The organism is Streptomyces phaeoluteigriseus (assembly GCF_001896135.2).
Taxonomy (GTDB): domain Bacteria; phylum Actinomycetota; class Actinomycetes; order Streptomycetales; family Streptomycetaceae; genus Streptomyces; species Streptomyces phaeoluteigriseus.
The window spans coordinates 5,344-87,193 of the sequence record NZ_MPOH02000018.1 but is presented as its reverse complement, the minus strand read 5'-3'; the positions used below and the strand labels follow the sequence as shown (position 1 = coordinate 87,193).

General features: G+C 72.8%; 71 protein-coding genes and 16 pseudogenes. 42 read left to right on the top strand and 45 right to left on the bottom strand.

Features of this window, described 5'->3' with window-relative positions; translation table 11 throughout:
* Positions 1–440: DUF4232 domain-containing protein (locus BM536_RS29590; RefSeq protein ID WP_143650991.1), on the top strand; the 440-nt coding region annotated here is incomplete at its 5' end.
* Positions 441–485: 45 nt separating this feature from the next.
* Here BM536_RS29590 and BM536_RS29585 read toward each other — a convergent pair.
* The 3 genes and pseudogenes from BM536_RS29585 to BM536_RS29575 all read right to left on the bottom strand — a co-directional run bounded on the left by BM536_RS29585 (position 486) and on the right by BM536_RS29575 (position 4,440).
* Positions 486–2,446: pseudogene (locus BM536_RS29585) on the bottom strand (ricin-type beta-trefoil lectin domain protein).
* Positions 2,447–2,858: 412 nt separating this feature from the next.
* Positions 2,859–3,827, bottom strand: coding sequence for an aldo/keto reductase (locus BM536_RS29580; protein WP_073491444.1), 969 nt, complete (start codon positions 3,825–3,827; stop codon positions 2,859–2,861).
* Between the two features lie 97 nt (positions 3,828–3,924).
* Positions 3,925–4,440, bottom strand: coding sequence for a flavoprotein (locus BM536_RS29575; protein ID WP_094103722.1), 516 nt, complete (start codon positions 4,438–4,440; stop codon positions 3,925–3,927).
* Between the two features lie 284 nt (positions 4,441–4,724).
* Here BM536_RS29575 and BM536_RS29570 point away from each other — a divergent pair, with 284 nt between their 5' ends.
* From BM536_RS29570 to BM536_RS29560, 3 genes are all read left to right on the top strand, one after another.
* Complete coding sequence (locus tag BM536_RS29570) at positions 4,725–5,762, top strand: serine hydrolase domain-containing protein (protein WP_342748847.1); 1,038 nt, start codon at positions 4,725–4,727, stop codon at positions 5,760–5,762.
* A gap of 187 nt (positions 5,763–5,949) precedes the next feature.
* Positions 5,950–6,573, top strand: coding sequence for a LysE family transporter (locus tag BM536_RS29565; protein ID WP_211362972.1), 624 nt, complete (start codon positions 5,950–5,952; stop codon positions 6,571–6,573).
* Positions 6,574–6,660: 87 nt separating this feature from the next.
* Complete coding sequence (locus tag BM536_RS29560; protein ID WP_073491442.1) at positions 6,661–7,113, top strand: nitroreductase family deazaflavin-dependent oxidoreductase; 453 nt, start codon at positions 6,661–6,663, stop codon at positions 7,111–7,113.
* 85 nt (positions 7,114–7,198) lie between these two features.
* Here the strand turns inward: BM536_RS29560 and BM536_RS29555 are convergent, their stop codons facing one another.
* Positions 7,199–8,119 carry a cation diffusion facilitator family transporter gene (locus BM536_RS29555; RefSeq protein ID WP_073491441.1) on the bottom strand — a complete coding sequence of 307 codons (921 nt, stop codon included), beginning with the start codon at positions 8,117–8,119 and terminating at the stop codon, positions 7,199–7,201.
* A gap of 299 nt (positions 8,120–8,418) precedes the next feature.
* On the opposite strand from BM536_RS29555, the pseudogene BM536_RS29550 reads away from it, so the two are divergent.
* A pseudogene (locus BM536_RS29550) lies at positions 8,419–9,437 on the top strand (glutathione S-transferase family protein).
* Between the two features lie 31 nt (positions 9,438–9,468).
* Positions 9,469–9,765, top strand: a complete 297-nt coding sequence (locus BM536_RS29545; RefSeq protein ID WP_073491439.1) for a DUF4235 domain-containing protein — start codon at positions 9,469–9,471, stop codon at positions 9,763–9,765.
* A 42-nt stretch (positions 9,766–9,807) separates the two neighbouring features.
* On the opposite strand, the gene BM536_RS29540 is transcribed toward BM536_RS29545, so the two are convergent.
* Entirely contained in the window at positions 9,808–10,200 is a 393-nt protein-coding gene (locus tag BM536_RS29540; protein WP_073491438.1) for a VOC family protein, read from the bottom strand.
* Positions 10,201–10,270: 70 nt separating this feature from the next.
* Positions 10,271–10,735: a pyridoxamine 5'-phosphate oxidase family protein gene (locus BM536_RS29535; protein WP_073491437.1), complete on the bottom strand. Its 465-nt coding sequence runs from the start codon at positions 10,733–10,735 to the stop codon at positions 10,271–10,273.
* A 252-nt stretch (positions 10,736–10,987) separates the two neighbouring features.
* Here BM536_RS29535 and BM536_RS29530 point away from each other — a divergent pair, with 252 nt between their 5' ends.
* Complete coding sequence (locus tag BM536_RS29530) at positions 10,988–11,350, top strand: DUF1304 domain-containing protein (protein ID WP_094103720.1); 363 nt, start codon at positions 10,988–10,990, stop codon at positions 11,348–11,350.
* Positions 11,347–11,910 carry a TetR/AcrR family transcriptional regulator gene (locus BM536_RS29525; RefSeq protein WP_094103719.1) on the top strand — a complete coding sequence of 188 codons (564 nt, stop codon included), beginning with the start codon at positions 11,347–11,349 and terminating at the stop codon, positions 11,908–11,910. Before BM536_RS29530 ends, BM536_RS29525 begins: the two co-directional genes overlap by 4 nt.
* A 4-nt stretch (positions 11,911–11,914) precedes the next feature.
* Here the strand turns inward: BM536_RS29525 and BM536_RS29520 are convergent, their stop codons facing one another.
* Positions 11,915–12,766, bottom strand: coding sequence for a hypothetical protein (locus BM536_RS29520; RefSeq protein WP_073491435.1), 852 nt, complete (start codon positions 12,764–12,766; stop codon positions 11,915–11,917).
* 63 nt (positions 12,767–12,829) lie between these two features.
* Positions 12,830–13,788 (bottom strand): annotated as a pseudogene (locus BM536_RS29515) (GlxA family transcriptional regulator).
* 71 nt (positions 13,789–13,859) lie between these two features.
* Here BM536_RS29515 and BM536_RS29510 point away from each other — a divergent pair.
* Positions 13,860–14,810, top strand: a complete 951-nt coding sequence (locus BM536_RS29510; RefSeq protein WP_073491434.1) for an NADP-dependent oxidoreductase — start codon at positions 13,860–13,862, stop codon at positions 14,808–14,810.
* Positions 14,811–14,817: 7 nt separating this feature from the next.
* Here BM536_RS29510 and BM536_RS29505 read toward each other — a convergent pair whose 3' ends face one another.
* Both BM536_RS29505 and BM536_RS29500 read right to left on the bottom strand, forming a co-directional pair.
* A complete protein-coding gene (locus BM536_RS29505) occupies positions 14,818–15,930 on the bottom strand; it encodes an NAD(P)-dependent alcohol dehydrogenase (protein WP_094103718.1) in 1,113 nt (370 codons plus the stop codon).
* 26 nt (positions 15,931–15,956) lie between these two features.
* The gene (locus BM536_RS29500; protein ID WP_073491433.1) at positions 15,957–17,420 is read right to left on the bottom strand and encodes an aldehyde dehydrogenase family protein; all 1,464 of its coding nucleotides are present in this window, start codon (positions 17,418–17,420) and stop codon (positions 15,957–15,959) included.
* Between the two features lie 105 nt (positions 17,421–17,525).
* Here BM536_RS29500 and BM536_RS29495 point away from each other — a divergent pair, with 105 nt between their 5' ends.
* Complete coding sequence (locus BM536_RS29495) at positions 17,526–17,963, top strand: MarR family winged helix-turn-helix transcriptional regulator (protein WP_073491432.1); 438 nt, start codon at positions 17,526–17,528, stop codon at positions 17,961–17,963.
* A gap of 214 nt (positions 17,964–18,177) precedes the next feature.
* The gene (locus tag BM536_RS29490) at positions 18,178–18,558 is read left to right on the top strand and encodes an anti-sigma factor antagonist (RefSeq protein ID WP_245873866.1); all 381 of its coding nucleotides are present in this window, start codon (positions 18,178–18,180) and stop codon (positions 18,556–18,558) included.
* Between the two features lie 94 nt (positions 18,559–18,652).
* On the opposite strand, the gene BM536_RS29485 is transcribed toward BM536_RS29490, so the two are convergent.
* A complete protein-coding gene (locus tag BM536_RS29485; RefSeq protein ID WP_073491430.1) occupies positions 18,653–19,603 on the bottom strand; it encodes a ribose-phosphate diphosphokinase in 951 nt (316 codons plus the stop codon).
* A 200-nt stretch (positions 19,604–19,803) separates the two neighbouring features.
* Here BM536_RS29485 and BM536_RS29480 point away from each other — a divergent pair, with 200 nt between their 5' ends.
* Together BM536_RS29480 and BM536_RS29475 are read left to right on the top strand one after the other, a co-directional pair.
* Positions 19,804–20,466 (top strand): DUF4230 domain-containing protein, encoded by a 663-nt coding sequence (locus tag BM536_RS29480; protein WP_073491429.1) that lies wholly within the window; start codon positions 19,804–19,806, stop codon positions 20,464–20,466.
* 268 nt (positions 20,467–20,734) lie between these two features.
* On the top strand, positions 20,735–21,364 hold the full coding sequence (locus tag BM536_RS29475; RefSeq protein ID WP_073491428.1) for a VanZ family protein: 630 nt from the start codon (positions 20,735–20,737) through the stop codon (positions 21,362–21,364).
* Between the two features lie 19 nt (positions 21,365–21,383).
* On the opposite strand, the gene BM536_RS29470 is transcribed toward BM536_RS29475, so the two are convergent.
* The 3 genes and pseudogenes from BM536_RS29470 to BM536_RS29460 all read right to left on the bottom strand — a co-directional run bounded on the left by BM536_RS29470 (position 21,384) and on the right by BM536_RS29460 (position 22,844).
* Complete coding sequence (locus tag BM536_RS29470) at positions 21,384–21,626, bottom strand: hypothetical protein (protein WP_073491427.1); 243 nt, start codon at positions 21,624–21,626, stop codon at positions 21,384–21,386.
* A 35-nt stretch (positions 21,627–21,661) separates the two neighbouring features.
* Positions 21,662–21,931: pseudogene (locus BM536_RS29465) on the bottom strand (DNA topoisomerase IB); the annotation flags it as partial.
* Positions 21,932–22,034: 103 nt separating this feature from the next.
* Positions 22,035–22,844, bottom strand: coding sequence for an SDR family oxidoreductase (locus BM536_RS29460; protein WP_094103717.1), 810 nt, complete (start codon positions 22,842–22,844; stop codon positions 22,035–22,037).
* A 125-nt stretch (positions 22,845–22,969) separates the two neighbouring features.
* On the opposite strand from BM536_RS29460, the gene BM536_RS29455 reads away from it, so the two are divergent.
* From BM536_RS29455 to BM536_RS29440, 4 genes and pseudogenes are all read left to right on the top strand, one after another.
* Complete coding sequence (locus tag BM536_RS29455) at positions 22,970–24,007, top strand: PHP domain-containing protein (RefSeq protein WP_094103716.1); 1,038 nt, start codon at positions 22,970–22,972, stop codon at positions 24,005–24,007.
* A gap of 61 nt (positions 24,008–24,068) precedes the next feature.
* Positions 24,069–24,725, top strand: coding sequence for an HAD family hydrolase (locus tag BM536_RS29450; protein WP_094103715.1), 657 nt, complete (start codon positions 24,069–24,071; stop codon positions 24,723–24,725).
* Entirely contained in the window at positions 24,722–25,891 is a 1,170-nt protein-coding gene (locus BM536_RS29445) for an FUSC family protein (protein WP_425444696.1), read from the top strand. Before BM536_RS29450 ends, BM536_RS29445 begins: the two co-directional genes overlap by 4 nt.
* 390 nt (positions 25,892–26,281) lie before the next feature.
* Positions 26,282–27,312, top strand: a pseudogene (locus BM536_RS29440) (SDR family oxidoreductase).
* A gap of 431 nt (positions 27,313–27,743) precedes the next feature.
* Here the strand turns inward: BM536_RS29440 and BM536_RS29435 are convergent.
* From BM536_RS29435 to BM536_RS29425, 3 genes are all read right to left on the bottom strand, one after another.
* On the bottom strand, positions 27,744–28,043 hold the full coding sequence (locus tag BM536_RS29435) for a hypothetical protein (RefSeq protein WP_073491425.1): 300 nt from the start codon (positions 28,041–28,043) through the stop codon (positions 27,744–27,746).
* Positions 28,044–28,112: 69 nt separating this feature from the next.
* Positions 28,113–29,402 (bottom strand): ROK family transcriptional regulator, encoded by a 1,290-nt coding sequence (locus BM536_RS29430; protein WP_094103714.1) that lies wholly within the window; start codon positions 29,400–29,402, stop codon positions 28,113–28,115.
* 92 nt (positions 29,403–29,494) lie between these two features.
* On the bottom strand, positions 29,495–30,460 hold the full coding sequence (locus BM536_RS29425; protein ID WP_073491423.1) for a phosphotransferase family protein: 966 nt from the start codon (positions 30,458–30,460) through the stop codon (positions 29,495–29,497).
* Positions 30,461–30,534: 74 nt separating this feature from the next.
* Here BM536_RS29425 and BM536_RS29420 point away from each other — a divergent pair.
* From BM536_RS29420 to BM536_RS29405, 4 genes and pseudogenes are all read left to right on the top strand, one after another.
* Positions 30,535–31,172: pseudogene (locus BM536_RS29420) on the top strand (HD domain-containing protein).
* 124 nt (positions 31,173–31,296) lie between these two features.
* Positions 31,297–31,791: an FBP domain-containing protein gene (locus tag BM536_RS29415; RefSeq protein ID WP_073491421.1), complete on the top strand. Its 495-nt coding sequence runs from the start codon at positions 31,297–31,299 to the stop codon at positions 31,789–31,791.
* Positions 31,792–31,899: 108 nt separating this feature from the next.
* Positions 31,900–33,171 carry an FUSC family protein gene (locus BM536_RS29410; protein ID WP_073491420.1) on the top strand — a complete coding sequence of 424 codons (1,272 nt, stop codon included), beginning with the start codon at positions 31,900–31,902 and terminating at the stop codon, positions 33,169–33,171.
* Between the two features lie 126 nt (positions 33,172–33,297).
* Positions 33,298–34,545, top strand: coding sequence for a lactonase family protein (locus BM536_RS29405; protein ID WP_107439635.1), 1,248 nt, complete (start codon positions 33,298–33,300; stop codon positions 34,543–34,545).
* Here BM536_RS29405 and BM536_RS29400 read toward each other — a convergent pair.
* Complete coding sequence (locus BM536_RS29400) at positions 34,513–35,238, bottom strand: DUF2470 domain-containing protein (RefSeq protein ID WP_094103713.1); 726 nt, start codon at positions 35,236–35,238, stop codon at positions 34,513–34,515. The two genes, BM536_RS29405 and BM536_RS29400, sit on opposite strands and share 33 nt — an antisense overlap.
* An 87-nt stretch (positions 35,239–35,325) precedes the next feature.
* On the bottom strand, positions 35,326–35,940 hold the full coding sequence (locus tag BM536_RS29395) for a TetR/AcrR family transcriptional regulator (RefSeq protein WP_094103712.1): 615 nt from the start codon (positions 35,938–35,940) through the stop codon (positions 35,326–35,328).
* A gap of 107 nt (positions 35,941–36,047) precedes the next feature.
* On the opposite strand from BM536_RS29395, the gene BM536_RS29390 reads away from it, so the two are divergent.
* Positions 36,048–37,592, top strand: coding sequence for a cytochrome P450 (locus BM536_RS29390; RefSeq protein ID WP_094103711.1), 1,545 nt, complete (start codon positions 36,048–36,050; stop codon positions 37,590–37,592).
* Here BM536_RS29390 and BM536_RS29385 read toward each other — a convergent pair.
* Positions 37,554–38,383: pseudogene (locus BM536_RS29385) on the bottom strand (pentapeptide repeat-containing protein). The gene BM536_RS29390 and the pseudogene BM536_RS29385 sit on opposite strands and share 39 nt — an antisense overlap.
* 156 nt (positions 38,384–38,539) lie before the next feature.
* Between BM536_RS29385 and BM536_RS45010 the strand changes: the two are divergent.
* Positions 38,540–38,644 (top strand): annotated as a pseudogene (locus BM536_RS45010) (DUF5999 family protein); the annotation flags it as partial.
* A 9-nt stretch (positions 38,645–38,653) separates the two neighbouring features.
* Here the strand turns inward: BM536_RS45010 and sigJ are convergent.
* The 10 genes and pseudogenes from sigJ to BM536_RS29335 all read right to left on the bottom strand — a co-directional run bounded on the left by sigJ (position 38,654) and on the right by BM536_RS29335 (position 49,497).
* A complete protein-coding gene (gene sigJ / locus BM536_RS29380) occupies positions 38,654–39,559 on the bottom strand; it encodes an RNA polymerase sigma factor SigJ (RefSeq protein WP_073491418.1) in 906 nt (301 codons plus the stop codon).
* Between the two features lie 74 nt (positions 39,560–39,633).
* A complete protein-coding gene (locus BM536_RS29375) occupies positions 39,634–40,377 on the bottom strand; it encodes a PIG-L deacetylase family protein (protein ID WP_073491417.1) in 744 nt (247 codons plus the stop codon).
* 27 nt (positions 40,378–40,404) lie between these two features.
* Positions 40,405–41,705, bottom strand: a pseudogene (locus BM536_RS29370) (alpha/beta fold hydrolase).
* A gap of 148 nt (positions 41,706–41,853) precedes the next feature.
* Positions 41,854–42,883 (bottom strand): annotated as a pseudogene (locus BM536_RS29365) (LacI family DNA-binding transcriptional regulator).
* 83 nt (positions 42,884–42,966) lie between these two features.
* Positions 42,967–44,391, bottom strand: coding sequence for a BNR repeat-containing protein (locus BM536_RS29360; RefSeq protein WP_073491416.1), 1,425 nt, complete (start codon positions 44,389–44,391; stop codon positions 42,967–42,969).
* Positions 44,392–44,438: 47 nt separating this feature from the next.
* On the bottom strand, positions 44,439–44,759 hold the full coding sequence (locus BM536_RS29355) for an L-rhamnose mutarotase (RefSeq protein ID WP_073491415.1): 321 nt from the start codon (positions 44,757–44,759) through the stop codon (positions 44,439–44,441).
* Between the two features lie 17 nt (positions 44,760–44,776).
* On the bottom strand, positions 44,777–45,859 hold the full coding sequence (gene rhaS, locus BM536_RS29350) for a rhamnose ABC transporter substrate-binding protein (RefSeq protein WP_073491414.1): 1,083 nt from the start codon (positions 45,857–45,859) through the stop codon (positions 44,777–44,779).
* A 71-nt stretch (positions 45,860–45,930) separates the two neighbouring features.
* The gene (locus tag BM536_RS29345; protein ID WP_073491413.1) at positions 45,931–46,953 is read right to left on the bottom strand and encodes an ABC transporter permease; all 1,023 of its coding nucleotides are present in this window, start codon (positions 46,951–46,953) and stop codon (positions 45,931–45,933) included.
* The gene (locus tag BM536_RS29340; RefSeq protein WP_073491412.1) at positions 46,946–47,983 is read right to left on the bottom strand and encodes an ABC transporter permease; all 1,038 of its coding nucleotides are present in this window, start codon (positions 47,981–47,983) and stop codon (positions 46,946–46,948) included. Before BM536_RS29340 ends, BM536_RS29345 begins: the two co-directional genes overlap by 8 nt.
* Positions 47,980–49,497, bottom strand: a complete 1,518-nt coding sequence (locus BM536_RS29335; protein ID WP_073491411.1) for a sugar ABC transporter ATP-binding protein — start codon at positions 49,495–49,497, stop codon at positions 47,980–47,982. Before BM536_RS29335 ends, BM536_RS29340 begins: the two co-directional genes overlap by 4 nt.
* A gap of 297 nt (positions 49,498–49,794) precedes the next feature.
* Here BM536_RS29335 and rhaI point away from each other — a divergent pair, with 297 nt between their 5' ends.
* The 6 genes and pseudogenes from rhaI to BM536_RS45005 all read left to right on the top strand — a co-directional run bounded on the left by rhaI (position 49,795) and on the right by BM536_RS45005 (position 57,494).
* Positions 49,795–50,955, top strand: coding sequence for an L-rhamnose isomerase (gene rhaI, locus BM536_RS29330; protein ID WP_073491410.1), 1,161 nt, complete (start codon positions 49,795–49,797; stop codon positions 50,953–50,955).
* Positions 50,956–51,070: 115 nt separating this feature from the next.
* Positions 51,071–53,110: a bifunctional rhamnulose-1-phosphate aldolase/short-chain dehydrogenase gene (locus BM536_RS29325; RefSeq protein WP_073491409.1), complete on the top strand. Its 2,040-nt coding sequence runs from the start codon at positions 51,071–51,073 to the stop codon at positions 53,108–53,110.
* Positions 53,111–53,163: 53 nt separating this feature from the next.
* A pseudogene (locus BM536_RS29320) lies at positions 53,164–54,551 on the top strand (rhamnulokinase).
* 77 nt (positions 54,552–54,628) lie between these two features.
* Positions 54,629–55,384, top strand: a complete 756-nt coding sequence (locus tag BM536_RS29315; protein ID WP_094103710.1) for a (Fe-S)-binding protein — start codon at positions 54,629–54,631, stop codon at positions 55,382–55,384.
* Positions 55,381–56,856 (top strand): annotated as a pseudogene (locus BM536_RS29310) (LutB/LldF family L-lactate oxidation iron-sulfur protein). Before BM536_RS29315 ends, BM536_RS29310 begins: the two are co-directional and overlap by 4 nt.
* A gap of 218 nt (positions 56,857–57,074) precedes the next feature.
* Positions 57,075–57,494 (top strand): LutC/YkgG family protein, encoded by a 420-nt coding sequence (locus tag BM536_RS45005; RefSeq protein ID WP_245873867.1) that lies wholly within the window; start codon positions 57,075–57,077, stop codon positions 57,492–57,494.
* 7 nt (positions 57,495–57,501) lie between these two features.
* Here BM536_RS45005 and BM536_RS29300 read toward each other — a convergent pair whose 3' ends face one another.
* Positions 57,502–59,040, bottom strand: coding sequence for an FAD-dependent oxidoreductase (locus BM536_RS29300; RefSeq protein ID WP_073491405.1), 1,539 nt, complete (start codon positions 59,038–59,040; stop codon positions 57,502–57,504).
* A gap of 97 nt (positions 59,041–59,137) precedes the next feature.
* Complete coding sequence (locus BM536_RS29295; protein ID WP_073491404.1) at positions 59,138–59,722, bottom strand: hypothetical protein; 585 nt, start codon at positions 59,720–59,722, stop codon at positions 59,138–59,140.
* Positions 59,723–59,960: 238 nt separating this feature from the next.
* On the opposite strand from BM536_RS29295, the gene BM536_RS29290 reads away from it, so the two are divergent.
* Complete coding sequence (locus BM536_RS29290) at positions 59,961–60,818, top strand: AAA family ATPase (RefSeq protein WP_094103709.1); 858 nt, start codon at positions 59,961–59,963, stop codon at positions 60,816–60,818.
* Positions 60,815–62,188: a VWA domain-containing protein gene (locus BM536_RS29285; RefSeq protein ID WP_094103708.1), complete on the top strand. Its 1,374-nt coding sequence runs from the start codon at positions 60,815–60,817 to the stop codon at positions 62,186–62,188. The genes BM536_RS29290 and BM536_RS29285 overlap by 4 nt, the downstream gene beginning before the upstream one ends.
* A 32-nt stretch (positions 62,189–62,220) precedes the next feature.
* Here BM536_RS29285 and BM536_RS29280 read toward each other — a convergent pair whose 3' ends face one another.
* The 3 genes from BM536_RS29280 to BM536_RS29270 form a co-directional block, all read right to left on the bottom strand.
* Complete coding sequence (locus tag BM536_RS29280) at positions 62,221–62,580, bottom strand: cupin domain-containing protein (RefSeq protein WP_073491402.1); 360 nt, start codon at positions 62,578–62,580, stop codon at positions 62,221–62,223.
* 190 nt (positions 62,581–62,770) lie between these two features.
* Positions 62,771–63,751, bottom strand: coding sequence for a pyridoxal-phosphate dependent enzyme (locus BM536_RS29275; RefSeq protein WP_073491401.1), 981 nt, complete (start codon positions 63,749–63,751; stop codon positions 62,771–62,773).
* Positions 63,748–64,461, bottom strand: coding sequence for a helix-turn-helix transcriptional regulator (locus tag BM536_RS29270; protein ID WP_094103707.1), 714 nt, complete (start codon positions 64,459–64,461; stop codon positions 63,748–63,750). Before BM536_RS29270 ends, BM536_RS29275 begins: the two co-directional genes overlap by 4 nt.
* A 192-nt stretch (positions 64,462–64,653) precedes the next feature.
* Here BM536_RS29270 and BM536_RS29265 point away from each other — a divergent pair, with 192 nt between their 5' ends.
* A complete protein-coding gene (locus BM536_RS29265; protein ID WP_073491400.1) occupies positions 64,654–65,472 on the top strand; it encodes an SAM-dependent methyltransferase in 819 nt (272 codons plus the stop codon).
* 12 nt (positions 65,473–65,484) lie between these two features.
* Here BM536_RS29265 and BM536_RS29260 read toward each other — a convergent pair whose 3' ends face one another.
* The gene (locus BM536_RS29260; protein ID WP_094103706.1) at positions 65,485–66,408 is read right to left on the bottom strand and encodes a helix-turn-helix domain-containing protein; all 924 of its coding nucleotides are present in this window, start codon (positions 66,406–66,408) and stop codon (positions 65,485–65,487) included.
* Positions 66,409–66,541: 133 nt separating this feature from the next.
* The gene (locus BM536_RS29255) at positions 66,542–66,772 is read right to left on the bottom strand and encodes a DUF397 domain-containing protein (RefSeq protein ID WP_094103705.1); all 231 of its coding nucleotides are present in this window, start codon (positions 66,770–66,772) and stop codon (positions 66,542–66,544) included.
* 188 nt (positions 66,773–66,960) lie between these two features.
* Between BM536_RS29255 and BM536_RS29250 the strand changes: the two genes are divergently transcribed.
* The 3 genes and pseudogenes from BM536_RS29250 to BM536_RS29240 form a co-directional block, all read left to right on the top strand.
* Entirely contained in the window at positions 66,961–67,362 is a 402-nt protein-coding gene (locus tag BM536_RS29250) for an ATP-binding protein (RefSeq protein WP_245873863.1), read from the top strand.
* The gene (locus BM536_RS29245) at positions 67,359–67,850 is read left to right on the top strand and encodes a hypothetical protein (protein WP_073491397.1); all 492 of its coding nucleotides are present in this window, start codon (positions 67,359–67,361) and stop codon (positions 67,848–67,850) included. Before BM536_RS29250 ends, BM536_RS29245 begins: the two co-directional genes overlap by 4 nt.
* Before the next feature lie 42 nt (positions 67,851–67,892).
* Positions 67,893–68,094, top strand: a pseudogene (locus BM536_RS29240) (pirin family protein); the annotation flags it as partial.
* Positions 68,095–68,102: 8 nt separating this feature from the next.
* Here BM536_RS29240 and BM536_RS29235 read toward each other — a convergent pair.
* Positions 68,103–69,377 (bottom strand): cellulase family glycosylhydrolase, encoded by a 1,275-nt coding sequence (locus tag BM536_RS29235; protein ID WP_425444697.1) that lies wholly within the window; start codon positions 69,375–69,377, stop codon positions 68,103–68,105.
* Between the two features lie 3 nt (positions 69,378–69,380).
* A pseudogene (locus tag BM536_RS45000) lies at positions 69,381–69,632 on the bottom strand (carbohydrate-binding protein); the annotation flags it as partial.
* Positions 69,633–69,780: 148 nt separating this feature from the next.
* On the opposite strand from BM536_RS45000, the gene BM536_RS29230 reads away from it, so the two are divergent.
* From BM536_RS29230 to BM536_RS29220, 3 genes are read left to right on the top strand one after another with little or no spacing between them, the layout of a single operon-like run.
* The gene (locus BM536_RS29230) at positions 69,781–70,290 is read left to right on the top strand and encodes a MarR family winged helix-turn-helix transcriptional regulator (RefSeq protein WP_073491395.1); all 510 of its coding nucleotides are present in this window, start codon (positions 69,781–69,783) and stop codon (positions 70,288–70,290) included.
* Entirely contained in the window at positions 70,287–70,742 is a 456-nt protein-coding gene (locus BM536_RS29225) for a MarR family winged helix-turn-helix transcriptional regulator (protein WP_073491394.1), read from the top strand. Before BM536_RS29230 ends, BM536_RS29225 begins: the two co-directional genes overlap by 4 nt.
* A 42-nt stretch (positions 70,743–70,784) precedes the next feature.
* Positions 70,785–71,144, top strand: a complete 360-nt coding sequence (locus BM536_RS29220; RefSeq protein ID WP_073491393.1) for a tetratricopeptide repeat protein — start codon at positions 70,785–70,787, stop codon at positions 71,142–71,144.
* Positions 71,145–71,245: 101 nt separating this feature from the next.
* Here BM536_RS29220 and BM536_RS29215 read toward each other — a convergent pair whose 3' ends face one another.
* Positions 71,246–72,640 carry a PepSY-associated TM helix domain-containing protein gene (locus tag BM536_RS29215; protein WP_094103704.1) on the bottom strand — a complete coding sequence of 465 codons (1,395 nt, stop codon included), beginning with the start codon at positions 72,638–72,640 and terminating at the stop codon, positions 71,246–71,248.
* A 133-nt stretch (positions 72,641–72,773) separates the two neighbouring features.
* On the opposite strand from BM536_RS29215, the gene BM536_RS29210 reads away from it, so the two are divergent.
* Complete coding sequence (locus BM536_RS29210) at positions 72,774–73,418, top strand: peptide deformylase (RefSeq protein ID WP_094103703.1); 645 nt, start codon at positions 72,774–72,776, stop codon at positions 73,416–73,418.
* Between the two features lie 7 nt (positions 73,419–73,425).
* Here BM536_RS29210 and BM536_RS29205 read toward each other — a convergent pair whose 3' ends face one another.
* Entirely contained in the window at positions 73,426–74,844 is a 1,419-nt protein-coding gene (locus tag BM536_RS29205; protein ID WP_094103724.1) for a dihydrolipoyl dehydrogenase family protein, read from the bottom strand.
* 144 nt (positions 74,845–74,988) lie between these two features.
* Here BM536_RS29205 and trxA point away from each other — a divergent pair, with 144 nt between their 5' ends.
* On the top strand, positions 74,989–75,393 hold the full coding sequence (gene trxA, locus BM536_RS29200; protein ID WP_073491392.1) for a thioredoxin: 405 nt from the start codon (positions 74,989–74,991) through the stop codon (positions 75,391–75,393).
* 3 nt (positions 75,394–75,396) lie between these two features.
* On the opposite strand, the pseudogene BM536_RS29195 reads toward trxA, so the two are convergent.
* The 3 genes and pseudogenes from BM536_RS29195 to BM536_RS29185 all read right to left on the bottom strand — a co-directional run bounded on the left by BM536_RS29195 (position 75,397) and on the right by BM536_RS29185 (position 79,036).
* Positions 75,397–76,832, bottom strand: a pseudogene (locus tag BM536_RS29195) (benzaldehyde dehydrogenase).
* Between the two features lie 404 nt (positions 76,833–77,236).
* A pseudogene (locus tag BM536_RS29190) lies at positions 77,237–78,273 on the bottom strand (LacI family DNA-binding transcriptional regulator).
* A gap of 112 nt (positions 78,274–78,385) precedes the next feature.
* Positions 78,386–79,036, bottom strand: a complete 651-nt coding sequence (locus BM536_RS29185) for a TetR/AcrR family transcriptional regulator (protein ID WP_094103702.1) — start codon at positions 79,034–79,036, stop codon at positions 78,386–78,388.
* Positions 79,037–79,156: 120 nt separating this feature from the next.
* On the opposite strand from BM536_RS29185, the gene BM536_RS29180 reads away from it, so the two are divergent.
* A complete protein-coding gene (locus BM536_RS29180) occupies positions 79,157–79,720 on the top strand; it encodes an NAD(P)H-dependent oxidoreductase (protein ID WP_073491391.1) in 564 nt (187 codons plus the stop codon).
* Between the two features lie 91 nt (positions 79,721–79,811).
* Here the strand turns inward: BM536_RS29180 and BM536_RS29175 are convergent, their stop codons facing one another.
* Complete coding sequence (locus tag BM536_RS29175; RefSeq protein WP_073491390.1) at positions 79,812–80,693, bottom strand: LLM class F420-dependent oxidoreductase; 882 nt, start codon at positions 80,691–80,693, stop codon at positions 79,812–79,814.
* 174 nt (positions 80,694–80,867) lie between these two features.
* Here BM536_RS29175 and BM536_RS29170 point away from each other — a divergent pair.
* Positions 80,868–81,850 (top strand): FkbM family methyltransferase (locus tag BM536_RS29170; RefSeq protein ID WP_094103701.1); only part of this gene is annotated, 983 nt, incomplete at its 3' end.

The window sequence follows — 81,850 nt, the reverse complement described above, 5'->3', positions numbered from 1 at the left end:
CCGCCCAGCCCGCCGCCGTCGACCGCTGCCACACCTCGGAGCTGCGTGCCTCCGTCGGGCGCAACGACCCGGGCGCCGGGCAGCGGAACTTCCCGGTCGTCCTCACCAACGCGTCCGACCGTACGTGCACCGTGCGCGGCTTTCCGGGCGCCGCCTTCCTGGACGCCTCCGGCCGGCAGGTGGGCCCCGATCCCCGGCGTGCACCGAACTCCGATCCCGTCACCGTGACGCTCGCGCCGGGCCGCAGCGCCTGGGCCGGTCTGACGTTCTCCCACCCGGAGGTCAGCGGCGCCGAGGCGGCCACGCCTACGACGCTGCTGGTGACCCCGCCGGACGAGCGGGACCCGCTGCGCGTGCCGTGGACCGGCGGACCGGTCCCTGTGTCGGGCAACGCGTCCTCGGTGCGTCTCACCGTGCTCGCGCCCGGTACCGGCCCCTGATCCGCGTCCGGGCCGCCCCGGAGGCGCCCCGGAGGGCCGTACTCGTCAGCGGCGGCCACCCGGCCCGGGGCCGCCGTAGCCATAGCCGCCATAGCCATAGCCATAACCGCCGTTTCCGTACCCGTAGTCCGGGGTGTCGCCTCCGGAGCAGGAGTACGCGTACGGGTAGCCGCAGGGAGTGGGTGCGGGGGTGGGTGTGGGGCTCGGGGCGACCGTTGTGGGAGTCGGGGCCGACTCCGGGGCCGACGAGGGGGCCGGGGACTTCGGCGCCTCGGGTGCGGAGGGCGGCGTCGAGGTCCGGGTCTCGGCGAGGTTGCTGTCGGCGCCCCAGTTGACGACCTGCATCTGCGGGTCGGGCTGGGAGGTGTCGATCACCCAGCGCTGGGCGCTGCTGTCCGTGCGGTTCTTCAGGACGAGGGCTCCCGAGCCGTCGGTGGCGGCGGGCGCGAGGGCCAGGTTCTGGTCGGAGCGGGGGACGAGCGTGCCCTGGAGGGTGAAGTCGTAGCGGACGTTCCTGGCGCCGGGCTGCGAGGCGCCCGCGCAGGCGGCCAGACGTATCGAGTGGCCGAGGCGGGAGTCGAGGCAGAGATCCGGGTCCTCGGTGTTGCGCAGCAGCCCGTCGGCCTCGTACGACCACTGCTGGCCGGCGTCCGAGGAACAGGCGGCCAGCTCGGTCTCGGCGTCCTTGACGGCCTTCGTGCCGACGACGCCGATGCACAGCCCGGAGGCCACGTTGTGCAGACGGCCGCGCAGGGTGCCCTGGGTCTCCTCACCGGCCCCGACCCACGACGGGTCGGTGGTGGAGGCGTCCCTGTCCGGGGCCGGGGCCGCGGTGTCGTCGCCCGAGGAGGCGGAGTCGCCGCCGGAGACGGCGGACCACAGCACGAGCGGGAGGACGACCAGCCCGCTGACGGTGAGCACGGCGACGGCGAGGTTGCGGCGGCGGACACGGCGGGCCGCCTTGTTCGCCGAACGGCGGGTGCCGGGACGGGGGGCCTGGCCGGAGTCGCCTGGGGAAGGGGAGCCGTCGTGCGGTTCTGTGCCCGGGGCCGGGACCGCGGCGGGTTCGCCCGTTCCGGTCGCGCCGAGGGATGGGGCGACGGCCGTCTCGTCGGTGAAGGCCTCGCCGACGGAGGCCAGCCGCCGGACGGGCGGTGCCGCGACGGGCGCGTCGGCGGAGGGCTCCGTCCTGGCTCGGAGGTAGGCGGCGGCACCCCAGCCGAGGACGCCCTCGGCGAGGGCGATGCCTAGGCCCGCGCCGAACTGGTTCAGCTGGTCGGCGGTGTGCGCGCAGTGCCGGCAGTGGCCGAGGTGGGTGCGCAGGTCGGGGTCGACGTCGATGCCGCCACGGCGGCAGGTGACGTCGAGGAGCCGGTGGTAGAGGTGGCAGTCCTCGTCCACGGCGAGTTCGCGGTGGACCTGGAGGCATTCCTCGCGGAGCCGGTCGCGGGCCCGGCGCAGTTCGACGTGGGCGCCCTCCTCGTCCAGACCGAGCAGTCCGGCCGGGACGGCGAGGGGTTCGGCCTCGATCTCGGTGTGCCACAGCAGGCAGCGCGCGGACGGTGACAGCCGCTGGAACGCCCGGGACAGCAGGCGGCGGTGCACGGGCGGGAGCAGCCGGGCGGCCGGCCGTTCGCCGTCGCTCGCGGCGGCTCGCAGGTCGGGGTGGAGCAGGTCCCGACGGCGTCGGAGTCCCACTCCGCGGCTATGCGGCGCACGGTGAGCAGAAGGTGGGGCCGCCAGGCGGAGGTCGGCCCGTTCTGCCGCAGGGTCTCGCCGAACAGCCGGGTGAAGGCAGCCGTGGTGAGCATGCCGGCCGCCCGCTCTCCGTCGGAGCACAGCCGGGCGTAGGCGAAGGCCGCCTCCCAGTGCCGGTCCAGCAGTTCACCGACGGGGTGCAGCGCGGGCGAGGTGCCCGTCCAGTTCTTCAGCTCGGCGCTCAGCTGTTCGTCCGTCACCTCGAAGCGGCGCGCCGAAGGGGAATTCGACAGGCCTGCGTCTTTCACGGGTGCATTCCTCCGGGGACATGCGGGATAAAGTCTGTACCAAATGGGCGGGTGAACCCGCCCTCGCAACGACGGGGATCCTTGCGCACAATGTTCGACATCCCGGACGCCCGCAGAGTGCGGCTCTTTTGAAACGTGGGGAGTACGGACGGGGACGCCTCGCGCGCACAGTCGGGGAAAATACTCTCCGTGCGCCGACAAGGCCCCACCTTTGCACAGGCGGACCAGGCATAACAAGGGATCTCGCGGTTTCGTGCATTGCGTACCGCGGCAGTGTTTTTGACAATCCGTCAATGACGGTTCGCCATTCGCGGCGGTCGCTGTAATGGTGTCCCTTTTCGGGAGGTAATTACGCGGCGCATTCCGCCCCGCCCGCCCCGGTCGGCGCCGCGTCCGCGCCACGTCCGCGCCGTCAGTGACCCGAGACCGCGTGCGGGGTGTACGCCTGCCCCAGCTCCTCCGCCTCCTTGTCGGTGAGGGTCAGTTCCACCGCCGCGACCGCGTCCTCGATGTGGCGTGGCTTCGAGGCGCCGATGATCGGGGCCGTCACCGTGTCCTGCCGGAGCAGCCAGGACAGGGCCACCTGGGCACGCGGGACGCCGCGCGCCTCGGCGACGCGGGTGACGGCCTCCACGACGGCCCGGTCGCTGTCAGGGTAGAGGCCGCTGCCGAACTCGTCCCGCGCGCTGCGGTCGGTGGCGGTGCCCCAGTCGCGGGTGAGCCGGCCGCGGGCCAGCGGACTCCACGGCAGCACGCCGACGCCCTGGTCGGCGCAGAGCGGCAGCATCTCGCGCTCCTCCTCGCGGTAGAGCAGGTTGTAGTGGTTCTGCATGGAGACGAACTTCGTCCAGCCGTGCCGCTCCGCGGTGTACTGCATCTTGGAGAACTGCCAGGCGTACATCGAACTCGCCCCGAGATAACGCACCTTGCCCGCCTTCACGAGGTCGTGCAGGGCCTCCATCGTCTCCTCCACCGGGGTGTACGGGTCGAATCGGTGGATCTGGTAGAGGTCGACGTGGTCGGTGCCGAGGCGGCTCAGGCTGTGGTCGATCTCGGTCAGGATCGCCTTGCGGGAGAGGCCGCCGCCGTTGGGCCCCTGCCGCATCCGGCCGTGCACCTTCGTCGCGAGGACGATCTCGTCCCGGCGGGCGAAGTCGCGCAGCGCCGCGCCGACGATCTCCTCGCTGGTGCCGTCGGAGTAGACGTTGGCGGTGTCGAAGAAGGTGATGCCGGCCTCGAGAGCCTGCCGGATGAGCGGACGGGACGCGTCCTCGTCGAGGGTCCACGCGTGCGTACCCCGGTCGGGCACTCCGTAGGTCATGCAGCCCAGACAGATCCGCGACACGTCCAGACCCGTCGAACCGAGCTTCACGTACTGCATCCTGGCCGCTCCTGACGTCGGTGGGGATACGGACGAGTGCGCAGAATATCGGCCGCCCCGCACCGGCGGGGGCCGGTCGCGGTCGTCGCCGTCCGGCTCACTCGACGAGGTCGAGCACCCGCTCCCAGCCGAACTCCCCGCCCTCGCCGCCGTCGTGGGGGTGCCCGAACCGGACGCCCATCCCGCGCAGCCGTATCAGGCTCTCCTGGTAGGCGGGGTGGCCCGCCAGCGCGTCGGAGACGCAGGGCAGGACGCCGATGGGAACGCCGAGGCCGGCCGCCTCGGACAGGGTGGCCAGGGCGAGGGTGTCGGCGATGCCGGCCGCCCATTTGTTGACCGTGTTGAAGGTGGCCGGGGCGACGACGACCGCGTCGGGATCGGGGAACGGCCGCGGTTCGCCGGGCCGCCGCCAGGCCGAGCGGATCGGCCGGCCGGTCCGCGCCTCCACGGCGGCCGTGTCGAAGAAGCCGTTCATCGCGACGGGCGTGGCGATGACACCCACGTGCCACTCGCGCTCCTGTGCGGCGGTGATCAGCTTGCCGACGTCCGCGGCGATGCCCGCGGCACAGACGACGACGTAGAGGAAGGGCGGGTTCTCGTCCTGTGCGGTCACGTCCGCACCCTACTGAAGGGGCGCGGGCGGACCCTCGGGGACCGGTGCGCTGGGCCGGGTGCAGCAACGCGGCGGGCGCGAGCCGGACGGCGCCGGAAGGCTTGGGCACCGGTACTGTCCGCCGCCTCCGGGAGCCCTGATGTCCCTGCCCTGCGTACCACCCCGCCGCCGTCGGCTGCGGGCCGTGTCCGTGCTCGCCCTGTGCCTGGGGGCGCTGGCCCCCGTCGTCGCGTCCGCCGGCACCGGGCGCGGGCGTCGCCGGGCGCCCGGACGCCGACCGCTCGCTGCAGCGCCGGATCGAGGATTTCGTCCGTGGTCCGGGCGGGCCGCCCGGCGTCATCGCCGTACTGCGGCGGGACTCCGGGACCCGTGTCCTGCGGGCGGGCGTGGCCGACCTGGAGACGGGCCGCCCGCCCCGGCCCGACGACCACATGCGGATCGCGAGCACGGCGAAGGCCTTCAGCGGCGCGGTGGCGCTGAGCCTCGTCGACCGCCGCGCCCTGGATCTGGACGATCGCCTGCGCGAGCGACTGCCCCGGCTGCCCGCCGCCTGGGGCGCGGTGACGCTGCGGCAGTTGCTGAACCACACCAGCGGCCTGCCCGACTACACGCGGGACGCCGGGTTCCTCCGCGTGCTGACGGCCGACCCGCGGCATCGTTTCGACCCCCGCCGCCTGCTCGACCACGTCGCCGACGAGCCCCTGCTCTTCCGGCCCGGCAGCCGGTATCTGTACTCCAACTCGGACAACATCGCCGTCGCGCTGATGGCGGAGGCCGCCACCGGCACGCCGTACGAGCGACTGTTGCGTGACCTCGTGTACCGGCCGCTGGAACTGCGCGACACGAGCCTGCCGCTGGGCCACCGGATGCCCGAGCCCCATCTGCACGGGTACGACGTGACCCCGCCGCCCCCGGAGGACGTCAGCGAGATCCTCAGCGCCTCGGGCGTGTGGGCGTCCGGTGGGATCATCTCCACGCCGGCCGACATGACCCGCTTCATCCGGGGCTACGCGCCCGGGGCGCTGTACGACCGGGCCCTCGTGCGGGAGCAGCGCCGGTGGGTCGCCGGCGCGTCGGAGCCAGCGGGGCCGGGACGGAACATGGCGGGGCTGGCGATCTTCCGCTACGCGACCCGGTGCGGTGTCGTACTGGGCCACACCGGCAACTTCCCCGGCTACACGCAGCTGATCGCCGCGACCCCGGACGGCCGCCGCTCGCTGACGTTCACCGTCACCGCCCAGATCAACGAGGACCAGGCTCCCGCCCGGTTGGCACGGCTGCGTGCGATCCAGGAGGACTTCGTCTGCGCGCTCATGCGCTAGGACCCGGGCGGCGCTCCGGCCGCCGCCCCACGGTCCGGAAAAACCCGTTGCCATGACGCCGCGTCCGCACGCACGATCTGCCCATGCCCATGCTCATCGCCCACCTGCCGCCGCTGTCCGCCGCCGTCCTCGCGGCGCGCCTCCAGCAGCGGCCCGGCGTCCCCCGGAGGCCCGAGCCCGCGCGCCCGTGACGGCCGCGCTCGTCGCCGGCCTGATCGCCGGATACGGCATCGCCGTACCCGTCGGCGCGGTCGGGACCTACCTCGTCTCCCTCACCGCCCGGACCTCCCTGCGCACCGGCGTGTGCGCCGCGCTCGGCGTGGCCACCGCCGACGGGATCTACGCCCTCCTCGCCACCGTCGGCGGCTCGGCCGTGGCCGCCGCGCTGCGCCCCGTGCTCGGTCCGCTGCGCTGGGCGTCGGCCCTGGTGCTGCTGGCCCTCGCGGTCCGGGGCGCGACGACGGCCGTTCGCCGCTACCGCGCCCACCGGCTCACCACCCGGGTCGCTCCTCCCCCGCCGAGCCCGGCGCGGGCCTTCCTCAGCCTGCTGGGGCTGACCCTGCTCAACCCGACCACCGTGATCTACTTCGCGGCGCTCGTCCTCGGAACCGGCACCGCGGACGCCGTACGCCCCCTTGAGCAGGGCGTGTTCGTCCTGGCGGCCTTCGCCGCGTCCGCGAGCTGGCAGGTGCTGCTCGCCGGGGGCGGCGCCCTGCTGGGGCGGGCGCTGACCGGTCACCGGGGGCGGCTGGTGACGGCGCTCGTGTCGAGCGGGGTGATGACGGTGCTGGCCGTGCGCATGGCCGGTTGACAGTGCTTCGGGCGGCGGATGAAACGCGCCGGTGCCAGTGTTGAAGGCAGAGCCGGTCGACGACGATGTGACGAAGGGAACGGTGTCATGCCTCTCGAGGGCGAGTACGAGCCGAGTCCGACCCAGTGGGTGCGTGAGCAGGTGGAGTTGTACGAGAGCTCCGGGGGCACCGAGGGGACCACGCTCCAGAACACCAAGAGGCCCGTGATTGTCCTGACGACGGTGGGGGCGAGGAGCGGGAAGATCCGCAAGTCACCCCTGATGCGGGTGGAGCACGAGGGGCGCTACGCCGCGGTCGCCTCGCTGGGCGGGGCACCCAGGCATCCGGTCTGGTACTTCAACGTGAAGGCCGATCCCCGCGTGGAACTCCAGGACGGGCCGGTGAAGCAGGACATGAGGGCCCGTGAGGTGACCGGCGAGGATAAGGCGCGGTGGTGGGAGCGCGCGGTCGCCGCGTACCCGCCGTACGCCGACTACCAGAAGAGGACGGAGCGAGAGATTCCGGTCTTCGTCCTGGAGCCGGTCGACCAGCCGCACTGACCCGCCCGGCCGGCGTTCGCCGGAAATCCCGTAGAAAAATCTGTCCGCGACAGGCATGGACGTCTCCGTGCCGGGCAGTCGAATGTCAGGCCCCGCCGCGTTCCCCCGTCGCGGCGGGGCTTTCGTCGTGCTCCCGTGCGGGTCGGTCGGTCACGTCGAGGAAGATCTGGTCCGCCTCGGGGACGACACCGGCGACGGACCGCTTGATGCGCATCGCGACCTCCTCGACGCGCTCGCTGTCCAGGCCGGGCACCAGGTCGACGCGGGCCGCCACCAGGACCGAGTCCACACCCGTCCGCATCGTGAACAGCCCCACCACGCTGTCGATCTCCGGCTGCGCGGCCAGCAGGGCACGGATCCGGTCGGCGGTCTCGGGGTCGGCGGCCTCGCCGATCAGCTGGTCGCGGGCCTCGCGGCCGAGGCCGAAGGCGACGCAGACGAGGAGCGCGCCGATCGCCAGCGAGGCGGACGCCTCCCACACCACCTGGCCGGTGACCATGTGCAGGACCATGCCGGCCGCGGCGAGGGTGACGCCGAGCACCGCGGTGCCGTCCTCGGCGAGGACCGTGCGCAGGGCCGGGTCGCGCAGGCCCGCGACGCCGTCGCCCTGCCGGCGCGCCTGGTGCAGGGCCCGCGACAGTGAGGCACCCTCCGCGAGAAGGGCCACACCGAGCACGATCAGGCCGGCCACATAGCCGCCGAACTTCTCCTCGGCGTCGGTCCGCAGGGCCTCGACGCCCTGGAAGAAGGAGAAGCAGCCGCCCATGACGAAGATGCCCACGGCCGCGAGGAGCGACCAGAAGAAGCGTTCCTTGCCGTAGCCGAAGGGGTGCCGGCGGTCGGCGGGGCGGCGGCTGCGGCGGAGCGCGGCGAGCAGGAAGACCTCGTTGAGGCTGTCGGCGACGGAGTGCGCCGCCTCGGACAACAGCGCGGGGGAGCCCGCGAGCAGACCGCCGACCAGCTTGGCGACCGCGATGACCAGGTTGGCCGCGAGGGCCACCAGCACGGTGACGCGTGTCCTGCGGTCCTCGCGGCCCGGCGGTGCTCCGCGCGGCCGGGCCCGCCGAGGGCGGACTTTCCGAGGGCGGAGCTTCGGAGGTCGAGGCTTCCGAGGGCGGACTTTCCGAGGGCGGGACTCGCGACATCCCGTCCTTCCTTGTCGTGCCTTTCGCCGTCGCGCCTTGCGAGGTCGTCCCAGTCACTTCGGCCGACTGCCCCAGCCGTTCGGAGTCATACCGTGCGGTCGGCGGAAATCGGGGAACGCGGTGTGAGCGAGCCCCGTACACACCACGACCGGGAGGAACCATGGCGGGCCGGGACGACGGCAACAGCGCCTACGGGCACAAGGCGTTCAAGCGGTCCAAGAGCCACTTCGCCGACCGGATCACCGCGGACGGCCGCGACGGGTGGCCCGTGGCGGCGGCCGCTACCGCCTGGTCGTCAGCCGCGCCTGTCCGTGGGCGAGCCGGGCGGTGATCTCGCGGCGGCTGCTCGGGCTGGAGGACGCGCTGTCGATGGCGATCACCGACCCGGTCCAGGACGACCGCAGCTGGCGGTTCACCCTCGACCCCGACGGCCGGGACCCGGTGCTCGGCATCCGCTTCCTCGCCGAGGCCTATGAGCGGCGCGAGAAGGACCACCCCGGCGGGGTGAGCGTGCCGGCGATCGTGGACGTCACCGACGGGAAACTGGTCACGAACGACTACCAGAGGATCACCCTCGATCTCGCCACCGAGTGGAGGGCCCTGCACCGGGACGGGGCGCCCGACCTCTATCCGGAGCCGCTGCGCGACGAGATCGACGCGGTCATGGCCGAGGTGTACGAGGACGTCAACAACGGTGTGTACCGGGCGGGGTTCGCCGCCGAACAGGACGAGTACGAGGGGGCCTGCGCGGCGGTCTTCCGGCGGCTGGAGTCGCTGGCGTCCCGGCTGGCCGGTCAGCGGTATCTCGTCGGCGACACGATCACCGAGGCGGACATCCGGCTGTTCACCACACTGGTGCGGTTCGACGCCGTGTACCACGGCCACTTCAAGTGCAACCGGTGGAAACTGGCGGAGAACGAGGTCCTGTGGGCGTACGCCCGCGACCTCTTCCAGACGCCCGGGTTCGGTGACACCGTCGACTTCGATCACATCAAGCGCCACTACCACCAGGTCCACACCGGCATCAACCCGACCCGGATCGTCCCCCTCGGACCCGACCTGTCCGGCTGGCTGAGCCCGCACCACCGGGAGCGGCTCGGCGGACGGCCGTTCGGCGACGGGACGCCGCCCGGTCCGGTACGGCCGGACGAAGAGGTCCCGCCTCTCGGCAGGCCCTGACTCACTCCCCTTACACACACAGGAGGTACTTGTGGGCAAGAAGCAGAAGCTCCCGCTCGTCTACCAGCCCGTCGGATTCGTCTTCGGCTGGGCCAGTGGCGCGCTGGCGGGGATGGCCTTCCGCAAGGTCTGGAAGGTTGTCCGCAAGGAGGACAACGCGCCGGACGCGCTGGACCGGGACCGCGGTTGGGGTGAGGTCATCCTGGCGGCGGCGATCCAGGGGGCGATCTTCGCCGCGGTGCGCAGCGCGGCGGACCGTACCGGCGCGAAGGCCATCGAGAGGTCGACCGGTGTGTGGCCCGCCAAGGAGAAGGGCGGCCGGGACTGACGGACGCGGGCGTGCCGCCCCGGTGCGGGGCGGCACCCCCGCTCAGTCCTGCTTGGGTGCGGTGGACGGCCGAAGGCGCAGGGTGAACGAGTGCCCGGCCGGGTCCGCGTACTGGCGTTCCTCGAGCGGGCCGTGGGCACCCCTGGTCTCCAGGGAGCGTCCGCCGAGGCCCACGATCCGGCGTTCCGCCTCGTCGAGATCCTCCACCAGGAACTCGAGGTGGGCCTGGAGGGAGTTCTCCGGGCGGGGCCAGCTCGGCGGGGTCGCGTTCACGTCGCGCCGGAAGGCCAGCCGGATACCGGCGGTGCCCGTGATCTCCACGAGGTTGGCGTTCGCCTCGGTCTCCTCGGTGTCCAGCAGGCCCTTGTAGAACTCGGCGAGCTTCTCGGGCTCGGCGCAGTCGAGCACCACGATGCCCGCTTTCACCAGTGCCATGTCTCTCCTCCGCGAGGGTCGGTGGCGGGGCGGACCCGTGCCGCCCCCGAATCCTGCGGATACCCCGGATTCAGTCGGCCACCAGCCACTCCCCGTCCCGCATCAGCTCCCGTCCCTGCGGTGCGTCGGTGTCGCGCCAGGCCTGGACGCGGCGCGGCCGGACGTAGAAGTACAGGTAGGGCTCGTGCAGTTCGCGCGGGTCGAAGCCGGTCTTGGCCTCGAAGATCTCGGCGTCCTCCTCCGGCAGGTCGGCGGGTTCCACGGCCAGGGCGGAGCCCTCGACGAGAACGACGTCACGGGTCGGGCCGATCCCGAGGCGGGCGACCCGGGTGGCACTCAGGTTCCGCGCGGTGCGGCTGGCGGCCGGGGTGGCGATGAGCAGGGTCGCGCCGTCCCAGACGTAGGAGAGCGGGATCAGGTGGGGCGCTCCGCCGTCCTCGGCGGCCGTGGCGACCCAGGCGTCGACGTCGTGTTCCAGTCGGTGCAGGGTGTCGCGCTTGCGCTGCTGCGGGGAGCGGCCGGGTGCTGAGGTCATGATCCCAGTGTGGGCGCCGGGGGGCGCTCTCGCAGCGTCTGGCCGGGCCGGTGGCGGCGCCTCGGCCCCAGGTAGCGGCGCAGGGCGAGGGTGTGGGCGCCGAAGCCGTGCCGTTCGTGGCCGTTCGGGGAAGCGGACGGCGCCGGTGTCGTCGATGTACGCGGCCACCTCGGCCCGCGCGCACTTCCTGGACACCTGTCCAGCTATAGTGGGCCCCCGTCATGGACACCTGTCCAAGAAATGAGGAAGTCGATGGAAGCCGTCGCCGGTGTTCTCGTGGGGCTCGTCGCCGCACTTCATCTCTACATCCTGGTGCTGGAGATGTTCCTGTGGCAGAGGAAACAGGGGCGCTCGCTCCACGGGTTCGACGCGGAGCTGGCACGGGCGACCGCCCCGCTGGCCGCCAACCAGGGGCTCTACAACGGTTTTCTCGCCGCGGGCCTGGTCTGGGGGCTGATCGCCGGTGACCCGACCGGCTTCCGGGCGCAGGTGTTCTTCCTGTCCTGCGTGATCGTCGCGGGCGTCTACGGCGCGGCCACGGCGAACCGCCGGATCCTGGTCGCGCAGGCGCTGCCCGGCGCCCTCGCCCTGGCCGCCGTCCTGATCGCGCGGTGACCCGCGACGAGCCCGAGGACCCGCGGGCGGCCCGGACCCGGGGAAGGCTGCGCACCGCGCTCCTCGCCGAGTGCGCCGAACGGCCGCTGGCGGAGGTCGGCGTCGCCGCGCTGGTCCGCCGGGCCGGCGTCGGCCGGGCCACCTTCTACGTCCACTACGACGACCTGGAGGCCCTCGCGGTCGACGCCTGCGCGGACGTCGTACGCGAGGCGGTGGAGGCGCTGCACTCCTGGCGGGGGCGGCCCGATCCGGTGCGCGCCCCGGCGGCGCTGGGGGAGTTCTTCGCGTCGCTGACCCCGCACGCGGCCCTCTACCGGGCCCTGTTGACGCCGGGCGGCGGCGGGCCGCTGGGCCTGGTGCTGCACCGGGATCTGCGGGCGTACAGCCTGCGGGAGCGTGAGCGGGCGGGCGCGGCGGACGCGCCGTTGGTCGCCTCGGCCGTCGCCGCCACGTTCGCCGGGGTGCTCGCGGACTGGCTGCACGGCCTCCTGGACGCCGGTCCGGCCGAGATCGCCGACCAGGTGTGGCAGTTGCTGATCGCCCTGCACGCGAGCCGCTGAGCCCTCACATGCAGGCCACCCCGTCCGTCACCGAGGGCCAGGCCTCGACGCCGTCGGGGGTGCGGACGTACGCCGTCCGGCGGTCGTCCGTCAGCCACAACCGCCACTCCCCGTGGCGGTATCCCGTGTCGCGCGCGTCGGCGGGCAGCGGGACGTCGGGGTCGTACGGGGCGGTCTGCACAGCGGTTCCGAGGGCGCCGTCGGGGTCACGGACGTAGGTCGTGGCCCGTTCGCCCCGGCCCAGTGTCAGGAAGCGGACGGTCTGCCAGTCGCAGTGCTCGGGGCCCACGGAGCTGTGGATCCGCGCGACCGGCTGCCGCTCGCCCTGCGCGTCCGTCCAGAACTCGTACCGCCCCGAGCCGGTGAACTCCGCCGGGAGTTCGGCCGGGTCGCAGGAGGCGTCGGTCTCCGGGCCCCAGCCGGGCCGGTCCTGCTGGTCGTGGGCGACCACGACGGCCACCTTGGTCCGGCCGCCGACGTCGAAGGAGTACAGGACCCGGTCCGTCCCACGGCGTTCCACGCGGTAGCCGGAGCGGGGCACTTCGGGTGTGAAGAGGTCGAAGTAGAGCCGCAGCCCGTCCTCCGGGGTGTCACCCCCGTCGCCGCTCCCCCAGCCGTCGGGTCCGTTGCCCCCGAAGATCTCCCCGTCGCACTCCAGGGCCCGGCCCGCGGCACCGGTCGTGGCGAGCAGCGCCCCTCGGGTGCTCTCGTCCACGTCCTCGACCGGGATGTCGAGCGGGCCGCTGTACGGGGTGGCGGGCGGAGTCCCCTCGACCACCACGTCCCTGCCCTCGGCGCCGCATCCCCCGGCCACCACCGCCGTCAGCACGGTCACCGCCACGAACCCTCTGCGCATTCTTCCGCCCCTGTTCCACCGGCCGCCCCTGTGCTTCTGTGACGCGGCGGGGGCCGAGAACGTTCAGCGAACCGCCTGGAACGTCCTGCGGTACGCCTGGGGCGAGACGCCGATCGCCGCGTGCAGGTGCTGACGCAGTGAGGCGCCGGTGGCGAAGCCGACCCGGCCGGCGACCTGGTCCACGGTGAGGTCGCTGGACTCCAGCAGGTGCCGGGCGTGTGCCACGCGCTGCTGGATCAGCCAGCGACCGGGGCTGAGTCCCACCTCGTCGTGGAAGCGGCGGGCGAAGGTGCGCAGGCTCATCCGGGCGTGCGCCGCGAGGTCGGCGAGGGTGAGGGGTTCGCCGAGGCGCCCCAGGGCCCAGGCGCGGGTGGCCGCCGTGCTGGTGGCGCCCGCCTCGGGCACCGGACGCTCGATGTACTGGGCCTGGCCGCCGTCCCGGAACGGCGGGACGACACAGCGGCGGGCCACCGTGTTGGCGAGGCCGCTGCCGTGGTCCTTGCGGATGAGATGGAGGCAGATGTCGACGCCGGAGGCGCGCCCGCGGAGGTCAGCACCGGGTCGTCGTCGACGAACAGGACGTCCGGGTCGAGGTCGACGTGCGGGAACAGCCGGCGGAACTCGTCGGCGAGCTGCCAGTGGGTGGTCGCCCGGCGGCCGTCGAGCAGACCGGCGGCGGCGAGCACGAAGGCACCGGTGCAGATGGACACGATGCGGGTGCCGGGGCGGATGCGGGCGAGGGCGGCGGCGACCTCGGCGGGGAGGTCGGCGGTGACGCGCGCGGCCGACACGGGGGCGATGACCACGGTGCCGGCGGTCTCGAGCACCTCGGGGCCGTGCTCGACGCCGATCGTGAAGTCCGCGTCGGTGCGCACCGGAAGTCCGTCGACCGTGCAGGTCAGCACTTCGTAACGGCCGTCCGCCGCGCCGAGGATGCGGCTCGGCATGCCGAGTTCGAAGGGGTAGACGCCGTCGAGGGCGAGGACGACCACGCGTTCGGGATGCCGCTGCTTGCCACGCATGGCACGATCCTAGCGAAGAGTGGCAATCTTGCCATTGGCCGGGTGCGTGGTTCCTGGCAGGCTGTGGCCTCATGAGTACTGAGCGCACGATGCGCGTCATCGGACAGGATGCCCTCGGGGGACCCGAGGTGCTGAAGGTGGAGACGGTGGAGCGGCCCGAACCGCGCCCCAACGAGGTACTGGTGCGGGTGCGCGCCGCCGGCGTGAACCCCACGGACTGGAAGCACCGCGCCTCGGGCGGCTTCCTCGGAAAGCCGCCGTTCACCCTGGGCTGGGACGTCTCCGGCACGGTCGAGAAGGTGGGCATCGGCGTCGCCGCCTTCGCCCCCGGTGACGACGTCTTCGGCATGCTGCCCTATCCGCACGGCCACGGCTCGCACGCCGAGTACGTCGTCGCCCCGGTCCGCGCCCTCTGGCACAAGCCGGCCTCGATCGACCATGTGCAGGCGGCCGCACTGCCGCTGGTGTCGCTGACCGCCCTCCAGGCGCTCGACGAGGTCGCCGGTCTCCAGCCGGGTCAGCGGGTGCTGGTCCACGCGGCGGCCGGCGGCGTGGGGCACGTGGCCGTGCAGATCGCCAAGGAGCGCGGCGCGCAGGTGATCGGCACGGCGAGCGCGGCCAAGCACGACTTCCTGCGGGCACTGGGCGCCGACGAGGTGATCGACTACCGGGAGACGGACTTCACGGAGGCCGTCAAGGACGTCGACGTGGTGCTGGACACCATCGGCGGCAGCACCTCGACGGGTTCGCTGCGGGTGCTGCGCCCGGGCGGCGTGGTGGTGTCGATCCTGCCGGTGGGTTCCCGGAAGTTCTTCGACGAGGCCGAGGCGCTGGGCGTGCGCGCGGTGCGCATGCTGGTGGACGCCGACCGGGCCGGGATGCGCCGGATCGCCGAGCTGGTCGAGGCGGGCAGCCTGCGCGCCACGATCGCCGGGACGTTCCCGCTGGCCGATGCCGCCGAGGCGCACCGGCTCGGCGACACCGGCCGGACCACCGGGAAGCTGGTCCTGACGGTCGACTGACGATCCGTCAGCCCGCGAAGGTGAGAACCGGTTTGATGGTCCGGCCCTCGGTCATGTCCCGCACCGCCCGGTCGATGTCCTCGAAGGGATAGGTGGCGACCAGGCGGTGCAGCGGGAGCCGCCCCTCCTTCACCAGCCGGACCAGGGCCGGGATGAAGGTCTGGGTCTCGCTGTCGCCGAGGGTGAGGCCGACGACCCGCTTGCCGCTCAGCAGACCGTTGACGTCCAGGGCGACTTCGGTGCCGAAGGGCGGGGCGCCCACGACGACCAGGGTGCCGCGGGCGGCGAGCGAGTCGACGCCGCGACGGAGCACGGCGACGCTGCCCGTGGTCTCCACGATGCCGTCGGCGCCCCGCCCGCCGGTGATCTCCGCGACGGCGGCGCCGAGGTCGGCCTCACTCGCGTCCACGGTGTGGGTGGCCCCCAGTTCCCCGGCCAGGTCGAGCCGTGCGGCGACCCTGTCGACGGCGACGACGGTCGTCGCCGGGCTGAGGGCGGCCGCCATCACCGCGGACAGCCCGACGGCTCCGGCGCCGAGGACGACGACCGTGCCGCCGGCCACCGGCTTCAGCACGTTCCACACGGCACCGACGCCGGTCTGCACTCCGCAGCCCAGCGGGGCGATCGAGGTGAGCGGCACCTCGGGATCGACCCTGACGAGGCTGGGCTCGTCCACCAACGCCCGTTCGGCGAAGGAGGACTGGCCGAAGAAGTGGCCGCCGAGCGCCACTCCGTCCCGGCTGACGGTGGCGGTGCCGTCGGCTCGGCGACCGCCGAGGAGGTTCAGCGGCAGCCAGGCCGCGCAGTAGGCGGGGTGGCCGCCGCGGCATTCGCGGCATCCGCCGCAGGAGGTGAAGGAGAGCACGACGTGGTCGCCGGGGGCGACGCCGGTGACGGCCGACCCCACCGCCTCGACGACTCCCGCGCCCTCGTGGCCGAGGACGCCGGGCAGCGGGAAGGGCAGCCCGCCGCTCGCCACGCTCAGATCGGTGTGACACAGCCCGGCCGCCACCAGCCGGACGAGGGCCTCGTGCGGGGCGGGGTCGTCCAGGACGACCTCGGACAGGGTGAAGGGGGCTCCGCCGGACTCGACGACGGCCGCGCGCGTGATGAGGGACATGCGGCGAACTCCTTGTGGTACGGCGCTCAGTCGAGCGAGACGACGACGGACTTGACCTTGGTGTAGGAGGCGAGCGCCTCGGGCCCGTACTCGCGCCCGAAGCCGGACTCCTTGACGCCTCCGAAGGGGACGGCGGGGTCGAGCATCGCCCAGTCGTTGACCCAGACGATCCCGGCCTGGAGCCGGTCGGCGACCCGGTGGGCGCGGGCCAGGCTTGCGGTCTGCACGCCCGCGGCCAGGCCGTACGGCGTGGAGTTGGCGAGGGCGACCGCCTCGTCCTCGCTGTCGAAGGGCTGGACGGTGAGGACCGGGCCGAACACCTCCTCCTGGACCACGCGGGAGTCGTTGGCGAGGTCGGCGATCACGGTGGGCCGGTAGTAGTAGCCGCCGTCGAGGTCGAGACGCTCGCCGCCGCAGACGATCCGGCCGCCCTCCTGGCGGGCGAGGGCGACGTACTCCTCGACCTTGCGCAGGTGCCGCTCCCCCGCCATCGGGCCGACGACGGTCTCCGGCAGCCTCGGGTCGCCGACCGGGACACCGGGGACGGCCTCGGCGAGGATCTTGAGCAGGGTGGCGTGGACCGGGCGGGCCACGAGCAGGCGCGGGCCTCCCATGCAGAACTGGCCGGTGTTGAAGACGAACGCCTTGATGACCGCGCCGACGGCCTTCTCCAGGTCGGCGTCCTCGAAGACGAGGTGCGCCGCGTTGCCGCCCAGTTCCATGGTGACCGGCTTGAGGGTCTCGCCGGCGACGCTCGCGGCGTGCCGGCCGACCGCCGTGGAGCCGGTGAAGGCGATCTTGTCGACGCCGGGGTGGCGCAGCAGTGCCTCGCCGGCCACCGGGCCGGTGCCGGTGACCACGTTGACGACGCCGTCGGGGACGCCCGCCCGCTGGAACAGTCCGGCCATGTGGAGGGCGCTGAGCGGGGTCTCGTCGGCGGGCTTGTGGACGACCGTGTTGCCGGCCGCCAGCGCCGGGGCGATCTTCGAGCCGGCCAGGATCAGCGGGAAGTTGAACGGGGTGATCGCCGCGACCACGCCGAGCGGGCCGCGCTGGGTGTAGGCGAGGGCGTTGAGCGGGGTGTCGCGGGTGGCACCGTCCAGGGTGTGGGCCAGGGCGGCGTAGTACTCGTAGTCGTTCGCCGCGTTGGTGACGTCCACGGCGTGCGCCAGGGTGATCGGCTTGCCGACGTCGAGGCTCTCCAGGCGGGCGATCTCGTCGGCCTCCTCGCGGATCAGCTCGGCCACGCGGTGCAGGACGCGACCCCGCTCCCGGCCGCTGAGCCCGGACCACGGTCCGGTGTCGAAGGCATCCCGGGCGGCCCGCACGGCCGCGTCCACGTCGGCGGCGCCGGCCGCGGCGACGGTGGTCAGGACCGTGCCCCGGGAGGGGTCGACCACCTCGGTGCGCGCTCCGTCGGCGGCCTCGCGCCACTGTCCCCCGACGAAGAGTCGGCCGGGGCCGGTCGGGTCGGTCTCGAAGGTGGTCATCGCCACTCCTCAGCATCGTCGCCAAGTTTTCAACAAACAGGATTCCTGTTGGTCCGCAGTCTCATTACAGACAGGTTTCCTGTCAATGCTCTAGGCTCCGGTCTCATGGTCGGCACTCACACAGCCAAGGCACCCCCGTCCCTGCTCTACATGGTGAAGCAGGTGGAGCTGGTCGTGCGCTCCCACCTGGACGAGCTGGTCAGGCCGTCCGGGATCACGGCGCTCCAGTACACGGCGCTCACCGTGCTGGAGCGGCACGACGGACTGTCGGCCGCGCAGCTGGCCAGGGACTCCTTCGTCACCGCCCAGTCCATCGCCGACGTGGTGCGCTCCCTGGAGAGCCGGGGGCTGATCCGGCGCGAACGCAATCCCCGCAACCGGCGCGAGCTGCTGATCCTGCTCACCGACGAGGGGCGGGAGGTGCTCGCCCGGCACGCCGGGCCGGTGCGGGAGCTGGAGGAGCGGATGGTGCGCGACCTCACCGACCGCCAGGCCGAGCAGTTCCGGCTGGCGCTGTCCAAGGCGTGGCAGGCTCTTTCCTAGGCGTGCGCGCCCCCGCCGCAGGGCGCTCTTCACCACTTCGTTCACGACACGAAAAAACTGGGTCGAGACACGCCCTCATTTCGAAGACATATGTCAATCGAACATGCTGGAATTCACTCCATCGGGGGTAACTTGCTGGGGTGGGGAACTGCCGCGCGCGCCCCCGCCGTTGGAGGCTCCCGACCGGTGGAGCTGTGTGGGAGGCGATGTCGTCGTGCAGCAGGAACCCGCCGCGGACACCCCGCATCTGCGCGTCCGCGAGGACCGGGGATACACGGTGCTGGAGTTCCGCGGCGAGATCGACATCGTTGCCGCGACGGAGATCGGCTCGCACCTGGACCGCGCCACGGCCGGTCCCGCCCCGCGCGTGGTGCTCGACCTGAGCGAGATCGAGTTCTTCGACTGCTCGGGCCTGCGCCTGCTCTACCGCGCCCGCGGCCGGGTCCTCGACCGCGGCGGCGACCTGCGCCTCGTCTGCGCCCACGCGCTGACCCTGCGCGTCCTGCGGGCCACCGGCCTGTCCCGGCTGCTGCCGCCCGCGCCCAGCCTGGACGCAGCCCTGTCCCGCCCCGGGGCCACGTCCGGCTCGTTATGACCCGCGTGACCTGTCCGACCCGCACGGCCCGCACGACCCGCACGACCCGCGTGACCGTACGGCCTGTATCCCGCATGGCCGTGCCGGGGAACCGTCAGGCCCGGTCGGCGTCGAACAGCGCGCTGACCGACTCACCGTTGTGAATCCGCCGTACGGCCTCGGCGAGGGCCGGGGCGATGGACAGCACGCGCAGTTTGTCGGCGTGCTCCTCGGCCGCGACGGGCACGGTGTTGGTGCACACGATCTCCAGCACGTCCGGCTGCTCGCTCAGCCGCTTGAGGGCGCCGCCCGCGAAGAGTCCGTGCGTGCAGGCCACCCGGATCGACCGCGGATCCAGCGCCCGGAGCCGGGCCAGGAGCTCGAGGACGGTGCTGCCCTTGGCGATCTCGTCGTCCAGCACGATCACATCCCGTCCCGTGACCTCGCCGATCACCGTGTTGATGCTGACCCGGTCGTCGGGATAGCGCTGCTTGGCGCCGGCCGCCACCTGCGCGCCGAGCATCCGGGCGAACGCGGCGGCCTCCTTGGCGTTGCCGAGGTCCGGTGAGACGACGGTCGTCCGGGTGAGGTCGTAGCGGCGGAAGTGGGCGGCGAGTTCCCGGCGGGCGTGCAGGTGGTCCACGGGGACCGAGAAGAAGCCGTGCACCTGCGGCGAGTGCAGGGTCATGGTGAGGACCCGGTGCACCCCGGCCGCCGCCATCAGGTCGGCGACCAGCCGTCCGCCCAGGGAGATGCGGGGCTCGTCCTTCTTGTCGGAGCGGGCGTAGGAGTAGTGCGGCATGACCACGGTGATCCGGCCCGCGGACGCCCCGCGGGCCGCGTCGCACATCAGCAGCAGCTCCACGAGGTGTTCCTGTACCGGCCGGACCAGGGGCTGCACGAGGAAGACATCGCGCTCCCGGCAGTTCGCCTGGAGCTGGACCTCCAGACAGTCGTTGGCGAACCTGCTGAGCCGGGACGGGCTGAGGGGCACGCCGAGGTGGGCGCAGACCTCGGCGGCCAGGTCGGGATGGGCACTGCCGCTGAACACGGAGATGTCTCGCACTGAGGGCTCCTCGGATGACCCTGGTCCGGCGGGATCTCCCATGCTGGCCGATCTCACCGGCCCCGTCACCCTCACCCGTGCGCCGTCCGGACCCGCCGGCGCCCCGCCCCGGCCGGAAAGCCGCCAGCACAGGTCCTCAACGGGCGTGCCTGTCATGGCGTTTGGCGGGCAAGAGGGGTGCAGGAAGGAGGACCGCCGACATGACGACTTCCCTCAAGCGCCTCCCCAGGCGCATGCCCGGCTGGGCCAAGGTGCTCACCGCCGTCGTGGTCGTGCTCGTCGTGATGTTCGCCGGGGTGCGGCTCAGCCTGCTGCCGGGACTGCGCGACTTCTTCGGCACCGAGACCCACGACCGTTCGGGTCCCGCGCTGCTCGAGTCCATCCAGGACATGAGCCGCTACGAGGCCGCCTCCGGCAACTTCCAGGTCGTCGTCGACCTGGAGAAGGACGCCAAGTACCTCCCCGACGCGCTCCGCGGCACCCGCACCCTGTACGTCGGGGCGGGCACCGTGGACGCCTACGTCGACCTCGGGCAGGTCGACGACAAGGACGTGACGGTCGACGCCGACCGCACGTCGGCCACCCTCCGGCTGCCCCACGCCGAACTCGGCACACCGGCCCTCGACCCCGACCGCTCCTACGCCGTCTCCAAACAGCGCGGTCTCCTGGACCGGCTCGGCGACCTCTTCTCCGACAACCCCAACGGTGAGCAGGCCGTGCAGAAGCTCGCGGCCCGGCACATCGGCGACGCGGCGAAGGACAGCGAGCTGATCAGGCGCGCCGAGACCAACACCACCGGCATGCTCCAGGGCCTGCTGCGCTCCCTCGGCTTCCAGGAGGTGCGCGTGACCTACGGCGCCTGACCTGCGACACCGGCCCTGCGCCACCGGCCGTGCGCCTCACGTGACCGGGCGTCCCCGTCTCACGCTCCCGGGTCCGCCCGGCGAGACTGGAGGCGGCCCGGCGGTGGCACCCGCTCCCAGGCGGCGGACAGCCCCGGAGCGGGCGCCCCCAGCGCGCGAACGGACACCGCGGAGGTGCGAGGCACCGGGGTCCGGCCGTCGCATCCTCCCGTTGTTCGGGGGTAACCGCCATACCACGCAGGGACGTTGAAGACCGGAGGACCACCGCATGAACCGTGCAGCCCTACGTCCGCGTGCCGCCGCGCTGCGTGTGCGTACCGCGTTTCGTCCGCGCACCGCCGAACCCGAACCGCCCGCGAAGCCCGAACCCGCCAGGAGAAGCAGGTGGGCGAGGTCCGGCAAGCGGGAGAAGTCCGGCGGCGCCCAACGGGACGGGCGTCGGCCGCTGCCACTCCCCCTGCGGCTGCTGGCGATGCTGTTCGCCTTCGCGTTCATGGTGGCGTTCGCCGTCGTGCTGGCCCGGCTCACCCTGGAGCCGTCCCCCGCGTCCGAGTCGCTGGTGCACTCCAACCTGCGGCCCGGCCGGTCGCTGCGGGCGTATCTGGACCAGCCGGAACTGCGGGACGCGGTGAAGCAGATCGGCGGGAACCTGCTGCTCGGTGTGCCGTTCGGCGTGCTGGTACCGGTCCTCGCGCCCCGGGCGCGCGGACTGCTGCGGGTCCTGCTGCTGACCGCGACCGTGATGCTGCTGGTGGAGTTCGCCCAGGGCGCGCTGGTCACCGGGCGCGCCTTCGACGTCGACGACGTCATCCTCAACACGACGGGTGCGCTCATCGGTTACCTGCTGGTGGGCCGGCGGCTGGGCCGTGCCGTGCACGCGCGGGAGCGCCGGGTGTGACGACGCGGGCGGCGGGCGCTTAGCGGTGCCGGGGGCTCCAGGTGTAGCGGTCGCCGCCCACCCAACGCACCACGTCCGGGTCGTCGAGGTCGTGGACGGTGATGCCGAACGCGGCGGCTGTCTCGAGGACGTCGGTGACGGCCCTGGCCTCACCGACCACCTCTCCGTCGATTTGCACGATGCGGAACGGGGACTCGCCCGGCTGCACCCCGAGCACCGTGATCCGCGGTCGGGAGATGTGGGGGCTCGCGATTTCGGTCATGTCATAGAGCGTAATTCGCAACCGACGGGTAGGAATCACCCGATTCCGCCGTCGGCTCGTTTTTTCCCGCAGCTGAGCAGGTCCGGCACGGCCGCCTCGACGGCACCCTGTGCGGCCGGCCGCCCGAACGCCCCGTGCTCGCCCAGCCGGGTGAGCGCGGGCGCGACCGTACGGCCCTGGTCGTACAGCTCGAAGACGCGCGGGTCGATGCAGGAGGCCCGGCACACGGCGGGCGTGTTGCCGAGGTACCGGCTGACCTCCCGCACCGCGCGGGCGGCCTGCCGACGCCGGGCGGCGGGGGTGGCGGGCCGGCCGTCCTGGTCGCGTCAGTGGAAGCCCCGGCCATGGCGCGGCCGGGTGAGGCCGGGCCCGTCGCAGGAGCCGGTACGGAGTCTTACGACGCGCCGGTCAGGGCCTGCGCCAGTCGTCGCTGCCGAGATGCGATCCGGCCTGCGGGCCCATCCGGAGCATGCCTCCGTCCACGCTCCAGGAGGCGCCGGTGACGTAACCGGCGTCCGGCCCGGCGAGGAAGGCGATGACGGCGGCGACCTCGCGGGCGTCACCGGGGCGGCCCAGCGGGACACCGGGGCGCCTCTGCGTGTGCGGGTCGGTGTCCTCCTGCCCCGTCATGGGGGTGGCGATCTCGCCGGGCGCGACGGCGTTGACGGTGATGCCGTACTCGGCGAGTTCGAGGGCCATGACCTGGGTGAGCAGGCCCAGGCCGCCCTTGGCCGCGCAGTACGGGGCGGCGCCGACGCGTGGCTGGTGCTCGTGGACGGAGGTGACGTTGACGATCCGGCCGCCGTCGCCCTGCCGGATCATGTGCCGGGCCGCCTTCTGCCCGCACAGCAGGGGGCCGACCAGGTCGACGTCCAGGACCCGTCGCACCTCGTCCGGTTCCAGGTCGAGGAAGGGCGTCATGGTGCCCGTACCGGCGTTGTTGACGAGGACGTCGACGCGGCCGAGCCGGTCGCACAGCTCGTCGACGGTGTCGGCGGCGCCGGGCAGCCGGGTCAGGTCGAGCTGGGCGACGGCGGCCCGCCTGCCGTGCGAGCGGACCTCCTCGGCCGTCTCCTCGGCCCCCTCGCGGTCGCTGTGCCAGGTGATCCCGATGTCCATCCCCGCCGCGGCGAGGCGTACGGCGGTGGCGCGGCCGATGCCCGAGTCGGCTCCGGTGACGAGGGCCACCTCGGGATGGGGGGCGGTCGGGGCGGACATCGGCGGCCTCCTCGGGAACGGTGGGTTGTCGGGACGTCGCAGTACCCGGGTGGGTACCGGACAAACCGGCGCCCCCGTCGTGCGGGCCCGGCGCGGGTGGGGAACGCTGGAGCCAGGAGGTGGCGATGGATCCTGTCGAGGCCCTGGACCGGATCGCGTTCCTGCTGGAGCGGTCCCTGGCGCCGACCTACCGGGTGCGTGCCTTCCGTACCGCGGCCCGGGTGCTGGGGCGGCTGCCCGCCGGGCAGATCCGGGAGCGGGCGGACGCGGGGACGCTGGAGTCCCTCAAGGGGGTCGGTCCCAAGACCGCGCAGGTGGTGCGCGAGGCGCTCGCCGGCGGGGTCCCCGCCTATCTGGAGAAGCTGGAGGAGGAGGTCGGCAAGCCGCTGACGGGCGGCGGCGCGCGGCTGCGGGCGCTGCTGCGCGGGGACTGCCATCTGCACTCCGACTGGTCGGACGGTGGCAGCCCCATCGAGGAGATGGGCCTGGCGGCGGCCTCGCTCGGACACGAGTGGGCGGCGCTGACCGACCACTCGCCGCGCCTGACGGTGGCCCGCGGGCTGTCCCCGGAACGGCTGCGCCGGCAGCTGGACGTGGTGGCGGAGCTGAACGCGACCTGGGCACCGTTCCGGCTGCTGACCGGCATCGAGTGCGACATCCTCGACGACGGCTCGCTCGACCAGGAGCCCGAACTGCTGGAGCGGCTCGACGTGGTCGTGGTGTCCGTCCACTCCAAGCTGCGCATGGACGCCCGGGCGATGACCCGCCGCATGGTGAACGCCGTACGCGATCCGCACGCGGACGTCCTCGGTCACTGCACCGGGCGGCTGGTGACCGGGCGGGGGCGGCCGGAGTCGCAGTTCGACGCGGACGAGGTGTTCGCCGCCTGCGCCGAGTCGGGCACGGCCGTGGAGATCAACAGCCGCCCCGAGCGGCTCGACCCGCCCCGGCGGCTGCTGCGCCGGGCCGTCGAGGCCGGCGTGCTGTTCTCGGTCGACACCGACGCGCACGCGCCGGGGCAACTGGACTGGCAGGTCCTCGGCTGCGAGCGGGCCGAGGAGTGCGGGGTGCCGCCGGAGCGGGTGGTGACCACCTGGCCGCTGGAGGATCTGCTGGCCTGGACGAGGGAGGGCCGGGTGCCGGCGGGCGTGACGGGCGCCTGACGTGGTACCCGGTGCCGGCCACGCGGACGACAGCTGGCGAAACCCGACGAAAGGACCCCTGATGGAACGCGCCGCCGTCTTCGATGTCGACGGCACCCTCGTCGACACCAACCACCTGCACGTCGTGACCTGGTGGGAGGCCTTCCGGCAGGCGGGCCACCAGGTGCCCATGCACGCCGTGCACCGGGCGATCGGCCTCGGTTCCACCGACCTCGTCGCCCATGTGCTGGGCGAGAACCGCGACGAGGACCAGGACGCCGAGCTGAGCGCCGCCCACAAGGCCCTGTACGGCCAGTACTTCGACCGGCTGCCCCCGCTCGCGGACGCCGGGGCGCTGCTGCGGAGGCTGCACCGCGACGGCCGGCGGGTGGTGCTGGCCACCTCGGCGAGCGGAGCGGAGCTGTCGGCGCTGCGGCGTGCCCTGGACGCCGACGAGGCGATCACCGCCACGGCGAGCGCGGACGACGTCGAGGAGGGCAAGCCCGCGCCGGAGCCCGTCCAACTCGCCCTGGAACTGGCCGGGGTGCCCGCCGAGCGGGCCGTGTTCGTCGGCGACACCGTGTGGGACATGCAGGCGGGCCGCCGGGCCGGCGTCCGGTGCGTGGGGGTGCTGAGCGGCGGCATCCCGCGTGCCGACCTGGAGGAGGCGGGCGCCCAGGCGGTCTACGCCGATCCGGCCGCACTGCTGGCTGCCCTGGCGGACAGCCCGCTGGCGTGAGTGTGCGTGACGCGACACGGGTGACGGACGCGGTGCGCCGGGAGGCGGGTGCCGTCGCCAGGGCCGCGCGGTCGGCGTGCGGCGGGCCCGGCCGGGAGCGGGACCTGGTCGTGCAGTCGCTGAAGGCGGCGGTGGCGGCCCTGCTGGCCTGGTCGGTGGCGGGCGTCTGGCTGGGCGACCCGATGGCCCTGATGGCGCCCTGGGCGGCACTGGTCCTGGTGCAGGCCACGGTCTACGGCTCCCTTCGGCAGGCCGCCCAGCAGTGGACGGCGATCTGCGCGGGGACGCTGCTCGCATCGGCGGCGCAGGCCGTCACCGGGGACACCCTGGGCGCCCTGGCGCTGTCCCTGCCGGTGCTGATGCTGCTGGCGAACTGGCCCCGGTTCGGCGACCAGGGCATCTACGCGGCGACCACGGCGGTGTTCACGATCGCCTCGGGAGCGGTGTCGGCGTCGGCGGTCGGGCACCGGGTGGGGCAGGCGGCGCTCGGCGCGGTCGTCGGGATCGCCGTCAACGCGCTGGTGCTGCCGCCGGTGCACCTGCGGGACGTGCGGGAGAACCTGGTGGCGCTGGCCCGGGAGGCGGGCGAGGTGCTGGACAGGGTCGCGGACGGGCTGCGGGACGGCGAGTGGGACGCGGCGAGGGCCGCCGAGTGGTCGCGGGCCTCCGCCCGGCTGGAACGGCGGCGGGAGGGACTGCGCGCGGCGCGCGGCTGGAGCCGGGAAAGCCTGCGGCTGACCTCCGGTCCGCTGCGCGCGCTGCACCGGGTCCCGCTGGACGTGCCGCCGGAGTCGGAGGACGGCCGCTGGGGCCGGGTCACCGGCCATGTCACGGCCCTCACGCGCACACTCGCCGTGGCGGCCGACGGCGACCGTACGCCCGCCCCGCCCGGGCCGGCGGCGCTGCGGACGTACGCCCGGCTGCTGGAACTGCTCGGCGACGCCTGCCGGGCCGAGGCGGAACGGCTGCGGGGCGCCGGGGGCGGGGAGAGGGCGCGGGAGTCGGCGGAGCCGGAGGAGCTGCGGCGCGACCTGCAGGACAGCCTGTGCGACCACGCCGCGTGGGGCGCGGAGCACACGGCGGTCCTCGGGACACTGGTGCTCCAGGCGGAGAACCTCTGGGCCGAGATCCTTCCGGCCGCCCGCGAGGCGGACCGGAGCCGGTGACACAGATCACCGGGGGCCGGGGCGGAGCGGGGAACACTCGCAAGTGGTTCGCCGTTGAACAGACCGTGGGTGCGGACGGGACAGTGTCCCCGGGCCTCACCTTTTGCCCACAGGGACGATCGTTCGGCTGAAGCCCTGTGGAGCCTTTCGCCGAGAGGCGACCGCCGTCCGCGCCCACACCTCGACCGCCCCGACCGTGATTCCCCCGTCCCGGTCGGGGCTTCCTTCTGCCCGCGTGCGTGCGGGGCTGTCCCGGGCGGGGAGCCCCGCTCGCCCTGTTCGTGCGCTGATCGTCCCGCCGGCCCCCGGCCCGTCCCGGGCGCTCGCGTGTCCCGCGCGGAACGGGGGTACTCGTCGCGCCCCAGGGGACGGCGGCGAGAGGAGTCGAAGGTGAGCAGCGGTTCGGGCAAGAGGGTCGTGGTCACCGGGGCCACCGGCAATGTCGGCACGAGTGTGGTGCGGCTCCTGGCGGAGGATCCCGAGGTGGAGTCGGTGGTGGGGCTGGCCCGGCGGTTCCCGGGCCGGACGCGCCCGGGACGGAGTGGACGACGGTCGATCTGGGCACCGAGGAGGAAAGTCTCACCCGGGTGTTCGAGGGCGCGGACGCGGTGGTGCACCTGGCGTGGGCGTTCCAGCCGACGCACGACCCCGCGGTGACCTGGCGGACCAATGTGCTGGGCAGCCTGCGGGTGTTCGAGGCGGTGGCGGCGGCGAACGTGCCGGCGCTGGTGCACGCCTCGTCGGTGGGCGCGTACTCGCCGGGGCCGCAGGAGGAGCGCGCGGTGGACGAGTCGTGGCCCACGCACGGCTGGCCGGACGCCGCGTACTGCCGGGAGAAGGCCTATCTGGAGCGGGCCCTGGACACCTTCGAACGCGATCACCCCGGGACCCGCGTGGTGCGGATGCGGCCGGCGTTCCTGTTCAAGCGGGAGTCCGCGAGCGAGCAGCGCCGGATCTTCGGCGGCCGGTTCCTGCCGGGGCCGATCGCCCGGCCCGAGCTGCTGCCGTTCCTGCCGGACGTGCCGGGCCTGCGGGTGCAGGCGCTGCACACCGAGGACGCGGCCGAGGCGTACCGGCTCGCCGTGCGCACGGACGTGCGCGGGCCCTTCAACCTCGCCGCCGATCCGCCCCTCGACGCGGAACTGCTCGCCAAGATGTTCGACGCCCGCCCGGTGCGGCTGCCCAGGACGGCGGCCCGCGCGGCGATCGCCGCCGCGTGGGGCCTGCACCTGCTGCCCGCCTCCCCGCACCTCTTCGACGCGGTCCTGCGCCTCCCCCTGCTGGACTGCACCCGCGCGCGCGTCGAACTGGGCTGGCGCCCGCAGCGCACGGCGACGGAGGTCCTGGAGGAGTTCCTGCACGGGATGCGCGCCGGCGCGGGCGCGCCGACGGAGCCGATGCGGGGGCGCAAGGTCGGCTGACGGGCGGCTACGTCGACATCACCGTCGTGGACGTCCTGATCGCGTTCGTCTCCGCCACCAGCCCCTGTGGCTCGGCCTCGGCACGGTCTCGACCTGATGCCGGCCGTCCGCGTCACCAGCCTCCTGCCGCGCACGCCTGGGCCAGCGCGCCTGGCGGGCCGTGCACTGGCCGGCCTGCGGCTCACGGGCGGAGGCCGACTCACGGGCCGGCTCACGGGCGGACGGAACGGTCAGCAGGTCGAGATCCGGGCCCGCCGGGTGGTGCCGGAGGACGGCACGCCGGGCACCCGCGAGGTGTACGCGGCGCTATGCACGAGGCGCCCCGCGCTATGCACGAGGCGCGAAGAACCGCCCGGTCGACCATGCGGACGATCGTCGCAAGGGACCGGGCGGTCGGTCGTCGGGGTGTCCGCCGGGGCGGGCGGCGGGGCTCAGCCGGTCGGCTCGTCGGGGGTGGGGTGATCGGCGTTGACGGTGGCCGGGCGGGGGGCGCCCTGGCGGCCCGTGCCCGCCTCGTCCGTGTCGGGGACGTCCGTGTCGGGGCCGTCCGTGTCGGGGCCGTCGGTATCGGCGTCGGTGTCGTCCGGGTCGGCGTCCGTGCCGGCGTTCTCGTCCGCCCTCGTGGGGGCGACCTCCCAGGGGTCATCGCCCGCGTCCGCCTGCTGATCGGGCAGGTCACGCGGGACGGGCGTGCCGTTCTCTCCGGGTCCTTCGAGGCGATGGTCCACCACGATGCCCTCCCTTCGAGGTCGTGTCACATGCGGCGGGACGCGGGTACCTCCGGGCCGGCCGGCGAAACCTCAGTGCGGGGCGCGTTCCTCCAGCGCGGTGCGCCAGGCGGGCGCCGGGCCGACGGGGAGGGGCTCGGGGCGTCGGCCGCCGCGGGAGAAGAAGTCGGCGAGCGGCAGGATCGCGGCGCCCACGGTGACCGCGTCGGGCCCGAGCCGGCCCAGTTCGACGGTGACCTTCTCGGCCGGGTGGCGCAGCGCGTACGCGGTGGCGTGGCGGCGTACGGCGGGCAGGAAGCGGGTGCCGAGCTGGAGGCCGGCCCAGCCGCCGATGAGGATGCGCTCGGGCTGGAAGAGGTTGATCAGGTCGGAGAGCCCGGCGCCCAGGTATTCGGCGGTCTCCTCCAGGACGGCGAGGGCGACGGGGTCGGCTTCGGCGCCGTCGGCCGGATAGGCGGCGGCGAGCATCGCGGTCAGCGCGGTCTCCTCGTCGGCGCCCGAAGGGGGCTCGCCACCCTCCTCGCGCCAGCGGTCGAGGAGGGCCTCGGCGCCCGCGTACGCCTCCAGGCAGCCCAGCGCCCCGCAGCGGCAGCGGCGTCCGCGCACCCGCACGGTGAGGTGCCCCCACTCGACGGCCCGGCCGTTCTCCACGTCGGGGGTGACCAGGCAGGCGCCGACGCCCGAGCCGAAGAGGACGACGCAGGCGTTGTGGGCCCCTCGGCCGCCGCCGAACCACATCTCGGCCTGGCCGAGGGTCTTGGCACCGTTGTCGATGAAGTAGGGGACGCTCTCGGGGAGCGGGGAGCCCGCCCGCAGCAGCTCTTCGAGCGGGACGGCGTCCCAGCCGATGGTCTGGCCGTGCACGACCGCCCCGTGCTCGGGGCCGCGCTCGACGATGCCGGGGACGCCGATGCCGACGCCCAGCAGCCGCTCGGGGGCGATGCCGGCGGCGTCGAGCACCTGGGCGACGCCGTCGCGGATGTGGCCGACGATGCCCTCGACCTCGTACCGACGCTGCTCCAACGGGCGTTCGGCCCGGGCGAGTTCGGTGAGGGTGAGGTCGAACAGCTCGACACGTACCCGGGTCTCTCCGACGTCCACGCCGATCATGTGGCCGCTGGCGGGCGCGACGCGCAGCAGGGTGCGGGGGCGGCCGCCGTCGGAGTCGACGCTGCCGGCCTCCTCCAGGAGCCCGTCGGCGACCAGGTCGGCGACGACATTGCTGACCGAGCCGGAGCTGAGGCCGGTGACCGGGCCCAGCTCGAAACGGCTGAGGGGGCCGTCGAAGTAGAGCCGTTGCAGGACTGCTGTGCGGTTGGCCCGCCTGAGATCGCGTACCGTACGCCCGTTGCGCTCCGCCATATCGGCCCCCTTCGAACCCTGCCCGACCTGCAACATACCTGTGCGGATGCGGTCCGCGCGACATTCCTCCAACCCTTAGTTCATGATGTGAGCTAAGAGACGGCGGTCTTCTCGATCTCTTCGAGTGCCGCGAGCAGCTCGGGGGCGACCCTCTCCTGGACCCATCGGACACGCCCTGCGTCGACCGCCCGCGGCACGGTCTCGGCGATCATGATCAGGTAGAGGTAGGTGCGGTACAGGGCCAGGCGCAGGCGGGCCGGGGCGTCGAACTCCGCCCGCCCGCCGGCCTCGTGGTAGCCGGCGAGGAAGGACTCGTCCTCACGGATGTCGCCGAGCAGCGCCAGGGACACGAAGTCGGCGAGGGGGTCGCCCCAGAACATCCGCTCCCCGTCGATGAGTCCACCGATCCGGGCCCGGCCCGTCGAGCGGTCGACCAGGACGTTGCCCGGCCACAGGTCGAAGTGGACGAGACGCGGGACGGTCACCTCGTCGAGGGCGTCGTAGGCGCTCCGGGCGACGGCGGCCACCTCGTCGGCGGGGCGGGGCAGCCGGGCGTGGTAGCGGCGCGCGTCGTCGAGGACGGCGTCGAGCATCACCGCGAACGCGGTGCGCCAGTCGGGGGCGAGCGGGCCGAGGGCACCGGAGGGGTAGCCGAAGCCGGGTCCGGTCACGGTGTGCAGACGGGCCACCTGCCGACCCAACTCGGCGCGCAGATCGACCTGTTCGACGGTCGTGAGCGTGTCGTCCCAAGCGGTGCCCGGGGACAGGGTCATCAGCAGCCACGGCCCGTCGAATGCCAGCACCCGCGGCGCCGGTACACCGGCCAGGGCCGCGCCGCGGTAGAACTCCGCCTCGGAGGCGAGCAGTTCGCTCTCGTGGTGCAGACCCGGCCCTTCGGGCTCGGTCTTCAGCACATAGCGACTGCCGTCGGTGAGACGGAGTTCCTCGACGGTGTTGTAGGTGCCGCCACCGAGCGGCCCGAGGTGGGCGAGGCGCTCGGGCGGCAGGCCCGCCGCCGCCAGGGCGCGCTCGGCCGCCCGTTCCCGTGAGTCCGCCACCGTGCGCCCACCCCTTCCCCGCCCGCCGTCCCGACCCCGTCGGATGCGTAGACCGTACTGACTACCCTGGCCCGATGACCACCGGCCCGAGCCCGCTGTCGACCGCGCTGGACGAGACGCACGATCCTCCGCTACGGCCGCTGCCCGCGGCGGTGGCCGAACTGCTGAGGGACGTCGGCGCACCGCTCCGGCTGGTGGCCCACCTGCGGGCCGTGCACGATGTCGCCGCGCAGCTCGTCGACTGGGTGGGCGCGCACCGCCCGGAGTTGGCGGTGGACGGCGGGGCGGTGCTGTTCGGCGCCGCCACCCATGACGTGGGCAAGACCCTGCACCCCGCCGAACTGTCCGCGCCCGGCTCCCGGCACGAGGAGGCCGGCCGCGATCTCCTGCTGGCCCGCGGCGTACCGCCCGAACTGGCCCGCTTCGCCGCCGGCCACGCCTCCTGGGACGCGGCGGCCGGCGTCGAGGACCTGCTGGTGAGCCTGGCCGACAAGGCATGGAAGAACAAACGGGTGCCGGACCTGGAGGACCTGCTGGTGGCCGCCCTGTCCCGAGCGGGCGGCGGCCGCCCTGGGAGGAGTTCCTGGCCCTGGACGAGTTCCTCACCCGCGTCGGCGAGGACGCGGACCGCAGACTGGCCTGGCAGGCGGCACATCCGGTGCGGGGATGCAGCCCGGACCATCGGGCCCCCGGATGGCCGGGAACTGTCTGATGGAAAACAACTGGACCCTCCTCCCCATGTCTCTCTACGCTTAGGCCACAACCTAGAGCCCCAAGGAAACGTCGGCCCGGCCCCCCGGGGTGTCGCGGGCCGCACGAACCAGGAGACTTCCCCGATGAGGACCCTCACCGAGCAGGACATCCGCAACTCCTTCGTAAACTGTTCCAAGGGGGAGGCCAAGCGGCTGGCGGTGCCCCGGGATCTGGAGTCGCGACCCTGGGGCGACCTGGACTTCCTGGGGTGGCGGGACCCGGGGGCGCCCGACCGGAGCTACCTGGTGACCGAGCGGGGCGGGCGCCCGGTGGGGGTGACCCTCCGGTTCCCGGCCTCGCAGCGTGGCTTTCTGCACCGCAGCATGTGCTCGCTGTGCCTGACCACCCATCCCGGCGGCGGCGTCTCGCTGATGACGGCACGCAAGGCGGGCGCGGCGGGCCGGGAGGGCAACTCGGTGGGCCTGTACATGTGCACGGACCTGGCCTGTTCGCTCTACGTGCGCGGCAAGAAGCTCCCCGAGTCCGGAGGCCGGTTCGAGGAGAGCCTGACCCTGGAGGAGCAGATCGCCCGGACGACGGGCAATCTCGCCGCCTTCATCGACAAGCTGTTCGACTGACATCGCGGGTTCGCCCCGGGAACCGAACTCCTCCGGTCGGCGCCTCCGTTCGAAGTGCGTGACGGAAGAAACGTTCGAGGCTGGTGAGGAACGGGAACTGGCCAAGGGATGCAAGATGTACGTGAGCGTGCCGCACCGCTCCTGCGGTTCGTGCGGCGTCACCGGGAACCCGCGGTCGTCCAGGCTTTTCGATCCTCCGCAGCCGCGACGATCGCCTACGTCATCGCGCTGCACCTCAGCCCAGAGACCGCCCCGCTCACCGCGCCACTGACCGCGCTGCTGGTCGTCCAGGTCACCCTGTACGCGACGCTCACCAACGGAGTGCGGCGCGTCAACGCGGTGGTCGCGGGCGTCCTCGTCGCCATCGCGTTCAGTCTGCTGGTGGGCCTGACCTGGTGGAGTCTCGGGCTGCTGATCGTGGCCGCGCTGGCCGTCGGCCATCTGGTGCGGGTCGACGAGTACGTGCCGGAGGTGGCGATCAGCGCCATGCTGGTGCTGGGCGTGACCACGGTCGGGAACACGGCCTGGGCGCGGGTGCTGGAAACCCTGATCGGTGCCGTGGTCGGGCTCAGCATCAACCTGCTGCTGCCGCCCCCCGTGTGGGTGGAGGAGGCCGGCGAGTCCATCGAGGGGCTGGCCCGGCGGGTACGGCAGCTGATGCTGCGGATCGGTGAGGAGGCCGCCGGCCGCACGCCCTCCGAGCAGGCCGCCGCCCGGCTGCACGAGGCACGCCGCCTGGACCACGACATCGTCGAGGTGGACGCGGCACTGCGGCAGGCCGAGGACAGCCTGCGGCTCAACCCCCGGGTGCGCGAGGGCGTGCTGCACCGGGTGGTGCTGCGCACAGGCCTCGACACCCTGGAGATCTGCACGGTCGTCCTGAGGGTCCTCGCCCGCACCCTCACCGACCTGACGAAGGAGCGCGAGCCGGCGGCGCTGTTCCCGGCGGAGACCAGCGCCGCCCTGGAGCGGCTGCTGTCGGAGATCGCCGACGCCGTGGTCAGCTTCGCGGTGCTGGTCACCACGCACGTCAGCGAGAACGCGGAGTCCGCCGAGGAACGCCTCACCTCCCAGCTGCGGCAGGCCGCCGCCACCCGCGACAAGCTCGCCCAGCTGCTCCTGGAGCAGCTCCAGCACGACGCCCGCCAGTGGCAGCTGCACGGTGCGGTGCTGACCGAGGTCAACCGCATGCTCGACGAACTCGACACCGAGCACCGCTCACGCCGTCTCCTGGAGGAGCTGGACCGCGCCACGCGGGAGCAGGGCGGCCGGCTGCCGTGGCTGCCACGGCTGCGCGCGAGCATCCACCGGCGGCTGCGGGTCCCCGAGCGGCTGCGGCGCAACCGGCGGGGCGGCTCACGTCGTTCTCGCGGGCAGTAGGCGGGAGCTCCGCGTGCGCCGCGCATGCGGTTGCGTGCGCCTTCCCGTTCGGTTTTGCGTTCGGCGGTCCCGGCGCGTCAGGGTGGCTGTCACGACGGAGACGGACGACGACCCGAGGTGCGGCACATGGGCAGTGGGACGGAAGCGGCACACGGCGGCTGGAGCAGGCGCCGATTCGTCGGGGCGCTCGGCGCGGCGGCCGGGGCCCCGGTCCTGGCGGGCTGCGGCGACGGCGCCTCCCGGACACCCGCGGCACCGGAGGGCGGGACGGCGAGCGGCGCCCCGGCCCAGCCCTCCGTCTCCACCTCGGCGTCCGCCTCTGCCCCGGCCTCGAAGGAGCCGTCCGGTCCCCGGCCGCTCTACCTCGGCACCTACACCTCGGTGGACGGCGGGGGCAGGGGCATCGGCGTGGCCACGTACGACCCCGTGTCGGGCCGGATCACCGGCTCCGGCACGATCACCGGCGTCCCGGACCCGTCGTACCTCGCGGTGCACCCGGACGGCCGGACGCTGTACGCCGTGCAGGAGCGCGAGCGCGGTGCCGTGACCGCCGTCCGCACGGCGGACGGCGAGGTGCTGGGCAGCCGGGCGACGGGCGGGGCGCACACCTGTCACCTGTCGGTGCATCCGGGCGGACGCTGGCTGCTGAGCGCCGACTACGGCTCGGGCACCGTCGCCGTGCACCCGATCGACGCCTCGGGGGCGCTCGGCGAGCGCACCGGTCTGGTCACCCACAGCCGTCCGGCGCCCGGACCCGGTCAGGAGGGACCGCACGCGCACCAGATCGTCACGGCACCGGACGGCGGGCACGTCCTGGCCGTGGACCTCGGCACCGACACCGTGTACTCCTACCGCCTGGACCAGCGGGCGGGCACGCTGACCGAGGTCGCGCAGGCCCACACCCGGCCGGGCGCCGGGCCGCGTCACCTCACGTTCCATCCCGGCGGCCGGTACGCGTACCTGGCCGACGAGGTCGACGACACGGTCTCGGTCTGCTCCTACGACCCGCCCTCCGGCCGCCTGACGATCGGCCGGCCGCAGTCCACAGGGGCGAAGGCGGGCACCAACCACCCGGCGCAGTTCGCCGTCACACCGGACGGCGCGTACGCCTTCCTGGCCAACCGCGGCGACGACACGATCGCTCGGTACGCCGTCGAGGCGGACGGGGCGCGGCTGCGGCTGCTCGGCACGGTGCCGTCGGGCGGGGAGTTCCCCCGGCAGCTCGCCCTCTCCCCCGACGGCGGCCTGCTGTTCACCGCGAACCAGCGCTCCGGCACGGTCGGTGTGTTCCGTGTGGACGGCCGCGACGGCGCCCTGCGGCGCGCGGGCGGGCCGTTCGCGTCACCCGTCGCGGTCTGTGCGCTGCCGTTGTAGGGCTCGCGGGCAGGACGCCGCGCCCGCCTGCGCGAGCAGGACGTGCATGCGCTCGGTGAGCTGCCCGACGTCGTCGGCCGGGGCGTGGAAGGGCAGGCGTACGTCGCCGTGGGCGCGGGCCCGTTCGATGCGCAGCGTCAGTCCGTGCCGGTCGACGGCGAGCGGCTTGACCCGGACAGCGCCGTGCAGGCTCTCCGTGCGGACGAGCCGGGTGAGCCGTTCCACCGCGTCGGGGTGCGCGTCGGCGAGGTGGGTGAGCAGGTGGGCCTCGGCCGTCGCCAGGGGGTCCGGCTCGGCGGCGGCGAACTCGTCGAGGGCGACGACGACCGCTCCGGAGGGTTCCTTCAGCACGACGCGGGTGGTGTGGAAGGCGAGGTGGCCGTCCTCGGGGACGAACCAGCCGGCCAGCCAGAGCCGGGCGCGGATGCGGCCCCGGACCGGGACGGGCGCGACGTCCGCGAACTCCAGCACCGCGGACGGCTCCCCGCGCGGCACGAAGATCGCGGCCGTCAGCAGTGCGCTGTCCTCCGGCACATGCAGGAACACCTGCCCGTCGTCGCCGACGGTGTGCGCGCCGACGAACTCCTCGCGGCCGCCGTCCGCGGTCACCGCGCAGGACCACGACGCGGCGAGCACGGACCGGGCCCGTTCCGCCACGCCGGGCGCGGCCGTCCAGCTGTCGCTGTCACCCATCCCAGGACCTCCTTAGGTTAGCCTTGCCTAACCTATCCGAGATCGGGATGTACGCCAACCAGGACGCGCGAACCTGTGCGGTACCCGTCAGCGGGCGATGACCCCGAGCAGCGCCCGCGCGCACAACTCCCGCACCTGCTCCCGCGACAGCGCGTCGTCGGACCCGCGCAGCCACTCCAGGCACACCGCCGTGGTGAACGCCAGCCAGCCGCGCACCGCGAGGCGCACCTCGGCACGCTCCCCGAACCGCGGGCCGAACTCGGGGTCGGCGGCGAGGGCGGCGAGGATCTGGCGCTCCTGGGCGGCCAGCGCCCGCTGGTAGACGCGGCGCACGGCCCGGTCACCGGCCGCGTCCGCCCGGTGGAAGGCGCGATAGCCGTGCGCGTGGGAGCGGACGTACTCCAGGTAGGTGTCCAGCCCCGCGGTGAGCTGTTCACGGACGGGGACACCGGGGACGGCGGCCGTCATGCGCAGCATCCGCTCGCTCTCCCGCTCGACGACCGCCGCGAAGAAGTCCCGCTTGGTCGGGAAGTAGTGGTAGAGCAGCCCCCGCGAGACTCCGGCGATCTCGGCGACCTGCTCGATCCACACCTCGTCGTACGGGCTCTCCGAGAACAGGCGCGCGCCCACCGACAGGAGCTGCTCGCGGCGCTCTCCGGTGCTGAGACGGCGCCGTGTGCGCTCCCCCGGGTCGGCGGCCATGTCGGCACTCTACTTGACGCCGGTTCGACAGCGGGACGAGACTGGGCGCGCTATTGAACCCACGTACAACACGCCCAACCTGCCGCTGGATCAAGGGAGATCGCGTCATGGCGGAGACGACGACCGGGGCCGGTCCGGGCACGGAGTCCGGGGCCGCGCTGCCCAAGGGGTTCCGCAGTGCCGAACTGGGGTGGCCCGAGCTGCGGCGCATCCCGCATCCGCCGCACCGGCTGCCGCTGCTCGGGGACGTGCTGGGCGCGAGCCGGCGGACACCGGTGCAGGACTCCCTGGCGTACGGCCGCCGACTCGGACCGATCTTCCGGCGGCGCGCCTTCGGGCGGGAGTTCGTCTTCGTCTGGGGCGGGCGGCTCGCGGCCGACATGGCGGACGAGACACGGTTCGCCAAGCACGTCGGGCTCGGCGTCGCCAACCTGCGGCCGGTGGTCGGGGACGCCCTGTTCACGGCGTACAACCACGAGCCCAACTGGCAGCTGGCGCACGACGTGCTGGCGCCGGGGTTCAGCCGGGAGGCCATGGAGGCCTACCACCCGATGATGCTGGACGTGGCGGACCGGCTGACCGGTCACTGGGACCGCGCGGCGGCCTCGGGGGATGGTGTCGACGTGCCCGGTGACATGACGAAACTGACCCTGGAGACGATCGCGCGCACCGGTTTCGGGCATGACTTCGGCTCGTTCGAGCGGTCCCGGCCGCACCCCTTCGTCACGGCGATGGTGGGCACGCTCAGCTACGCGCAGCGCCTCAACACCGTGCCGTCGCCCCGGCTGTTGTGGCGGGCCACGCGCCGCAACGAGGCCGACATCGCCTACCTCGACCGCACGGTCGACGAGCTGGTGCGGGCCCGCAGGGCGGGCCCCGGCGGCGACGGCGACCTCCTCGACCGGATGCTGGAGACGGCACACCCCGAGACCGGCGAACGGCTGTCGGCGCGCAACGTACGGCGCCAGGTCATCACCTTCCTGGTCGCCGGTCACGAGACCACCTCGGGCGCGCTCTCCTTCGCCCTGCACTACCTCTCCCGGCACCCCGAGGTCGCCGCCCGCGCCCGCGCCGAGGTGGACCGGGTGTGGGGCGACACCCCGGTGCCGCACTACGGCCAGGTGGCCAGGCTGCGCTACGTGCGCCGGGTCCTCGACGAGTCGCTGCGGCTGTGGCCGACGGCGCCCGCCTTCGCCCGGGAGGCCCGCGAGGACACGGTGCTGGCCGGGGAGCACCCGATGCGGCGGGGCGCGTGGGCGCTGGTGCTGACGGCGATGCTGCACCGCGACCCGCAGGTGTGGGGCGCCGACGCCGAGGAGTTCGACCCGGACCGCTTCGAGGCGGGAGCGGTACGCGCGCGGGCCCCGCACACCTTCAAGCCGTTCGGCACCGGGGCGCGGGCCTGCATCGGGCGGCAGTTCGCGCTGCACGAGGCCACGCTGGTGCTCGGTCTGCTGCTGCGCCGCTACGAGCTGCTGCCCGACCCCGGCTACCGGCTGCGGGTGGCCGAACGGCTGACACTGATGCCGGAAGGGCTGCGGCTACGGCTGGAGCGGCGCACCCCGGCGGCGGTCACGGTGGGCGGACCGGTGACGGAGGAAGCGGAAACCGGCTCAGCTCCCCGCTGTCCAGTGCGCGGGCCGGCCGACTGACCCCGGCAGCCTGGTGCCGGCGCTTCCCCGGGCCGCGGTGAGCTGCGGCTGGGTCACGAAGAGCGCACCGGTCAGATCGGCGTCGGTGAGGTCGGTGTCGCGCAGGTCGGCCCCGATGAGGTCGGCTCCGCGCAGGTCGGCGCCGGTCAGGTCGGCGGCGATCAGCAGGGCGCCGCGCAGGTTCGCGCCGCGCAGGTCGGCGCCCTTGAGGCGGGCGCCCATCAGGTCGGCACCCCGGTGTTCCTTCCCGCGGCCGGGCAGGCCGCGCGGGCCAGTTCGCTGGTCCGCAGGAGCAGGGCGTTGACGTCCTCGCGGTGGGCCGGCACGTCCAGCGCGGCGAGCTGCTCCGGGGTGCCCCGCGTCAGTTCCCCGGTGCGCTCCAGGGCCCGGCGCAGCTCGGGGCGGATCGGGCGGGCCGCGGGCAGGGCGACGGCCTCGGTGAGGTACCAGAGCAGTTCGTGCAGGTGCCGGACCACCGGGAAGACGTCCATCATGCGGCGGGCGTGGTCGCGGGGGGCCGTACGCCAGTCCCGGCCGCCGAAGGTCACCTGCGAGACCTTCTGGCCCGCGCCGAAGCAGTCGTAGACCGTGCAGCCGGTGAAGCCCTTCTGCCGCAGCCGGGTGTGGATGCCGCAGCGGTGGTCCTCGCCCAGGTTGGGGCAGGGCTTTCCGGCGTCCTTGTCGATCGCGAAGTCCGCGGAGCGGGCGAAGGGCAGGGCCACGCAGCACAGCCCGAAGCAGTTGCCGCAGTCGCCGCGCAGGTCGCTGCGGTCCATCGTCTCGTCTCGCATTCCGTCCACCCTACTGACCTGCGGCCTTGCCCCCCTCACCGGTGCGGGGCGCGCACGCGGGACAAAGGCTCACCGCGGGGTCTCCGCTGCTGTGGGGTCGTCTCGTCCAACGGAGAACGACGATGACGTCGTCGTCACGGCCGCACCCCGCAACAGGGATGGAGCCTGCTGCGCGACGGCACCCTCGCCTTCGACGACACGAACTCCTGCCCGGGGGACGGGCGGTGGCCCCCACCGGGTCCTTGGCCCCGCCCATCATAGATCTCTGACTCAGCCGGCGTCCGGCGGCACCTCCAGGCCCGCGAGACGCTCGGGGTCGGCCAGGATGTACAGGGCGACGATCCTGCCGTCGACGACGGTGACGCCCATGACCGACCGCAGGACGCCGTCGGGGACGTTGAGGACGCCGACCTCGCCGTTGACCAGGGCGAGCCGCTCGTAGGGGGTGAACCGGCGGAAGAGCAGGGCCTGTTCGGCGACCGCCTTCGCCCCGCGGACCAGCTTCGACGCGGCCATGCCCCGCACGGCCGTCCCCGCGTCGGCGCGCAGCACCACGTCGGGGTCGAGGACGGCGAGGAGCGCCTCGAAGTCGCCGGCACGGGCCGCGGCCATGAAGGCGTCGACAGCCTCGCGCTGCCGGGCCCGGTCGGGTTCCGCGGGGGGCGTGGCGCCCTGGACCCGGCGCCGGGCGCGGCTGGCGAGCTGCCGGGTGGCGGCCGGGCCGCGCTCGACGATCGGCGCGATGTCGACGAAGGGCACGCCGAACATGTCGTGCAGGACGAACGCGAGCCGCTCGGCGGGCTCCAGGGTCTCCAGGACGACGAGCAGGGCGAGCCCCACCGAGTCCGCCCGCAGCATCTCCTGCTCCGGGTCGGTGTGCGGCAGGGGACGGATCACCGGGTCGGGCACGAAGGTGTCGTGGTGGCCGTCGTCGATGGGCTGCTCCCGGCGGGCCGCGCGGGCGCGGAGCAGGTCCAGGCAGACCCGGCCGGCCACCGTGGTGAGCCAGCCGCCCAGGTTGCGCACCTCGCTCGTGTCGGCGCGGACGAACTTCAGCCAGGTCTCCTGGACGGCGTCCTCGGCCTCGGTGAGCGAACCGAGCATCCGGTAGGCCACGGCGCCCAGATGGGCCCGGTGCTCCTCGAAACGGGCCGCGAGGGCCTCTCCGTCGTTCACGCTTCCCCCTGCTTTCCCTGCCCTGGCGGACCCGCCGCCCCGGCGGACCCGTCGCCCCGGCGGCCGTGTCCGCCCTATCGGCCGAACAGTTCGAAGGCCACGGCCGGGGTGCCGCCGAAGCGCTCCCCCACCGACCGTGCCACCTCGGTCAGGAAGCCCCGTGCGTACGTCTCGGGCTCCTCGTCGGTCAACGCCTCGATGTACGCCCGGTGTTCCAGCAGTGAGGTGACGGCCCGCTCCAGTCCCGCCGTGGCGTCCACGGCGTGCGTCGGTGTCGCGGACCCGGCGACGGCGACCCAGCGGACGCCGTTCCAGGGTTCGAGACCCTGCTCGGTCAGTTCCGGGAAGATCCAGCGGTTGCCGGCGTCTCCGGCGGCGTCGAGGGTGGCACGGCCCACGGCGACGTGGTCGGGGGTGTTCCAGGCCACGCCGCCCCAGGTGTCCCGGTGGTTCAGGGTGATCACCAGCTCGGGGCGGTGCCTGCGGATGGCGGCGGCGATGTCGCGGCGCAGGGCCGGGCCGTACTCGATCACCCCGTCCCGGTGGTCGAGGAACTCCACGGTGGAGACGCCGACGACGGCCGCGCTCGCCCGCTGCTCGCGTTCCCGCAGCGGCGCGCACTCGGCGGGCGAGAGCGTGTCGATGCCGGCCTCGCCGCGGGTGGCCAGCACGTAGGCGACCTCCCGGCCCGCGTCCGTCCAGGCGGCGATCGCCGCGGAGCAGCCGTACTCGAGGTCGTCCGGGTGCGCGACGACGGCGAGGGCGCGCCGCCAGTCCTCGGGCATGGGGGTGAGCCGGGGGGTCGTCTGCTCGGTCATGCTCCGTACCCTAGGGCGTCCCTCGGGTCAGGCCTCGTCCCGCGTGAGTGCCAGCAGCCGGTCCAGGACGCGGGGGCCGCCCGCGCGGACGCCGTCGTGCTCGAACTCGTCGGTGACCCAGGTGCGCAGGCCGCGGATGGCGCGGGCGGTGCGCAGGGAGTGCGCGGTGTCGACGTACAGGTCGTCGTGGTAGATCGCGGCGGCGACCGGGACCTCGTTGGCCGCGAGGCGGGCCGGGTCGTAGAGGGGGGTCCAGTCGGTGCGGGCCGCGAGGAGTTCGGCGGTCTCGCGCAGTGGGCGCAGGGCGGGGTCGCGGTCGAACATCCAGGGGTGGACGGTCTCGCCGGTCAGCAGCAGCGGTCCGTCGCCCGCGAGGGTCTTGGCCGCGTCGAACTGCGGGAACTCGGCGCGCACCCGCTCCGCCGACCAGGCGGTGGGCCGGTCGTCCCGGCCGTAGATCGACTCGTGGACGAGGGCGTAGAGGGGGTGTGCCGCGTACGACAGGAGGCCCTGGATCTCCTCCTGGAAGGCGTCGGAGAGAGCGGGGCCCGCGGGGTGGGCACGAACGCGTCCTCGAGGAGGAAGTGCAGTCGGTGGCTGCCCTCGCCGCTGCCGAGGAGGATGCCGAGCGTCTGGAAGGCCTCGACGCCCAGGCGGTATCCGTTGGGAAGAGTCACCTCGTGCTGGAGCAGGTGCTCGGCGATCCGGCGGGCGCGCTCGACGTCCTGCGGGTAGCGGGCGTAGTGCGCGGCGACCTTGCGCTCCATGCGCGGGTAGGCGGCCCGGTAGACGTCGTCGGCGTGGGCGTCCAGCGAGGGCAGGCCGCCGGTGATCACGGCCGCGGCGAGTCCTTCGGGGGCGAGGGAGAGGTAGGTGACCGCGCAGAAGCCGCCGAAGCTCTGGCCGAGGACGGTCCAGGGGGCGCCGCCGGTGACCTCGCTCCGCACCAGCTCGCAGTCGCGGACGATGGAGTCGGCGCGGAAGCGGGCCAGGTAGTCGGCCTGCTCGGCGGGGCCGCCGCGCAGCGGGAGCGTCTGGCGGTTGGCGGGCGTGGAGCTGCCGGTGCCGCGCTGGTCGAGGAGCAGGACGCGGTACTCCTTCAGCGCGCGGTCCAGCCAGGCCTGCCGGCCGACGAACCGCTGGGCGCCGAAGCCGGGTCCGCCCTGCAGGTAGACCAGCCAGGGGAGGTCCTGCCGCGCCTTGTCGCTCGCGACGACCTCGCGGGCGTACAGCTCGATCGTCTCCCCCGTCGGGTCGGCGTGGTCGAGGGGCACGGTGAAGCGGCGGTCGGTGAGGACGACGCCGGGCTGGCGGTAGCTGACGGACAACGTGAGGCTCCCGGGACGATCGGTGTGCGGGCCGCGTCCCAGTTCAGCACACGTCCGGGCGCCCGGGGAGCCCGGGGGATCATGAAGGGTTACTGAACGGCGGGTCAAGGCGCTGCCGTCCCGCCGATCACCGGGGCCGAACGGCCGGTCAGCGCGAGGACAGGCTGGACCTGCGCACCACCAGCTCCGGCTGGAGCACGACCCGCCGGTGTTCGTGCGCACGCGCCCCGCCGCCGGGCCCCTCCTCGGTCTCCTCCAGGAGCATGTCGGCGGCCAGGGCGCCCATGGTGACGGCCGGCTGGCGTACCGACGTCAGGGGTACGGCCGCGGCGGCGGCGAACTCGATGTCGTCGTAGCCGACGATGGCGAGGTCGTCGGGGACGTTGACACCGGCCGCGTACATGGCCTGGAGGACGCCGAGCGCGAGCAGGTCGTTGGCGCAGAACACGGCCGTCGGGCGGTCGGCCAGGCCGAGGAGACGGGCGCCCGCGTCCCGGCCCGCGGCCACGTCGAGCCGCTCGGTGGGCAGTTCACGCAGGCAGTCGGGGCCAGGCCGCCTCGGCGAGGGCGCTCAGGGCGCCGGTGCGGCGGTCGCGGATCTGGGTGAGGCCGGGCGGGCCGCTGACGTACGCGACGCAGCGGTGTCCGGCGTCGAGGAGATGGCGTACGGCGAGCGCGCCGCCGGCCACGTCGTCGACGGAGACCGAGCACTCGGTGGTGCCCTCGGAGACCCGGTCGACCAGCACGAACGGGATGCCGTGCCGGCGGAACGCGGCGATGTTGCGGCCGGTGGCGTCGGCCGGGGTGAGCAGCACGCCCCGCACCCGCTGCTCGGCGAAGAGGGACAGGTACTCGGCCTCCTCGCCGGCGCTCTCGGCGCTGTTGCAGACCATGACGCCGAGCCCGGCCTGCCGGGCGGCCCGCTCGGCGCCACGGGCCACGTCCACGAAGAAGGGGTTGCCCATGTCGAGGACGAGCAGCCCCATGATCCGGCTGCGTCCGGCGCGCAGTTGCCGGGCGGACTCGCTGCGGACATAGCCGAGCCGGTCGATCGCGGACAGCACGCGTGCGCGGGTCTCCGTGGCCACGGTGTCCGGGCGGTTGATGACGTTGGACACCGTGCCGACGGAGACTCCGGCGACGCGGGCGACGTCCTTGATTCCCACCGACTGGGCCATCGGGCAGAGACCTCCAGAGAAACAGGGACGAGGGGCGGCGGGGGGCTTTCACACTATCGCCATCCCGCCGCGCACCGGACGGGTCAGGCGGGCAGCCGGAAATCGGCCACGTGGAGCGCCGAGGGGGTCGTTCCGCTCGACTTGACCTGGTACATGACGGACAGGACGCCGTCCTGCGCGATCCGGGTCTCGTCGATGACGACCTCGCCGAAGGCGTTGAGTCCGGCGCCGTCGAAGAGCAGCCTCCAGTCCGTGTGCCCGGAGGCCTTCGAGGCGCCGGCGATCCGGCCGAACGGAAGGATCGCGTACGCGTTGTCGTACTTGTCGACGACGAGCCTGGTGCGCTGGCTGGAGTTGAGCGGGACCGGGATCTCGGTCTTCTGCCAGGTGCCGGAGGCGTTCTTGCGCACGTGGAAGGCGCGTCCGTTCGCGGTGCGGTCGGCGACGTAGTCGGTGGTGCACTGGCCGAAGCGGCCGGGGACGTAGCTGATGATCGCGTGCGGGCGGCCGGCCGAGTCGGTGGTCTGGCTCTCCTGGTTCATCAGGGAGTGGTCCGGGTCGAGCGGGTCGACGACCAGTCCGGCGTCGGTGACGGAGACCCTGTCGGAGCCGCCGGTGGTGCCGACGACCGTGCCGGCGTCGTTGCGCCAGGTGCGGCCGCGGTCGTCGGAGTGGACGTAGCCGGTGTCGTGGTTGGTGATGCCGCCGCCGTTGCACATCACGGCGCCGTTCTGCTCGCGCCAGGTGAAGAAGGCGTGCAGTCGGCCGTTCTTGTCGTAGTCGATGCCGTGCAGGTACATGTTGCGGGCCGTGCTGGAGCCGTGCTCGCTGGTGTAGGTGCCGGTGGAGGCCGACCACTCGCCGAGGTCGGTCCACCTGGTGCCGTCGTACTCGGCGAGGGCGTTGCGGCCGTTTCCGGAGACGGCGACCCGGTAGCTGAGCTGGAGTCTGCCGTCGGGGGTGGAGACGAACTGCGGGTAGGTGAACTGCGAGGTGAGCGCGAGTCCGTCGAGCGTGGACCGGGGTGCGCCGAAGCGGCTCGCGGTCCAGCTCAGGCCGGCCGGGTTGTCGAGGAGGCCGGCCACCGACTTGACGTAGGTGAAGCCGTCGCTGTGCGAGTCCATGTTGAGGTGGAGGCGGCCGTCGACCTTGGAGACGCCCATGGAGATGACGTTGTGGGAGTCGTTGTAGCGCAGCGTGTGGCCGACCTTCACGGTGGACCAGGTGCCGCCGCCGAGGACGCGGCGGCCGACGACGGCGTTGCGGTCGGCGGTGTACCAGACGGCGTACTGGTAGCCCTTGTAGGTCAACAGGGCGTTCTTCTGGAACGAGTTGTTGTTGACCAGGCCGTCGTAGGAGACGAAGAAGATCGCCTGGCTGTCGGGCGTGGTGGTGCCGGTCCTCGTCACCGAGGGGCCGGGGTCGGCGGCCCGTGCCGTACCGGCGGCGAGGGCGGGGGTCGCCACGGCACCGGCCAGGGCCGCGCCGAGCAGCGTGCGTCTTCTCATCTCGGGGACTCCATCGTCGTACGAGGTGAACGGGGGTAAGCGGTGGATCAGGCGAGGTGGAAGACCTCGGTGAGCGGTTTCATGGCCTCGTCGGGCCGGGCGCCGTCCAGCGATTCGAAGAACGGCGCCATCTCCGCCTGCCAGCGGGCGTTGACCTCGGTGGCCTCCATGCCGGCCTGGGCCGCGGCGAAGTCCTCGGTCTCCAGGTAGCCGACGAGCAGTCCGTCCTCGCGCAGGAACAGCGAGTAGTTGTGCCAGCCGGTGGCGGAGAGCGCCTCGAGCATCTCCGGCCAGACGGCGGCGTGCCGCTCGCGGTACTCGTCGAGGCGGTCCGCCCGGACCTTCAGCAGGAAGCACACGCGTTGCATCAACACCCCTTGGCTGCTCAGAAGTTGAACTGGTCGATGTTCTTGGCGTCGAAGACGGTCGGCTTGCCGAGGCTGATCACGCCGTCCTTGCCGATGGTGTGGCTGGTGCCGCCGGCGGTGAAGGTCTCGCCCTCCGCGCCGGTGATCTGGCCGGAGACCAGGGCCACGGCCGTCTGCGCGGCGAGCGCGCCGAGCTTGGACGGGTCCCACAGCTCGAAGGCGTCGACGGTGCCGTTCTTGACGTACTTGCGCATGTCGTTGGGGGTACCGAGGCCGGTCAGCTTGACCTTGCCCTTGTACTTGGAGCCCGACAGGTACTGGGCGGCGGCCTTGATGCCGACCGTGGTCGGGGAGATGATCCCCTTCAGGTTCGGGTACTCCTGGAGCAGGCCCTGGGTCTGCTGGAAGGACTGCTGGGCGTCGTCGTTGCCGTAGGCGACCTTGACGAGCTTGATGTCCTTGTACTTCGGGTCCTTCAGCTCGTCCTTCATGAAGTCGATCCAGATGTTCTGGTTCGTCGCGGTCTGCGCGGCGGACAGGATCGCGATCTCGCCCTTGTAGCCGATCTGTTCGGCGAGCAGCTGCACCTCGGTGCGGCCGAGGTCCTCGGCGGACGCCTGCGAGACGAAGGCGTTGCGGCACTCGGGGTTGGTGTCCGAGTCGTAGGTGACGACCTTGATCTTGTTGCTCATGGCCTGCTTGAGGGCGGTGCACAGGGCGCCCGGGTCCTGCGCGGACACGGCCATCGCGTCGACCTGCTGCTGGGTCAGGGTGTTGACATAGCTCACCTGCCCCGAGGTGTCGGTGGCGCTGGACGGCCCGACCTCCTTGTAGCTGGATCCCAGCTCCTTGAGGGCCGCCTCGCCGCCCTTGTCGGCGCTGGTGAAGTAGGGGTTGTTGACCTGCTTGGGCAGGAAGCCGACGGTCAGGCCCTTCTTGGTGGCCGCGTTCGGGTCGGCCTTGCCGCCGGAGGCGGCGGCGCCGGTGCTCTCGCTCTTCACGTCCTCCTTGGTGGTGCCGCCGCACGCGGTGGCGGCGAGCGCGAGGGAGGTGACGGCGGCGAGGGCCGCACAGGTGCGGCTGAGGGATGACTTACGCATGGCGAAGGGTCCTTTGCGAGTACGAGGGGAGGCGGGGAGCGGATGAGGAGGAGCGGGGAGCGGCTGCGGGGTCATGAGGTCGGGGCGGGTGTCCCGGCCGGTGGTGGTGCCGACGCGGCTCGCCGGCCGGCCCGTGCGACCGCGATCTGGCGGGCGACCCGGGGGCCGAGCACGGAGAGGACGAGCAGGACGCCGGTGACGACGATCTGCGACTGGGCGGAGACGTCCTGGAGGCTCATCACGTTCTGGAGCGCGCCGAGGAGGAAGACACCGGCGATGGCCCCGCCGAGGGTGCCCTTGCCGCCGTCGAAGTCGATGCCGCCGAGCAGCACCGCGGCGACGACCGAGAGTTCGAGGCCGGTGGCGTTGTCGTAGCGGGCGCTGGCGTAGTGCAGGGCCCAGAAGACGCCGGTGAGGGAGGCCATCAGGCCGGTCAGCGTGAACAGGATCAGCTTCTGGCGCCTGACGCGGATGCCGGCGAACCGGGCGGCCTCCTCGCTGGCGCCGATCGCGAAGAGCGACCGGCCGAACGGGGTGGCGTGCAGGGCGACCACGGCGATCGCGAGGAGCACGACGAAGGGCAGGAGGGCCTGCGGGACGAAGGTGTCCCCGATGCGTCCGGCCGCGAAGTCCAGGTACTGGGTGGGGAAGTCGGTGACCGCGTCGGAGCCGAGCACGATCTGCGCGATGCCCCGGTAGGCGGCCATGGTGCCGATGGTGACGGCGAGCGACGGCAGCCCGAGACGGGTCACCAGCAGGCCGTTGACCAGGCCGCAGACCACGCCGAGCAGCAGGCAGACCGGGATGATCGCCTCGATGGTCATGCCCTGGTTCCACAGGGCGCCCATCACCGCGCCGGACAGGCCGGCCGTGGAGGCGACGGACAGGTCGATCTCGCCGGAGACGACCAGCAGGGTCATCGGCAGGGCGATCAGCGCGATGGGGAGCGTGTTGCCGATCAGGAAGGACAGGTTGAGGGCGTTGCCGAAGCCGTCCACGAGGGAGAACGACAGCAGGAGCAGGACGATCAGGAGGGCGCCCACGACGGTGTCCCACCGGATGGCGCGATTCACCAGGGACCCGGACTCAGGCATGGCGGGCGTTCCTCTTCTTCAGTGCCGACGCCACCCGCAGCGCGACCACGCGGTCGACGGCGATGGCGAGGAGGAGCAGGATGCCGTTGATGGCGAGCACCCAGACGGAGCTGACGCCGAGGGCGGGCAGCACGCTGTTGATGGAGGTCAGCAGCAGGGCGCCGAGGGCGGCGCCGTAGACGCTGCCGGAGCCGCCGGTGAAGACCACTCCGCCGACGACGACGGCGCTGACGACGGTGAGTTCGTAGCCGTTGCCGGTGCCGGAGTCGACGTTGCCGAACCGGGCCAGGTACAGGGCTCCGGCGAGGCCGGCGAGGGCGCCGCAGAAGGTGTAGGCGAGGAGGATCCGCTTGCGGACGGGGATGCCGGCGAGGCGGGCGGCCTCCGGGTTGGAGCCGAGGGCGTACAGCTCGCGGCCGCTGCCGAAATGCTTGAGGTAGTAGGCGGTGGCGATCAGGACGACGAGCGCGATCATCGCCAGCCAGGGCACCGCGGAGAGTCCGCCGGAGCCGAAGTCGACGAATCCCTCGGGGAGGTCGGCCGCGGTGATCTGCCGGGAGCCGACCCAGATGGAGTCGATGCCGCGGATGATGTACAGCGTGCCGAGGGTGACGACCAGGGCCGGTACCTGGCCGAGGCTGACCAGGAGGCCGTTGAGCAGGCCGAAGCCGATGCCGAGCAGGACCGCGAGGACGACCGCGACGACGGGGTTGCCGCCGTCCTGGAGGTAGACGCCGGCGGCGAAGGCGCTGATGCCGAGCGTGGAGCCCACGGACAGGTCGACGTTGCGGGTGATGACGACCAGGGACTGGCCGGTGGCGACCAGGACCAGGATCGTCGCGTTGAGCAGCAGGTCCTTGATGCCCTGCTCGGACAGGAACTCGCTGTTCCCGGCCTGGGTGATGCCGATCATCACCAGGAAGACGAGCAGGATGGCCAGTTCACGCATCTTGAGGACGCGGTCCACCAGGCGGGTGCCGCCGTCCTTGGACACCTCGGCGGCGGGGGCTTCGGGAGCGGTCACCGTCATGCGGCGGCCCTCCCCGTGGCTGCGGCCATCACGGTTTCCTCGGTGGCGTCGGAGCGGGGGATCTCGGCGGTGAGCCGGCCCTCGTGCATCACCAGCACGCGGTCGGCCATGCCGAGGATCTCGGGCAGGTCGGAGGAGATCATCAGGACGGCGACCCCGTCGGCGGCCAGCTCGGACAGCAGCCGGTGCACCTCGGCCTTGGTGCCGACGTCGATGCCGCGGGTGGGCTCGTCGACGATGAGCACCTTGGGCCCGGTGGCCAGCCACTTGGCGAGGACGACCTTCTGCTGGTTGCCGCCGGAGAGCGTGTTGACGGTGTCGGCGATCCGGGCGTACTTCACCTGGAGCCGGACCGCCCAGTCGAGGGAGCGGCTGCGCTCGGCGCCGCGGTCCATCAGGCCGGCCCGCACGGTCGTACGGAGTCCGGTCAGGCCAATGTTGCGCTCGATGGACATGTCCATCACCAGGCCCTGGGCACGCCGGTCCTCGGGGACCAGGGCGAGGCCCGCGGCCATGGCGGTGGAGGGGGCGCCGTTGGTGAGCCCGCGGCCGCCGACCTCCACCTCGCCGGCGTCCCAGCGGTCGATGCCGAACACGGCGCGGGCGACCTCGGTGCGCCCGGCGCCGACCAGGCCGGCGAGGCCGACGATCTCGCCGCGCCGGACCTCGAAGGAGACGTCGGTGAAGACGCCCTCGCGGGTCAGCCGGCGGACGCTGAGGGCGACCTCGCCCGGCTCGACGTGCTGCTTCGGGTACAGCTCGGCGAGGTCGCGGCCGACCATCCGGCGGACCAGGTCGTCCTCGGTCATGCCGTCGAGGGGTTCGCTGGCGATCCGGGCGCCGTCGCGCAGGGTGGTGACCCGTCGGCAGATCTCGAAGATCTCCTCCAGCCGGTGCGAGATGAACAGCACGGCCGCGCCCTGGTCGCGCAGGGTGCGCACCACCTTGAAGAGGCGGGCGACCTCGCTGCCGGTGAGGGCTGCGGTCGGCTCGTCCATGATCAGGACACGGGCGTCGAAGGAGAGCGCCTTGGCGATCTCGACGATCTGCTGGTCGGCGATGGACAGCCCGCGTGCCGGGCGGTCGGGGTCGAGGTCGACGCCCAGGCGCCGCATCAGGGCGGTGGTCGCCTCGTGGGTGGCCCTGTGGTCGATGCGGCCGAAGGCCCGCCGTGGCTGGCGGCCCATGAAGATGTTCTCGGCGATCGAAAGGTCGGGGAAGAGCGTGGGCTCCTGGTAGATGACGGCGATACCGGCGTCGCGGGCGTCGCCGGGGCCGTGGAAGACGACGGACTCGCCGTCGAGCAGCACCTGACCGGCGTCCGGTCGGTGCACTCCGGCGAGCGTCTTGATGAGGGTCGACTTGCCCGCGCCGTTCTCGCCGGCGAGTGCGTGCACCTCGCCGGCGAACAGCTCCAGGGAGACGCCCCGCAGAGCGCGTACGGCGCCGAAGGACTTGGAAACGTCCCTGAGTGCCAGCACCGGGGCTCGTCCCGTGTCGGACGGGTGGGTCATGGATGGCTCCTCGACGACGTCCGCCGAACAGTCCCCTGAGGGCCGCCACGGCGTCGTGAAAGGTTTCAACTGGATTGCCGGGACGTTAGGCACGACGCCCATGTCGCGTCAATGGGTCCGTCTCGAAAAGTTTTCGATAGTCGAAGGTCACGCGTCGGTCACGGACGGTGGGCCTGGACAGAGGGGTTGACACACCCCCGGCAGGCTCATAGCTTCCCGTTCTGAATCGTTTCACCCGGAAGCCTTTCCGGAAGCCGTTCAGGTTGTCCTTCCGGACCGATGTCACAGGAGCCCCAAGTGACCGACCTCGCCGCGGTGAAGGCCGCGCTGAAGACCCAGGCCGTAGAGACGCCGTCGTGGGCGTACGGGAACTCGGGCACCCGCTTCAAGGTGTTCGCCCAGGAGGGCGTGCCGCGCACCCCGCAGGAGAAGCTCGACGACGCCGCGAAGGTGCACGAGTTCACCGGCGTCGCCCCGACCGTGGCCCTGCACATCCCCTGGGACAAGGTGGAGGACTACTCCGCACTTGCGAAACATGCCGAGGACCGGGGGGTGAAGCTGGGAACCATCAACTCCAACACCTTCCAGGACGACGCCTACCGGCTGGGCAGCATCTGCCACCCCGAGGCCGCCGTCCGCCGCAAGGCCGTCGACCACCTCCTCGAGTGCGTCGACATCATGGACGCGACCGGCTCCGCCGATCTCAAGCTGTGGTTCGCCGACGGCACGAACTATCCCGGCCAGGACGACATCAGGGCCCGGCAGGACCGGCTGTCCGAGGGCCTGGCCGAGGTGTACGAGCGGCTCGGGGACGGGCAGCGGATGCTGCTGGAGTACAAGCTCTTCGAGCCGGCGTTCTACACGACCGACGTGCCGGACTGGGGCACCGCCTACGCCCACTGCCTCAAGCTCGGGCCCAGGGCGCAGGTCGTCGTCGACACCGGACACCACGCGCCCGGCACCAACATCGAGTTCATCGTGGCCACGCTGCTGCGCGAGGGCAAGCTCGGCGGGTTCGACTTCAACTCGCGCTTCTACGCCGACGACGACCTGATGGTGGGATCGGCCGACCCGTTCCAGCTGTTCCGGATCATGTACGAGGTCGTCCGGGGCGGCGGGTTCGACTCCGACGTGGCGTTCATGCTCGACCAGTGCCACAACATCGAGGCGAAGATCCCGGCGATCATCCGGTCCGTGATGAACGTGCAGGAGGCCACGGCGAAGGCTCTGCTGGTCGACCGGTCGGCGTTGGCCGCGGCGCAGGCGTCCGGCGACGTGCTGGAGGCGAACGCGGTGCTGATGGACGCGTACAACACCGATGTACGGCCGCTGCTGCGTGAGGTGCGGGGCGAGATGGGGCTGGACCCCGAGCCCCTCAAGGCGTACAAGGCGTCCGGGTGGGCCGAGAAGATCACCGCTGAGCGGGTGGGAGGGGAACAGGCCGGTTGGGGCGCGTGAGCGTCTGCCTTCGCCTGTCCGTCTCGGACTGCGGGTCCGTTGTGGCTGGTCGCGCAGGTCCCCGCGCCCCTGAAGTAAGTGCACTCGCCCTCCGTCAAGTAAGGACTGAAGGTTCATGACCACCCATCCCGAAGCCGCCGCTCTCGTCGCCCGGTCGCACCGGCTCGGCGCTGATCCCCGGAACACCAACTACGCCGGCGGCAACACGTCCGCCAAGGGCACCGACACCGATCCCGTCACCGGTGGGGATGTCGAGCTGATGTGGGTGAAGGGGTCCGGTGGCGACCTCGGGACCCTCACCGAGGCGGGGCTGGCCGTGCTGCGGCTGGACCGGCTGCGGGCGCTCGTCGACGTCTATCCGGGCGTCGAGCGCGAGGACGAGATGGTCGCCGCGTTCGACTACTGTCTGCACGGCAAGGGCGGCGCCGCGCCGTCCATCGACACCGCCATGCACGGCCTCGTGGACGCCGCCCACGTCGATCATCTGCACCCGGACTCCGGGATCGCGCTCGCCTGCGCCGCCGACGGGGAGAAGCTGACCGCCGAGTGTTTCGGGGACGGCGTGGTGTGGGTGCCGTGGCGACGGCCCGGTTTCCAGCTGGGGCTGGACATCGCCGCCGTGAAGGCGGCCAACCCACAGGCCGTCGGCTGCGTCCTCGGCGGGCACGGGATCACCGCCTGGGGAGACACCGCCGAGGAGTGCGAGCGCAACTCGCTGCACATCATCCGCACCGCGGAGGCGTTCCTGGCGGAACGGGGCAAGGCCGACCCGTTCGGGCCCGTCGTCGAGGGCTACGGGGCGCTGCCCGAGGGTGAGCGCCGGGAGCGGGCCGCCGCCCTCGCGCCGTACGTGCGGGCGATCGCCTCGCAGGACCGGCCGCAGGTCGGGCACTTCGACGACTCCGGCGTCGTCCTGGACTTCCTGGCCGCCGCCGAGCACCCGCGGCTGGCCGCGCTCGGCACCTCCTGCCCGGACCACTTCCTGCGGACCAAGGTGCGGCCCCTCGTCCTGGATCTGCCGCCCACCGCCACGGTGGAGGAGGCGGTCGCGCGGCTCAAGGAGCTGCACACCGCCTACCGTGAGGAGTACGCCGCCTACTACCGGCGCCACGCCGAGCCCGGCTCCCCCGCGATGCGCGGCGCCGACCCGGCGATCGTGCTGGTGCCGGGCGTGGGCATGTTCTCCTTCGGCAAGGACAAGCAGACCGCCCGGGTGGCCGGCGAGTTCTACGTCAACGCGATCAACGTGATGCGCGGCGCCGAGTCGGTGTCGACGTACGCGCCGATCGAGGAGTCGGAGAAGTTCCGCATCGAGTACTGGGCGCTGGAGGAGGCCAAGCTCCGGCGGATGCCGAAGCCGAAGGCGCTGGCCACCAGGGTGGCGCTGGTGACGGGCGCGGGCAGCGGGATCGGCAGGGCGATCGCGCACCGGCTGGTCGCCGAGGGCGCGTGCGTCGTCGTCGCCGATCTGAACGCGGACAACGCGGCGGCGGTCGCCGAGGAACTGGGCGGACCGGACAAGGCCGTCGCGGTGACCGTCGACGTCACCTCCGAGGAGCAGATCGCCGAGGCCTTCCGGGCCGCGGCGCTCGCCTTCGGCGGGGTCGACCTGGTGGTCAACAACGCCGGTATCTCCATCTCCAAGCCGCTGTTGGAGACCTCCGCGAAGGACTGGGACCTCCAGCACGACATCATGGCCCGCGGTTCCTTCCTCGTCTCGCGTGAGGCGGCCCGCGTGATGATCGCGCAGGAGATGGGCGGCGACATCGTCTACATCGCGTCGAAGAACGCCGTCTTCGCCGGTCCCAACAACATCGCCTACTCCGCGACCAAGGCGGACCAGGCCCACCAGGTGCGGCTGCTGGCCGCCGAGCTGGGCGAGCACGGGATCCGGGTCAACGGGATCAACCCCGACGGCGTGGTGCGCGGCTCGGGCATCTTCGCGGGCGGCTGGGGCGCCAAGCGCGCGGCCGTGTACGGGGTGGACGAGGAGAAGCTGGGCGAGTTCTACGCGCAGCGGACCATCCTCAAGCGGGAGGTACTGCCCGAGCACGTCGCGAACGCCGTCTTCGCGCTCACCGGCGGCGAACTCACCCACACCACCGGACTGCACATCCCCGTCGACGCGGGTGTGGCGGCCGCGTTCCTCCGGTGACGGCCGTGAAGTCGTACGCCGCGGTCGACCTCGGCGCCTCCAGCGGGCGCGTGATGGTCGGCCGCGTCACCCCGGACTCGCTGGAGCTGGCCGAGGCGCACCGTTTCCCCAACCGGCCCGTGCGCGTGCCGGAGGGGCTGCGCTGGGACGTGCTCGGCCTGTACGCCGGGGTGCTGGAGGGGCTGCGGGCGGCCGGCCAGGTCGACTCCGTCGCATCGACAGCTGGGCCGTGGACTACGGCCTGCTCGACGCCGACGGGGCCCTGCTGGGCAACCCGGTGCACTACCGCGACGCCCGCACGGAGGGCGTCGCGGAGAAGGTGTGGGGACGCGTCCCGGCCGCCGAGCTGTACGCGGCGACGGGTCTGCAGTACGCGCCGTTCAACACGCTGTACCAGCTCACGGCGGCCCGCGAGAGCCGTCAACTGGCTTTCGCCCGGCGTCTGTTGCTCGTTCCCGATCTGCTGTCGTACTGGCTGACCGGCGAGCAGGGCACCGAGCTGACCAACGCCTCCACCACCCAGCTGATCGATCCCCGGACCCGCGACTGGGCGTACGACCTCGCCGCGCGGCTGGACATCGACCTCGGCCTGTTCCCGCCGCTGCGGCGGCCCGGGGACGCCGCCGGGATGCTGCGGGCGGCGGTGCTGGAGGAGACCGGGCTGACCGGGCCCGTGCCGGTGACGGCCGTCGCGTCGCACGACACGGCGTCCGCGGTCGCCGCCGTACCGGCGACGGGCGAGCGCTTCGCCTACATCTGCACCGGCACCTGGTCCCTGGCCGGCCTGGAACTGGACGCGCCCGTCCTCACCGAGGACAGCCGCGCCGCCAACTTCACCAACGAGCTGGGGCTGGACGGCACGGTCCGCTACCTCCGCAACATCATGGGGCTGTGGCTGCTCCAGGAGTGCGTGCGGGCCTGGGGCGACCCGGAGCTCGGCGGGCTGCTGCGCGACGCCGCCGCGGTGCCGGCGCTGCGGTCGGTGGTGGACGCCGGGGACGCCGCGTTCCTGGCACCGGGCCGGATGCCGGAGCGGATCGCCGAGGCGTGCCGCGCCTCCGGGCAGCCGGTTCCGGGCACGCCCGCCGAGGTGACCCGTTGCATCCTGGACTCCCTCGCACTCGCCCACCGGCGGGCCGTCGAGGACGCCCAGCGGCTGGCCGGTCACCCCGTCGACGTCGTGCACATCGTCGGCGGCGGCACCCGCAACGCGCTGCTGTGCCAGCTCACCGCCGACGCCTGCGGGCTGCCGGTGGTGGCCGGCCCGACGGAGGCCGCCGCGCTGGGCAACGTCCTCGTGCAGGCCGGGGCGCACGGTCTGGTCGGCGACCGGCACGCGATGCGCGGGCTGCTCGCCAGGACCCAGCCCCTGACGCGCTACGAACCGCAGGGCGGGACCGGGCGCTGGCGGGACGCGCAGGCCCGGCTCGCCACGCGCTGAGCGAGCCGGGGCCTCCCCGCGGTCCGGCCGCCGGACTACCCTGCCACCCATCCGATGATCAACCCCGAGGAGCCGCGATGCGTGTCGCACTGTTCCTGACCTGTGTCAACGACACGCTGTATCCGGACACCGGCCGCGCCGTGGTGAGTCTCCTGACCAGACTGGGTGTCGAGGTCGACTTCCCGATGGCCCAGACCTGCTGCGGGCAGGCCCACTACAACACCGGTTACCGCCACGAGGCCGAACCCCTCGCCCGCCACTTCTCCGACGTCTTCGGGGGGTACGAGGCGATCGTGACGCCCTCGGGGTCCTGCGGGGCGATGGTGCGCGAGCTGTATCCGCGGATGGGCGAGCGGGCGCGGGCCGAGGGGCGCGGCGACACCCTCGCCGCGACCCTGGCGCCGGTGGTGCCGAAGACGTACGAGCTGACCGAGTTCCTCGTCGACGTGCTCGGCGTGACGGACGTCGGGGCGTACTACCCGCGCACGGTGACCTACCACCCGACCTGTCACGGGCTGCGCGGCCTCGGCCTCGGGGAGCGGCCCCGGCGGCTGCTCCGGGCCGTGCGGGGGCTGGAGCTGGTCGAACTGCCCGGCGCCGACGAGTGCTGCGGCTTCGGCGGGACCTTCGCGGTGAAGAACGCCGACGTCTCCGCCGCGATGGGCGCGGACAAGGTGCGCAACGCCGAGTCGACGGGCGCGGACGTCCTGTGCGCGGCCGACAACTCGTGTCTGATGCACATCGGCGGGACCATGACCCGGCTCCGGTCGGGCCTGCGGCCGGTGCACATCGCGGAGATCCTGGCGAGCACGGAGGAGGAACCGGCCGTATGAGCGGAACGTTCGTCGGGATGCCGGCGTTTCCGAAGGCCGCCCACGAGGCGGTCGGCAACCCGACGCTGCGCGGGAACCTGCGGCACGCCACCCACACCATCCGCGGAAAGCGCGCGAAGGCGGTCGCGGAGGTCTCCGACTGGGACCGGCTGCGGGAGGCCGGCAAACAGATCAAGGACCACACGCTCCGCCATCTCGACCGCTATCTGGTGCAGTTGGAGGAGTCGGTCACGGCGGCGGGCGGCATCGTCCACTGGGCGGCCGACGCGACGAGGCCAACCGGATCGTCACCGAACTGGTCAAGGAGACCGGCGAGTCGGAGGTCGTGAAGGTCAAGTCCATGGCCACGCAGGAGATCGGGCTCAACGAGGCACTCGAAGCCGAGGGCATCCGCGCCTACGAGACGGACCTCGCCGAGCTGATCGTGCAGTTGGGCAAGGACCGGCCCTCGCACATCCTCGTCCCCGCCATCCACCGCAACCGCGGGGAGATCCGGGACATCTTCGCCCGCGAGATGGGCGAGTGGGGGCGTCCGGCGCCCGAGGGCCTGACGGACACGCCGGCCGAACTCGCCGACGCCGCCCGGCTGCACCTGCGCGAGAAGTTCCTGCGGGCCAAGGTCGGCATCTCCGGCGCCAACTTCATGGTCGCCGAGACCGGCACCCTCGTGGTCGTCGAGTCCGAGGGCAACGGGCGGATGTGCCTCACCCTCCCCGAGACGCTGATCTCGGTCGTCGGCATCGAGAAGATCGTGCCGACCTGGCGCGACCTGGAGGTGTTCCTCCAGACCCTGCCCCGCTCCTCCACCGCCGAGCGCATGAACCCCTACACCTCGACGTGGACGGGTACGACGGACGGCGACGGGCCCTCGGCCTTCCACCTGGTCCTCCTCGACAACGGCCGCACCGACACCCTCGCCGACGAGGTCGGCCGCCAGGCCCTGCGCTGCATCCGCTGCTCCGCCTGCCTCAACGTCTGCCCCGTCTACGAACGCGCCGGCGGCCACGCCTACGGCTCCGTCTATCCGGGGCCCATCGGCGCGATCCTCAGCCCACAACTCCGGGGCACCCAGAGCGAGATCGACGCCTCGCTGCCGTACGCCTCCTCGCTGTGCGGCGCCTGCTACGAGGTGTGCCCGGTCGCGATCGACATCCCGGAGGTGCTGGTGCACCTGCGCGAACGGGTCGTCCAGGGCGGGCCGGTGACGCGCGAGGGCAACAAGGTGGTGCTGAAGCCGGCCAAGGGACATGCCGCCGAGCGGGCCGCGATGCGGGCGGCCCGGTGGGCGTTCAGCCACCCGGGCGCCTGCGCACCGGCAGCGGCTCGCGTCCCGCACCCGCCGGCTGCATCCGCGCTCCCTGCCGGGCCCCGGCAGGGCGTGGAGCGCCTCACGCGACCTCCCGGCCGTGCCGGCGGAGCCCTTCCGCGACTGGTGGCAGCGCACACACGGCGGAAAGGACGGTGCCAGGTGAGCAGCAGGGAACGGATCCTGGGCAGGGTGCGGCGCGCGCTGGCCGACGTGCCGGGGGACGAGCCGTCGTACGAGGAGGCGGTCGGCCGGGACTATCTGCGTGAGCACGGAGACCGGAGCGTCGAGGAGACGGTCGATCTGCTCGCGGAGAACCTGGCGGACTACCGGGCGATCGTGCACCGCTGCACGGCGGACGACCTCGCGGCGACGCTCGCCGGCATGCTGGCGGCGCGGGGCGCGAGGACGGTGCTCGTACCGCCGGGGCTGGACCCCGGATGGCTGGCGACCACCGACGCCGAGCGTGTCGCGGACACCGCCGGGAGCACGCCGTACGAACTCGACCGCGTCGACAGCGTCGTCACGGCGTGCGCGGTGGCGGTGGCCGAGACCGGCACGATCGTCCTGGACTGCTCCCCCGACCAGGGCCGCCGCCGCATCACCCTCGTCCCCGACCATCACATCTGTGTCGTACGCGTCCCCGACCAGGTGGTCTCGTCCGTGCCGCAGGTCATGGAACGGCTCGACCCGGCCCGCCCGTTGACGTGGATCTCCGGTCCCTCCGCGACCAGCGACATCGAACTCGACCGGGTGGAGGGCGTACACGGCCCGCGTACGCTGGAGGTCATCCTGGTCGGCTGAGCGGAGGTCACAACTCCTTCCGCTCCAGGGGCTTTTGCGCCGGCCCCTGCACGACCTTGCCGTCTACGTCGAAGCGGGAGCCGTGGCACGGGCACTCCCAGGCCTTCTCGGCGCGGTTGAACGCCACCAGACAGCCCATGTGCGTGCAGCGCGCGGAGAGGGCGTGGAGCTGTCCGGCCTCGTCGCGGTGGACGGCGCAGCGCTCCCCGGCGACGCGGACGACCGCACCGTCGCCGGGGGCGATCTCGTCCACCCCCGAACCGGTCCCCGTGGGCAGCCGGTCCCCCACGAAGTGCCGGGCCACGTCGGCCTGGTGCTTGAGGAAGGCGGCGCCCTCGCGGACGACGGAGGCGATACGGCGGGGGTCGTAGAGGTCGTTCCAGGGGCAGTCGCGGCCGGTGATGCGGTCGCTGAGCAGCCGGCCCGCCATGATGCCGTTGCTGAGGCCCCAGCCGCCGAAGCCGGTGGCCACGTACACGTTCCTGCTGCCGGGGTGCAGGGGCCCGACGAGGGGGACGGAGTCGGTGGAGTCGTTGTCCTGCGTGGCCCAGCGGTGGGTGAACGTCAGGTCGCCGAAGTGCCCGGTGGCCCAGTCCGCGAGCTTGCCGAACCGTTCCTCGACGTCTCCGCCCGCGCCGGGGGTGAAGTGTTCGCCGGTCACGACGAGCAGCCGCCGGCCGTCGGGCAGGGGCGCGGTGCGCACCGAGCGCGTGTTGCGCTCCGGGGTGATGTACATGCCGAGCGGGGCCCGGCCGGCGTCGATCGGCGCGGCCAGCACGAGTTCGCGGCGCGGGGAGAGCCGGGTGAAGAGGAGGGCACGGTCGAAGACGGGGTAGTGGGTGGCGACGACGACGGCGTGGGCGGTCACCTTCGTCACGGACGCCGGGGACTCCACGGTCAGCTCGCACGGATCGCCCTCGTGGAGGTCGGTGACGCGGCTGTGCTCGTGGAGGGTGCCGCCGAGCCGCCGGATGGCGTCGGCGACGGCCAGGAGGTACTTGCGGGGGTGGAACTGCGCCTGGTCGGCGACCCGGATGGCGCCCGCGACGGGGAACGGCAGCCCGGTCTCGGTCACGAACTCGGCGGGCAGCCCCGCCTCGCGCGCCGCCTCCGCCTCGGCCTTCAGCAGGTCCGTGCGGGCGGGGTCCTCCGCGTAGGTGTAACTGGCCGTGTCCTCCCACTCGCAGTCGACGCCCAGTTCCTCGGCGATCTCGGCCGCGTGCCGGATCGCGTCCGTCTGGGAGCGGGCGTACAGCCGGGCGCCTTCGGGGCCCCGGGTGCGCCGCAGGTGGTCGTAGATCAGGGTGTGCTGGGCGCTCAGTTTGGCCGTGGTGTGGCCGGTGACGCCGGCCGCGATCCGGTTCGCCTCCAGGACGGCGACCGAGCGGCCTCGCCTGGCCAGCTCCAGGGCCGTGCTGAGCCCCGCGATGCCCGCGCCGACGACGGCGACATCGACGTGGAGCGGCTCCTTCGGAGGGGGTGCCGGATCGCCGGGCGGCGCGGTGTGCAGCCAGTACGACCCGTGGATGTCCGCCTGCTGTTCCATGAGCCCCGAGTGCCCGCGACGGGGCCGGTCACACGACCGGGCGGGGCGGGTGACGCCGGGGGCCGTCCACGGCGGGTCACCGCCTGCCGTCGTAGCCCTAGCTGTAGGTGATCGGGCAGCCGTGGCGCAGCGCGTACTGGGCGGCGCGCAGGTACACGGCCACGTAGAAGGCCGTGTCGAGGTCCTCGGCCCAGGGTCCCGGTCTCGCGGCGGCGGTCCTGCGCACCTGGTCCTCCATGAACCACAGGCTCAGTTCGAGGTTGGCGCCCGTCGCCGGTATCGCGTCGAGGGGCAGGCCGAGGACCGCGGCGAGCCGCTCGCCCAGGGCGAGGACCTGCGGGGCGCCGGCGATCAGCGTCTCGTCCGTGTAGGCGGAGCCGATGGGCAGCGGGATCGGCTCCTCCAGGGACAGCGGCACCAGGACGGTCCAGCCGTAGAGGGTCTCGCGCTCGGCGCCGGTCAGGTGGGCCCGGCAGAACGCGTCGAACCCCTTCATGGACGGGCTCACCTTCTCCTCGAACCAGCCGCCCCCGTCCCCGCTACCGGGTCCCGGTTCGTACGGCGGCAGTCCGCGTCGCCGCAGCTCGTCGTCGAGCGCCGAGGCGACGGCTCCGTGCCCGCCCGCCTCCTCGGACTCGCCGAACCATTCCCGCGCTTCGATGCTCACCAGGTAGACGCCCATGATCGCAAGGTACCGGGAGGCACTGACAGCGCGGACAGGACGGAGGGCCTCGGGCACCGGAGGGTGGTGCCAAGCCGCCGGCCGTCGATTCCTGGAACGATCCTGCCAAGTCGGAGGAGATCGGACGCGGCGGACCGGGAGACCACCTCGGCAGACCGGGTGACAAGCGTGCTGAACAAGCGCTTAGATAGCGCCGGGCCCACCTCGCCCTTTCCGCACCCGACCGCCGGAGGCCCCGATGTTCACGTCCGTCGACGATGTCTCCGCACGCCTCGCCGGGACCGGCTATCTGGCCTCCCCCTCCGTCGCCACCACCGTCTTCCTCGCCGACCGGCTCGGCAAGCCGCTCCTCGTGGAGGGGCCGGCCGGTGTCGGCAAGACGGAACTGGCCAAGGCCGTCGCCGAGGTGGCCGGGGCCCGGCTGGTGCGGTTGCAGTGCTACGAGGGCGTCGACGAGTCGCGGGCGCTGTACGAGTGGAACCACGCCAAGCAGTTGCTGCGCATCAGCGCGGGCCGCGACGAGACGTGGGACGAGGCCCGCACGGACGTCTTCAGCGAGGAGTTCCTCCTCCCCCGCCCGCTGCTCACCGCGATCCGCGGCGACGAGCCGACGGTGCTGCTGATCGACGAGACCGACAAGGCCGACGTCGAGGTGGAGGGCCTCCTCCTGGAGGTGCTCAGCGACTTCCAGGTCACCGTCCCCGAGCTGGGCACGATCACCGCCACCCGCCGCCCCTTCGTCGTGCTCACCTCCAACGCGAGCCGGGAGCTGTCGGAGGCGCTGCGCCGGCGCTGCCTGTTCCTGCACATCGGTTTCCCCGAGGAGGAACTGGAGCGGCGGATCGTCCGGCTGAAGGTGCCCGGCATCGACGCGGCGCTGGCGGAGTCGGTGGTCCGGGTGGTGGGCGCGCTGCGCGCGATGGACCTGCGGAAGGTGCCCTCCGTCGCCGAGACGATCGACTGGGCGCGCACCCTGCTCGCCCTGGGCGCCGACGCCCTCGACGAGGGCCTCGTCCGCGACACCCTCGGCGTGATCCTCAAGCACCAGGACGATGTGCTGAAGGCCGCGGCGAAGCTCGACCTGGACGCCGTGTGACCGGCACGACGGAGGTGGCGGCGAGGCTGACGGGCCTGGTCGCCGCGCTGCGCGCGCACGGCCTGCGGATCGGCACCGGCGAGACGGTGGACGCCGCCGAGGCGGCGGCCGCCCTGGGCTTCACGGACCGCGCGCTGCTGCGCGAGGGCCTCGCCGCGACACTGCTGCACTCCGCGGACCAACGGCGGGTGTTCGACACGGTCTTCGACCTGTACTTCCCCTACGGCGTCGGCGCACCCGAGGCCGGTGCGCCCGGCCCCGCGACGGCGGACCGGGACCACCTGCGTGACCGCCTCGCCGCCGCCCTCGCCGACAACGACGAGGCCCTGACGGCACGTCTGGCGATCGAGGCCGTCGACGGCCTCGGCGGATACGGGAGTTCACCGGGCGCGGACGGCTGGTCGGCGTACCAGACGCTTGAACGGCTGCGTCCGCAGACCCTGTTGGCACGGGTGCGGGACGACGTCCGGCGGCGGGGCGGGGCCGCCGGCTTCACCGACCGGCTGCTGGAGGACGAGGTCCGGCGGCGCATCGAGGTTTTCCGGAGGCTCGTGGTCGTGGAGGCGCGGCGGCGGGTGGCCGAGCGGCGCGGCCGGGACGAGATCGCGCGGCGGGCGGTGGCCCCGACCGCCGACCGGGTCGACTTCCTGTACGCGGGCCGCGACCGGCTCGCCGAACTACGGCGCACCGTGCACCCGTTGGCGCGCAGACTCGCCACCCGGCTGGCGGCGCGGCGGCGCCGGGCCTCGCGCGGTGCGATCGACCTGCGGCGCACGCTGCGCGGCTCGCTGTCGACGGGCGGGGTACCGATGCGTCCGGTGCTGCGCCGCCGGCGCCCGGCTCGGCCCGAACTGGTCCTGCTCTGCGACGTGTCGGGCTCGGTGTCGGGGTTCTCCGACTTCACGATGCTGCTGGTACAGGCCCTGCACGACCAGTTCAGCAAGGTGCGGGTGTTCGCCTTCGTCAACCGCGTCGACGAGATCACCGGCCTGCTCCGGCACGGCGCGGCCGACCCGGAGGGCCTCGGCGCCCGCATCCGCGCGGAGGCCACCCTGACGGGCTGGCACGGCAGCAGCGACTACGGCACCGCCCTGGGTGAGTTCGCGGAACGCTACGAGGCGGCGGTCGGCCCCCGCACGACGGTCTTCGTGCTGGGTGACGCCCGCACGAACATGGGCGACCCGAACCTGGCCGCCGTACGGCGGATCGTGGCGCGGGCGCGCCGGGTGCACTGGCTGAATCCGGAGCCGCGTCCGCAGTGGGGTACGGGAGACTCGGCCGCCCCGGACTACGCCGAGCTGGTCGCGATGCACGAGTGCCGCAATGCCCACCAGCTCGGCGCGTTGATCAGTCGTATCCTCCCGGTCTGATCCGCTCCCGTCCGGGTCCGCCCCGGTCGGCCTCAGTCCGCCTTCGCGTACTCCTGGGCCATCTGTCCGGCGAAGTCGTACGCCACGACCTGCTCGTCGCCGACCACCCAGGCGTCGTGGCCGGGTGAGCAGACGAACACGTCACCGGAGCCCACCTCGCTCTCGGCTCCGTCGTCCATACGGATGCGCAGCCGGCCCTGGACGATGTATCCGTTGTGGTGGACCATGCAGCTGTCGGTTCCCGCGATCGGCGCCACCGACTCGGACCAGCGCCAGCCGGGCTCGAAGGTCGCCACGGCGAAGTCGAGGCCCGTCATGTGGACGGCTTCGAGGTGTCCCCGCGGAAAATCACGTCGCTCGTCCGGCTTGTCGAGCGTCTTCACTTCCAACATGACGCTCCTCCTTCCGGCCGCGCCTCACCGCGGCCGGGGCCGGTCTCCCCGGCGGCACTGGACGTCACCGGTGGGGGCCGGTCCCCACACGTTCATCCTCCGCCCGCGACCCGGGCTGCGCCATTCGGGTGAACCGGCCGGCGGACAGGCCAGCGGACCGGACGCCGTACCGGCAGCGCGTTCGGCGTCCTCAGGCGCCGTCGCCGCAGAGCCGCGCGAAGCGTTCCGCGTCGATGTTGCCGCCCGAGACGATCACGCCGACCCGGCGCGGCAGGGTTCCCGCCCGACCGGAGAGCAGGGCGGCCAGCGGGGTGGCACCGCTCGGCTCGATCACGATCTTCAGGCGTTCGAAGGCGAACCGCATGGCCGCGCGGATCTCGTCGTCGCGGACCAGCGCGATCGCGTCCACCAGCCGCCGGTTCACCGAGAAGGTGAGTTCGCCCGGCGTGTGCAAAGCCTGCCCGTCGGCGATGGTGTGCGGCACCGGGATCTCGACGCGCCGGCCCGCCTCCAGCGACCGCCGGGTGTCGTCGCCGGCCTCCGGCTCCACGCCGACGATCCGGATGCCGTCGTACAGGCTCTTGGCCACCGTGGCACTGCCCGCGATCAGTCCGCCGCCGCCGACCGGCGTCAGCAGGGCGTCCAACTCCCCTACTTCCTCGAAGAGTTCGAGTGCGGCGGTGCCCTGTCCCGCCATGACGTGCGGGTGCTCGTAGGGCGGGATGACGGCCAGACCCCGCTCGGCGGCCAGGGCCTCGGCGATGGCGACGCGGTCGCCGCCGTAGCGGTCGTAGGTGACGATCTCGGCGCCGTAGGCCTCGGTCGCCTCCCGCTTGGAGCGCGGGGCGTCGTCGGGCATGACGATCACCGCGGTGGTGCCGAGTTCCCGGGCGGCGAGGGCGACGGCCTGGGCGTGGTTGCCGGAGGAGTAGGTGGCGATGCCGCGGGCGAGCTGCTCGGAGGTCAGCCGGGAGGCCGCGTTGTAGGCGCCCCGGAACTTGAAGGCACCGACCCGCTGGAAGTTCTCGCACTTCAGCAGGACCTCGGAGCCGACGAGCGCGTCGAGCGTGCGGGAGCGCAGGACGGGGGTGCGGTGGGCGACGCCCTCGAGTCGGGCTGCCGCGTCACGGACGTCGTCCAGGGTGATGACCGGCGGGGGTGTGATCGTCACGGGTGGGCTCCCTCGGAGGTGGGGTGCGGGCCGGGCGCGTCGGCCGCGCGGGCCTGGGACAGGTAGCTGTAGGCGGAGGCGCGGGAGATGCCGAGGCGGGCGGCGACCTGTTCGATCGCCCGGCGTACGGCGAACACGCCGCGTTCGTCGAGGGCACGGAAGAGAGCGAGGCGCCGGGGCCGCTCCAGCCCGGCCCAGCTCCGGTCGCGCGGCAGGTGGGTGTCGAGGAGCGAGTCGACGACGGAGTCGATGTCGTCGCCGAAGGTGGTCAGGGGTGTGTCCGCGGGCGGATCCCCGGCGCCGGCGAGTGCGGCGAGGAGGCTCTGGACGCGGCCGACCTCCGTGACGTCCACGTTGACGCAGAGGGCGCCGAACACCGTGCCGGCGGAGTCGCGCAGCACCATCGTCGAGGACTTGAGTGTCCGGCCCGTGCCGGTACGGGTGACGTAGTTGAGTTCGTCGTCGGCCTCGTCGCCGCGGGCGAGGACGCGCATGCCGATCTCGCTCATCGCCCCGCCGACGGTCCGCCCGGTCACCTCCCCGGCGACGGCGACCACGGAGGTCTCCGGGCGCCGGTAGTCGTGCAGCACCACCTCGCACACCGGCCCGAAGGTCGCCGCGATGCCGTTCACCACGGGTCCGAGGGCTCGCAGGATCGCGTCCCGTTCGACCTTGCGCGGGTCCTCGTCCGGGGTGTCCTGGACCACCATGCGGCTCCTCCTTCGTGCGCCTGCCCTATTAGACCATGATTCCATCGTCTGGACGAAAATTCCAGACCCTGTCCTGCACACCCGGCCGTCAGGGGAACCACGGATCCAGGGGTGGCATCGCCAATTGCCGTTTCCCTAGGATGGGTTGCCGACCCCGCCAGCCCTCGGCGTGGGCCCGGACTGGGGGAGAAGATGCAGCCAGGCAAGCAGCTGTCCACGTCGATCGATGCCACGGTTCCGACAGCCGCGCGCATGTACGACCACTATCTCGGCGGCAAGGACAACTACGCCGCGGACCGCGCGGCGTGCGAGGAACTCGACAAGGTCGTCCCCAGCACGCGCGCCCTCGCCCTGAACAACCGGCGCTTCCTGCAGCGCGTCGTGCGGACGCTGACACAGGAGTACGGGATCCGGCAGTACCTGGACCACGGCTCAGGCCTGCCCACGCAGGACAACGTGCATCAGGTCGCCCAGAGCATCGACCCGAGCGCGCACGTCGTCTACGTCGACAACGACCCGATGGTCCTCGTCCACGGCCGGGCCCTGCTGGAGCAGGACGAGCGCACCGCGGTCATCCACGCCGACCTGCGCGAGACCGAGGCGATCTTCACCCACCCCGACACCGAGCGTCTGCTCGACTTCTCGCAGCCGGTGGCCGTGCTGTTCAACTCGGTCTTCCACTGCATCCCGGACAGCGAGACCGACGGACCGCCGGCCGTGGTCCGCCGCGTGGCCGAGCGACTGGCTCCCGGCAGCTTCCTGGTGATGTGCCAACTGGTCAGCGAGGACCCGAAGGTCCGCGAGTTCGTCACGAACTTCATGGACCATGCGACCCAGGGCCACTGGGGCCGGGTGCGCCAGGAGAAGGACATGGCCGCCCTCTTCGAGGGTCTGGAGGTCCTCGATCCCGGCCTGGTGGAGGTCTCCACCTGGCGGCCCGACACCGAGGTGACGCCCCGCCAGCTCAGCCAGGAGTGGATCGAGTACGGCGGCGTGGCCCGGCTGCCCTGACCGGCACCGGGCTCACGGGGCCGGGCGGTAGCGGGTCTCCGCCGTCTCGCGCAGCAGCGCGAGGGAGTCACGGGGACTCAGGGCCTCGTCGGCCAGCCGGTCCAGCGTGACCCGGTACTCCTCCGTCTCGTCCTGGTCCTCCAGGAAGGTGGCGCTTCTGATCTGCTCGAGGTAGACGACATCGGGCAGATCGGAGCCGCCGAACCGCAGGTACGTCACCGGGATCGACGGCGCGGAGGCGTGGGTGACGTCCAGCGGCACGACCTGCACGGTCACATGGGGCAGCGCGGCCATCTTCACCAGGTGGTCGAGCTGCTGCCGCATCACCTCACGGCCGCCGAGCACGCGCAGCAGCACCGACTCGTCGACGACGGCCCACAGCTGCGGGGCGTCCGGCCGCTCCAGGAGCAGGGTGCGGCGCGTGCGCAGCTCCACCCGGCGCTCCACCTCGCGGACCGGCGCCGTCGGCAGGCCGCGCTCGACGACGGCCCGGGTGTACGCCGGGATCTGCAACAGACCCGGCACGTACTGGATCTCGAAGGTACGGATGGCGGTGGCCGCCTCCTGGAGCCCCACCAGACGGTCGAACCACTCGGGCATCAACCGCTTGTCGTAGCGCTGCCACCAGCCCGGCTCCCCCGCCCGCCGCAGCAACTGGAGCAGGACGGAGGCCTCGTACTCCTCGGTCCCGTAGAGCTTCAGGAGTGCGCGGACGTCGCCCTCGGTGGGAGGGCGGCGCCCCTTGCCCGCCTCGATCCGCGACAGCTTCGCCGGGCTGAACCCGACCGCACGCGCGGCCTGGTCCTGGGACAGCCGGGCGTCCTCACGGATACCCGCCAGCTGCACACCGACCAGCATTTTCAGCAAGGTCGGGGCGGGCTCGGCCCGGTTCAGATACGGTTCGAGGCGGGAGACGCGAGGCGACTCGGCAGACATCCTGACTCCCCGTTCTGGCTTGCGTTGACCGGCAGACGACAGACCTCATTGTCGCATCCGAAGGCCACCGACCGCACGCTGCAAGGGAATTGAGTTACTCCGTGCCGCCCCGAGACCAGGTGATCCCATGCCGTCACAGCAGGTGGTCGAACTCCCCGCCCTTCGCTCCGGCCACGAACGCCGCCACCTCGGCCGGCGTGTAGATCAGGGCCGGCCCCTCGGGGTCGCGGGAGTTGCGCATGGCGACCCCTCCCCCGTCCAGGACGGCCACCTCGACACAGTTGCCCTCGGCATTGCTGTGACTGCTCTTGATCCAGCGGGCGCCCAGCGTGCTCGCCGGGACTCCGTTCGGCACTGACGACACTGCACTCTCCTCGCTTCTTACGCGCAATTTCCCGTGAAATTGCACGAGGACATCGTCAGCGTGGATAATAGCCGTGTCGTCAACCGCACTTCTGCCGCCCCGTACTGACGTTGCCTCAGGGAGATGCCGTGTCATCACCTGCGCAGTTCCGGAGTCCCGAGTCCGTTCGCGACTCGCCTCGAACAGCCGTGCTGCACCTCTCGGGCAGCCGGGAAGGATTCGCCGCGGCAAGGGACTTCACCCACCGCACGCTGGACGGCTGGTCCCTGGAGCACTGTGCCGACGACGCGCTCACCGTCGTCACCGAACTCGCCGCCAACGCCGTCCTGCACGCCCTGCCGGACCCGCCGGAGGAGGCCGGGGACGTACGGCTCAGGCTCTCGCTGCGCCGTTCCCACCTGGTGTGTGCCGTCACCGACCCGAGTGACGACCTGCCCGTCTACCCGCGTGCCGGAGAGCCCCTGCTGGAGCACGGCCGCGGACTGCACATCGTCGAAGCCCTCTCGGAGCACTGGGGCTGGACCCGCCGCTCCCCCGTGGGCAAGACCGTCTGGGCCATGCTCCCGACCCGTACCCACACCCTGACATGACTGCCATCAAGAGATCCACGCCGCTCGAGGACCTCCGCCATGTGCCCTGGCCCGAGATGATCGACTCGACCGGGTCCGCCGAAGCCATCCCGGTCCTGCTGACCACCGTCGCCCGCGGCGACGCCGACACCGCCGGGCCCGCGCTCGGCCAACTGCGCCAGCGCATCTGCCAGTACGGCTTCGTGGTGGGCCAGGCGACGGCGGCCACGGTGCCCTTCCTCTGGGAACTCGTCCGGCTCCCGCAGGTCACCTGCCGCGTCGAGATACTGCACCTGCTCAGGAGCATCGCCGACGCCCGCCAGTGGGAGACCACCGCCGCCGCCTACCCCAAGCTGCTGCGCCGCCGCGAGAAGTACGTCGAATGGGAACGCGACGCCCGCCACGCCGTCCAGGCCCAGCGCGGCGTCCTGCGCCACCTGCTCGACGAACCGGACCACGAGATCGTCCGGGCCAGCAGAGAACTCGCCGCCACGCTGACCCACCGATGACGCGCCGGGTCGTGGGCCATGAGCGACCTTGACCACTAGCCCGTGCCCGGCGTGTGCGGCGGACGCGGATGCGTCGTCGCCGAGCCCGTGCGCGAGCTGCTGAGTCCCCGGCGCGTCAGGCTCGAGGAGCCGACCGGGGTGCGCCGGCTGCTGCCGAACCCTGGGCCGGCGCATGATCGGCGCCTGGGCGTTCGTCGACCCCCACGGCCCCGATGTGGACGGGTGCGCCGACCCTCCGGATCCGTTCTGCCGTCAGGCCGTCGGGAAGGAATCCGGTGTCCTGATCCGGTCCCGGATCCAGACGCCGGCAGGCTTGAGTGAAGCAGTGCCGGTCCAGGGGCCGTTGTTGCCGCAGACGCCCGCTTTGAACACGGCTCCCGAGCGCTCGTCGTCGGAGAAGTTCCAGTTGACCCAGCTGATCTTCTTGGCCGCCATGAGGTCGAGGTACTGCTGGGTGCGGGTGAAGTTGTTCGGGCCGTCGCCGCTGGCCTCCTGGGTACCGAACTCGGTCACGAAGACCGGGATGCGGTCCGACGCCCGGTCGAGCGCGTTCAGGTACTCCTGGCCGTGCGAGGCCGCGTAGAAGTGGAAGGTGTACATGATGTTGGTCGCCTGGACCGGGTTGCCGATGACGTCGGTCTCGTCACGGCCGTCCGAGATGCCGAGGGAGCCCCAGCCGTGGGTGCCGACGAGGATCGGGGTGGCGGGGTCCTGGGCGCGGATGACGGGGATGAGCTGTTCGGCGTAGGACTTGATCCGCGCCCAGCTGACGCCGTTGGGCTCGTTGGCGATGTCGTAGAGCAGGTTGGTCTTGCCGCGGTGGCGCTGGGCGATCTCGGTGAAGAACGTCTTGGCGCGGGCCAGGTTGTGGTGGGGGTCGCCGGGGGTGAGCTGGTGCCAGTCGACGAGGGCGTACATGCCGCGCGCGGTGGCCATCTCGATGAGCTGGTGCACCCGGTCGGTGTACCTCCTGGGGTCGGTCTCGTAGCCGCCCTCCTGGACATAGAGGGAGATGCGCAGCACGTCGGAGTTCCAGTCGGTGGCGAGCGCGTCCAGGGAGCCGTCGGTCAGGCACTGGCTGTACCACTGGAGGCCGTGGCTGCTCATGCCGCGCAGCTGGACCGGCTTGCCGTACTGGTTGCACAGCTTCACGCCGCACACCTTCAGCCGGCCGTTGATCGCGGCGGGTGTGGTGCCCGGCGCCGTCCCGCCTCCGCCGCTCCCCGTGGTGGCGGTGAGGGCTTCGGAGGCCGGCGACACGTTGCCCACCGCGTCCCGGGCACGGACGGTGAAGGTGTACGCCGAGCTGGGCGACAGGCCGCCGACGGTGTGCGAGGTGCCGGTCGTCGTGGCGATCTGGGCGCCGTCGCGGTACATCACGTAACCGGTCACGCCCACATCGTCGGTGGACGCGTTCCAGGCCAGCGACACGCTGGAGGAGGTGGTGCCGGTGGCACGCAGGCCGGCCGGGGCCGAGGGAGCCGCCGTGTCGGTGCCGCCGCCGCTGTCACCGAGCGACTTCCACAGGGCGGGCGTGCTGGAGGGCTCCCAGCCGGTCAGGGACGTGTGGCTCTGCAGACACTCGTACTCCTTGCCGCCGTAGGAGACTCGCGTGCCCGCGGTGTACGACGTGTTCGGCTGCCACTGCGGATGGGCGGAGGTCCGGACACCTGCGGTGGGGGCAGCCGCGCTGGTGATGGCGAGCGCCGGGGAAGGGGCGAGGCCGTGGCCGAGGCCGGCAAGCAGTGCGCCGGCGAGAAGAGCTGACAGGGATCCGCGCATGACGTCCTCTCGGTGGGGTCAAGGAGGAGGCGAGCATCTGTTAGGAAAGTTTACTTACTTCATCCGGAGCGTAGAGTTCTGACGGAACGCGGTCAAGGGTCCCGGTCGATAGTAGCCATGGACATAGTCGCCATGTACTGTATCGGCCATGAGAAAGGGTTCTCCAGGAGCCACGCCCGGATACCTGGTGTGGCGGCTGTCCACGAAGTGGCGGGTGGCGGTGGACCGGGCGGTGGCACCGCTCGGCCTCACCCACGCGCAGTACGCGGTCCTCGCGTCACTGCACGGCATGCGGCGCGGCGGTGAGCGCCCCAGCCAGCGGCGGCTCGCCGACCACACCGGCCTCGAACCGCTGTACGTGTCGAAACTGGCGCGCGCCCTGGAGTCCGCGGGCCTGATCGAGCGCACCCGCGATCCGCGCGATCCGCGCGCGGTGCAACTGACGCTCACCGAGCAGGGGCAGGACGTCACCCGGCGGGCCGTCGGGGTGGTGCACGGGCTGCTGGAACAGCTGACGGAACCGCTCGGCGGCCTGGACAGCGCCCGCACCCGCACGTTCGCGAGCGAACTCGCGCTCCTGCTCGACGTACCCCTGGAACCACCGCACGACAGCACGGTCAAGACCATCACGGACGAGAGCAGCAAGGGGAAGTCATGACCACCACCGCACCTCCCGTCGACAGCCGCGTCATCGGCCTGGCCCACTACGCCGCCCGCGGCGTCCTCGAACACGTCCTGAGCCGTCACGGAGTCACGTTCGCGCAGCAGATCACCCTCCGGTCGGCCGTCGCCGACGGGCCTCTCGGCCGCGAGTCGCTCGTCGGCCGGGTCGTCGGCGCCCTGAAGACCGACCCCGCCGGGGTGCACGCGGTCATCGGGGAACTGCTGGCCAAGGGCCTGCTGGCGGCCGAGGGAGAGAGCATCCGCGCCACCGGTGCCGGGCGCGCACTCCACGACACCGTGAACGCCGAGACCGCCCCGATCTCGGCCCGAATCTACGCCGGGATCTCCGCGGAGGACCGGGCCGTCGCCGGCCGGGTGCTCGCCCGGATCACCGAGCGGGCCGACGCGGAACTGGCCGCCATGCGGCCCGGCGGACCGGCGGAATAGTCGGCTGTCGGGCGCGGTTGAGGGGGTCGAAGGAGGCCACGAGTGGACATCACCTACGACACCGAGTACTACGCCCACGGAACACCGGCCGAGCGCTGGGAGCGTGCGCGGCTGTTCTTCGACGCCAAGGAGTACACCGCCGCCGCGCGGGTCCTGGCCGGGCTGGTCGAAGAGGTGCCGGAGCAGACCGGCCCGCGCCTGCTGCTGGCCCGCGCCTACTACCACTCGGCCCAACTCGGCCGTGCCGAGACCGAGTTGCGCGCCATCGTGGAGCGCGACCCGGTGGAGCAGTACGCCCGCCTGATGCTGGGCCGCACCCTGGAGCGGCAGGGACGGCACGCGGAGGCGGGCCCGCACCTGAGGATCGCCTCGGCGTTCGCGGGTGATTTCGCGGAGGCCTGACACGGGGCTGACGCCGGGCCGGCACCGTGCCCGCAGTGGAGCGGAGCGGCCGGCGGTGAGGTTCACCGCCGGGCCGCTCCGTCGCGCCGTGCCGTGCGCACTCAGACGGACGCGCGTCTCCCCCTCCGGTACGCGATCTCGCCGAGGACGACGTCCACGGCGAGGAACACGGCGAGGGGGATGCCGAGGAGCGGCAGGAAGTAGCCGAGGACGGCTATCGCCGCCATCAGGGGTACCAGCACGTACGGCGGGACCTGTGCCCACGCGCCGCGCGGGATCGGCCGACCGAAGGCGGAGCCGCGGCCGCGCTGCCACCACATGCGGTAGCCCCACAGGATCAGCAGGACCAGCGCGAGCGCGAGTGCCATCAGGGCGATCTGGTTGACCAGGCCGAACAGGACGCCGGTGTGCAGGTCGATACCCCAGCGGGTCAGCTTGGCGAGCACCGGGAACTCCTCGAACCGCAGGACGTCGGTGACCTCGCCGGTGGCCGGGTCGACGGCCACCGCGTCCTGCTTGGTGGGCCAGCTGCGCTGCACCTGCCGTACGACGTAGGCGGACTCGGTGTCGGCGGGCGGCACGATCTCCACCGGGTCGCCGAGCCCCTCGGCGCGGGCGGCGGCCAGGATCCTGTCGATGCCGACGCCGTGCTCGCCGTCGCCGCCGTCGCCGGCCGCCGCGTCGTGGCCGGCGTGCTCGCCGCCGCCCGCCGCGGAGACGGCCGGGGTGGACTGGCCGAGCGAGGTGCGCAGTTCGTCGATGTGGGCGCCGGCGTACTGGGACCAGGTGAGCCCGGTCGCGGAGAGGAAGAAGAACCCGGCGGCCGCCCAGACGCCGACCGTGCCGTGCAGACCCAGTGTGCGACGACGGCCGCCGGTGCCGCGGACCTTGCGCAGGGCGCGGCGGCGGGAGAACCACAGCGCGACGCCGCCGCCCGCGATCACCCACAGCCAGCTCGCGGCCAATTCGCTGTAGAGGCGGCCGTTCTCGCCGAGGCGCAGGTCGCGGTGGAACTCGTCGATCCAGGTCCGCAGCGGCAGCGCGCCGGTCGAGCCGTACTGCTCCAGCGCGCCGCGCACCTCGCCGGTGTACGGATCGACGAACACCGCCAGGGAGTGGGTCGCGCCGACGCCTTCGACGCCGGAGAGCAGCACGCGGGTGGTGGCGTCTTCCTGCGGGGAGGGGCGTACGGCCGTGACCGTGCCCTCGGGGTGGGCCTTGCGGGCGGCGGCGACCTGCTCGGACATCGGCAGCTCGACGTCGCCGACGGGGACGGTCATCTCGTGGGCGTACACCAGCTTCTCGGCCTGGAAGGCGCCCGCGTAGAGGAAGCCGGTGACGGCGGCGACGAGCAGGAAGGGGGCGACGAGCACGCCGGCGTAGAAGTGCAGGCGCAGCACGAGCGGACGCAGCGGGGCCCACGGGCCGCGGGGCCCCGGCGCGGGCGCCGCGGGCTGCGGGGTCCCGTCCTTGGTGGTCGAGGGAGCGGTGGACATCGGCGGGCTTCTCCGGTGGTCGGTGGGGACGTATCAACCGTGACGGAGCAGTAGTCGGACCGCGGTGCCGCCGAGTTCCCGGCCGCTTCGGTGACCTGCGTCACAGGAGTCGTGGTCGTGGCATGCTGGCCCGATGGCATCTCCCAGTCCCCGCGCGCCCCTTGCCGAACGGGTCGAGGAACTCCTCGCCGTCGACGGCCCGTTGCCGATCGTGGCGGCCGGCGACCCGGTCCTGCGCACCGGCACCGTCCGCTACGACGGTCAGCTCGGCCCCGCGCTGCTGGCCCGCTTCGTCGAGGCGCTGCGCGTCACCATGCGCGCGGCGCCCGGCGTGGGCCTGGCCGCGCCGCAGGTCGGCGTGGAGCTGCGGATCGCGGTGATCGAGGACCCGGCGCCGGTGCCGGAGGAGGTGCGGGTGGCCCGCGGCCGGGTGCCGCAGCCGTTCCGGGTCCTGGTCAACCCCGCCTACGAGCCGGTGGGTTCGGGCCGCGCCGCCTTCTTCGAGGGCTGTCTGAGCGTACCGGGCTGGCAGGCGGTGGTGGCCCGGCCCGTCGAGGTGCGGCTGACCGGCGAGGACGAGGGCGGCCGGGCGCTGGACGAGGTGTTCGGCGGGTGGCCCGCCCGGATCGTGCAGCACGAGACGGACCACCTCGACGGCCTGCTCTACCTGGACCGGGCCGAGTTGCGTTCGCTGTCCGCCAACGAGACGGCGGCCCGGCGCTGGGCTCAGCCGACGCCGGAGGAGGCAGCCCGCGCGCTCGGCTTCGGGCTGCCGTAACCGGACCTCAGCTGTCCCGGAACGCCTCCAGCAGGCGCAGCCAGACCTCGCTGATCGTCGGGTAGGACGGGACGGCGTGCCACAGGCGGGCGAGGGGCACCTGACCGACGACGGCGACGGTCGCCGAGTGGATCAGTTCACCGACGCCGGGGCCGACGAAGGTGACGCCGCGCAGGATCTCGTCGTCCAGGTCGACGACGATGCGGGCGCGGCCCTTGTAGCCCTCGCTGTACAGGCCCGCCCCGGCGACCGAGGAGAGGTCGACGTCGACGGCGCGGACGCGGTGCCCGGCCTGTTCCGCCTCCGCGAGGGAGAGGCCGACCGCAGCGGCCTCCGGGTCGGTGAAGACGACCTGCGGGACGGCCGCGTGGTCGGCGGTGGCGGCGTGGGCGCCCCACGGGCCGGCGTCCAGGTCCGTCCTCCCCGAGGCGCGGGCGGCGATCGCGGCGCCGGCGATACGGGCCTGGTACTTGCCCTGATGGGTGAGGAGGGCGCGGTGGTTGACGTCGCCGACCGCGTAGAGCCACTCGCTGCCGGTGACGCGCAGGCTGTCGTCGACCGGCAGCCAGGAACCCGGTTCCAGGCCGACCGTGTCGAGGCCGAGGTCGTCGGTGCGCGGGGCGCGGCCGGTGGCGAAGAGGATCTCGTCCGCCTCGATACGGTCGCCGGTGTCGGTGACGACCACGACGGTGCCGTCCCTGCGGGTCACCGACTTCACCGAGGTCCCGGTCCGCACGTCCGCGCCGGCCGCGACGAGAGCCTCGGCGACCAGTTCGCCGGCGAACGGCTCCATGCGGTTGAGCAGCCCCTTTCCGCGCACCAGCAGGGTGACCCGGGAGCCGAGGGCCTGCCAGGCGGTGGCCATCTCGGTGGCGACCACCCCGCCGCCGACCACGACCAGGCGGCCGGGCACGGACTGGGCGCTCGTCGCCTCGCGGCTCGTCCACGGCCCTACCTCGGCCAGACCCGGCAGGTCCGGCAGGACGGCCCGGGTGCCCGTGCACACGGCGACGGCGTGCCGGGCGGTCAGGACCTTGTCGCCGACGCTCACCGTGCGCGGGCCGGTCAGCCGGCCGTGACCGCGGTAGAGGTCTGCGCCGATGCCGTCCAGCCAGCCGACCTGGCCGTCGTCCTTCCAGTCGGAGGTGAAGTAGTTGCGGTGGGCGAGGATCGCGTCCGCGTCGAGGGGGCCCTGTACCGCCTGGCGCAGGCCGGGCAGGCGGCGGGCGTCGGCCTGGGCGATGACCGGGCGCAGCAGGGCCTTGCTGGGCATGCAGGCCCAGTAGGAGCACTCGCCGCCGACCAGTTCGCTCTCCACGACCGCGGTGGTGAGGCCTGCCGCACGGGTGCGGTCGGCCACGTTCTCCCCCACGGGCCCGGCCCCGAGCACCACGACGTCGTACGCGATGGTTTCCGTTTCCGTCATGGGGTCAGTCTGGTGGGTGGTGTGCGCGGAGGCCACACGGGTAGGGGCGCGGAATACGCCACCGGTCGGCCGTGTTTGCGAGGTCGGCTTCACCCCATGCCGGGAGGACCCCGGCAGGAAGCACCGGGAAGAGGGAATGACGTCATGAGCAGCACCGTGGAGCTGACCAAGGAGAACTTCGACCAGACGGTCACCGACAACGACTTCGTCCTGATCGACTTCTGGGCGTCCTGGTGCGGGCCGTGCCGTCAGTTCGCGCCGGTCTACGAGAAGGCCGCAGAGGAGAACCCGGATCTGGTCTTCGGCAAGGTGGACACCGAGGCCCAGCCGGAGCTGGCCGCGGCCTTCGGCATCCAGTCGATCCCCACGCTGATGATCGTGCGTGAGCGTGTCGCCGTGTTCGCGCAGCCGGGCGCCCTGCCCGAGGCCGCCCTGACGGACGTCATCGGGCAGGCGCGCAAGCTGGACATGGACGAGGTCCGCAAGTCCGTCGAGGAGCAGCAGGCAGCCCAGGGCCAGGGTCAGGGCCAGGCCGCCGAGAGTGAGTGACTCCTAGAAGGGGTACGGCGCCACGTCCCCGCGCACCGTCGTCCAGCGCACGTCGGTGAAGGCCTCCAGGTTGGCCTCGCCGCCGAAGCGGGCGCCGGTACCCGAGGCCGCGACCCCGCCGAACGGCGCTACGGCCTCGTCGTTGACCGTCTGGTCGTTGATGTGCACGATCCCGGTCGGGATGCGTTCGGCCAGGTCGAGTCCGCGGGCGGTGTCGCGGGTGACGATGCCGAGGGACAGGCCGTAGGAGCCGGCGCGGCCAGGGCGGCGGCCTCGTCGGGGGTGCCGAACGCGCGGACCGGGGCGACCGGCCCGAAGACCTCCTCCGCGTACGCGGGGGTGCGGTCGTCGACGCCCGTGAGGACGGTCGGGCGGTAGAAGAGGTCCTCGTGCGTGCCGCCGGCCGCGAGTTTCGCGCCGGCCGCCGTGCTGGCCTCCACCAGGGCGTGCACCTTGCCGAGTTGGCCGCCGTCGATGAGCGGGCCGAGGTGGACCTGGGCGCGGTGCGGGTCGCCGACGGCCAGGGCGTCGGCCTTCGCCGCGAGGCGCTCGACGTACTCCTCGTAGAGCGAGGCGTGCACGAGGTGGCGGCCGGTGGTCATGCAGATCTGGCCCTGGTGGAAGAAGGAGCCCCAGGCAGCGGTGGAGATCACCGCGTCGAGGTCGGCGTCCGCCAGCACGATCAGGGCGGAGTTCCCGCCCAGTTCCAGATGGGCGCGCTTGAGGTGACGCCCGGCGGCCTCGCCGACCGCGCGGCCGGCCGCGGTGGAACCGGTGAAGGAGATCACCGGGACGCGCGGGTCGGCGACCAGGGCCGCGCCCGTCTCGGCGCCGCCCGGCAGGATGTGCAGCAGTCCCTCGGGGAGACCCGCCTCGGCGAAGACCGCGGCCAGGGACAGGCCGCCGCAGACCGCCGTGCGCGGGTCCGGCTTCAGCAGGACCGCGTTGCCGAGCGCCAGGGCGGGCGCCACGGAGCGGATCGACAGGATCAGCGGAGCGTTGAACGGGGAGATCACGCCGACGGCCCCGACGGGGACGCGCCGGGTGTACGACAGCCGGGGCACCTCGCTGGGCAGGACCTGGCCGGCCGGGCGGGAGGCGAGGGCGGCGGCCTCGTAGCACTCCTGGGCGGCGACGTGCAGCTCGAAGTCGGCCTTGCCGGGGACGGAGCCGGACTCCCGCACGAGCCACTCGCGCAGTTCGTCGGCGTGCGCGCCGAACAGGTCGCCGGCCTTGCGCAGCACCGCGGCGCGGACGAAGTGGGGGACGCGGGCCCACTCCGCCTGGGCGGCGAGGGCGGCCTCCGCGGCCGGGGCGACGTCCTCCGCGCCGGCCAGGACCACCGTGCCGAGGGAGTCGCCGGTGGCGGGCTCGGTGACGGGATACGTGGGACCCGACAGGCTGCGGGACTGCCAGGTCGTGGGGTCGAGCAACGGCATGACGGCTCTCCGATCGATGACCCGCGGGACCTGCCGGGGGAAGTCAGGTCCCGTGTGTTCGCCGCCTTTGGGCGGTCGCGTGGCGGGATGCGGTGATCCGGCGCAGCCGGGCGAGCTGCGTCCGGCGTCGAACGCGGTCCCATCTGGTTGAGCGTGCAACATCCTAGTCGCCGAGCAGCGGAAACGGACGGGCCACGACCGCGCGGGTCGGCCACGCCGGCCAACCTCTGCACGGCCGGACCCCTCACGTCGAGTCCCGCTGCACGACCGTCGCTTCCAACAGTTCATGCGACTCCAGCGTGGCGCAGAGGTCGCGGACCCCATGTGTACGCCGCCTATGGCGCGGCCGCGAGGCGGAATGCGGTGATCCGTCCGGCCTCGCACCTCCGGCACGGCCGGACCCCTCACGTCGAGTCCCGCTGCACGACCGTCGCTTCGAACAGTTCATGCGACTCGGGCGTGGCGCCGGGGTCGCGGACCGCCCGGTCGACCAGCTCGGCGAGACCGCGGCCGGAGGGCAGTGCGATCCGGACGGTGCTGAGCCTCGGGCGCAGCAGCCTGGACAGCATCAGATCGTCGGCGCCGATGACGGCAGCGTCCTCGGGGACGCGCACGCCCTCGTCCTGGAGGGCGCTCATGAGCAGCATCGCGTACTCGTCGTTGTAGGCGAAGACCCCGTCCAGGCCGAGGTCGCGCCAGCGGGCGGCGAGCGCGGCCGCGGACTCCTCGGTGTAGGCCAGGGGCAGCGGGGAGACGGTGGCGCCGGTGCCGTGCACGGCCTCGCGGGCGCGTCGAGGCGGGGCGCGGAGAACGTCTCCAGGCCCGGTTCCTCGGGGACGACCACGCCGATACGGCGGCGGCCTCGCGCGTACAGATGGCGTGCCGCGCCGCGGCCGACGCCGGCGTGGTCGGTGAGCAGGGCGTGGGCGCCGTCGACGGGCTCGGTACCGAGGGTGACCACGGCGCGGGCGCCGGCCCGCTTGAGCACGGCGACGCCCTGCGGGCCGAGGCCGGGACCCGGTACCAGGACGGCCACGGGCCGCAGTTCGGCCCAGGCGCGGGCGGCCTCGTCCCCGTGCAGTCCGCTGGCGCCGTACTGGACGACGGTGTAGTCGAGTCGGCTGAGGGCGCCCTGGAAGTCGTGCACGAACTGGCTGTAGAGGGGGCCCGCCGGGACGGGCGGAGCGGGCATCAGGACCATGCGGGTGTGTCCGGCGCGCAGGCTGCGGGCCGCCGCGTGCGGGACGTATCCGAGTTCCTCGGCGGCCCGCTGGACGCGGCGGCGGGTGGGCTCGCTGATCCGGACGGCGCCGGTGTTGTTCAGGACGTAGGAGACGGTCGCGCGGGAGACGCCGGCCAGGCGGGCCACGTCGGCGCTCGTGGGCACGGAGCGCGGCGCCGACGGCGATGTCGGCGCGGGCGTGTTCGGTATCTGCACCATGACGTACGGCATCTTGGCAGAAGCGGGGGCCGGGGTTTTGGGCGGGGGAACACTCAAATCGTCCGGGATTCCACGACTGTGTTCCTGGCCGAGGCACGGCTCGAGGCCAGGCTCAGGTCCCCGTGATCCGGTTCACCAGGTCGGTCCAGCCGGTTTCCAGGCGGGGCGGCGGGGTGCCGCACTGGCGGACCAGGTGGTGGATCAGGGGCGGGTTGAGGTAGCCCAGCAGGGTGTGGGCCAGGAGGTCCGCGTCGGCGTCCGGGACCGCCTGGCGCAGCAGCAGCGCGAGGTGGCCGTGGTACAGGCGGCGGACCGGGCCGATGAAGCGGCGGTCGGGGCCCGCCTCGGCCGCGAGCAGCAGGTCCAGCTCCTCGATCGCGCGCCGCAGGTAGGCGACGCCGAACGCCCGCAGGCGCTCCGCCGGCTCGGGGCCGGGCCCGAGCGGCGGGGGCCCGCCCAGGAAGGCCGCCTGGAAATTGCGCTCGGAGTGGTCCAGCAGTGCCGTCAGCAGTCCGGCGCGGTCGCCGAAGCGGCGGAAGACCGTCCCCTTGCCGACGTTCGCCGCGGCGGCCACCGCCTCCATGGTGACCCCGGCCGCGCCGTGCTCGGCGACCAGCCGGGCGGCGGCGTCCAGCAGCCGGGCGCGGTTGCGGGCCGCGTCGGCGCGCAGGCAGGGCTCGTCCTCGGCGTACCCGAGCTGGAGGAGTTCGGGTCCGTCGAGGGGTGTCTCGGGTCCGGGGAAGGGCGGCAGGGCGGCGGACATGAACTCAGCGTAAAGCACGGGGAATGAAACTGGACCGCGGTCCGGTTAGGGTGCTAGAACAGTGAAGCGGACCCCGGTCCGGTTCTTTACGACTATGTTTCCGCCCCTTGGGAGTAACCCATGTCTGTCCGCATCCTCGCGCTCGTCGGCAGCCTCCGCGCCGGTTCCACCAACCGTCAGCTCGCCGAGGCGGCCGTCAAGGTCGCTCCCGAGGGCTCGGAGGTCGACCTGTTCGAAGGCCTGGCCGACATCCCGTTCTACAACGAGGACCTCGACGTCGAGGGCAGCGTGCCGGCCGCCGCCGTCAAGCTGCGTGAGGCCGCCCAGGCCGCCGACGCCTTCCTGCTCTTCTCGCCCGAGTACAACGGCACCATCCCCGCCGTCCTGAAGAACGCCATCGACTGGCTGTCCCGCCCGTACGGCGCCGGTGCCTTCGCCGGAAAGCCGGCCGCCGTGGTCGGCACCGCGTTCGGCCAGTTCGGCGGCGTATGGGCGCAGGACGAGGCCCGCAAGGCCGTGGGCATCGCCGGCGCCAAGGTGATCGAGGACCTCAAGCTCTCCATCCCCGGCTCCCTGACCCGCTTCGCCGAGACCCACCCGGCGGACGACGCCGAGGTCGCCGCGCAGCTGACCGAGGTCGTGGCCCGTCTGCACGGCCACGCGGGCGAGACCGTGGCCGCCTGATCTTCGTAGCGGCAGAGCGAACGGCAGGGAGGGGTCCGAAGTCTGCGGGCCCCTCCCTGCCGCGTCCGCGTGGAGCGGGGCAGCCGCACCCTCAGTCCAGCTCCGCCAGCCGCTTCACCGCCGGGCCGACGAACCGCTCCAGCCACCCGGACGTCTCCCCCAGGCGCGGGGCGAGGATCAGCGTGTCCACGCCCAGCCCGGTGTAGCCCGAGACGTCCCGCAGGAAGGCGTCCAGGTCCCCGTCGGTCGCCGCTTCGCCGGTGTAGGTGAGCGTCTTCAGGATCGTGCCGTAGTCCCGGTCCTCCGCCTCGCAGTGGCCGCGCAGGACGTCCAGCTTGTGGCGGACCTCCTCGGGCGAGGAGGCGAACAGGTTGCAGGCGTCGCCGTAGCGGGCGACCAGCCGCAGTGTCTTGCGCTCGCCCCCGCCGCCGATGAGGATCTCCGGGTGCGGCGTGCTGACCGGCGCCGGGACGCACAGGGTCTCGGCCAGCCGGTAGTGCCGGCCCTCGAAGGGCCCGTCGTCGGCCGGGTCCCACATCTGCCGGCAGATCCGCAGCGTCTCCTCCAGCCGCTCGAAACGCTCTGCGACCGGCGGGAAGGGCACGCCCAGGCCCTCGTGCTCGCGGTCGTACCAGGCCGCCCCCACGCCCAGCCAGGCCCGTCCGCCGGACACCACGTCGAGCGTCGTGGCGATCTTGGCGAGCAGGCCGGGATGCCGGTACGTCACCCCGGTCACCAGCGCGCCGAGGCGGACCGTGGAGGTGTGGGCGGCGAGGAACGCCAGCGTGGTGTACGCCTCCAGCATGGGCTCCTCGGCGCCGCCGTTGAACTCCATCTGGAAGTAGTGGTCCATCACCGACAGCCGGCTCACCCCGGCCGCCTCGGCGGCGGCTCCGGCCGCGGCGAGTTCGGCGCCGAGCGCGGGCCCGCCCCCGGGGTTGCCGAACTGGTTGATGTGCACACCGACACGCATGTCCGTCTCCGTTCACCGGCATCCTCAGGAACCGTCTCGACGCTAGGTGCTGGAGCGCTCTCGAAGTCAAGAAGGGACCCCGGAACGCGCCGCGTGTAAGAAGGCGGTTAACCCCGGCGACGAATGTCGTTCAACGGGGCGACCGCACCCCGCCACTCTGATAGGGCTGGCGGAATGCAGACTCTTTATCGACGGCTCCTGCGGCTGATGCCCCGCATCGGCGTCCAGGTGACCGACATCGCCCCGGGGACGGCGCTGGTGTCCCGGTCCGCCACCCCCCTGTCGGTCACCGGTGCCGACAAGGGCACCTGGATCGTCCGGCGGACGAAGGGCGGCGTCGCACAGGTCCCGGGCGCCGGCGCCGTCCGGCTCGGCGAGACCGGCGCGGTGCTGTTCGTGGACGCGGCGGCCGGGCGCGACGAACGCGCCCTGCAACTCGCGGCGGCCGAGTACCTGTGCACCCAGCACGTCGCCGCCATGCTCGCCCTCTACGAGGCGAACTGCGTCTTCGACGTCGGGGCCAACAGCGGCCAGTACGCCCGGCGGCTGCGCCGGCTCGGCTATGCCGGGCGGATCGTGTCGTTCGAGCCCACCTCGGAGACGTTCGCCAAGCTGGAGAAGGCCGCGGCGCAGGACCCCGACTGGCACGTGTACCGGTGCGGGCTGGGCCGCGAGGAGACGACCGCCGAGATCCACACCGGCTGGAAGACCATGAACTCCCTGCTGGGGCCCAGCGACTACGGCAAGGACCGCTACAGCCGGTTCAACCGGTCCGAGACCGAGGAGATCCGCATCCGCCGGCTCGACGAGGTCATGGACGAGGCGCTGGACGGCCTCTCCGATCCCCGCCCGTACCTGAAGATGGACACCCAGGGCTATGACCTGGAGGTGTTCGCCGGGGCCGGGAAGCGGGTCGAGGAGTTCGTCGGCATGCAGTCCGAGGTCGCCGTGCTGCGGCTCTACGAGGGCAGCCCGGGGATGGGCGAGGCCGTCGCGACGTACGAGGCGGCCGGGTTCGGCATCACGGGCATGTACCCGGTGACGCGCGAGGCGACGACCGGCCGGGTGATCGAGTTCGACTGCGTGCTGATGCGCGCGGAACGCGGCCCCCAAGCCGTAGCGGGGCCGCCCAGCTCATGGCGGGCCTGGTTCGTGGC

Bases quoted from the DNA above. Each gene is read 5' to 3' on its own strand.
- BM536_RS29360 (WP_073491416.1), bottom strand. From the start codon at position 44,391: ATGAGAAGACGCACGCTGCTCGGCGCGGCCCTGGCCGGTGCCGTGGCG.
- trxA (WP_073491392.1), top strand. From the start codon at position 74,989: ATGAGCAGCACCGTGGAGCTGACCAAGGAGAACTTCGACCAGACGGTC.
- BM536_RS29530 (WP_094103720.1), top strand. From the start codon at position 10,988: ATGGAAGCCGTCGCCGGTGTTCTCGTGGGGCTCGTCGCCGCACTTCAT.
- BM536_RS29325 (WP_073491409.1), top strand. From the start codon at position 51,071: ATGACCACCCATCCCGAAGCCGCCGCTCTCGTCGCCCGGTCGCACCGG.
- BM536_RS29580 (WP_073491444.1), bottom strand. From the start codon at position 3,827: ATGCAGTACGTGAAGCTCGGTTCGACGGGTCTGGACGTGTCGCGGATC.
- BM536_RS29495 (WP_073491432.1), top strand. From the start codon at position 17,526: ATGGTCGGCACTCACACAGCCAAGGCACCCCCGTCCCTGCTCTACATG.
- BM536_RS29450 (WP_094103715.1), top strand. From the start codon at position 24,069: ATGGAACGCGCCGCCGTCTTCGATGTCGACGGCACCCTCGTCGACACC.
- BM536_RS29315 (WP_094103710.1), top strand. From the start codon at position 54,629: ATGCGTGTCGCACTGTTCCTGACCTGTGTCAACGACACGCTGTATCCG.
- BM536_RS29295 (WP_073491404.1), bottom strand. From the start codon at position 59,722: ATGGGCGTCTACCTGGTGAGCATCGAAGCGCGGGAATGGTTCGGCGAG.
- BM536_RS29245 (WP_073491397.1), top strand. From the start codon at position 67,359: ATGACTGCCATCAAGAGATCCACGCCGCTCGAGGACCTCCGCCATGTG.
- BM536_RS29260 (WP_094103706.1), bottom strand. From the start codon at position 66,408: ATGTCTGCCGAGTCGCCTCGCGTCTCCCGCCTCGAACCGTATCTGAAC.
- BM536_RS29505 (WP_094103718.1), bottom strand. From the start codon at position 15,930: ATGTCCCTCATCACGCGCGCGGCCGTCGTCGAGTCCGGCGGAGCCCCC.
- BM536_RS29415 (WP_073491421.1), top strand. From the start codon at position 31,297: ATGAGGACCCTCACCGAGCAGGACATCCGCAACTCCTTCGTAAACTGT.
- BM536_RS29210 (WP_094103703.1), top strand. From the start codon at position 72,774: ATGGCATCTCCCAGTCCCCGCGCGCCCCTTGCCGAACGGGTCGAGGAA.
- BM536_RS29355 (WP_073491415.1), bottom strand. From the start codon at position 44,759: ATGCAACGCGTGTGCTTCCTGCTGAAGGTCCGGGCGGACCGCCTCGAC.
- BM536_RS29290 (WP_094103709.1), top strand. From the start codon at position 59,961: ATGTTCACGTCCGTCGACGATGTCTCCGCACGCCTCGCCGGGACCGGC.
- BM536_RS29460 (WP_094103717.1), bottom strand. From the start codon at position 22,844: ATGTCCGCCCCGACCGCCCCCCATCCCGAGGTGGCCCTCGTCACCGGA.
- BM536_RS29560 (WP_073491442.1), top strand. From the start codon at position 6,661: ATGCCTCTCGAGGGCGAGTACGAGCCGAGTCCGACCCAGTGGGTGCGT.
- BM536_RS29510 (WP_073491434.1), top strand. From the start codon at position 13,860: ATGAGTACTGAGCGCACGATGCGCGTCATCGGACAGGATGCCCTCGGG.
- BM536_RS29480 (WP_073491429.1), top strand. From the start codon at position 19,804: ATGACGACTTCCCTCAAGCGCCTCCCCAGGCGCATGCCCGGCTGGGCC.
- BM536_RS29335 (WP_073491411.1), bottom strand. From the start codon at position 49,497: ATGACCCACCCGTCCGACACGGGACGAGCCCCGGTGCTGGCACTCAGG.
- BM536_RS29270 (WP_094103707.1), bottom strand. From the start codon at position 64,461: ATGGTGGTCCAGGACACCCCGGACGAGGACCCGCGCAAGGTCGAACGG.
- BM536_RS29375 (WP_073491417.1), bottom strand. From the start codon at position 40,377: ATGACCGAGCAGACGACCCCCCGGCTCACCCCCATGCCCGAGGACTGG.
- BM536_RS29455 (WP_094103716.1), top strand. From the start codon at position 22,970: ATGGATCCTGTCGAGGCCCTGGACCGGATCGCGTTCCTGCTGGAGCGG.
- BM536_RS29340 (WP_073491412.1), bottom strand. From the start codon at position 47,983: ATGACGGTGACCGCTCCCGAAGCCCCCGCCGCCGAGGTGTCCAAGGAC.
- BM536_RS29300 (WP_073491405.1), bottom strand. From the start codon at position 59,040: ATGGAACAGCAGGCGGACATCCACGGGTCGTACTGGCTGCACACCGCG.
- BM536_RS29345 (WP_073491413.1), bottom strand. From the start codon at position 46,953: ATGCCTGAGTCCGGGTCCCTGGTGAATCGCGCCATCCGGTGGGACACC.
- BM536_RS29470 (WP_073491427.1), bottom strand. From the start codon at position 21,626: ATGACCGAAATCGCGAGCCCCCACATCTCCCGACCGCGGATCACGGTG.
- BM536_RS29215 (WP_094103704.1), bottom strand. From the start codon at position 72,640: ATGTCCACCGCTCCCTCGACCACCAAGGACGGGACCCCGCAGCCCGCG.
- BM536_RS29410 (WP_073491420.1), top strand. From the start codon at position 31,900: ATGCAAGATGTACGTGAGCGTGCCGCACCGCTCCTGCGGTTCGTGCGG.
- BM536_RS29205 (WP_094103724.1), bottom strand. From the start codon at position 74,844: ATGACGGAAACGGAAACCATCGCGTACGACGTCGTGGTGCTCGGGGCC.
- BM536_RS29540 (WP_073491438.1), bottom strand. From the start codon at position 10,200: ATGGCACTGGTGAAAGCGGGCATCGTGGTGCTCGACTGCGCCGAGCCC.
- BM536_RS29475 (WP_073491428.1), top strand. From the start codon at position 20,735: ATGAACCGTGCAGCCCTACGTCCGCGTGCCGCCGCGCTGCGTGTGCGT.
- BM536_RS29230 (WP_073491395.1), top strand. From the start codon at position 69,781: ATGAGAAAGGGTTCTCCAGGAGCCACGCCCGGATACCTGGTGTGGCGG.
- BM536_RS29535 (WP_073491437.1), bottom strand. From the start codon at position 10,735: ATGACCTCAGCACCCGGCCGCTCCCCGCAGCAGCGCAAGCGCGACACC.
- BM536_RS29180 (WP_073491391.1), top strand. From the start codon at position 79,157: ATGTCTGTCCGCATCCTCGCGCTCGTCGGCAGCCTCCGCGCCGGTTCC.
- BM536_RS29430 (WP_094103714.1), bottom strand. From the start codon at position 29,402: ATGGCGGAGCGCAACGGGCGTACGGTACGCGATCTCAGGCGGGCCAAC.
- BM536_RS29265 (WP_073491400.1), top strand. From the start codon at position 64,654: ATGCAGCCAGGCAAGCAGCTGTCCACGTCGATCGATGCCACGGTTCCG.
- BM536_RS29520 (WP_073491435.1), bottom strand. From the start codon at position 12,766: ATGCGCAGAGGGTTCGTGGCGGTGACCGTGCTGACGGCGGTGGTGGCC.
- BM536_RS29175 (WP_073491390.1), bottom strand. From the start codon at position 80,693: ATGCGTGTCGGTGTGCACATCAACCAGTTCGGCAACCCCGGGGGCGGG.
- BM536_RS29500 (WP_073491433.1), bottom strand. From the start codon at position 17,420: ATGACCACCTTCGAGACCGACCCGACCGGCCCCGGCCGACTCTTCGTC.
- rhaS (WP_073491414.1), bottom strand. From the start codon at position 45,859: ATGCGTAAGTCATCCCTCAGCCGCACCTGTGCGGCCCTCGCCGCCGTC.
- BM536_RS29390 (WP_094103711.1), top strand. From the start codon at position 36,048: ATGGCGGAGACGACGACCGGGGCCGGTCCGGGCACGGAGTCCGGGGCC.
- BM536_RS29395 (WP_094103712.1), bottom strand. From the start codon at position 35,940: ATGGCCGCCGACCCGGGGGAGCGCACACGGCGCCGTCTCAGCACCGGA.
- BM536_RS29400 (WP_094103713.1), bottom strand. From the start codon at position 35,238: ATGGGTGACAGCGACAGCTGGACGGCCGCGCCCGGCGTGGCGGAACGG.
- BM536_RS29185 (WP_094103702.1), bottom strand. From the start codon at position 79,036: ATGTCCGCCGCCCTGCCGCCCTTCCCCGGACCCGAGACACCCCTCGAC.
- BM536_RS45005 (WP_245873867.1), top strand. From the start codon at position 57,075: ATGCTGGCGGCGCGGGGCGCGAGGACGGTGCTCGTACCGCCGGGGCTG.
- BM536_RS29280 (WP_073491402.1), bottom strand. From the start codon at position 62,580: ATGTTGGAAGTGAAGACGCTCGACAAGCCGGACGAGCGACGTGATTTT.
- BM536_RS29225 (WP_073491394.1), top strand. From the start codon at position 70,287: ATGACCACCACCGCACCTCCCGTCGACAGCCGCGTCATCGGCCTGGCC.
- BM536_RS29405 (WP_107439635.1), top strand. From the start codon at position 33,298: ATGGGCAGTGGGACGGAAGCGGCACACGGCGGCTGGAGCAGGCGCCGA.